Below are 100,694 nucleotides of genomic sequence, written 5' to 3' on the forward strand. Positions count from 1 at the left end.
GCTCTGTCCACAGCTTATGGACGTGAGATCCGGGTCGCGGTCACCGTCGAGCACCTGCCCGACCCGGAGCCGATGAGCGGCCCCATTCGGATCATCCGACCAGGGGAGAGCGGCCCCGAGTCCCTGCCTGCCGCTGGCACGGCGCTCGGAAGCGGCTCGCGAGGTGGTAGATCCGATGCCGGCCGGGGCGGTCCGGACGCGGGTCAGGCCGAGCGGGGCGGACGCCGGGCGGGCGGCGGACCATCGTCGTCCGCGCCGGTCAACGGCGAGCTGCCCTTCCCCGACTCGGCATCACCCGGCTCGACGCCGTCAGGTCCGGCAGCACCCGACTCGGTGTCATCCCACCCGGTGCCTGAGCCCCTGCCGGCGATGCGGGTGGGGGCGGGCCTCGGCCGGGAGGCGCCGGCAGCCGAGACCGAACCGGCCCAGGCCAGGCTCAACCCGCGGTACATCTTCGAGACGTTCGTCATCGGCGACAGCAACCGGTTCCCGCACGCGGCGGCAGTGGCCGTCGCCGAGGCACCGGCGAAGGCCTACAACCCGCTGTTCATCTATGGCGACTCGGGGCTCGGCAAAACACACCTGCTGCACGCGATCGGCCACTACGCCCTGAAGCTCTACCCGAACACCCGGGTGAAGTACGTGAGCTCCGAGGAGTTCACCAACGACTTCATCAACTCGATCCGAGACGATCGCCAGCAGGCCTTCCAGCGCCGCTACCGGGACGTCGACGTCCTGCTCGTCGACGACATCCAGTTCCTGGAGAACAAGGAGCGGACGCAGGAGGAGTTCTTCCACACCTTCAACGTCCTGCACGACGGCGAGAAGCAGATCGTCATCAGCTCCGACCGTTCCCCCAAGCAACTCTCCGCACTCGAGGACCGGCTGCGGAGCCGGTTCGAGTGGGGCCTGATGACCGACATCACCCCGCCCGACCTCGAGACGCGCATCGCGATTCTGTCCAAGAAGGCCGCTACCGAGCGGCTTCCGGTGCCGCCGGATGTTCTCGAGTACATCGCGACGCACATCGAGCGCAACATCCGTGAGCTCGAAGGGGCGCTGATCCGGGTCGCGGCGTTCGCGAGCCTGAACAAGTCCCATGTGGACCGCACCCTCGCCGAGATCGTGCTGCGCGACCTGATCCCCGATGCCGGCAACCCCGACATCACCGCCGTTGAGATCATGAACGCCACCGCGGCTTACTTCGGCGTCTCGATGGACGACCTGTGCGGCACCTCTCGCAGCCGGGTTCTGGTGACTGCCCGGCAGATCGCCATGTACCTGTGCCGCGAGCTCACCGACCTGTCGCTGCCCAAAATCGGCCAGCACTTCGGTGGACGTGACCACACCACCGTCATGCACGCGGACCGTAAGATCCGCGGCCTCATGGCCGAGCGACGCGCGATCTACAACCAGGTCACCGAGCTCACCAACCGGATCCGCCTGCAGGCCCGCCAGCCCTGACTGGCTCCGGCCAGACCCTGACACACCCGGCGAGGGCCTGATCCGGATTCGTCCGGCTGCGCGCGTTTCCTCCCGAACCACCTCTGGCCGCCCGAGTCGGCAGAGCCACTCGTGACGTCGGCCCTTTCCGACTGCGCGGCCAGTCGTCGGGGAACCGGACCGTGTCCACGGGCCGCGCGGTATCCCCACCCGCGCGGTATCCCCACCCGCCGACCGAATCCGGCGCCTCGCAGATGTCGCCCAGTAGGCCTCGGCGGCCGGGTGAGGCCGCTCGGGCTCGCGGTGCGACGGAACGGGAGAACCGTCGGGCTCACATAGTGGCTCCACCCACAGCTTGTGGAAAACCTTGTGGACAGCTGCGGGGCGAACCGGTGGAAGAGGTGTGGGCAGCCTGTGGACAACCTCGGGAGAGCCTGTGGAGGGACGCAGTGGTCCCTGGGGACGGCGTCCGAGCATGTGGATATCCACTGGCTGAGTCCACAGCGATCCCCACAGGTTTTGCACCGGCCTCCTAGGGCTCTGACCTGCGAAAACGCGAGTTATCCCCAGAATCCACAGCCCCTACTACCACCACTTTAAAAATCAATTTTTCAATGATCAAGAACTGCAAGTACTAGGGGGTGTGGACAACTCGCTCTCGATCTTGAGCGACTGGCGATCATGGATTCGGCTCGCGGTCGAACGCTTGCCGCTCGGCACTGGTAGGCCGACGCTGTGGGCTCCCGCAGGCCCCGCGAACCGGCGCCGGCCGCCCGTCGGTGTCGGCTGGCACTCTGGGATGCTGATCGGTGTTCCCAACGGGATGACTCCGAACGCCGGCGGGGACGACAGGAGGGGCTAACCATGAAGTTCCGGGTGGAACGGGACGAATTCACCGAGGCGGTCGCCTGGACCGCTCGCACGCTGCCGAGCCGGCCGACCACTCAGCTGCAGGTGCTGTCGGGGCTCCTTCTCGACGCCACCGGGCCGATGCTGAAGGTCGCCGCCTACGACTACGAGGTGGCCGCCCAGAGCACCGTGCACGCGACCGTGGAAGAGGAGGGGCGGGGGCTCGTCAACGGCAAGCTGCTCGCCGAGATCACCCGGGCCCTGCCCGCCGCTCCGGTCGACCTGTCCGTGGACGGGACCAGGCTCGTCCTCACCTGTGGGAACGCGCGGTTCGCGCTGCCGATGCTTCCCGTCGACGACTACCCCACGCTTCCGGCCATGCCACCGATCACCGGCCGCATCGAAGGATCGGCCTTTGCGGCCGCGGTCGCGCAGGTGGCGATCGCCGCGGGCCGAGACGACACCCTCCCGGTCCTCACCGGGGTGCGGATCGAGATCGAGGGGGACAGCCTCACCCTCGCAGCCACCGACCGCTACCGACTCGCGGTGCGCACGCTGAAGTGGCGGCCCGCCGCCGAGTTTGACGAGACGGCCGAGGGCGCGGCGCCGACGGCGGTGGCGCTGGTGCCGGCGCGCACACTGCTGGACACGGCGAAGTCGCTGTCCGGCTCCGGGGTGGAGGTCTCGATCGCGCTGGGCGCCGGCCCGTCCGGTGAGACGCTGGCCGGGTTCGCGGGCTCCACCCGGCAGACCACCACCCGGCTGCTTGAGGGCCAGTTCCCACCGTTTCGCAAGCTGCTGCCGGACAGCTCCCCATTGATCGCCCAGTTGGAGATCGCGCCGCTGCAGGAGGCCGTCCGACGGGTGGCGCTGGTCGCGGCGAAGACGGCGCCGGTACAGCTGTCGTTCTCACCGGACCATCTGGTGCTCGAGGCCGGCACCGGCGGTGAGGCCCAGGCCACCGAGACGCTGCCGGTCAACTACGACGGGCCGGAGCTCGCGGTCGCGTTCAACCCGTCTTACCTGCTGGACGCGCTCGGGGCGCTGGAGTCCGACGTCGTGCGGATCGGGTTCGCCAGCGCCGAGGACCCCACCGTCGCAGCGAACAAGCCGGCGATCCTCACCGGCAAGGTGGCCGACGAGGACAGCGGCGAGCTCCCCGACTACCGGTATCTGCTGATGCCGATCCGGCTCAACGGGTGACGTGCATCTCACCCATCTGTCCCTCGTCGATTTCCGGTCCTACCCGGCACTTGATCTGACGCTGGGTCCTGGGGTGGTCACGTTCGTTGGCAGCAACGGGCAGGGCAAGACGAACCTGCTCGAGGCGATCAGTTACGTTGCGAATCTATCCAGTCACCGAGTGACCGCCGACGCTGCCCTGGTCCGTGAGGGCGCGGAGCGCGCGATCGTGCGGGCTCGGATCGTCCGGGGGGACCGGGCCGCGCTCGTCGAGCTGGAGATCGTGCCGGGCCGGGCGAACCGGGCCCGGCTGAACCGGGCGCCGGTACAGCGCGCCCGCGACGTCCTGGGCCTGCTGTGCACCGTCCTGTTCGCGCCGGAGGATCTCGCCCTGGTCAAGGGGGATCCGGCTGGGCGACGGCAGTTCCTCGACGATCTGCTCGTCGCCCGTGCTCCGCGGATGGCCGCGGTGCTGACCGACTATGACCGGGTGGTCCGGCAACGCTCCACCCTGCTGCGCACCGCGGGGGCGGCCCGGCGCGCCGGCGGCCGCGGCGACCTGCGCACTCTGGACGTCTGGGATGGCTACCTCGCCGCCCACGGCGCCGAGGTGCTCGCTGCCCGGCTGGCCCTGATCGAGGCGCTGCGGCCTGCGGTCGCCTCCGCCTACAAGGCTGTCGCCGGTGAGGGCGTGCCCGTCGCTCTCGAGTACCGCAGCGACATCGAGTACCGCGAGGACATCGCGTTCGACACCGGCGCCGAGTCGGGCGGCGCCGCCGCCGCACTGCCACCGGACACCGCACTACCCCCCGATGCCGGCTCATCTGGATCGCGGGCGCCTGCGATCCGTCCGGATCTGCCCGCCGACGTGCCAGCGAGCCAGCCGCGGCTGCCCGACCGAGCCCGGCTGGCCGAGGCGATCCTCGCGGCACTCGCCGCCGCACGGCACCGCGAGATCGAACGTGGGATGACGCTGGTCGGACCGCATCGCGACGACCTGCTGCTGTCCGTCAACGGCCGGCCCGCCCGGGGGTATGCCAGCCATGGCGAGTCCTGGTCACTGGCGCTCGCCCTGCGGCTCGCCTCGTTCGAGCTGCTGCGCGCCGACGACCGCGAGCCGGTCCTGTTGCTTGACGACGTCTTCGCCGAGTTGGACGCGCGGCGCCGCGCCAGGCTCGCCGAGCTGGTCGCTCCCGCGGAACAGGTGCTGGTGACGGCTGCCGTCGAGGCCGACGTGCCGGCGGAGCTTGCGGGTATCCGCTACCTGGTCGCGGATGGGGGGGTCCGACGTGCCGACTGACGGTCCACCCGCGGGCGACCCATCCGCAGACGGCCCGCGCGGTGCTGATCTTGCCCGGCAGGTGCTGGCCCAGGCCAAGCGGGATGCCCGCGAACGTGCCCGTGGCCGGCGTCCGGTTGTCGAGGGCAGGGGAGACCGTGGGGCCGCCGGGCCTGGCTCCGCCGCCCCGCTCGCCGGCTCGCTGGACGAGTCCGCCGGCGCCGGCGGCGTGGGCGATACCGATCATCCCGGTAGGTCGGGTGGTCCCGGCGGGCTCGGGCTCGCCGGCTCGGGCCGCCGCCGACCCGAGGGGGACGACGATCAGCCCGCGCGCCGACCGCAGTTGCCAGGGATCGCCCGCCCTGGCCGGCAGTGGCGTGAGCCGGTGGCCTTTGGCGCCGCGGTTACCCGGCTGCTCGCCGCCCGCGGTTGGCGGGACCAGGCTGCGGACGCGAGTGTGCTCAGTCGATGGGACGTCATCGTCGGGCCGGACATCGCCGAGCACTGCACTCCGGCGTCCCTGCGCGACGGCCACCTCGAGCTCGTCGCCGAGTCGACGGCGTGGGCCACCCAGATGCGGATGCTGTCCACGCAGATCCTCGCGACCCTGCGGCGGGAACTGGGCCCGCAGGTCGTCCAGCGGATCACCGTGCGTGGCCCGACGGCTCCGTCCTGGAAGCACGGCCCGATCCGTACCTCCGGCCGCGGCCCTCGTGACACCTACGGCTGATCCACCCCCGCGCAGTCCACGTATGATCCGCCGGGCCCGATGATCTCGCACGGCTCGTCTCGTGACGGCGTGGAAGGCCGCGATGCGCCGGTCGGGTAGGGGGGTTCACCATCCCCCCGCTCGCGGCGCTGTGTCTGCGTGAGGGGTCGCCCTGCGTCCGCTATGACGGGTTGCCAGGTAGACTGGTGGATACTTCCGTCCAGAGCGAGGGGACCCACCGCGTGGCCTACGACGCTAGTTCGATCAAGGTTCTCGAAGGCCTCGACGCGGTCCGTAAGCGTCCGGGTATGTACATCGGCTCCACGGGGGAGCGCGGGCTCCACCATCTCGTCTACGAGGTGGTGGACAACGCGGTGGACGAGGCGCTCGCCGGGTACTGCGACACGATCTCCGTGACTCTGCTCGCCGACGGTGGCGTGCGCGTCATCGACAACGGTCGGGGCATTCCCGTCGGCATGCACCCGGTGAAGAAGGTGCCGACGGTCGAGCTGGTGCTCACCACCCTGCACGCGGGCGGCAAGTTCGACGGGAAGTCGTACGCGGTTTCCGGCGGCCTGCACGGCGTCGGCGTCAGCGTTGTGAACGCCCTGTCCACCCGGCTCGACGTGGAGATCCAGGTGGAGGGCCACGTCTGGTTCCAGCCGTATGTGGCCAGCCGCCCGGCGAAGCCGCTGGTGAAGACCGGTCCGTCGAAGAAGACCGGCACCTCGGTCACGTTCTGGGCGGACCCCGAGATCTTCGAGACCACCGAGTACAAGTACGAGACGCTTACCCGGCGCCTACAGGAGATGGCCTTCCTCAACAAAGGCCTGTCGATCACGCTGGCGGACGAGCGTGGCGAGGAGCGGGTCGAGGTCACCTACCAGTACGACAACGGCCTGGTCGACTTCGTCGCGCACCTGAACGCCACCAAGGACACCATCCACCGCAGCGTGATCTCGCTGGAGTCGAAGGGCACCGGCATCGAGGCCGAGCTCGCCATGCAGTGGAACGGCGGCTACTCGGAGTCGGTCTACACCTTCGCCAACGCGATCAACACGCATGAGGGCGGCACCCACGAGGAGGGCTTCCGTGCGGCGCTCACCAGCGCCGTCAACGCCTACGCCAAGGACCAGAACCTGCTCAAGCCGGTCAAGGCGGGCGCCCGCGGCGGCGACGAGCGGCTCTCCGGCGACGACATCCGTGAGGGCCTGACCGCGATCATCTCGGTGAAGCTCACCCAGCCCCAGTTCGAGGGTCAGACGAAGACCAAGCTCGGCAACACCGAGGCGAAGAAGTTCGTCCAGGAGATGTGCTACTCCGCGCTCAAGGACTGGTTCGAGGTCAACCGGACCGAGGCCCGGGCGATCGTCAGCAAGGCACTGGACGCGCAGCGGGCCCGCATCGCCGCCCGCCAGGCCCGTGACCTGACCCGGCGCAAGGGCCTGCTCGGCGGCACGGGGCTGCCCGGCAAGCTCTCCGACTGCCAGTACACCGACCCGGAGCGCTGCGAGCTGTACATCGTCGAGGGTGACTCGGCGGGCGGCTCGGCCAAGGGCGGGCGGGACTCGAAGTTCCAGGCCATCCTTCCGCTGCGCGGGAAGATCCTCAACGTCGAGAAGGCACGCATCGACCGGGTGCTGAAGAACACCGAGGTCCAGGCGCTCATCCAGGCGCTGGGCACCGGCATCCATGATGACTTCGACATCAGCAAGCTGCGCTATCACAAGATCGTGCTGATGGCCGACGCCGACGTCGACGGCCAGCACATCCGTACCCTGCTGCTCACGCTGCTGTTCCGGTTCATGCGCCCGCTGGTGGAAGCGGGGCACGTCTTCCTCGCCCAGCCGCCGCTCTACAAGATCAAATGGGGGCGGGAGGACTGGGAGTACGCCTACTCCGACCGCGAGCGCGACGGCCTGCTCCAGCAGGGGGTGGAGTCCGGGCGCAAGCTGCCCAAGGACGCCATCCAGCGGTTCAAGGGCCTCGGCGAGATGAACGCGACCGAGCTGTGGGACACCACCATGGACCCGGACCGACGCATCCTGTTGCAGATCACCCTGGACGACGCGGCCGTCGCCGACGAGCTGTTCTCGGTGCTCATGGGTGAGGATGTCGACGCCCGTCGCAGCTTCATCCAGCGCAACGCCAAGGACGTGCGTTTCCTGGACATCTAGCCGCCCGGCTCGCCCGCGAGCCCGCCGCGGCTCGTCCGCGAGCACCCTGACGACTGATCCCTCTTGCCCTGGAAGGACCCCGTGGTCGACGTCCTACCGCCGCCCCCCGGCGACCGCATCGAACCCATCGGCATCGAAGTCGAGATGCAGCGGTCGTATCTCGACTACGCCATGTCGGTCATCGTCGGGCGCGCGCTGCCCGAGATCCGGGACGGGCTCAAGCCCGTCCACCGCCGGGTCCTGTACGCCATGTACGACGGTGGTTACCGCCCCGACCGCGGGTACTTCAAGTGCTCCCGCGTCGTCGGGGACGTCATGGGTAACTACCACCCCCATGGTGACTCGGCGATCTACGACACGCTCGTCCGGCTCGCGCAGAGCTGGTCGCTGCGCTACCCGCTGGTCGACGGTAACGGCAACTTCGGCTCCCCCGGCAACGACCCGCCCGCGGCCATGCGGTACACCGAGGCTCGCATGGCCGCGTTGGCCATGGAGATGCTGCGCGACATCGACCAGGAGACCGTCGACTTCGCGCCCAACTACGACGGCCGTTCCCAGGAACCGCTGGTGCTGCCCAGCCGCTTCCCGAACCTGCTGGTCAACGGCGCGGGCGGCATCGCGGTCGGGATGGCGACGAACATCCCGCCGCACAACCTGCGCGAGGTCGCCAGCGGCGTGCGGTGGGCGCTCGACCACCCGGACGCCAGTGACGAAGAGCTGCTCGAGGCGCTCATCGGCCTGATCAAGGGCCCGGACTTCCCCACCCACGGTCTCGTCGTCGGGCGCAGCGGCATCGAGGATGCCTACCGCACCGGCCGCGGCAGCATCCGGATGCGTGCCGTGGTCAACGTCGAGGAGAACAAGGGCCGCACCCAGCTCGTCGTCACCGAGCTGCCCTATCAGGTCAACCCGGACAACCTCGCCGAGAAGATCGCCGAGCTGGTCCGCGACAACAAGGTCACCGGCATCGCGGACGTCCGGGACGAGACCTCGGCCCGCATCGGCCAGCGGCTGGTCATCGACCTCAAGCGGGACGCCGTCGCCAAGGTCGTGCTGAACAACCTGTACAAGCACACCCAGCTGCAGGACACCTTCGGCGTCAACATGCTGGCGATCGTCGACGGGGTGCCGCGCACGCTGCGCCTGGACCAGATGGTCCGCTACTACGTCGAACACCAGGTGGACGTCATCGTCCGCCGCACCCGCTACCAGCTGCGCAAGGCCCGCGAGCGGCTGCACGTCCTCGACGGTCTGCTCATCGCGCTCGATCATCTGGACGAGGTCATCGCCCTCATCCGCAACGCGGAGTCGGCGGATGCCGCCCGCGGACAGCTGATGGAGCGCTTCACGCTCTCCGAGATCCAGGCCACCGCGATCCTGGACATGCAGCTGCGCCGCCTGGCCGCCCTCGAACGGCAACGGATCATCGACGAGGCCGCGGAGCTGCGGGCTCGGATCTCCGAGCTCGAGGCGATCCTGGCCTCCACGGCCCGGCAGCGGGAGATCATCGGCGAGGAGCTCGCCGAGATCGTCGAGAAGTTCGGCGACGAGCGACGCACCCGGCTGGTGCCCTTCGAAGGCGACATGTCCATCGAGGACCTCATCGCCCGCGAGGACATCGTCGTCACCGTCACCCGCGGCGGCTACGCCAAGCGCACCAAGACCGACCTGTACCGCTCGCAGCGCCGTGGCGGCAAGGGCGTGCAGGGCGCCGCCCTGCGCGAGGACGACATCGTCGAGCACTTCTTCGTCACCACCACCCACCACTGGCTGCTGTTCTTCACGAACAAGGGACGGGTGTACCGGGCGAAGGCACACGAGCTGCCCGAGCAGGCCCGTTCGGCCAAGGGGCAGCACGTCGCGAACATCCTCGCCTTCGGCCAGGACGAGCGGATCGCCGAGGTCATGGCGATCGAGGACTACGACGCCGCGCCGTACCTGGTGCTCGCCACCAAACGCGGCCTGTGCAAGAAGACCTCGCTGCGCGACTTCGACTCCAACCGGTCCGGCGGCCTGGTCGCCATCAACCTGCGCGACGACGACGAGTTGATCTCCGCCCGTCTGGTCGCCCCCGGCGACGATCTGCTGCTGGTCAGCCGCAACGCCCAGTCGATCCGCTTCCACGCCGACGACGAACAGCTGCGGCCCATGGGCCGGGCCACCTCCGGCGTGATCGGCATGCGCTTCGACGCCGAGGACGAGCTGCTGTCCATGGATGTCGTCGTTCCCGGCACCACCGCCGACCTGCTGGTGGCCACCTCCGGCGGCTACGCCAAGCGGACGCCGCTGGCCGAGTACCCGGTGCAGGGCCGCGGCGGCAAGGGCGTGCTCACCGCTAAGATCGTCTCAACCCGTGGCGGCCTGGTCGGCGCGCTGGTCGTCGAACCGGACGACCAGCTCTACGCGATCGCGTCCAACGGGGGTGTGTTGCGCACCGTCGCCCAGGACGTCCGGCGGGCGCAGCGGCAGACCATGGGCGTGCGCCTCATCGATCTGGAATCCGGTGTGCAGGTCGTCGGGGTGGCACGTAATGCTGAAGTGGAGGACACCGACACCAGCGACGGTTCCCTGGCCCAGGACGGCTGAGGCCCACAAGTCCCGGACCGTGGAGATCGGCGCCGGGTGACGGCGGTCCGCGTCGGGATGCCGGCCCCGTCACCTCGGGGATGTGGTGTCGCGATGATGCGGTCCAGCGGGCATGGGCCGCGCATGAGCGGCGTGCGTTGCCCAGAAGCGAACCGGGAGTGGGTCCGTGAGCGACAGTCAGGACGACCGGCCTGCCCGGCCGGCAGCCCAGCACGGCACTGTTCCTGCCACTGAGACAGGGACACAGCCACCGCAGCGCTCCCGCCGGGCGGCAGGCGGCGAGCCCCGCGATGGCGCGGATGGCGCGGATAGCGCCGGACCGGCCGGCGTCGGGCCTCGTCCGGCCGGCTCCAGCGGTACCGGACCTCGTCGGGCCGGTGATGACGAGACGATGCTGATGCCCGTCAGCAGGGGCTCCGGGACGTCCCCGGCGGTACCGGCGGACGGCTCCGACGGCACGGAGGGCTCGCATCGTCCCGGCAGCTCGGGGGCAGCGCAACCGGGTGGGTCCGGGGCTGTCCGCAACCCGGAGGCATTCAGCGCAAGCCCGTTCTTCCAGCGTCCGGGCCGGACGGCGGCAGACGACCCGGGCCCGGACGATCCGGAGGATCGATCCGTTCCGAGTGGTCAGGCCGGTCGACGACGGGACGCTCCCGGCGGTGCGGCCGGAGCTGAAGCCGCGGCCGGAACCGCGGCTGGAGCCGCAGCCGGGGCGCAGCGGGCCAAGGGTAGCGATCGGTCCTTGGGGAAGGACCGGGACACACGATCAGGCATGGCCGAGGGGGACGGCGAGGCTACGATGGTGGACGGGAGTTCCAGCGGATCGAGCGGATCCGGCAACTCGGGAAACCAGGGCGGTTCGCGGACGGGCGGTTCACGCGGTGACGAGCCGCGGACGGCCAAGGCTGCCTCGTCATGGACCCCGCCCGGGGTGTCGCCGCCGTCCTCGTCTTCGGCCTCCCCCTCGAGCGGCACGACGGACGGGGGTCCGGCGGGGTCCAGCCGTGCCTCGTCCTTCCCCGATCCCTCCGTATCGGGATCCCCGAACTCGGGGCCGCAGCGCTCGGCGCCGACGTCGGCTACCCGCAAACTCGATGCCGCCGCCGTATCGTCGCCGACGAAGCCCTTCGGAACAGCGTCCTCCGGGATCGACCGATCCGCCGCGGGCCTGCCCAGCGCCCGCACCGAGCCCCCGGCCGAGCGGACCAGGGACCGGGACGGTGACACCATGTCCCTGGTCCGTCCGCCCTCCACGACGAGGAGTCGTACGACGAAGCCCGACAGCACGCGCGGCACACCGTCGCGGGGGGCCGCCCCCGATGGGGCCCGGCCGGTCTCGCCAGCGCGAGGGCGCCCAGCGACGTCGGCTGCGACGACCGCATACGACCGGCCGATCAGCGCCCCGGCATCGGCAGGCACCTCGACGTCCGGTGCCCCATCCGGCTCCGGCACGGCCTCCGGCGCCGGCCCTGGCGTCGGTACCGCGTCCGCTTCCGGTCGCGGTAGCAGCGCCGCCACCGCCGGCCCCGGCAGTCCGATGACCACCACGTCCCCGGACGCCTTGGCCCACCCGTTCGACACCGACCCCGACGACCACCGATCTGCCACGGCGACGCGCTCAGGCGGCTCCGGCGCAGGCCGGCCCGGTTCCGGCGGAGCCCGCCCACCGGGGGCCGGCCGGCGGGCGAAGCTACGGCTGACCAAGGTCAACCCAATCACGGTGACCCGCCTGAGCTTCGCCTTCTCGCTGTGCGTCTTCGTCGTCCTGTTGGTCGCCGTCGCTGTGCTCTGGTTCGTCCTGAACTCGATCGGCGTGTTCGACAGCGTCAGCGAGGCGGCGGACACCCTGACCGACAGCAGCGCCCACGATGTGCGCGGCTGGCTGTCCTTCGGCCGGGCCATGGAGATCAGCCTGCTCATCGGCGCGATCAATGTGATCCTCATGACCGCGCTGACCACCCTCGGTGCCCTGCTCTACAACCTCTGCGCCGAGATGATCGGGGGCATCGAGATCACCCTGAGCGACCAATAGCGCAAACGGGGCGGCGCCGGCACCCACGCCGGCACCGCCATCCTGTATGGTTGCAGTCGTTGCCCGGACCTATAGCTCAGTCGGTTAGAGCGCTTCCCTGATAAGGAAGAGGCCGGTGGTTCAAGTCCACCTAGGTCCACGCGCTGGATTCCGCTGTTCGTCGCCCTTTGGGCGCCTTCCCGGCAGCCGCGATGCTGGTCGGGGGGACGACCCCCCGAGCCCCCGGATGTGGCGTGGCAGCCTCCTAAGATCGTTATGGGGCTGGCGGTGTGGCCAAAGCGGTCAGGCGTCCTCGTCAGTGAGGCCGGCCGCGTCGTCCGCCTTCTCGTCGTAAACCATCGCCGTACGACATCAGACGATCGCTCTCAAGTAACAAACACGGGAGCCGCTGGCCAGCGGCCACCGGCCGGACGCCTGTAGCCAACGGTGTAGCCAAGCCGGCGGACGTCCACAGACAGGAGCGGCCGGCCGCAGAACCAGCACCAAGATCCTTTGGTGAAAGCTACCCTCTGTAGTCGTGAGATCGTGGGAAAGATCCAAGTAGGTCGCTGTGGGCAGGTTTGTGTCCGATTTGCCCCCCACGACGACCTGCGAAGCCGGATCTTGCCTGACGGGCCATCGCACGGCGTAGCAAGGGTGGGATTTGGGTCCATCCGCGGCGGCTTGGGCGCGCTGAATGTGCTTGGGTCGTCGGGCGGGTCGCACTCTTGCGGTGGATGGCTGGATAGCTGCGGGCATTCGGTGGCTCGGTCAGTGGCTGCGAAGATCTCTGGAGAACCGACTGGAATCGGACAGAACGGCCCGGCGGGGCAGCGGGCTGTCGACCAGGAGGTCGTATCGGCGTCGTGGTGTACCGGCCTCGGCGGCGGTGCCATCTCTGTCGGCGTCACAAGGGTTGTCATGCGTATTGACTTCTTCGGAGGTCATCGGGGGAATTCGACGGAAGCGGTCCCCGTAAGGGCGTGGACCGGGTCCTTCTGGAGCGGCAGATAGCGGCGCGTCCTGCGGTCTGGGTTCTATTCCTGCTGGCCGGGCCGCCTGCCGGGGAGTGATGGTGGGGGGCTGTTCCCAAGGGGGTGTCAGAACGATCCAACCGGCTCGGGTGAGATACGCCAGATCGGCCAGGACGGGGTAGAGCCCACGACCCACGGCGAAAGCGAGGTCGCGGCTGGTCCGACGCGTGTTCACTCGGGCGAGCAGGGTGATATGGGCTGCCGCCGACGGCATCTGGCCGGGTTCGGGCGCGGGCCGCGGGCGGGTCTGTGCGGTCAGGCCCAGGTCGGCGCGCCACCGGTCGGCGGCGGCCAGCAGCCGACGCGTCTCCCGCACGGCCCAGCCGACCTCGATCGCCGGCTGCGCGGGCAGCAACGGTGGTGCGGGCAGCTCGGACAGACGACCCGCCGGGACCCGGGCGATCTCGACGGGTGCCGGTCCGGCCAGGGCGAACAGCGCGTCCATCACCGCGGTGCGGGCGAGGACCTGCACCCCGGCACGCCCCATCAGACCACGTTCGACCAGCACATCCGGCAGTCGGCCAGCGGGCGCCGCGGCGGCGTGGGCGGCCGTCCACGCCCGTTCGGTCACCCGGCCGGAGCGCAGCAGCAGGGTCTGCGGGCCGGGCGCGGCGGACGTGACGGCTTCGATGATCAGTCCATCTTGGAGGGTCACCCGTCCGGGTGCCTCTCCGCGAACCCGCAGGCTGCCGGTGAAGGCGACGTCGGCACACGCGACCAGTTCGGCCAACAGACCGTCCGCGCCGGACGGTCCGACGGCATCGCCAGGTTCGAGCGCGTCGTTCGAGTCGGAGCCGTCGTTCGAGTCGGAGCCGATGCCCGATCCCGCGGCCATGGTCGTCATGCCGGTGCTGATGTTCGGGATGGACGAGAGGTGGCTGACCTCTGCTCGAGGGGGCTCGTCGGTCGAGGCGATACGGCCCCGCATGATGTCCGTCTCATTGGCCATGGTGATATCCCCGGTGTCACAGTTCGTATCGGCAAAGGTATGGTCGCTCTGTCCACACGATATGCCGGCGGTCTGGGTCGGATTATCGGGAGCCTGGCGACGGAACTGCGCCATCCGGTCATCGGGTTGAGGAGAGCAGCATGGACATCGAGACCGCCCTCAAAGAAGCAATGCGGGTCGACGGCGCGATCGGTGTCTCACTCGTCGACGGTGAGAGCGGAATGATGCTTGGTTCCGGCGGCGGAGGTCGGGAATTCGACCTGGAGGTGGCATCGGCGGGCAACACCGAGCTGGTGCGGGCAAAAATCCGCACCCTCGATGTGCTGGGAATCAAGGAGGGGATTGAGGATATTCTCATCACCCTCGACCGGCAGTATCACCTCATCCGGCTGCTGGATCAGGCCGAAGGCACGCTTTTCCTCTACCTGGTACTGGATCGGTCGCGGGCGAACCTCGCGCTAGCCCGGCACAGCCTGCGACTCGTCGCCCGCGCACTTGACCTGTGAGCGATCCCGCCCATCTGGGCGGTTTGGCAATACCTGGTCAGCCATGGCGCGTGATCAGTTGTCGATCTACCCGACGGTTGCGGTATGCCTGGGCGTACCCGGTTATCCACAGGACCTGGCCGGGTGCATGGAAGGAGCCTCGATGGCCACCAGCACGATCTCCGATTCGGTATTGGCCGAGCTACGCAGCCTGCGCGAGCATGTCTGCGGCGTGACCGGAACCGTCGTGGCGGCTGCCGACGGCCTGCTGTTCTGCACGGACACGGAGGGGGTGCGGGCGGAAGTGGTCGCCGCGATGGCGGCCGCCGCACTGGGCCTCGGCCGGTCGACCAGCCAGGAGGTCGGGCTGGGCTCGCTACGCGAGGTGGTCGTTCGCTGCGAGGGCGGCCACGTCGTCGTCTACGCCGTCGGCATGACCAGACTGCTGGTCGTCCTCGGCGACGAGGGTCTGGACCTCGAGCGTCTGCATCTGTGTTCGCGGGAGGCTGTGAACCGCATCGGCGAGGTTTTCGCGGCCTGAGTTCCTCGCGGATGTCCTGGTGGGCTGGCTGCGCGCCGCGTGGCACCGCCAGCGCGGCTCGGCGCCACCAGCATCGTTGACGCTGTCGGGTGCGTACCCGAGGGGCAGGGCCGGGCTCGGCGCGGATGGTCGGAGTCGGGCCCGCGGATGGGCACCGTGGCGAGCCTGTGGATAACTCCGGCTGGTCTGCGGATATGCGCTGGTGGGGACGGTGGGGGACGAGGCCATTCCCGAATCGGGGTGGCCGTGTCTGACCTGTTCGGGCGATGCGGCGGACCGGATCGTGTGATCGAATGAGCCGGTGATGGCGTGTTCGTTGTGCGACCATGAGTGGTCACATCATCATGGATCGGGAAGTTTGTCGCCTTGGGTGACATGCACATTTGGCTCAGTGAGCTGTCCCTGTCGGCGCACCGTCGAGGAAGCCCACGCCGAGATGGTGCAGGCGGCGGGCACGGAACAGGCGGCGGGCACGGGGCATTCGGTGGGCGGCGGGGAGTCCGCGGGGGCGGAGGCGGTTGGCGGAGTGGAGCAGACCGCCGGCGTCCGGCAGGCCGGTGGCACAGCACGGATGGGTGCGGTGCCCGCGATGTGTGCCACCTGTGGGCAGCGTCCCGCCGAGGACACCCAGTGCCGGCCTTGCCGCGAGGATAGGCAGCAACGCGCGGAGCAGGAGTTCGCGGCGTGGTGGGAACAGGTGCGGCGCGGCCGACGTACCGATCACGGGCCGTCGCACCTGCCGTCCGGCGTTCTGCCAAGCTCATAGCACTGCACGGCGAAGGATCGATCGGTGGCGGCCCGAACTGACCGCCACGCGGGCGGCCGGGCCGGCTCGGTGCTGGTGGTGTCGACCGTCGGCGCGGACCGCCGGTCGGATGAAAGGAGAAGCTCGCCATGGCCTCGCGCACCGGACGGACGAACGCGCTGAACGAGCAGCGTGACCTGCGGGTCCGAGTGATGGGAGAGCCGGTGGACAGCTATCCGGCGTACGCGCCTCAGGCGGCGCGGGGAAACGTCCGGCGGATCACTGTCGTCGGCGAACCGATCCTGCACCGCCCTTGCCGCCCGGTCACCGAGTTCGCCACCCCCGAGCTCGCCTCGCTCATCGACGACATGTTCGCCTCCATGTACGTCGCCGAGGGCGTGGGGCTGGCCGCGAACCAGATCGACGTGGATGCCGCCCTGTTCGTCTACGACTGCACGGACGACGACGGTGTCCGCCATGTGGGCCACATCGCCAACCCCGTCCTGGAGGAGCCCGACCCCGCGCAGCGGCGCTTGGACAAGGGCGACGAGGGCTGTCTGTCGGTGCCAGGTGCCACCATGGAGGTCGCCCGGCTGGAACGCGCCGCCGTGCGCGGCCAGGACCAGAACGGCGCGCCGCTGCGGCTGGAGGGCACCGGCTACTTCGCCCGCTGCCTGCAGCACGAGACCGACCATCTCGGCGGCAACCTCTACATCGACCGGCTGTCCAGCCGGGGCCGGCGCAAGGCACTCAAGGAGATGGAGGAGCGCCAGGAGGAGGTTTTCGCCCGCCGCGCCGAGCTTGGGGCGGCCCGCCAGTCAGCCGGCTAGGTTGGAACCGTCGCCCCTGCCGGGCTCGGCAGGCCGGGCGACGGATGGTGTTCCGGGCGGCGGGCAGTCGGGGAAGGCGGCCCTGTCCTGAGCGGCGGTCCCACTCCGGGTGGCGGTCCTGGCCCGGGTGGTAGTGGCGGGCGGATGCGCGGATGATGCGCGGGCGACGAAGGGGAGTGTGCCGTGGACGCGGCGTTGCGGGAGCTGGCCGAGGCGGCAACGGGGTTCATGCCTCCCGACGAAGGGGCGAGCTTGTACAAGGCCGCCGCCGGAGTACCGGCCGGTGGCCTGATCCTCGAGGTCGGCACCTACTGCGGCAAGTCCACCCTGTACCTGGCGGCGGGCGCGCGGACCGCCAGTGCCAGGGTGGTCACCGTTGACCATCATCGGGGCTCGGAGGAGAACCAGCCGGGTTGGGAGTACCACGACAGCTCGCTGGTCGACCCCCGCACCGGCCGGATGGACACCTTGCCGTACCTGCGCCGGACCCTGGAGAACGCCCACGTCGAAGACGTCGTGACGGCGGTCATCGGCCGTTCCGAGCAGGTCGGACGGTGGTGGACCACGCCGGTCGGGCTGCTGTTCCTCGACGGCGGGCACACCGAGGCGCAGGCCCAGGCCGACTACGAGGCGTGGGCCGGGCATGTCGCCCCCGGCGGGGCGCTGCTCATCCACGATGTGTTCCCCGACCCGGCCGACGGCGGCCAGGCCCCGTACCACGTGTTGCTACGCGCCCTGGACGAGGGATTTCGGGAGGAGTCGGTGACCGGCTCGTTGCGGGTGCTACGCCGCGTCGACTGACGGGCAGCCGCACGCCCCGACGAGCCCCAGAGCCGGCAGGTCGGTTGCCAGCAGGCCGGCCGCGGACAGCTCGCCTGTGGACAGCTCGCCCGTGGACAGAGCGTCCGATGCGTGGCCGGCCCCGGACAGGCCGGCCGCGGCGGCCAGATCGGCCGTGGCCACGGCGGGTGACGTCGGCAGGGAGAGGGCCATCGACAGGTCGTCACCGCGGAACAGCCGGTCCGTGACCCCGCCGGCCAGTGCGTCGACCGCGAGGATCACCGCCGCCCCGGTCCAGGTGGACTGCTCCACCGGCCAGAACACCTGGTCGGCGAACTGCCAGCCCGTCCAGTACCCGCCGCCCTCATGGCGCAGCCGCTGCATGTCGGCGACCAGCCGGGTCGCCGCCTCCGTCTCGCCCACCATATGCAGGGCGATCGCCAGCTCGCAGGTCTCGGCGCCGGTCACCCAGGGTTCGTCGGACACGCACCGTGCACCGAGGCCGTCGACGACGAAGGTCTCCCAGCGGGAGGCAAGGCGGGCTCGACCGGTGGAGCCGCGCAGCGCCCCACCGAGGACCGGGTAGTACCAGTCCATCGACCAGCGGTCCTTCGACACGAAGTACTCGGGATGGGCGACCAGGGCATGGTGCAGAGCGCCGACGGCCCGTGCCCACCGCGGCACCACTGTGCTGGCGAGCGCGCCGTCGGCCAGGGTGCTGTCGACGACCGCGGCCAGCGCGATCCCGCACCGCAGGCTGTGCAGGGTGCTGGCGCAGCCGGTGACCAGTGCCTCGGGGTAGTGGGCACCGTCGGTGGATCGTGCCCACCAGACCTGGCCGCTCGGCGCCTGCAGATTCACGACGAAGTCGAGGGCGCGACGCACCACCGGCCAGATCTCGGCGAGGAAGACCTCGTCACGGTAGATCATCCAGCGGTGCAGAGCGGCCGCGGCGACATAGGCGCACTGGTTGCTGTCGACGAAGTCCTCGCGGACGGCACCGCCGATGTAGCTCGTCGCCCAGGACCCGTCGGCTCGCTGGTTGCGGCGCAGCCAGCCCCAGGCGGCGTCGGCGGCATCGACCTGACCGTGCAGGTCGAGCGCCATCGCACACTCCAGATGATCCCAGGCGTCGGTGTGCCCGCCCGGGTACCAGGGGATCGCGCCATCCGGTTCCTGGACCGCGGCGATCGCCTTCGCGGTCGCGGTGAGCGCCTCGGAATCCAGCACCGGAGCAGGCTCAACGGGCCGCACGGGTCGCCTCCTGTGTCGATGAGGTCGGGGGGTGGCTCGGCGGGGCCAGGGGCTTGCGCAGGTACAGCACCACGCTCTTGCCGAGCACCGGGTTGAGGGCCCGCTCGGCGACCCGCGTGACGCGAGGGCTGCGCATCATGTCCCACACCAGCAGCCGGTGGTACAGCCGCGTCGCCGGATGGTCGTCGTTGTGGACACCGACGAGACAACGCAGCCACCAGTACGGCGAGTGCAACGCGTGGGCGAAGTGCGTGTCGACGGGTTCCAGCCCGACAGCCGTCAGCCGCTCCCGCAGTTCGGCCTGCCGATAGATACGCACGTGCCCGCCAGGCACCGAGTGGTACGCCGACGACAGGCTCCAGCACACCTGCTCGGGGAGCCGGTTGGGCACGGTGACGGCGATCCAGCCACCCGGTCGCACGACCCGGGCGATCTCGGCCATCGCCGCCGTGTCGGCTGGCAGATGCTCGAGGATCTCCGCGGCGATGACCCGGTCGAAGGTGTCGTCCGCGAACGGCAGGGCCAGTGCGTCCCCGCGTACCGCGGCGGAGCGTCCCGACGGGGGAGCATCACCCTCCAGTGCCAAGGCGCCGAGCATCGCGCGGACGGCGCTCACGTCGGTGAACGAGTAGTCGAGCGCGACCACCTCAGCGCCGCGCCGGAACGCCTCGAAGGTGTGCCGCCCCCCGCCACAGCCGAGGTCGAGCAGCCGGCAGCCCTCGGGCACGGGAAAACGATCGAAGTCAACGGTAAGCATGGCGGCCGGTCAGCCGGTCGGAGTGGACGAGCCGGGCAGCGCCGCCGTCGACGGGGTGGCGCCCGTGGGCACTGTCGTGGTGGGCACCGCGGTGGTGATGGCGATCGGCGGCCCACCGGTGGGCACCGTGGGCCCTGTGGACACCGTGGAGTTTCCACCGGTGGTCACCGTGGCTGCACTGGACACCGTCGCGGTCCCACCGGTGGTCACCGCGACTCCGGTGGTCACCGGGGTCGCGGACGCTGACACCTTGGTGGGCAGCGTGGCGCCGGTGGACGGCTGGGGGACCCACGACCAGACGGCACCGGGGTACGGGGTGCTGGGCGTTCCCCCGACCGACGCGATCCGATCGGCATACCAGGCCGCCGTCGCGGCACTCGCCGCTCGCCAGGAGAACCGTTCCTCCACGCGGCGGCGCCCGGCGGCACCCATCCGGGCCCGCAGGGCCGGGTCGTCGAGCAGGCGGCGGATCGCCTTGGCCAGCGCCACCGGGTCGCCCGGCGGGACGAGCAGCGCCGCCTCGCCGTCCGGGCCGGCGACCTCGGGCAGCGCGCCGGCGGTCGTGGCGACCAGCGGGATCCCGCAGGACAGCTCCTCGACCGCCGGCAGGCTGAACCCCTCGTACAGCGACGGGACGACCGCGACCTCGGCGGAGCGCAGCAGGTCGACGAGCTCCGGCTCCGGCACTCCGGAGCGGAACGTCACCGCGTCCACGAGACCCAGTTCGGTCACCTGGCGCTGGGCCTGGCCACCCTCGCGGACCTTCCCGACGCAGACCAGATGGGCGCCGGGCCGCTCGCGGCGTAGCGCGGCGAGCGCTTCCAGCAGCACGCCCAGCCCCTTGAGCGGGACGTCGGCGCTGGTCACCACCACGATTCGCCCGGGGACCGGGACCCTGCCCGCGGGCGCGGGGGTGAAGATGTCGGCGTCCACCCCCAGGGGCACCGTGTGCATGGACTCCGAGGGCAGGCCCATGTCGGCGATGATTCCGCGCCGTGAGCTCTCCGACGGGATGATGATCCCGTCCAGGGTGCGTGCCACCCGGGCCTGCATCGGCAGGAACGAGTACCAGCGCCGCAGGCCGATCCGGGCCCGCAGGCCGGACGTGGCGTCCAGGCTGAGCCGACGGTCCACCGTGATCGGATGGTGCACGGTGCTCACCACGGGGATCCGGTACGGGCGCAGCGCGGCCCGCAGGGCCACAAGGCCGTAGCCGAGTCCCTGGTTGTCATGCACGATGTCGAACGGTGGCCGTCCACCCGCCGCCCGGGGCCGCAGCGCCTGATAGGCCCGCAGGCTGAACGACAGGGGCTCGGAGAACTGCCCGGTGCGCATCATCCCGAACTCGACGAGATCGGGCACGGAGCGCAGCTCCGACGGTTTCGCCCAGCGGAACGGCTCCGCATCGCCGTAGAGGTCGAGGCTGGGCAGCTCGGTCAGCCCGACACCAGGGTCGAGCACCGGGTATGGCGGTCCGCTGACCACCTGCACGTGATGGCCGAGGGCGACCAGTTCGCGGGACAGATGTCGGACGTACACCCCCTGTCCACCGCAGGTGGGCAGGCTCCGGTACGACAACAACGCGATCCGCAAGTGTGCACCCTCCGTCCGTTCGGGCCATGTCCTGGTCCCTCGACGTTGAGGGGGTCTTGCCTGTGTGACACTAGGACATTCCTGGTTGATCTTCACGCGAATCGCGTAGCGGCAGATTTGCCACGCTGTGTTAATAGGTAGCGACACACCTAAGATCGGTGGGTATTTGTTGGGCCGGTGGGCCGGTCTGTCGCGGCCCACCGGCCCACCGGCCCACTGAGCCCAGTGGGCCCAGGCCGAGCGTCCGCGCCGAGGTCGATCCAGGCCCGACCCTCGGCCACGCGGACCATCCGCGGCGCGCCGCCGGGTTATCCACAGGTCGCCCGGCCTCGAGGCTCAGTCCTCGACGAGGACGACTTCGGAAGGCACGTTTCCCCTGGTCGCGCGGGAGTACGGGCACATCTCGTGCGCGGCCGCGAGCAGCTCCTGTGCGGTGGCGCGCTCGACGCCCGGAATCTGCGCCTCGATCCGCGTGCTCAGGCCGAAGCCGCCGGCATCGTCCGCGCCGATCGAGACGGTCACCGACACGGCGGAATCCTTGACGTCGATCTTCTTGCCTCGCGCGACGGCCCTCAGTGCGCTGTGGAAACATGCGGCGTAACCGGTCGCGAACAGCTGCTCGGGGTTCGTGCCCGGACCGTCATCGCCGCCCATCCCCTTCGGTACGGACAGCTGCAGGTCGAGCCGGTTGTCGCTGGACGCCACCCGTCCCTCGCGGCCGCCCCAGGCGGTCGAGGTCGCCGAGTAGAGCGTGCTGGTCATGCCGCCTCCGAAGTGTGCCTCGTGGTGCCTCGTGGTGCCGTGCGCCGTGGTGATCAGGCGGCGCATAACCGTGGCCGGATCACCGGATCACCGGCCGGGGCCGGCCAACCGAGCCACTTTAGGACACCATGGCGGTACCCTAAAGTGGGGTCGTCCACACATGCCGGTCGCGGATCGGCCTTCGCCACCCGGCCTTCGCCACCCGGCCTTCCCCGTGTTGGCGACCTGGCCCCGGCCACGTCGCCTAGCCTTGGTCACACGGAGACGGGCCACCTGGAGAAGGGCGGCATGGAGAAGGACGACCTGGCTATGGACCACTTGGCGATCGGCGACTCGAAGCCCGGCGACCTGGGGAGGGTCGCTGCGGAGAAGGACGCCGTGGACGAGACCACGGTCACACCCGCCCGGCCAAGGCGGGGACGACCTCGGGACGCGACCATCGACACCCGTGTGCTGTCCGCCGCTGTCGCGGAGCTCGCCGAGCACGGCGTCGGCGGGTTCAGCGTCAACGGTGTCGCCGCTCGTGCGGGTGTCGCGAAGCGCGGAATCTACATGCGCTGGCCCGACCGGGACGACCTGGTCCTGGCCGCGCTCGGCACCCTGGCCGCCGGCCTCGTCCCGCCCCGAACGGGTGGGTTGCGTAGCGACCTGTTGCACCTTGCGCCCTACGTGGACGCGGTGTTCACCGAGCCGCGGATGTCGATCCTCGCCCGGTGCATGGCCGAGCTGCCCCGCTTCCCGGCGATGTACGCGGCGTTCCGCCGTGAGTCGGTCGACCGCTGTGCCGCAGCCATCGAGGACGCCTTCCACGACGCCGTCGCCCGCGGCGAGGCCCGCGCCAACCTCGACACGGACCTCGCGACCGGGGCCTTCCTCGGTGCTCTGCTCGCCCGGCACGCGTTCGGTGCCCGAGAGCCGCTCGACCACGCGGCTTTCCACAGCCGCCTGGTCGACTTCTGCCTCGCCGCCGTCCGGCCCGAGCAGCCCCCCACCGCCTGAAGGAGCGGGCCACCCCCTCCCCGGACGATCGCCGTCCCTCGGTGGGCACCGTCCCCGGGCGGGCACCGTCCCTGAGTGGGCACCGTCCCTGAGCAGGCACCATCCCGCGGTGGTCACCGTCTCTGAGCAGGCACCATCCCGCGGTGGTCACCGTCCCTGAGTGGTCACCGTCCCCGCCGAGTGGTCACCGTCTCTGAGCGGGCACCATCCCGCTGTGGACACCGTCCTCTGGCGGGCACCGTCCCCGGGCGGACATCGTCCCCAGGTTGCTTCTCGTGGATCTGCGGCTCGCGACCGGGTTCACCCGGTGAATCTCACTGTCCGTGATGATTTCGGGGGTGGTGGCGTTGCTGGTACGCGGGGATGTCCCTTCTACCGGGTAATCTGTCCGGTTTGTCCCTTCGTGACCCGGTAGAAGCGACACGGAGGTTTTCCGGGGCGATCCGCCGTCACGCGTAGTGGCGAGGAGGGTGGTAGCGGGTCGGCGGTGCATCGTCCCGCCGTAGGGCCGTAGGTAGGCACCTGTGGGCACCGACGGCCATGGGGCCGCACCGATGGTCACCGTCGAACCTCGACGGGCGTTGGGGTCCCACCCATGGGCACCGATGGCGACCCAGGAATACCGGGAACCAGGTCAGCGATGCCCAGGCCGGGAAATCGTCAGCGATGTGCACAGGCTCCCTCGGCGGGCATGGGCGCCCGAAGCTGATATCCACAGGCTGGGTCGGGTCATCGTCATCGGATCGACCGATGACCGTCCAGGGAGCGCGGCGGAGGCCAGGCCCTGCGGACGGTGCCCACGGATGCGCCTGGTGGCCACCGTGACCACGATCCGGTGTTCTGGGCACGGCGAATCCGGGCCGTATCCGGCAACATCCGGCAACGGTGCCCGTCCACGAGCCGTGAGTTCCGGGTGGGACGTACCACGGTGCCCACCGGTGAAATAGGCGAGCAAGCAACGCCACGGAGGACGATGCCCATCAGGTGGTCACCGTGGCGTCTGGCGAGCGGGCCGCTGCTCGGTGCGTGGTCAGCGTGGGATATCTGGCCTCTCACCCACGTCTACCTGCATGAATGGGAGCCGTGTGGCTGTTATCCACAGCCGGATAATGCGGCCGCTGGTCGGCCGGACGAGGGTGTGGATAACGAGGGCCGACGTGCCCGAGCATCCCGGCCGCGGTGGACGAGCCACGGTGCCCCTCGACGGGCCGGCACGGTCACGGTGCCCATCTGGGCAGCGAAACCCCAGACCGACCTGGGGATGTGAACGGCGAACCGGGCTGACCAGCCGGGCTATCGCGGGTCGGTCGGAGCCGGCTGCACAGCGCAGATGTTGGTGACCGGCTGTGGATGGGACGCGAAACGGCGGGTGATCCAGGTCGTCAGGTCGCTCATGGACGCGCTGAGGATCGTGCCGTGGTCGGCCTGTGGATAACGCCGGTAGTCCACCGTCGTCCCGGCCGAGCACAGCCGTCGCACCGCGCTATCGGTGTCCTGACGGCGGATCACCGTGTCCCGGTCGCCCTGCAGGATCAGCGTTGGCGTCATCCGTCTGGTCACCTCGTCCCGCTGCCGGGCGAAGGCGGCGGCGAACTGTGGCTGGCGCAGGGGGTCCTGGGTGAAGGCGGCCCGGACGTTGACCCCGGTGCTCGCGGTCAGCAGGTCCGGGGCGCATCGGGTGCGGGCGACGGTGAGCAGATGTCGGCCCTTCGGCTTCAGATAGCGAGTGAGGTCGATGCGCGGGTCGGCGTCGGAGGCGCCGATCATCGCCAGTATGAGGTAGCCGACGCCGTCCGAACGCTGTTCCAGTCCGGCCAGCGACCTGGGTAGATCGGCCAGCGGCGCACTCGCGACCACGCCATGTATCCGCAGGTCAGGAGCGTAGGAGGCAGCCTGCGCCCCGGCGGAGAGGACAGCCTGCCCGCCCTGTGAATAACCCCAGAGCACGACGTCGCGCCCGGCACCCGCAGGCTTGATCGCGCGGACGGCCCGGGCAATGTCCAGGACGGCCCGGCCCTCTGGCCCCGCGACGTAGATGGCGTGCTCACCCGGCGTGCCCAGGCCCGCATAGTCGGTCAGGGTGACGACGTGTCCGGCGCGGACGAGGGAGAACATCCAGGCGGCTGCGGCCAGCGGTGGCTTGGCAGCCGACGGTGCGCAGGAATCCGCGACGCCGGTCGTTCCGTGGGCGAACGAGACGACGCGGCGACCACCCGTGGGCACCGTGGTGGCGGATGGGGTCCTCGGTGCCAGGACCAGTCCGGAGACCTGCACCGTCGATGCCCCGAAGGTCCGCGAGCGGTAGACGACCCGCCAGGCACGGATGCCGGCCGGAGCACCGTCAACGGGGATGTACCGGACTAGATCTCCCGGACGGCCCGACCTGGACGCGCCCTTGCCGCCGGTGGCTCGGTCGCCGGTGGCTCGGTCGCCGATGGCTCCGTCTCCGGTGGTACTGGTGCCGTCGGCATCACTGGCACCTTCGCGGGCGGAGGGGGCGCCGAGCGGCTCGCGGCCGCTGGCGGCGGTACCGCCCGCCCGCCCAGATCCGAGCAGCGGAGTCAGCCCGAGCAGCAGGACGACCAACGGCATGCGGATCACCCGACCGCGAGATTCATCGCCCGAGACCATCCGCAGTAAACGCACGTAATCAGCGTATGGTTTAGGATAGGTGACCCCAAATTGGGGTTTGATGACGGTTCGGATCCGGTGATCGGGATCCCCGATGTCCTATGATCCAGATCTCTCGGTAGTTCGGCGCGGCCGGGTGGCGACGACCCGCTCTCGGCCTCTGCCCGAGCGTCGTATCCTGGCCTCTGGCCGAGCGGCGCGGTGTGGGCAGGCCCGAGTTGCCGCGCCCGCATCCATGATCGATCTGTGTCGGCCGCCACCGGCCTGGTTCCCGTCGTTGTGGCTCCAGCGTCCGCGGATGACGTGGCCGTTCGCCGTCGGGCAGCGTCGCGCGGGTGGCTTTCTGGTGGCCGAATCTGTGGACCCTCTGTGGATCTCGGCCGGGTAGCCGTAGGCGATGGTCGTGCAGGGGCGGTGGGTGGATACCCTTACGGTGTCCGCAGGCGGGTGCGGTGCGGCAACCGGCGGTTGCCGCGGTCTGACAGTTCGTCCGTCCCGTCGTCCCAAGACTGGCGGAGGCCCGCTATCGTGACCACACTCGCGTCGAGCACACTGGCGCTCGGACCGGATGCCCTCAGTGCCGACAGCCTGGTCAAGGCGGGTCTGGTCATCGTCCTGCTGATCGTCTTCGCCGAATCCGGCCTGCTGATCGGTTTCTTTCTGCCCGGTGACTCGTTGCTGTTCACCGTCGGCATGCTGATTTCCCGGGACGAGGTCTCCACCCCGCTGCCGTTGGCAATAATCCTCATCGGACTGGCCGCGGTGGCGGGTGACCAGGTGGGATATCTCCTCGGGCGCAGGATCGGTCCGACGCTGTTCAGCCGGCCGAACTCCCGCCTGTTCAAACGGGAACATGTTGAACAGGCGAACGCCTTCTTCGCGAAGAACGGCCCGCGGTCCATCGTGCTGGCTCGATTCGTTCCGATTGTGCGGACCTTCACACCGGTCATCGCCGGGGTCAGTCGGATGAACTACCGCATATTCACGATCTACAACATCATGGGCGGGTTGCTCTGGGGCTGCGGAGTCACGCTGCTCGGGTACTTCCTGGGTTCGGTGGACTTCGTCCACGAGCACATCGAGGTGATGCTCATCCTGGTGGTCGCCGTGTCGGTGCTGCCCATGGCCATCGAGATGCTGCGCGCACGTCGTCGGCGTGGTTCTGCGACCCCCGCTGGCTCTGCGGCCCACGCTGGTTCCACGACCCCGGCTGGTTCTGGGGCCCACGCTGGCAGCGAGTCCGGGGCTGCGGCGGGGTTTCCGCCGCAGCACGGCACGGCCGGCGACGTTGCCTCCGGCGGCGCGCCATGGCCCGGCACGAACGAGGTCCTGGCGGCCGGCGACCGAGTCGGCGTCGGCGCTGCGCCGGAATCCGCCCTGGACGAGCCGCCCGCGGGGCCGCCGTTCGACCCGTCCTCCACAGTGCAGATGCGCCGTGGCGGTGGCCGGCACTCGGCGGCCCATCAGCGCTCCACGGGCCATCAGGCTCAGGGCGGCCATCAGTACGAGGGCAGTCGTCAGTACCAGGCCGACCGTCAGTACGAGGGCAGTCGTCAGCAGCAGGCCGACCACCAGTACCAGGCCGACCACCAGTACCAGGGCGACCAGGAGCGCCAGACGGCGCGGGACTGAATGCGCTGAAACGGTGTGCGCTGAAACGGTGTGCGCCCGACGCCGCGAGGGCCGGGCGCATGGGTGCGACAGGGAGGACGCGCAGACGGGGAGCGGCCTGCCAAGCGGAACGGACACCGCTGGTGGCGGAAGGCGGCTGGTGGCGGAACGCGGAAGGTCCCGGCGGGCTCCGCACCGATACGGGGGGAGTCGGTGGGACGCCCGCCGGGACTCGTCAACGGTATCGGCTCACCGTGCCACTGTCGCCCGTCCGCAGCCCGACCGGCTCATGATCAGAACAGAGAGATGCAGGTAGTGCGCGGGATTTTCGAGAATGTGACGATGGTCTCACGCTATTGAGATGACCCGAACGGAGGGTCAGGGCGCGCCGGGTTCGATCGCCGTGCGGGTCGACCCACAGCACAGGGTCGGATCACTGTGCGGTTGCGACCGCCGCACACGTGCCACGAGCGCCGCACAGGTGCCGACCGCATGGGGGGAGCGTAGAACCTCCAAGTAACGAACCTGTCTCCGCACTGTGATCCGATAGCGACTGTGATCCGATAGCGCAACGGAAGGAAGAACCATGTCCCTGCTCGAACGCGGCACCCCGCCTGACCCGTACGACGTGCTGCCCGTCCGGCCGCTGTTCACCGTCACGAGCTCCGATCTCGTCGACGGCGGCACCGTCCCGCTGGCGCAGGTGCACGACAGCGCGGGCGGGCAGAACCTCTCCCCGAGCCTCGCCTGGTCCGGTGCGCCGGCCGGGACACAGAGCTACGTCGTGACCGCCTTCGACCCGGACGCGCCGACCGGCAGCGGATTCTGGCACTGGGTTCTGGTCGATCTGCCCGCCACGGCGACCGAACTGCCGGCCGGTGCGGGCAGCGGCGACTTCCCCGGGCTGCCCGCCGGGGCGTATCACATCCGAGCGGACTGGGGGACGAAGGAGTACGGGGGCGCCGCGCCGCCGCAGGGCGACGTCCCGCACCGGTACGTGTTCACCGTGCATGCCCTCGACATCCCCAAGCTTGAGATCAACGACGAGGTCTCCGCGGCCGTCGTCGGCTTCAACCTTGTGTTTCACACCCTGGCTCGCGCGGTGCTGCGGGTGACCTACCAACACTGACCACCGCCTCCTCGGGCCGGAGACGGAGATCTCGTGCCGGGCCTCGAGCTGGCGGGTTCCCCGCGTCGGCCCGCGCACACCGGTCGGTACGCGCGGGCTTCTCGTCGGCTCTGCCTCTCGCGCCGGCGGCGGAGTGGGAGGCACAAGGGTGGGGAGGGGACAAGAGTCGTTTCGGTCGCGTTTCCGGCGCGTTCCCGCTGGAAGCGGAGGGTTGCCCCGACCCTGCCAGCCGGCAGGTGCAGGCTTGTGACCGTTTTTCCTGGCATACCTCTGCCGCGTGGGGGGAGTCTGGAACCGACTCACGGTCGGGAGGAACTGCATGGGCGACGGCAGACAACGTAACGATCTCGGCGCGGCGTTCGCGAATGACGCGCGTCGGATCTGGGAGGTGGCCGAGCCGATCCACGCGGTCATCTACTTCCATCCAGCGGTGGCCCGGTTCGGCGCGGAGGCCGGCTGCCACGGTTTCTGGATGAGCTACGTCGGGATGCGGGCCGCCCCGCTCGGCGCGGCCTCGGCAGCGGCGATCACGGCGGCCTTCTACAACTTCTCGCCGCGCCGGATCGCCCGGTCGGTGCCGGACGTGTGGGCCTACTCCTCGCCCGCCCGATTGCTCGACGTCCGGCTCGCGGCCATGGACGCTGTGCTAAGGGAGCTCTGGGGTCTGGAGGCGACCGGGGCGGCGGTGCGCCGGGCGGCGGAGCTGGCCGGCCGAGTGGTCGCCGCCGCGGTGACCGCGGGCCGGCCGCTGGCGGCGGCGAACGCCGTGCTGCCCATCCCCGCCGATCCGCACCTGGCGCTGTGGCAGGCGTTGACCGTCCTGCGCGAGCATCGCGGCGACGGGCACATTGCCGCGCTCGTGCGTTCCGAGGTCGGGCCGTGTGAGGCGCTCGTCCTCGCGTCCGCGACCGGACGAAGTCCCGCCGAACAGTCGCGGATGTCGCGGGGCTGGAGCGAGCGGGAGTGGGCGGGCGCGGTGCGCAGCCTGGCTGCCCGCGGCTGGCTGCATCCGGACGGGTCGCTGACCTCTCTCGGCGCACAGGCCAGCGCCGAGATCGAGAACGTGACCGACCTGCTCGCCGCCGCACCGTACCGCGCGTTGGCCCGCTCGGAATGCGACGAGCTGTACGAGACGCTCTACGGGCTGGCCGACCGGGTGGTGCTCGGCGGCGGGTTCACCTGGCCCAACCCGATCGGGCTCAACTGGCCGCCGCCGTCGGCCATCTCGGTCGCCCGGCTGCGTCAGCCGGCGGAGCTGGGCTCCACCGAGGGGTAGCCGTAGTCACCGGAGAACGGCTCGTCGCCGGCGCCCGGCACGTCGCCGTCCCGATCGACGTCCGCGCCGTCGGCCGGCCGCCGGCCGTCCCCTCGCTGGTGGCCATTGCCGAAGGGGGCACCGCCGAGCGCACCGGGCGGCACGGCGGCCTCGAGACCCGGCGGGTCGAGCTCCGCCGGGTCCAGGTCGTCCGGCGTCAGGTTGATGTCGTCGACCTCGCCGTGCATCTTCGACCCGTTCAGCACGACCGGGATCTCCAGGTCGCCGACGACGTGTTCCACGTAGAACGCCCGGGCGCCGATGAGCCAGAGCGCGAAGCCCGGGTCGAGCCTGGGCAGCAGGTCGGCGGCGACGTCGGTGAGGCCCAGCGCCTGCTGGGTGTCGGCGATCTGGTCGGAGGCCTGCTTGTAGAGGATGCGGATCGCCGTCTCGGCCAGCAGGCCCTTGGCGATTTCGACCGAGTCGGGCGAGGCGGAGAGCAGGTCGGAGATGCGGTGCGCGACGATCGCGTTGGCGCAGCCCCACTGCCGGGCAAGCTTCTGCTGCGCGGACAGCCGGCGGACCAGTCCGGCGAAGCGCATCAGGCGCCAGCACTCGTCATAGACCACGTAGCGCTGCACGCCGTCCTGGCGCATGAGTGCCGCTTCCATCCACGCCTGCGCACAGGTCATGATCAGCGCGATCATCTCGTCGCTGCCCTGGACCCGTTCCAGGTTGAGCACGGCGATGGGGCGGTCGAAGTCCAGCGGGGACGTCGTCGGGCCGTCGAACAGGCCACCGAGCGCACCATGGGTGAGCCGGCGCAGCGTGAGGGTGGCATCCCGGGATGCGTCCCGCAGTTCGGTGGCGGTCATCGGCAGGTTGACGCAGTCCTCGTCGGTGGGGTCGGTCATCGCCTCCAGGACGTGGGGGAGCAGCGGGGTGGCCCAGCGATCCGGGTCAGCTCCGGTGATCTGCCGGGTGACGACATCGAGGGCGAGGTCGACGGCGGTGTGCTCGGCCGGGGTGAGCGGCACGCCCTTCGCCGTCTCGATCAGCGACGACAGCAGGGCGGAGCGGGCCCGCTTGACCTCCCGGGCCCAGTCCGCGTCGGCGATGCCCCGCGGCCGCGGCGGCGCGTCCAGCGGGTTGAGCCGGGTCGCCATGCCAGGTCCGATGTAGGTGGGTTCGCAACCGAGCCGGCGGGCCAGCCGGGTGTACTCCCCCTTGGGGTCACAGGGCACCGCGGCCTGGTAGCCGAACGCCGCACCCCGCGAGATCAGCGTCTTGAGCAGCGCCGACTTGCGGGAGCCGACCGCGCCGAACACGGCGAAGTTCGGGTTCTCGATGACCTGCTGGCGGTAGAGCTGGAACACGTCGAAGTCGAACGAGTTGCCCGACCAGACGTGCCGGCCGATGTACATGCCGGGAGCGTCGAGCCCCGAGTCGACGATGAACGGATAGATGCCGGCGATCTGCGCCGTCGTCTCCATGTGCGCGGGAAGTCGCAGCTTGTGGTAATTGCGTCCGGCGAACTGCCCGATCAGCCTGGATGGCTGCGCGCCGCGGCGCAGCGCTGCCTGGGCCCTGCGCATCGCGGCCTTCTCCGCGGCGGCCGCGGCCTTCTCCTCCCGACGGCTGCGGCGCGGGGACTGCCGCTGCGCCGACCCGCGCGGGTTCGACCGCGGGCGACGTGGTCCGCCCCCCAGATCCACGAAGCCCTCGGCATCCCGGCCTGGATCGTGGGACGTGGCCTCGTAGGCCGCTGCCTGGTAGCCGTCCGGGTCGTAGCCGGCCTCGTCGTAGCTCGGCGGGTCGAACTCGTCGAATCCGATCACCCCGTCGACGTCGTCATAGCCGCCCGTGCCGTCATAGCCGTTTGGGTTGCCATAGCCGTTTGGGCTGCCGTAGCTATCCGAGCCGTCGTCTCCGTCCGGCCCGGTCGCCTCGTACGGCACGCCACCAGGATGCGCTGCGCCGTTGTCATCCGCAGTGCCATCGTGGAACGATGTGTCGCCGTCGAACGAGGTGTGGTTCTCGGGGGACGTGCCGTTGTCGTAGGGCGTGCGATTGTCGCGCGCTGGACTCATGCCACTCCTACTGCCAGGGGTAGCGCGCCGACGCTGAAGCCTTGGTCCTGCTCGCCGACGAGACGCACCATCTCCAGGCGGCTACGCGAGGCCAGGGTCTCGGCCTCACCACAGGCGTCGGCGAGCCCGTCCAGGTCATCCGCGGAAACCGTCACGAACCCGTGAAAGCGAAACGCGCCGAACCCGGCGATGAGCTCCTGCTCGCGGCGTTCGACCTCGTCGGCCTCGGCCACGTCCCGCTGGGTCGTGACCTTGCCGACCTTGTCGCGCATCTGCTGCTCACCGAGGTGTGCCATCCGACGCCGGTTCACCGACTTCTCCGCCTTACGTCCGGGGAGCGGCTCCACGATCAATGACACGGTACGCCGGCAGGTGGTCTCCATCAGCAGGGGGGCGAGGAACGCCGCCGGCGACGGAACACGGGGCCAGCCGTTAATCCAGTACGTGGTGTGGAAACCGGAATCGGTGCGGTAATGGTCCCATGCGGTGACGGTGCGCACCGGGCCGGCGACCGCCGGGTCGATGCCGGACGCGAGGCCTTTCAGACCGCCGGCCAGGTCGGTGCTGGCTCCGCCACGCGCGTCGATCATCTCGATCGAATACGGATCGTACGTGGTGCGGATAACGGCTGCGAGCGCCCGCGGCGGCAGCCAGCCGACGGTGTTGATGGACGCGCGGGCGAGCGCCGCCTCCATGGTGCGCAGCTCACCGAGCAGGACGGCGCAGGCCGCCTGGTCACCACCGCCGGCTCGCTGGATGGCCCGGCGGGCGTCCTTGGCCCGTAGCTGAAAGGACAGGTAGGTCTCGTGCCGTTGGGCGACCGGCCCGGCCGCGTCGATGACTTCCTGGTAGGCACTCGCCGCCCAGGAGTCGTCGTGGTGGCCGCGAACCCGCCAGTGGCGCTGCAACTGGTCGCCGGAGTCGGGCAGGGTGCGTTCCAGCCACTGGATCCGCGAGAGCCGCCCGCCGCCGGAGGTGAGACCGGCGAGCAGCTCGCCCCAGGCGTCGACACGGGCCTGCTGGTCACCGGACTCGAGCAGGGCGAACTGGCTGCCCCGCACCTGCAGAACCGCCGTGTAGGTCTGCCGCTTCGCATCCTTGACGACGGCCACATACCGTCCACCGCCGACCGGTACCGACAGCATCACCAGGGCCGACAGCGGCCCGGGCAGGACCGTACGGCTGAGCTGATCTTCTCCTGCGCCGAGCCGGAAAAACGCGCCGCGGAACACCGTCTCGCCCGTCACCTTCTGCATCGTGAAACCGAACAGGATCGGCACCCACTGGTCGAGGTTACGATCCTCCACCCGGACGAAGGCGACGAACAGCAGGGCCACGGCGAGCAGCACCCAGATCGGGACGGTGATCAGTGGCGACCGCAACGCGCCGAGGACGCAGAGCATCACACCGATCATCAGACCGAGCTGCGGCCAGCGCATGCCCAGCATGACGCCGCCACGTTCGAGCGGCCCGAACCGGTAACTGCGTTCTGCGACCATCGACTACCTCACTTGCCGCTCGACCCGACGCCTGCGTACAGCCTGCTCACCGCCGGCTGGCTGACGGCCTGTTCCACTCTGTTCCGGAGATCAACTGGCTGCTTGTGGGAGCCCGAGTGGGATGCTCACTGACCGCCGGTGCGTGCCGGCGGTGTGGGTGCCCCCACCCGAGGCGGTCGTGACGCCGGTGTGACCGGCGGGCGGGCGGTGGCGGTCGTACCGCTGCGGGGCGCCGCGACCCGTGCCGTTGTGCCACCCGAACGTCCGGCGGCGCCGGTGGTCACGGCCGCTCTGGTGGCGCCACCCACCCGGGCTGGCGCACCTGCCCGCGCGGGCTGGCGCGCGCTCGCGCCGTTGCCGGCGCCGGCGATCGCCGGGGTGCCGCCAGTCGAGGCGACACGTGCCCGTCCGGCTACCGTGCCGCGCACGCTCGCAGTGGCTGCGCCCGTCCGGGCCGGGGCGCCCAACGGCGTTCCGCCGATGCCACGGCCGCTGCGCCCAGCCGCCGGCCGGGCGAGCCCCGGCTGCATGCCGATGCCGCCGCCGATACCGCTACCGATCCCGCCACCGTCGCTACCGCCGAGCACACCCCGGTTGCGCGTTTGCAGCCGGGCGCCGATGCCGCGGAAGGTCTCGCGCGACGTCGAGCCGAGCAGCGCCCCCGCGCCCTGTCCGAAGGACGCCGCACTGCGTCGGCCGGCCGAACCGACCGCGCGCATGAGGTGGACGTCGGCGAATCCCAGGAGATGCATGAGTACGAACGGCGCAAACACCGCAGCGATCATCACAACGGTCCCACTGAGGATCGTCAGTGTCTGATCGACCGTGGATCCGGTGGAGTCACTTGCCATCCCCGCGCCCAACGCGAAGATGGCGTAGATGACTGGCTTCGCGAAGATTAGCGCCAGGAGCATCTCGGTGGCCCGCTTGATCCAGCCGCTTGTTGACATCGTCGGCTGCCCGGCCAGGTAGAGCGGGATGAACACCGCTATCACGATGATGGCGACCTTGCGGATGTAGAGCACGACGAACAGGGCGAACGAGAACATCGCCACCAGTAGTGACAACACGAGGTCGAGCGCGAAATTTCCTTGGTCTGGGAGTGCCCGAAGCTGCGCGACGAGATCGGCGCCCAACGGCTTACCGTCCCCGAAGGCATCCGCCATTCCATCGGACGCGGTAAGGATCATCTGCAGCAGCGCGAGCGCGACGAAGGAACCCATGATCGCCGTACCCGTTGCCGCCCCCGCCCGAGTGAAAATATGCGGGTCTCCGCGAACCGCACCCATAATGCATGCGCAGAGAAACAGTCCCGTAACTATCAGGACCGCGATCCCGAACGCGATGTTGTAGTTCTTGACGACGTAATCGGCGCTGAGGTTGACCGACGTCTTCTGTGCCGCGAAGCTGAACACGGAGCTGGAGAGGTCCGCGGCCATCCCGCAGAACGCCTTCCCCATAGAATCGAAGTAGGCATCCACACTCCCCGAGATCGCACCCTTGATACTGTTCAGGGGGTGGAAGGGGAGGGCATGAACGTTAGTTTCTTCGATCACTGTCCAGCTCCGACCAGGATGAAATCGCGGAAACTTTCGGCTGTCCGTTCGGTTATGGCTGGGGTCCAGGGGCCGTCTTTAGCATCCGTAAGCTTCCAATCCCCTGAATTCCAAACAACTTGACAGTCGTCGGTTCCCCAGCCTTCCCGCGGGGCTAGTTCTGGGTTAGAGCTGTCGTATACGCCGAAGCCAACAATTCCCCAGAGTCTAATGTTGGCAGTATTTTCGTTATATGAGGTTACGCTATAGCCGATAACTCTTCCGATCCAGTTCACCGAAGGCGACTGGAGGGAATTGACTTTGAGATATTCTGCATTTTTTTTATCAACTTCAAGAATTGTATTTGCAATTCTATCGGCGTCGCTTGGTAGTGAGATCGATCGAAACATGTCATGGATGCGCGAAGGAACGCGATTGGCGGGTACTCCCCAGGCGCGATCGTAATTAGCGCATGCGCTAATAGCCCCTGCCTGGTCCCGAGGGTACCCGACGGGAATGCCAAACTCGTTAGTGCGAGTAGGAACTCCGGCGATTTGGCTTCCGCCGTCAGATGTCTGTGCCGAGCTGCTCGCCGATGGCTGTGGGTTGGGGACAAGCGTCGCGGTCGGTGTGGTCACCGCTGGAGAGGCTGTCGATACCGCCGACGGAGCTACAGAGGCGGTGTCGGGGGACTTGGGGTTGTTGGGGACGGCATAACGTCCGACCACCACGCCGACGAGCACGCCGGCCGTGCCGGTGGCTACGATGATGATGATCAGGCGTCTGGCCACGGTTTCGATCACGCCTGGCAACGCCTGCTCCCCTCCCGCGACGGCACGACCATCATCGCAACGTCCGCCCGCGGGTACCCGGGGAACCGCTCAGAAGGGGATTGACGCTGGGGCATGGACCACGCCGGGGACAGCGGCGACGGAGAGTTCGACGGCCGGCGGGCGCAGGTCGCTCAGGTTGGGTTCCGGTGCGGTGGCCGTTGCGCCGGTGACCAGGAAGAAGTTGATGAAGGCGGCGGCGGCGCCGACGAGGAATGCCAGGCCGAAGCCGGCGATGACCCCGCTCTTTCCGACCGTGGACGCGCGTTCGAGACCCATCCGTTCACCGAGCGCCCAGGCGATACCGCCGAGCAGCACGGCGGCGACGGCAGCGATCACCGCATAGGCAGCCAGGCCGTTGACCAGGTCTTTCAGGGCGTTGATGCCGGGCGCTTTCGAGTCGTCCGGCTTCACCTGCACGGCGGCGAGGAAGACGGTCGCCTTGGTGGAGGCGGCGTCGTGGATCATCGCGGTTCCTTTCTCGCGGGCAGGTCTCCGCCCGGACGATCCGGTCCGGCGATCCGCGAGGGCGCCGTGGGTGACCGTAGGTCGCCGAATGATACGCCCATCGGTGCCTTGTGATCCGCAGTAGTGGCCGGTAGGCCGCTGGTCGGGTCGGCCTGCGCACGCACTGTGATCGCTTCGGTGGTGGCGAGTGAGGAAGTGCCTGACGGCCCGGATGCCACTTTCGTGGTCTCTACCTCGGCTTTCGCAAGGATGAACAGGTTTTCGATGGTCGCTGCCGCAAGGCGCAGGTAGGCGCGGCGCGTCCGCCGCCGCAGCCGCGGGATCCGAATCGGTGTGTGCCGGCTCGGATCCAACCGCGGGTCGTAGGGAATGCGCACCAAGGCATCCACCTGACGGCCGAGCCGAGCGGCTCCGGCCCTGGTACGCGGAGACGGCCGACCCCGGCGCGGGGCGACGATGGCCGCCACGATCGGCGTCGTCGCCGTCCCCGGCGGGCGGTTGCCGGCCGACTCCCGAAAGGCCCGCAGCCGCATCACCGTCGCCTCCAGATCGGCAGCCGTGGCAAGGGTGACCAGCACCACGAGGTCGGCTGCCGCAACGGCGGCATCGGTGAGCGGCGCGTCGGTCGGCGCGTCCACGAGGACCAGCGGATAGGAATGCGCGAGCAGGCCGAGGGCCGAACGCAGCCCACTCGCCGTCACGGTCGGTTCGTCGGCGCCGTGGATGACAGGCAGGTCGGCCGAGGCCGCACCCGCCGCCTGTTCCCGGGCGAGATGACCGGCGTCGCGCCGCATCGGCAGCACGTCGAGGTCCCGGGCACTTCCTGACCGCTGCCCACCGATCATCAGCCGCAGTTCGCTGGACGACCCCTCGTCAGCGTGATGGCGGATGACATCGGTGACCGTCGTCGTCCCCGTGGAGCCGACCCGGCTGGTCAACGGGTCGCCCCGCGGCTCGTTCTCGTCCGCGGGCGACGCCGGATCGGCGGGGAGGGCACTCTCGTCGGCGTCGGCCTCACCTGGCCACAGATCGACCGCGAGGACGGGCTGGGCCCGCATACCGGTGAGGGTCAGGCCCATCACCCCGGCGAGCGTCGTCGTCCCCGAGTACGGAAACAGCGATGTCACGGCGATCCGCCACGAGCCGGGCAGCGGGATACGGGACCGGTCCCGAACCGACAGCCGGACGGGGACTTCGTCACGAGGCTCGAGACCGTGCCCGCCGCGCTGTGGGCGGGAACGTTCGGCGTCCGGCAGACGCTGCGCCCCGGGATGCCGCTGTGGTGCCGCCGGCGCCGCCCCGCCCTTCGCCGGTGCGTCCGCTGGTGGCGCTGCCTTCGCCGTGGCGGCCGTTGTCTGCGTGTTCTTCGCCAGGGCTGTCTCTGCCGGGACTGCTTTCGCCGAGGCGAGCGTGGACAGTGGCCCCGCGGCCGGCTGTGAGCCCCCTGGCGGGTCCGCCGCTCCTTCCCGCGTCGGAGCGCCGAAGGTAGGAGCCACAACCTGGGGTTCGAGGCCCTGCGGCCCGACCGCCGGTGGGTGTGCGGCACGCGCGGCGGCCTCGGCGTCGGAAGCTCCGGCGACCCGGATGCCGCCGGGGATCCGGATGCCGCCGGGGACCTCGGTACCTCCGGAGCTCTCGCGACCAGGCGTGAGCGGGGCGGCGTCGAGGCTCGCCGGGTCTCCTGTGCTCGTGGCGGTGCCGGTCGAGGTGGCACCGCCGGGGGGCGGTGCGGGATTGTCGCGGCCCTGCGCGGGCGCGCCGCTCTCCTCGGGGGCGGGGAAAGGACCGGTGATGGCGCTGCTCACAGGGCCGGGCACCACGATCGGGCCGGTCGCGGGGGCGGCTGCCGCCCCGGACGGCCCGCTGGGCTCGGGCCGGGCAACGAGGGGATCAGCCGTGTGGTCAGACGGCGCGGGTTCGAGCGGCTGGCCTGGCCCGGTCGGCTGGAGTCCGGCGGGCATGGCACCTGTGGGCGAGACGCCCACCGACGGTGTCCCATCCCGTGGCGGGACGGCCGGTACCGCGGGAGCCGTGCGCGACGGGGCTGAGGCTCGCGGCGGTCGGCTCCGTCGCGGGCCCGTGCCGCCGCCTGTCTCTGACCCTCGCCCATCGGTTGCGGAGCGTGACTGCTGGTCGGGGCTTCGAGGTGCCGAGGGACCATCCGCGTCCGGCTGGGTTCGCGGGGCGATCGCGGCCGGACGACCCGCGCGCCTCGCCCGGCCACCCCGGGACCGCCCGCCGCCCGTGCTCCCGGACTCGTCGGCCCGGCCGGACGTGACGTCCGCATCGCTTGCACGGTCCGCACCCGGACCATCCGCGGATGTCGCATCATCGAGGTGGAACGCCTCGCTCTGCCACGCTTCGTCGGCTGGTTGAGCCAGGTCGGATCCGGTGCGCCGCCGATGACGTCTGCGCCCGGAGCGTGCGTGGGGAGGTGACTCGGCGTCGTCGCCTGGGGTGGCGTCCGACCCGTAGGGGTCATCCAGCTCGGACATCCGCTGGGTGCGGGAGGCCGTCGACGGAAGGCGGGCTCCTATGAGGGAGACAGGCCGCGCATCGCCTTCCTCACCGTGCGGTGCCTGTGGCACATCGCTCACGCGCCGTCGCCCTCCCGGCTCTCTGATGGTTAGCTAGTGCCAGTTACCGTTACTTACTGTTACTTGCGTTGTGCTGGGGTCGGATCGATGTAACACGAGCTGTTCGAGTATGACAAGCTCAGGTTGAGGCTATCCAGGACACGTGGGTCGGTGTAACTTCCGGAACCGGACATCGTCGGGCCGGACGGCTCGGCCGAGTATCGGGTTGATCGCCAGAAGGTCGGCCATCCCAGATGCTCGGATAATTGGACAGTTCGGGCAATCCGGTAGTTCGGCCATCGAGCGGGTCGGCATACCTCGGTTCGGTCACCGTGGTAGCCGTGGTCACCGTGGTAGCCGTGGTGCGGGCTCCCCGGGCGACGCCCGTGCGGGACGCACGAACGAGACGAATCCGGTAGCGAGACGAACACGTAGTACGACGAACGTCCAGAACGAACGACGAGCGTGAGCCAGGCGTGTCGAGCCGGGGGCGTGCGGAGCCGGGCATGCGAAGCCGGGCGCGCACAGCCACGTAGGCCAGGCACGGGGCGAGCAGAGTGAAGGGAGCGTCGGTGGCGCAGGACGGCTACTCGATGGCGGCGCCTCGAGGATCCGGCCGCTTCGGGCTGCCCGCCGGCGCGGCCGCGCCGCTGCGTGGCGCGCCCGCCGGCATGCCGCCGCTGCGTGCGGCGCCGGGCGGTTCCGGTCGGCCGCGGGCGAACTCGGCCCGGCCAACCGGTACCCCGTCGGCGGCGGCCCCGGCGCCCGGTTCGGCGCCGCCCCCCACGCCGCTGGCACCCGGTGTGGCCGGTGCCACCGCCAGTACCAACGGCGGCGCGCGAGTGACGACCGGCGGCGGCGCCATGGCCGTGACCGGCCCCGCGCCGGCCATGACGACGGCGTCGGCGAGGTCGGTGGCACCCATGGCGCCGCCGATCCGGCCGTCCGACGATGACGACGTCCTGACCGTTGACGAACTGGTCGCCTGGCTCCGGCTGTCCGAGAGCACCGTGCTCAAGCTGCTGTCGGAGCGGGCGATCCCGGCCCGCAAGGTCGGTCACCAGTGGCGGGTGCGGCGTGGTCGCGTCCGGGACTGGCTGGACGGACGCGAATGACCACGCTCGACTCGCCCGCACCCCGCGTGCTGGCACCGCGCGTGGTGACGCCGTGTATGACCGCAACGCACGTGGGATCGGCCTACCGCCCGCCGGTGTGCGGCGGGCGGTAGGCCGGCGACAACGGACGGTTCGACGTGCCGATGACCTCCCGGTCCGCCCGATCCGCGTCCCCTCGTGACGCGGATCGCCGCGGATCTCACCTGGCCGGGCTGGCCATGCTGGCGGTGCTGGTGGTGCTGCCCGTCGGGCTGTCGGGATGCGGATCGTTCGGCCAGCACGACACCCCGGCGCCGCGTCCGGCCACGACCACCGGTCCGCCGCCGGGAGCAAGCCAGGCGCCGGGCCCGCCGTTGGCCACGGCCACCGCGTCCGTCACGACGCCCGCCTCGGGCGGAACCGTCGACCGGACCGATCCGGCGGCGGTGGCCGCCGACTGCTTCACCCGCTGGCAGTCGTTCGACGCGCGTGGCGACGCTGGTCCGTCCGTGGGGGTGGACCGGGCCCGGGGCTGCCTCACCGTGGACTTCGCCGCGACCCTCGGGGCCGGCTCCACCGGCACGCAGGCGGCCGACGGCGGGGGCGCGGACGGCCAGGCCTGGCAGGACATGCGCGCCGCCGGAGTCCACTCGCAGGTCAGCGTGCTCGCGACCACCCCGCTCGGCGGCGTCGACACGACAGCGACCGGCCGGGTCGTGCTGCAGCTGAACGTCCGCCGCACGACCATCACCGGCAGCAAGCCGCCGGTCGTCAGCGTCTCCACTCCTGCTCTCACCCTGCTACGCCAGCCGGATGGCACCTGGCTTATCGCCGGGGCAGATCTCGCGAGCGTCGCCGGCGACGCGCCGGGACGGTGAGCGGCTGATGGCCCGCGGTTTCCCGCCGAAACGCAACGGCCTGATGGTCTGGTTGGGCGTGGCCGCCGCCGTCACTGTCGGCGGGATCATCCTGTTGGTTTCCGTGCTGATCCTCTCGCTTGCCGGGCCGTTCGTCGGCAACCATGGCAGCGACAGCGCGATCAAGAACTCCAAGGGCATTCCCAAGGAGTACGTTCAGATGATCACGGATGCGGCGAACGCCGCTGGCTGTGCCGAGGTGACCCCGGCGCTGCTCGCCGCGCAGCTGCAGCAGGAGTCCGGGTTCAACCCGAAGGCTGCCTCACCCGTCGGTGCCATGGGTATCGCCCAGTTCATGCCTGGCACCTGGGCCACGCACGGCCAGGGTGACGTCTGGAATCCGGTCGACGCTATCCCCGCCGCGGCCCGGTATGACTGTGAGGTCGCGGTGAGCGTCGCCACGGTACCCGGTGACGGCCAGGAGAAAATGCTCGCGGCCTACAACGCCGGCGCCGGCGCCGTGCTGGCCTACGCCGGTATTCCGCCCTACATCGAAACGCAGAACTATGTTCGGACAATCCTCGCCCAGGCACAGGTGTACGGCGATTCCCTCGAGGACGGGGCCATCATTGCGACCGGCTCGGTCGAACCGGTACTCGCCTTCATGGAGTCCCAGGTCGGCAAGCCGTACGTGTGGGGCGCGACCGGCCCCGACACCTGGGACTGCTCCTCCCTCGTCCAGGCTGCCTACCGGACCATCGGCATCAGTCTGCCGCGGGTCACGACCGACCAGCTGGCCTACGGGCCCCAGGTCGCCGGGGTCGATCCGCAGCCCGGCGACCTTCTGTTCACCCCCGGCACGGACGGCACCGACGACGCCCCCGGCCATGTCGGGATGTACATCGGTGACGGACGGGTCATTGCCGCGAAGGGTGCCCGGTGGGGGGTCGTCGAATCCGACATCTCCTCATGGACGACGACCGTCGCGGTCACCCGCCCGCTTGCCAAGGGTCTTTCCTGATGGTCGGAAGTCTTTCCTGCTCACCCGTCAGGCGAGATTCTCAACGAAATCCGACAGGCCGTTCCCGACGTTGCCCGCCAGGGCGACGCCGTCCTGGACCAGGGCCGAGGCGCTGGCGGGGGCGGTAACCATAAAGAAGAGGATGAAAATCCCAATTCCCCACGGCCAGATCAATTTGCTCATGTGGGACCTCGCAGCACAGCCAGCCGGCACCGCCGGACGCGAACGTCGGCCTATCACCGACAGCACCTATGTACTCACCTTGAGTAGTAGCTGCAAGCGGAACCGCCGCACGCGCCGTGTCGTACTCGTGGCCTCGCACAGTTCACCCGCCAGGGGTGACCAGTTCGAGACAAGTCGGCCCGGGGAAACGGGGCTGGCCGCCAGGTGCGGGACAGGAAGTGGACAGGGAGCTGGCGGTGGCTGGCCAGTGGGCACCCAGCGCTCGGGTGGCGTGTAATGGGGAGACCGCCCCGGGCCGGTGACGTCGACTCCCGGCCCGGGGTGGTCAGCCGTCGTGATCTGGACGGCGGCGGCGAGCCCGCGCTGTTCCGATCAGGCGGGAGTGACGCCTTGGGCGAAGTGCAGGAGGTCGTCGGGGTCGTAGGCGCGTTTCACCCGGCGCAGACGCGCGAGATTGTCGCCGTAGTAGGCCTGGTCCCAGTGGGCAAGCTCGGGGTCGATGTAGTTCTGGTAGGCGCTTGCGGACACGAACGGGGCCATCGCCGCGACCGTCGAGCGCAGCCAGCCCTGGTTCGCGTCCTTCCTGGCGGTCGAATCGTTGATGCTGTACCCGGCGACGTACTGAGCGCTGGCGATCGCCGAGCGGTGCACGAAGGCCGTGTCCCCGGGGGCGACCCGGTTGATCTCCCCGCCCCACGCGTCGAGGATGACGGCCGCCGAGCCGGCGCCGGCCGTGCGCTGCCGCTGCTCGATCGTGCCGAGCAGAGTCGAGATGCCAGCCGCGGAGATCGGTTCCAGCAGGAACGCCGAGGCGGCGCGCTGGGCGATCCGGGGCAGAGTCCCACCGGCCGTGCGTCCGCGCAGATGGCAGGCGGCGACGTCCATGCCGGCGCAACCGGCCTCGATGAGCATCGCCGTCCGATGGTCACGGCGGCCGACGGAGGTGCTGCTTGGCTGGTGGCCGGCGGCATCCGCCAGGCCAGCGAGCACGGTGCGCAGACCGGCGATCGCCGCGTCGTCCGAGCCGCCGCAGGACACCCCGCTCAGCCGCAGGACGGGAGTGCCGCCGACCCCGCTTCTCGGCGCGGACGACAGGACGCAGCTTGACCAGACGGTGTCCGGCGCGCCGCCGGGATCGGAGATCCACCGCTGCCAGGCGGCCAGAACATCGGCCGCCGCCGACCACGGCCAGTGACAGGTGAACAGCACCAGGGGCGTCGCCTCGTGGGTGGCGAAGGTGAACGAGGTGACGATGCCGACATTGCCGCCGCCACCGCCGCGCAGCGCCCAGAACAGGTCGGCATCGTGATCGGCATCGGTGTGGACGAGCTCGCCGGAGGCGAGCACGACGTCGGCGGACAGCATCCGGTCGCAGGTCAGACCGTGCCGGCGGCTCAACACGCCGATGCCACCGCCAAGCGAGAGCCCGGCGATGCCCACCGTCGGGCAGGATCCGGCCGGCAGCGCCCGACCGGCCTGGCCGAGCCTGTCGTAGACGTCGACCAGCAGCGCCCCCGCACCGATCCGAGCGGTCCCGTCCGCGGCGGTGGTCACCGTCGACATCTCGGTCACGTCGACGACCAGGCCGGTCGTCGACGAGTACCCACCGTAACTGTGCCCGCCGGCCCGAGCCGTGATCGGCAGCTCGGTCTGCCGGGCGAAGTCGACGCAGGCCGTGACGTCCGCCGGCGACGCGGCGCGGGCGACCGCCGCGGGACGGATCGTGTCGAAGGCCGGGTCGTACAGCTGGCTCGCGGTGGTGTAGCCCGGACTTCCGGGACGCAGCAGCGGCCCGGTCAGCCGCGACTCGAGGGCGGCCCAGTCAGGTGACCCTGACGGCCCCGAGTCTCCGGACGGACCCGAGGTGCCGGACGGGCCGGGCTGGCTGGGCTGGCCGGGGTCGTCCTGGCAGCCGGCCAGTATCGCGCCCCCGAGGGTGAGCCCGCCGAGTCCCAGCGCACCCGCGCCCGCGGCCCGCAGCACCGACCGCCGATCCGGAACGCCCACCTGATCTCCCGTCCACCACCCCCGGCCACTGCCGGCCCCTGCCGCCACGCCGCATCGCCCGGTGCGGGATCTGCGGCGAAGGTATGCCATTCCCGGTACGCGGACCGGCGTGCTTCACCCGGCGGGTCGGTCCCGGATGCCGCCGGGAGCCGGGATGCCCCGGACCACCGGAGACTGGATCAGGGCCGCGCGATCGTCGAGATCGTGCCGTTCGGGTCGATCCGGCGGACCCGGTCGTTGCCGTTGTCGGCGACGTAGATATTGCCGCTGCCGTCGATGGCGATGGAGCTCGGATTCTCGAACTGAGCCGCGGTGGCCGGTCCGCCGTCGCCGGAGAGGCCCTTGGTGCCGGTGCCGGCGATCGTGGTGATGATCCCGTTGGGGTCGATTCGGCGGACCCGGTTGTTGTTGTAGTCGGCCAGGTAGAACGTCTTACCGTCGACTCCGAGCGTCAGTGATGGCACGTTCAGCTTCGCGGCCGTGGCCGGGCCGCCGTCCCCCGAGTAACCCTTCTGCCCGGTGCCGGCGATCGTGGTGATGATGCCGTTCGGTGTGATTTTCTGGATGGTGCTGCTGCCGAGGTCGGCGAAGTACACCGTGCCGTCCGACGTCACGGCGAGGTCGTTCGGGCCATCGATCCGGGCGGCGGTGGCCTGGCCGCCCGCGCCGGTGTAGCCGGCGGTCCCGGTGCCGGCATAGGTCGTGATGATCCCGTTCGGGTCGACCTTGCGGATCCGGTGGTTCTCATAGTCGGAGAGGAAGAGGCTGCCGTCGGGACCGACGGCGATCTTCTCGGTGCTGTTGATCTGCGCGGCGGTGGCCGGGCCGCCGTCCCCGCCGAAGCCGGCGGTTCCGGTGCCGACGACCGTGGTGATGACCCCGGCGGGGTTGACCTTGCGGATGCGGTTGTTCTTCGCGTCCCCGATGTAGAGGTCGCCGGCCTTGTCGCGGACGGTCGAGCCCGGGCCGTCCAGCTGCGCGGACGCCGCGGGGCCGCCGTCCCCGCTGAAGCCGCCGGAGCCGGTGCCCGCATAGTCACTCGAGGTTCCGGCCGGCGTGATCCGCTGGACGCGGTCGGTCGCGAGGCTGGACACCAGCAGCGAACCGTCCTGGTCGAGGTACAGGCTGTACGGACTCAGGCCCTGCACGGTCAGCGCCGCGCCCCGGTAGCCGGTGGCGGTGATGCGAGTGGTGGTCGTCCCTCGGTCATCCCCGCCGGAGTTCGCCACCGCCAGCACGATGCCGACGGTGACGGCGACCACGAGGACGAACGCCACCGCCGCGATGATCCACGGAAGCCTGGACCGTCCGCCAGGAGCGCCCGACGGGGGACGGTGCGATGCGGGCCCTATCGGGCCGGGCCGAAACGGTCCGGCGGCGGCCTGCCCGGGAACGCTGGGCAGCGGCTGGGCGGGCGGCGTGCGTGACCCGGCGACGGGCGGCTGCGGGGTGTTGACGGGTGGGAATCCGCCCCATCCGGCAGGCTGGCCGGGGCCGCCCGCCCGGGTGGTCGGTGCCTGGGTGAACCGGCTGTCGTCGGCCCCGGGTGGTCCCGGCGGACGCCCCGCGAAGCCGCCCGCCGGCGGATATCCACCCGCCGGGGGGCCCTGGGCCGGGCCACTGTGAACCGGGCTGCTTTTAACCGGACCGCCCTGGCCAGGCGGCCTCTCGTACGACCGGCCAGGAACAGGCCCCCCGGCAACCGGCAGGCCCGGCCCACCAGGGCGACCCTGCCCCCCTGGTTCCCCGGCCCGGTTCGACCCGCCAGGCCCAACCGGCCCGCCAGGTCCACTCGGCCCGACCCGCCCGCCAGGTCCGCCAGGCACGCTCTGCCCGACCCGCCCGCCAGGCACGCTCGGCCCGCCAGGTCCGCTCGGCCTGCTCTGACCACCCGGTCCCGCGGGACCGCTCTGGCCGCCGGAATAGCCCGATGCCGGCGCGCCGCCGGAGTAGCCGGGGCCGAGGGGGCCTGGCCGTGGCCCCGCCCCGGAAAGCGGGCCCGATCCGGGAACCGGAAGGGGACCCGGGACCCGACCCGGACCTGGCGTGGCCGGACGCGGAGTGGTGGAGCCGCCGAGCGCGGCCTCGCGGATCTCGTCCTCCACCCGGACCTTGACGTCGGAGCGGGACAGCCAGTTCGGGCCGAAGGCGCGGGCACCGGCGCGGGCGAGCTCGAGGGCGAAGTCGGAGGCGTCGCCGAACCGAGCGGTCGGATCCTTGGCCAGCGCCCGCATGATCACCATCGAGACCGGCGGCGGAACCATGGTCAGCGGCTCGGGATTGATGGTCAGGTGATGGTGGGTGAGTGGCTGCACCGCCATCTGCCGGCCGAACAGCGGCCGACCGGCGAACATCTCATACAGCACCCCGGCCAGGGCATACAGGTCGGTCGACGGGAACAGCCGGACACCCATGATCTGCTCGGGCGCCATGTAGCGCGGGGTGCCGAGGATGGCGCTCGCGGTCGTCTCCGCGCCGTCGAAGATCTTGGCGATGCCGAAGTCGGTGACCTTGAGCAGCCCGTCCCCGGTAAACATGATGTTGTCCGGCTTGACGTCACGGTGCAGCACGCCCTGACCGTGCGCGGTGGCCAGCGCCGCGGCGGCGGCGATGCCGATCGAGCAGGTCGTCTCCGGCGAGAGCGGGCCGGAGCTGATCCGCTGCTTGAGCGTGCCGCCGGAGAGCAGCTCCATGACCAGCAGGCAGGTGCCCTCGTGCTCGACGTAGTCGTGGATGCGGACGATGTGCGGATGGTCGAGTTCGGCCAGCACCCGGGCCTCGGACAGGAAGCGGGCTCGCAGGTCGGCGTCGTCGGAGGTGTCCAGCAGGATCTTGATCGCGACCTTGCGCCCGATGAGACGGTGCTGGCCGGCCAGTACCAGGCCGTAGCCACCTCGGCCGAGGTCGCCCTCCACCGAGTAACCCGGAAGCGCCGCCTCCACCAGTGATCTGTCAATCAGCAAGGTTCAGATCCGTCCGCTAACGAGGTCGGGCACGCCACCGCACCGCCGCTCCTGACCCGGCCGCATCATCATGGCTGTTGCTCGACGCCTTGGGAGCCAGCCTGCGCCCAGCCTGCAATGACACGTTCGCCGGTTTCAGGGCGATCCTACGACCTCGACCTTCCCATTCCACCGGGCGTCCGGGACCGTCCCGCCGCGTCGGATCGGCGACATCCCCGGCGAGATCGTCATGCTGACCGGTGGTCGACGAGTGTCGTCTCCGCCACGCACGGCACGACTCGCCATGACCGCGATGGACTGCTGGGGTGGGTACGGCGACACGTGATGAAGGCTCCAGGCAAAGCAACCGAGACGCAGTGCCGACCGAGACGCAGTGCCGACCGAGACGCAGTGCCCATCGAGTAGCAGTGCCCACCGAGATGTAGGCGCAACCGAGGAAGGGTGTTCCACGACATGTCGACAAGCGAGCCCACCGGCCAGGGCGGCCAGCCGAACGCCGAGGCGGCTGACAGCCAGCTGGACATCACCGCGACGGCGCAATGGGCGGACCTGGCGGCGCATCACGCCGAGGTGTCCTCCGCGACGCTGCGGGACCTGTTCGACGGCGATCCCAAGCGCGGGGAGACGTTCACGGCGGAGGCGGACGGCCTCTATCTGGACTACTCGAAGAACCTGCTGACCGAGCGCACGCTGGAGCTGCTGGTCGCGCTGGCCGACCGGGCGGGCCTCGCCGGGCGGATCGACGCCATGTTCGCCGGCGAGCGCATCAACATCACCGAGAACCGGCCGGTGCTGCACGTCGCACTGCGCGCCGGGCGGGACGCCCGCATCGAGGTCGACGGCGAGAACGTGGTGCCGCGGGTCCACGAGGTGCTGGACCGGATGGGTGACTTCGCCGACCGGGTCCGCTCCGGGGCATGGCGCGGCGCCACCGGTGAGCGGATCCGGACCGTCGTCAACATCGGCATCGGCGGCTCGGATCTCGGCCCGGCGATGGCCTATGGCGCCCTGCGTGATTACGCCGACCGGGCGATCGAATGCCGTTTTGTCAGCAACGTCGACCCGACCGACATCTGGGAGGCGACCACCGATCTCGACCCGGCGACGACGCTGTTCATCGTCGCGTCGAAGACATTCACCACCCTGGAGACGATCGCGAACGCCCGCGCGGCTCGCGCCTGGCTGACCGGCCAGCTCGGGGAGGAGGCCGTCTCCCGCCATTTCGTTGCGGTGTCAACAAATGCGGAGAAGGTCGCCGAGTTCGGCATCGACACCGCGAACATGTTCGGATTCTGGGACTGGGTGGGCGGGCGCTACTCGGTCGATTCCGCGATCGGCCTGTCGTTGATGATCTCGATCGGGCCGGACGGCTTCCGTTCCTTCCTCGACGGGTTCGCGGTGATGGACGCCCACTTCCGCAGCGCGCCGTTCGAACGGAACCTGCCCGTGCTCCTCGCCCTGATCGGCATCTGGTACCGGGACTTCCTCGGCTATTCCACCCACGCCGTGCTGCCCTACAGCCAGTACCTCGACCGCTTCGCCGCCTATCTGCAGCAGCTCGACATGGAGAGCAACGGCAAGCGGGTTGACCTGGCCGGACGGCCCGTGCGCACCCGCACCGGCCCGGTCGTGTGGGGCACGCCGGGCACGAATGGCCAGCACGCCTACTACCAGCTGCTGCACCAGGGCACGACCGTCGTCCCGGCGGACTTCATCGGCTTCGTGACGCCGAACCATCCCGGCGTCGGCCCCGCGGACGGCCCGGACCAGCATGCCCTGCTGCTGGCGAACTTCCTCGCCCAGACCGAGGCGCTGGCCTTCGGCAAGCCCGCCGAGGCGGTCGCGGCCGAGGGCGTCGCGGACTGGCTGGTCCCGCACCGGACCTTCCCCGGCAACCGGCCGACCAACACGCTGCTCGTCCCGCGGCTGACCCCGTTCACCCTGGGCCAGCTCATCGCGCTGTATGAGCACAAGGTGTTCACTCAGGGGACCATCTGGGGCATCAACAGCTTTGACCAGTGGGGCGTCGAGCTCGGCAAGGTCCTTGCCGGCCGGATCGTGCCCGAGCTCACCGCGGCGGCCGAGCCCCCCCTGCGCCACGACAGCTCGACCAACGCCCTCATCCGACGGCTGCGCCAGGGCTGAGTTAATCCTGCACAACCACACCACTACCTCGCACGGCCACCGTTATCTGGCACCCGCGCTGCCCCACCCTCCGTCGCATGTTACTCTCCGTAAACAACTTGGGGTTCTTGGTTGCGCATGGTAGCGAGAGCTGTGGGGGGCGGGATGCGGGTCGTTGACGCCGGAGCCCTGACCATGTCCGTGCAGCGTTCCGGGGAGGATGTGCGCATCGAGCTTGTCGGTCAGCTCGACACCGCCGGCCGCCTGCGGTTCCGGGAGCAGATCGGCGAGCTGCTCGGCCGCGGGGGCGGGACGGTGACGGTGGATGTCGCCGGTCTCGACGCGATCGATATCCCCGGGCTCGCCGCCCTGTTGCGGGCCGACCTGCTGCTCCGCCGGGTTCACGCCGAGTTGCGGATCAGCTCGGCGACGCCGGCGATGCGCGCCCTGCTGCACGACACCGGCCTCGAGGGACGCCTGCGCGTCGGCTGACGCTGATGCCCGGACGTCACCGGGGGCCCTTCCATGTGGTACCGCCCAATGCGGTGCCGGTAAGCGTGGCGCCGATCAGGGTGGAGTCGGGCGGGGTGCGTGTCGCCGCGGCCATGGTCGCCCCGACTGTAACTCTCGGTAGCGAAAGGCTGGGCGGGGTCGGCGGCGCCGGGTCGAGTGGGAAGGGGCCCGCAAGTGCCGGTCGCGGAGGTCGTACGCGCTGCGGCAGGGGCGCCGGGGTGAGCGCGCCGGCCGGATCCGGGGCCGTGGCGGGGTCGCCCATGCCGTTCGCATCCGGGCCGTTCGCATCCGGGCGCTCGGCGCCCGAAGCCACAGTGGCCAGGGAAACAGTGGCCAGGGAAGCGGCATGGGGGGGCACGGCAGACCGCGGACCGGTCAGGCGGCGCTCCACTCTGCCCATCATCAGCAGGCCTGCCATGATGATCAAGGGAAATCCGAGCGCGAGCAACAGGACAGGTGGAGTGAGACTCACCGCGGGAACCCCCAGGCCGGCTTGCGGATGCGGAACGGCGCCGCCAGCGCCGAGATAGGCCTTCCCCGGCACGACGGCGAGTCACCTCCGTGGCGGATTCTCACCCGGACCGGGTCGTCGCCGGGCGCGTCCGGCCCAGCGGATCGTCCGCACGCACTGCGTCGATCACCAGCCGTGTCCAGCCTCACGGGCTATAACACACCGTGCCCGGGCCACCATTCGGGCGAGGGAAGCGTCACCGTTATGGCAATCCCCGTCGCTGTCCCGCTGGGCGGATCGCTCGTACGCTTCGGAGAATATGTCTGTGCGGCCTGTACCGATGCCCACCTACCGCGGCCATCCACATGTGGCCGACGTTGATCTGCTGGCGCGCATCCAACTGCTCGTCGAGCAGATGGACTACGCCCTGGCCGAGATCGCACTGCGGCGAGCGGCCTACTGGCGCGTCTGTGAGGAGGAGGCCGACTGGCAGTGGGCGCCGGGCGGGGTCGAGGGGCTGCGCCGGCCTCCGGTCGCCGAGGCACTCGCGCTGCTGCTCGCCGCGCTGGGCCGGCTGCGGCTCTGGGCCCAGGAGCTGCACTGGCTCCAGGAACAGGCGCGCCTGCGCGGCCTGCTGGCCGCCGGCTGACGGGGATGGCTGGCGACCGCGGCCGGTCGGGCGGTCAGCTGGCAGGCAGGGCGGGGCGCTGGTCGAGGGTGTCGAACAGGCGGCGGCTCAGGTTCGCCGCAGCCACGTTGCCCCGGCCCAGGTAGCGGCCGATCCCGGCCTCCATGCTTTCGGCGGCATCATCCTTGCGCTTGGCCCGGTACAGCACCTCGGCCCGGCACAGCAGGGCGTGTGCCTGGCCGTCGACGTCGTCGGTGCGCGCGGACAGGTCGACAGCGGTGTCGGCGAAGCGCAGCGCCTCGGCGTCCCGGCCGCGCAGCGACAGCAGCCGGGCATGCACCCCGCACCAGCCGGCCTGCGCGGGCAGCTGGTCAGCGGCGGCGGCATCCCGGCAGCGGGTGACGTACTTGCCGGCGTCGTCGACCTTGCCGAGCCGGACCAGCACGTCGGCAAGAGCCGCGGCGCGATTGGCGAGCATGGCCCGCTCGCCCATCCGGGACAGTGCCCGGCAGCTGCGCCGCAGCTCACGCTCGGCAACAGCGAGATCGTTGGAGAGCAGCGCGACCCGCGCGACGACGAATCCGCCGTGATGCGGGTCGACGCGCGGCCCGCGCAGGTCGTGGACGATCTCCTCGGCAGCCTTGAGATGGACCCGGGCATCCTCGAGGTCGCCGGACATCGCGGCGAGCACGGCGAGTTGGGCGAGCAGCGCCCGGCGCAGGGCCCGGTCGTCGCCGGCGGCGTCGAGGGCCTCGCTGGCCCGGTTGCGACTCGCGGCGACGGGGCGTGGGCCGAGGCTGGTCAGCAGGGCGAGTTCGCGGCGCAGAGACTGTGCGGCCCGCGGCACTCCGGACTCTTCGGCGTGGCGCACCGCGTTCTCCATCGCCCGCTCGGCGGCGTCGAACTGGCCGGCGGCGAAGTAGGCGCTGGACTGGCTGCGGCAGGCCAGCGCCGCGCCCACATCGTCACCGGAACGGACGAACATCGCCAGCGACGAGGCCGACTCGGCGACGGTGGTGGCGACCAGGCCCTCCGGATCCGTGGCGAACAGCACCCGCAGATGGGCGAGCCGGGCGTGGGCGCGCAGCCCGTCCTCGCCGGCGCGACGCGCACGCTCGGTGACCTGGCGCAGGATGCGCTCGGCGTCGGAGTGCCGGGTGAAGGAGAACAGCGCCCAGCCGAGGTCGATCTCGGCCCGCAGCCGCAGCGGGTCGGTCTCGGGCAGCAGGGTGATCGCCCGTTTGAGCAGCTGGGCAGCGCCGGCCTCGTCGCCCTGACGGACCCGGTCGGCGGCCTCGATCAGACAGGTCGCCGCCGCCCGGCCGAGCTCGATGGTCTCCGTTGCGCGCAGGCCGATCTCCATCCGAAACCGGTAGGCCTGCTCCAGGTGGTAGCCGACCAACTCGTCGTGCTCACCCGGGCCACCGACCAGGCGGGCCTGCAGCCATTCGGCGAACTGCTGGTGCAGCTCGGCCCGGCGGCGTTTCGAGGTGGACTCGTAGGCGCAGTCGCGCAGCAGCACGTGCAGGAACCGGAAGGCCTCCACCCCGGGCAGGTCGGAGCGGTCGGGATGGACGAGCTCCTTGCGGACCAGGCTCAGGCAGTGCGCGCCGACCATCGACCGTTCGGCCGGATCGGACAGCTCGATGACGGCGTCGAGGTAGAACCGCTCGCCGGCCACCGCGGCCCGTTCGAGTACCCGGCGTTCAGCCGGGTCGAGCCGGTCCAGGCGGGCGGCGAGCAGCGAGGAGATCGTTGGTGGCACGGTGACACCCCGCAGGCTGCCGGTGGCGATCCAGCGGCTACCCTCCCGGCGCAGCAGCCCGTCGTCGACAAGGGCGGCGACCATCTGTTCCACGAACAACGGGTTGCCCGCCGCCGAGGTGGTGATCCGGTTGACCAGAGCCGGGTCGAGGTCATCCGAGCCCATCAGGGAGCGGATCAGGCGCTGGCAGCGGGCCTCGGTCAGCGGCGCGAGCAGCATCGAGGTGGCGTTGAACTTGCCGCCGCCCCAGTCGCGGCGGTCCTCCAGCAGCTCCTGGCGGGTCAGGCACAGCAGCATGATCGGGGCGTCCCGGGACCAGTCGGCGATGTTCTCGATCAGGTCGAGCAGCGTCGGCTCGGCCCAGTGCACGTCGTCGAACCACAACACCAGCGGATGGCGCACGGCCAGGGCCCGGAAGAACGAACGCACCGCCCAGAAGCTCTCCTGCGGCCCGGCCTCGGCGCCGCCGAGGCCGACCAGCGGCGCGAGGGCGTCGACGATCTCGGCGGCCTGGTCGACGCCGTCGAGCAGCTCACGCAGCCGGCGTCGGCCGTCCGGCGCGCTCTCGTCGGCGGACAGGCCGGTGGCCTGGCGCACCATCTCCATCAGCGGCCAGTAGGCGATGCCCTCGCCGTAGGACAGACAGCGCCCGGTGAGCACGGTGGCGCGGGGCGCCAGGGACGCGCAGAACTCCCCGACCATCCGGGACTTGCCGATGCCGGCCGAGCCGAGCACGGTGAACAGATGGCAGGTGCGTTCCTCGACGACCGCCTCGAAGGCGTCCTGCAGCCGTCGGCGTTCCCGGTTGCGCCCGATGACCGGGGCGGTGAAACCGAGTGCCGCCGCGCGGGCCCCGGGGCCGGCTGTCGGGTCGACCAGGCCGGTCAGCCGATGCACCCGCAGTGGCTCGCGCTTGCCCTGCACGACCAGCGGGTCCAGGGGGCTGACCGTCACACTGTGCCGGATGTACCGGTAGGTGGAGTTGCCGATCAGGATCTCGTCGGGCGGGGCGGCGTCCTCCAGCCGGGAGGCGACGTTCACCGCGTCTCCGGTGACGCCGCCGCCGGCGACGGTCACCTCGCCGGTGTTGATTCCAATCCGCACCCGCAGCCGCAGGCCCCAGCGTTGCTGCAGATCCGCGTTGAGGGCCTCCATCGCGGCTCGGATGTCGAGCGCCGAGCGGACGGCGCGCAACGCGTCATCCTCGTGCAGGACGGGGATGCCGAACACGGCGAACACCGCGTCGCCGATGAACTTCTCCACTGCGCCACCGTGAGTGTTGATAACCTCGCGGACGGTGGTGAAGAACTGCCACATCACCTGTTGGAGCGGTTCAGAGTCGATCTTCTCGCCGATGTCGGTCGAACGGGCGATGTCGACGAACATGATCGTTACGGTCTTGCGCGCACCGCTGCCGGCAACGGGCAGGGGGTTGCCACACTCGGAGCAGAAGCGCGCCCGCTCCGGGTTCTCCTCCGCGCAGGTCGGGCACGGCACCATGTGCGGGATGGTAGGCCGATCCCGGCCCGGTGCGGTGGGGGATGCGTCCACCCGACGCGATCCGGGTGACCCGTCCCACACCGATGTCACAATTCGGTCGGATGGTCGGTGCCGGTCAGACGGCCGGTCGCGCTCGGCCGGCCGGTCGCGCTCGGTCGACCGTGGTGTAGGCGCGGGCAGTGTCGGGCGGCGATCCATGGCAGGCCGCGTGCGTGGCGTGATGGCAGGGTTCGGTCGGCCGTGGGTACGCCCGCCGGTCGAACGGGATCCCTCGATCATGTCGCGACGTCCCGCCCCACCGTCAGCAGCACCGATTCGAGCGCCCCGCTGCCGGGCACCGCGAACAGCGCCGCGCTCGACCCGCGCAGGATCGTGCCGAGCCCCACACCGATCGCTGCCGCGGCGCACACGGTCAGCGCCACCACGCCGTAGGTCGCGCCAAGCTGGCCCGGTCGGTCAAGATGCAGGCCGGATGCCCCGTATCGCAACACCGCGCCCTCGTCGAGCTACACAGCGCCGTGGCCAGCGCCTTCAAATGATCGCGGGTGCTCCGCCGCGGGTGTGACGCGGAGCCGAGCGCCGCACCGACCAGCCGGGCCGGTTCGGCGAGTTCGCGGTACGGCCGGTCGAAGACCTCTGCCCGCCCGAAACTCGGAGTCACCAGACCCAGCAGGGCACGCAGCGTCGTCGTCTTGCCAGACCCGTTCGGGCCCAGAAAACCGGTGACGGTCCCTTCGCGGACGGTGAATGTGACGTCGCGAACCGCGTGCTGGGACCCGTATCGCTTGGCCAGGCGTTCGATACGGACAACGGAGGTGACGGGAGCCTCCCGGCGGATGGTCCGATCGGGGCAGGTTCTACGGTAGCCCGTCCTTTTTCGATCCCGGCGGTCGGGCTGTGGGACTGCTGCCCACGAGGGATGTGAGCAGTTCCGCGAGCTGGGAACGTTGGGCCTGGTCGAGGTGCCGGGTGAATCCGGTCACAGCCTCACTCCGGCGGCGGCGGCCCTCGTCGAGGACGATGTGGCCCGCTGGCGTGAGGGTGACGAGTACGGCGCGCCGGTCGGCGGGGTGGGGGCGCCGCTCGATCAGCCCGGCCGACTCCAGGCCGTCCACCGTCTCGGTCATCGTGCGTGGAGCGACCCGGACCGTGTCGGCGAGATCGCGTAGCCGGCACGGTCCGGCATCCTCGAGCAGGCTGAGGATCTTGAATCGGCGCAGCGTCAGGCCGACCCCGGCGCGTAGCGCCTCGTCGACGGCGCGCCGGACGCGGTGCCCGGCGGCGAGGACGAGATCGACGACCTCGTCGCCGGTTTCCGGTGGCGGCATCTGACCGGCTCCCTCGTCTATGGTGGCGTGAAGGAAACCTTAGGGTAGCTTGCCTCATAGTGAGGTAACCTCACTAAAAGCTCACCTCGCCGTGCAGGGCAATGTGTCCACCAGGGGATAGGCATGTCCACCAGGGCATAGGCGGCCACATTACGGCGGCGAAGACCCTGCCGAAGGAGTTCACATGGACGCTCTCGACTGCCTGCTGACCCGTCGGACGGCAACCCGGCTCGTCGAACCCGGGCCGACCACCGATCAGCTCACCGCCATCCTGCGCGCCGCCACCACCGCGCCCGACCACAAGATGCTGCGGCCCTGGCGTTTCGTCGTCGTGCGGGGAGAGGCACGCACGGCGCTCGCCGCGGCCATCGCCAGCGCCGCCGAGTCCGTCGGTAACCTGCCGGAGCCGGTCGTGCGCAAGGCCGCCAGCAAGGCCACCCGCTCGCCCGCCCTGATCGCCGTGATCGCCGCCCGGGTCGAGTCCCGGGTGCCGGTCGCCGAGCAGGACGCCTCCGCCGCCGCGGCCGCGCAGAACATCTGCCTCGCCGCGCATGCGCTCGGGGTCGCCTCGGCGTGGAAGTCCGTCCCCCTACTGGATAGCGCCCAGGTCCGCGCCGCCTTCGGCCTGCACGACGGCGAGGAGCTCGTCGGCTGGGTAGAGCTCGGCACCCAGGCCCCGACTCCGCCGCTCTCCGAACGGGCCGAGGTTGCCCTCGCCGACGTCGCCCTCGAGATGGCGGCTGACGGCGCCCTCAAGGCCATCACCGACTCCGCCGGAGCCTGACGCTCCAGATACGCGGATACGCCGACCTGCTAGGTACCCAACCCCTCCCCACCCCCGCGCTCGGTGTTTCGTTCAGCGCGCCGGACTCTGCCGGCCTGTCCTCGCCTTCCGCCCTCTCGTCCTTGTGACCTGTCTCCTCCGCCCCGCCAGCCCCGCCAGCCCCGCCAGCCCGTCGGCCGTCCATCCGGGCCAAGAAGCGACCCGCGCAGCCCAAAGTCACCCTCCGCGATCGCATCTTCAGGGTCAAGATCCAAGCAGGTCCTTATGGGGGCGTTCGTGTCTGATTTGCCCCCCACGGCGACCTGCTTAGGCGGATGTTGCTCGGCGACCCGCTGCGCGGCGTGACGAGGGCGATGGCCCGGTTCGGTCGGAGCCGCCTGGGGCGCGCGGAAAGCTCCCTAAGCTGGATCGCAGGTCCGGGTCTTGACGACCCGATCCGGGGTAGGACTCCGCTCCCGACCTGCGACGGGAGGTTCGCCGTGCGCGGTGCGCAGGGACGTCCCCGCCTTGCCGTCACGGCCGTGACGACCGGGCTGCTGCTCGTTGCGCTGGTCGGATGTTCGGACCCGGGTTCCTCGGCTGACCAGGCGACTGCCGGGTCCCGCGCAGCTGTCGGCGCGAGTGGGCCGCCACCGGCACAAGGCGGCGCTTCTCCCGGGACCCCCGGGCTCGCGACGGCGGGCAGCGACGGCCCGCAGAGCGCGGAGTCCGACCGTGCCGGCTCCGACGGCGCGGGCCTGGGGGAGGGCCCCGGTACCGTGCCGGACGGCGCCGGGTCGCGGTCCGGGCCGCCCGGAAGTTCCGCCGCGGCCACCGGCGTACCCGGCTCGGTGGCGGCGGCGCCGGCCACACCGCTGGCCACCACCGCTCCCGGTGCGGCCGCGGGCGGCGGCTCGTCGTCCTCACGAGGTTCGTCCGCCTCGGGCGGTGCGGGCTCAGGCGGTGCGGGCTCAGGCGGTGCGGGCTCAGGCAGTGCGGGCTCGGGAGGTGCGGGTTCTGTCGGCGCGGGTGCGTCGACCGTGCCGACGCCGGTGCCCTCGGCTGTGTTCCTCGGGGAGGCCTGCGACCCAGCGCACACCACCGACCCCGCGACGGCGGTCAACGGTCTGGTGCTCTACTGCTCACCGGACGACTCGTCCAGCGTCGGTGGACGATGGTCGACCGCCCCGCCGAGCTCGGCCGCGACCCGCCCGGCGCAGGGTGGCGACTGCGACCCGCGGGACGTTGGTCGGATCGTGCGCGGCGCGTCCGGCCGTCCGCTGATCTGTCTGCGGGATCCGACTGGCTCGCTGAGCTGGTCGGACGTGTCCTGACTCACCCGGCTCGCGGCGCGGTGCCGCCGCGGCCCGGCGTCGCGGGGGTTCGCCCGGCGGGCTGCCCGCGTCTGACGAGGATCTCCTGCTCCGTCCGGCCGGTGACATGCCGGGGTCATCCGGGCCCGGTTGTTGATCTTAGGTTCGGTGGGGATCGCGGGCCTGCTGCGCCTCGGCGTTGCGAGCCGGGTGCCGCTGGCGGTCGCGTCGCCGGACGCGACGGGCGAGGAGCACGTCGGCGAGTGACCAACCGCCGGGTGCCACAAGTGCGAGGAACACCAGCGCCCAGGCGTACGGATGATCGGCGAGATAAGGGACGGCGTCCTCGCGCAGCCAGTCGAACAACCGGTCGTGCAGAACGGGGATCACTCCTGCCGCGGCCAGCAGCACCAGCGTCCCGGCCCCGGCCACGGCGAGCCCGCCCGGCAACCGCCGCCAGTCGGGCACGCCGACGACCACCAGGCCGAGCAACCCCGCCACGATGCCCAGCGCCCCGACCGACCCCGAGCCCACCAGCGCGCCGACCGCACCGAGTACGAGCAGCGGCAGCCCAAGGACGATCACTACCAGTCGACGGCGCTGCGCGAGGTCGCGGACCAGTTCGGAGCCGATGCGGGCGGCTGTCCGGATCAGAAACGCCACCGGGCGCACCGGACGGGGCAGGAACGGCGCCGAGGCGAGCCAGGAGGCCAGCACCGCGCCGATCCGTGCGAGTTCGGTGACCAGAATCGGACTCTGCGTCGAGTCGGTGATGCGCTCGTCGGGCACTGTGCACGCCCGCAGCACGTCACTCACCGCCGTGGCCGGGAGTACTACGGGCCGACTTTCGGGGGCCGGCCCGCTCGCGGCACCCGGCAGGTTCGAGGCGTTGGGTTCGTCGTCGATGTCCGCCAGGGCGGCGTCGACGGCGGCCAGGAAGCCGGCGGTCGGCCGGGGGGTGATCCCGTCGGCGATGTCCTCCCGGACCGCCCGGGCCAGGCCGACGAGTTCCTGGGCGGCGATGTCGCGTTGGAAGCCGCCGGCCACCCACAGCGCCGTGGCGGGTAGTCCAAGGGGAACGGGGGCGGTCAGATCCGCGAGCACGGCCAGTTCGTCCTGAACCTGCGCGGGCGTCGGCGTTCCCGCCACCTCGGCCAGCGCGTCGACCAGGCCAGCGAGCCAGCTGGCTGCGTCAACGGCCGGATGACCCGCCCCGGACCGCTCCCGAGCGGCCCCATCCGACCGGGCACCAGCCAGGCAGGCACCGCCCGTCGAGGGCGGGCCGTCGGGTGCACTGGGGGGTGGAGTGCCCAGCGCGAGGTCGCGGAGCAGGATCAGACGGCGGGGGTCGAGCAGGATCCGGACCAGCCAGCCGGCGCCGTCGAGGCGTCCCCACATCCAGTCGTTCGCGCGCCAGGACGACTTGGCGAACGCGGCGAAGTTACCCAGCCGCAGGCCGGTGAGCTTGTCCTGCGCCCAGCGGCGGGCCGGGTCGAGCTCCGTGGGCAGGTCGGCGGAGAGCTGGACGAGCTCGACGGGCTGGTCGAGCACGGTCCCCGTGCTTTCCTGCTCGACCAGGTGCAGGTCGAGCAGGGCGATCATGGCATGCGGCCGGGTGGGCGGCAGGTAGGCGACGAAATCGGCGAGGGTGCGGGCCGCGAGCGCTCGACGCTGGCCGACGGTCAGGCCCGCGACGCGGACCCTGATGCCAGTGGGGGGCTGGTCGGTCGGGGTCCACCGGGGAACGAGGTCGGTGAACTCGGTCCGGACCGCCAGGATGACCTCTCCGAGTGCCGACCAGGCCCCGGCCAGGCGACCCGACCCCACGGCCGCCGCCGCGGCCGGGTCGCCGCACAGCCACCGACGGGTCGCCTCGGCGGCGACCTCGGAGGCGGTTGCCCCGGGCTTCGCGCCCAGGGTCGCGGTGACCGTCGTGAACACCCCCGGACGAGGCGATGAACTGTACAGCGTCGCCGACCCGCCGGCGTCCGGCGTGGCGGTGCGGGTGGCAGCGTGAATGGTGGCGGCGAGTCGGGCGAGCCTGGCCCGTTCGGGCCGGGCGGGGCATAGCACGTATCCCTCATTGATCATCGAGAGCAGGATGCCCTTGATCCCGTCCAGTGTGGACTGGCCGAGTCTCCACAGCTCATCGACGTCGTCCGGGCCGGGCAGGCGCTCGGGCAGGCTCGTGAAGGCCGCGTCGAGGGCCGCGTTCGTCAGGCTGGTCCGGGCGGTGGTGTCGGTGCGCACCACGTCCGCGTCGGGTGGGCGGGGTAGGTCGGCGCGGTCGGCGAGCACGCGCAGCAGCGCCTCGACGACGGGCGTGGCAACCCGCTCGGCCACGCCCCGCCGGTAGGAGTCGTAGAGGTCGTCGTCGGCCAGCCGGACGGCACCGGCCGGGCTCAGCCGCAGCAGGCGCCGGCGGGTGGCCCGGGTGCCGCGCACCGCGTCGTTGTGAGCGCGCAGTGCGGCGAGGTCCGTGCCGATCGACTGGTTGAGCGCCGCGTTCAGGGCTCCGAGCAGGGTGGTACTCACCGGTGGCGTGCGATCAGCCCGGTCCCAGGACGGGATCGTGCGGGTCCCATCCGGTGCCACGTCGGTCGGACGCGGGGAGGGCACGATGTAGGTCAGCACTCGGCGGACCTGGCGGTGCGCGGGACGGTCGAAGATGGCCGCCAGGGCCGGCCCGATCGGGCGATTGACGAGGATCCCGCCATCGGACGCGTGGAATCCGCGGGCGCTGTTGACGTAGCGGGCCATGTCCGGATGGCTGTCGTCCACGTCGCGCCCGACGGGAACGAAGGCAGGCTCGAACGCGCCGGGAAAGGCGGAGCTGGCGCGGGCGGCGAGCGCCAGCCGGGGGATCGCCGCGGGGCCGGTCAGGTCCGGCGTCCCGAAGACGAACAGCCCGCGGTAGTCGACGTCGTACATCGAGCCGCCCAGGGAGTCGGTGTGTTCCGCCAGCTCGCCACGCATGATCGTCGTGGTGATGAACACCGCGGTCGCCTTGGTCACCTCCGTCGGCTCTGGTCGATGGCCAGGGTGCGACGGCGGACCGGTCGCGGCGACGGCGCGCAGGCCGGTGTGCAGGGCGGGCAGGACGACCGCGTCGCCGCGCAACAGGGATGGGAACGCGCTATCCACGGGGGTGCGCATGAGTCGGTCCAGCGAGCCGAGCGAGAGCCACAGGTCCCGCAGCGGCCCGAGGCTGGCGCGACGCGCGTGGGCGAAGCCCAGCATGGCCGCGTTGATACCGCCGGCCGACGCCCCGGACAGCACGTCGATGTCCAGGGTCACATCGAGGATCGCCGTCAGGCGGGCATACCGGGCGGCGAGCGCCGCATCCGCGGGATTGAGAACCGCGTCGGCGGGATGCACGGGGCCAGTGTTCTTGCGGCCAGTGTCCTTGTCGTCAGGGTCCTTGTCGTCAGGGTCCGCGGGGTCAGGGTCCGTGGGATCGAGTCCCGCTGGATCAAGGTCCGTGGGATCGGGGCCGGACGCGTCCGGGCCTGAGGCGTCAGGGCGGGCCGCGCCGGTGGCCAGGTTGATCTCGGTGGCGACGCCGCCCATCCACACGGCAAGGCTCGCGCCGCCAGTCATCACGACGGCAAGACGTATGTCCTGGGACGTCTCGCTACGCACCTGCTCGTCCGTCCCGGCGGTCCAGGCCGGCCCGCCTGCCGCACCCCGCGCCGCGGACTCGGCGCCCGGCGCGGCGCTATGGGCGCCCTGCGTCGCGGAATGGGCACGATCTGCGGCAAGGCCACCCATAGCGGAAAGGGTAGTCGTGATGCGACATGGCGCCCGTCGTTCCGCGGCTTTCCGCACGTCCCGGGCGGCTTCGACTGAACCTCGCCCTCGCCACGAGGCGACCGGACCTTCACGATTACCACGCTCCGTGGCCCTGACCCGTCGACGGAGTTGCCGGGCCAGCCGGGCTGGCGGGTCGGTGTGCTCGGTGTGCTCGGTGTGCTCGGCGGGATGATCTAGCGGACGATCGCCCGCGGCCGAGTGCGGGCGCGATGGCCGGGATCTGGCCGTTCGGGTTGGCCGGTCCCACTTGTCAGCGGGTTACTCGTGGGTAGCATGGGAACGACGTACTCACGAGTAGCAAGCCGGGGCCTCGGCTTTGTGTGCCGCCCGGCGCTCCCGAAAGGAGCCGTCCATGGGCCACTACCGGAGCAACCTGCGCGACCTGGAGTTCAACCTCTTCGAACTGTTCGGGGTCGACCGCGTGCTCGGCACCGCGCCGTTCGAGGAGATGGACGCCGACACCGCCCGCCAGGCGCTCGCTGAACTCGACGGGCTCGCCCGGGGGCCGATCGCGGACTCGTTCGCCGATGCCGACCGCAACCCGCCGACGCTCGACCCCGAGACCGGCACGGTCACGCTGCCCGAGTCGTTCAAGCGCTCCTACCAGGCAGTGGTGGACGGCGAATGGTGGCGGCTGTTCGTGCCGAACGGGCTCGGCGGGCTCGGCGCCACGCCCACAGTCGCCTGGGCGGGCTCGGAACTGCTGCTCGGCGCGAACCCGGCCGTGTTCATGTACATGGCCGGCCCGACGTTCGCCGCCATCCTGCACGGGATGGGCACCGAGTGGCAGCGCACCATCGCGAACTTCGCGATCGAGCGGCACTGGGGCGCGACCATGGTTCTCACCGAGCCCGACGCCGGCTCGGACGTCGGCGCCGGCCGTGCCCGCGCCATCGAACAGCCGGACGGCACCTGGCACATCGAGGGCGTCAAGCGCTTCATCACCAGTGGCGACTGGGACTTCCCGGAGAACATCATCCATCTGGTGCTGGCTCGGCCCGAGGGACACGGTCCCGGCACCAAGGGCCTGTCGATGTTCGTCGTGCCCAAGTACATGCCGGACCCGGCCACCGGCGATCCCGGCGAGCGTAACGGCGTCTACGTCACGAACCTCGAGAAGAAGATGGGGCTCAAGGTCTCGGCGACCACGGAGCTGCGCTTCGGGGAGCGCACGCCGGCGGTGGGCTGGCTCGTCGGCGATGTCCATGAGGGCATCGCGCAGATGTTCCAGATCATCGAGTACGCCCGGATGATGGTCGGCACCAAGGCGATCGCCACTCTGTCCACCGGCTACCTCAACGCGCTGGACTACGCCCGCACCCGCGTGCAGGGCTCTGACCTGACCCGCGCCACCGACAAGACCGCGCCGCGCGTCACGATCATCCACCACCCGGACGTCCGCCGGATGCTCATGGCGCAGAAGGCGTACGCCGAAGGCATGCGGTCCCTGGTCCTCTACGCCGCGACGTTCCAGGACCAGATCATGGCGGCCGAGGCCCGCGGCGAGGCCGACGAGCTCGCAGTGCGGATCAACGACCTGCTGCTGCCCATCATCAAGGGGGTTGGCTCCGAGCGGTCGTACGAGCTGCTCGCGTCCTCGTTGCAGGTGCTCGGCGGCTCCGGCTACCTGCAGGACTATCCGATCGAGCAGTACCTGCGGGACGCCAAGATCGACACTTTGTACGAGGGGACGACCTCGATCCAGGGGCAGGACTTCTTCTTTCGCAAGATCGTGCGTGACCGGGGCCAGGCGATGACGGCCGTGCTCGGCGAGCTTCGGACCTTCGTCAAGGCGGAGGCCGGTAACGGCGAGCTGCAGCACGAGCGGGCGGCGCTCGGTTCCGCCCTCGACGAGGTGGAGGGCATCGTCAGCGCGATGGTCAACCAGCTCACCAGCGCCTCCGAGGACGTCCAGCAGGTCTACAAGGTCGGGCTGAACACCACTCGTCTGCTGCTCTCCGTCGGCGACGTGCTCATCGGCTGGCTGCTGTTGCGCGGCGCGGAGGTCGCGCTGCGGGCGCTCGCGGGCGGCGCTGCCGACGGCCGCGACGCCGAGTTCTACCGGGGCAAGGTCGCCGCCGCCCGCTGGTTCGCGGCGAACGTGCTGCCCGAGCTGAAGGTGCGCCGCGCGATCGCCGAGGCCACCGGGCTCGAGCTCATGGAACTGTCCGAGGACGCCTTCTAGGCCCGGCTGCCTGAGCCCGTCCGCCTGAGCCCGGGTTCCAGGTTCGGGGTATCGCGGCACATCCACGGACCACGGAGGAATTTCCGTGGTCCGTGGTCCTTGTTGCGGCCGGTGGTTGTATTGGTGTGATCCGCGGGTACAGGGGGCCGCATGGGAATCCCGCTGAGCCTTGCGATCTTCACTCTTGGTGCCGTGCTCACCTTCGCCGTCCGTTCCGATCCGTCCGGCCTCGATCTGGACACCGTCGGGGTCATCCTGATGCTGGTGAGCCTGGTGGGGCTGGGCATCACCCTGTACCAGAACCAGTGGCGTCGCAAGATCGTGGAGGAGTCGGTCGAGGCCGGCGTGCCGACTCCCGTGTCGATGGACGACACGGTCATCGTCGACCCGGTGACGCCGTATGAGGCGCCGCGGCGTCGGGAGCCCGGCCTCACGCCGGAGGAGGACAGTAAGATCAACTCGAGCCGGCACCCGGAGCTGGACCCGCAGGAGGTCGTGCACGTCGGTTCCACCGACCAGGGCCAGTCCTCGACGCGCTCGTAGCCTTGCCGGACGGGCCCGGCCGGTCGGCCGCCGCCGCTCGCACCATCCGACCGCCGCCCGGTCCGACCCGCCCCGCCTGCCTGCGTGCCGGCCCGCGAGTCGACCGGGCGCCTGATGCACGTCGACCCCACCCGCGACCACCCGCCGATCGCTCCCGACCAGCGGCCGGGTCCCGCCCCGCCTGACGGGACGAGGTCGGCCCGGTCGAGGCGGCGCGGCTGGCGGTCAGGAGGTGCGCAGGGGCGGGAAAGCCTGGTCGAGCTCGTTGCGCATGTCCCGCTTCAACAGATCGTCGGACTCCGAGGAAGTCTGCCCCTCAAGAAGGAACCGGGCCACTCGGAGGGTGAGATCGACCCGCTCGGCCAGGTTCAGCGTGCCGGTGAACCGCCCGCTGGAGTTGGCGGAGGTCAGCACCTTGGCGACGAACTCGTCCGCAGCCTGAAGTGCCTCCACTCGCGTCATGGTTCCACCTCTTTGTGCCGGAATCCGGTCAGAGGCGCAACCGTACCAGGGAACCACGGGTGCGCAGTTGTGTGCCCCACTCGCGTGCTTTGTGGTGACCTGGTGGCTCCGATGAGAGGATCAGGACCAGGCAAGGGCGACCGTGGGGTCGGTCAGCATCGCGCCGATGTCGGCGAGCACCGCGGCGCCGAGGCGCCCGTCCACGATCCGATGATCAAAGGACAGGGCGAGCTGCACCACCGTACGTGCCGTGACCTGACCTTCGTGCACCCAAGGTGTTGGGCGGATCGCACCGAGCGCCAGGATCGCGGCCTCCGGCGGGTTCAGGATCGGTGTGCCGATGTCGACACCGAGCGCCCCCACGTTGGTGATGGTGATCGTCGCACCGCGTAGTCGAGCCGGCTCCAGTCGGTCGGCGCGGGCGTCGTCGGTCAGCGCGGCCAGCGCACGGGAGAGGCCGACCAGATCGAGGCGTCCCGCGTCGGGGATGTGCGGCACCACGAGGCCCCGCGGTCCGGCGACGGCGATGCCCAGGTTCACCCGGTCGGAGATCTGGATCTCTGCCCGGCCGGCGCCTTCGTCCTCGACCCAGCGTGAATTGATCATCGGATGCCGCCGGACCGCGACCAGCAGGGCGCGGGCGACGAACAGCAGCGGCGTGATCCGGATACCGGCGAACTCCGGCAGGGCCGCGATTCTTTCCCGGGCCGCGATCGTCTCGGTCGCGTCCGCGCTCAGGAACTCGGTGACATGCGGCGCCGCCGCGACGCTGGCGACCATCGCCTGCGCCATCGAGCGGCGCACCCCCACCACCGGCACCCGCCAGACACCCGCGCCATCGGCGTCGTCGTTGCCGGCGTAGGTCGCGTCGGCGGGGATGGCACCCGCCAGTGCACCGCCACCGGGCCGCGGGCCGGCTGGCGCCGGGTAGGTCGGGCCGGGACTGCCCGTCGGCCAGACCGGCGGGGCCGCGAGCGGGATCGCCCGAGCCGCGATGCGCACGGCCGCCTCGACGTCACCGCGGCAGATCGTCCCGCCCGGCCCGGTACCGACCAGGGTGGTGAGGTCGACGCCGAGATCACGGGCCAGCTTGCGCACGGGCGGCTTGGCCAGCACCGCGGACGCCGGCCAGCCGCCCGGCGTCACCTGCGGATCCGCCTCGGCAGGCCCTGACACCCGCACGGCGCTGGCGTCGGTGCTGGTGGGGACGGGCACCGGGACAGTCACGGCCTGGGCGGGCTGGGCGGGCTGACCGGGGGTGGTGGTCCGACGGCGTGGGCTGCGCCGGCGCTGCTGGTGCGCGCGCGGGCCGTAGCCGACGAGCACCGGAGTGCGCTCGTCGGATCCTTCGCCGCTGGACGGGGGCTGCGCGGCGGAAGCGGCCGGACCGGCTTGCTGCCCGCCGGCCTGCGTCCCGCCGGAGCTGTCCGCGCCCGTGCCGGCATCGGAGCCGTCCTCGTCGGCGGTGTGGATGGTCAGCAGCGGGGCGCCGACCTCGAGCGTGGTGCCCTCATCGACGTGCCGCTCGACGAGAACCCCGGCGAACGGGCTGGGGATCTCCACGACCGCCTTGGCGGTCTCCACCTCCACGAGCGGCTGGTTCACCGTGACGGCATCGCCGGTCTGGACGAGCCAGCGGACGATGTCCGCGTCGGTGAGTCCCTCGCCGAGATCAGGAAGCCGGAACTGTCGGTGTGTCACGGAAACCCCAGTTCAGATCGTGCGGGCGCGCCGAGACCGCAGTAGCGCGGGCGTCGCGGGCCTTGGGCGTCGCGGGTTCAGGAGCCGACGCGGGTTCAGAAATCGAAGGCGCGGTCGACGGCGTCCAGGATGCGGTCGACGTCCGGCAGGTAGTGGTCCTCAAGCCGGGCTGGCGGATACGGAGTGTCAAAGCCGGTCACGCGCAGCACCGGCGCCTCGAGCGAGTAGAACGCCTCCTCGGTGACCCGTGCCGCCACCTCGGCGGACACCGACACGTTCGACGGTGCCTCATGCACGACGACCAGCCGCCCGGTGCGCCGCACGGAGTCGAGCACCGGGCCGAGGTCGAGCGGCGAGAGCGAACGCAAATCGATGACCTCCAGCGATCTGCCGTCGTCCGCGGCGCTGACCTCGGCGGCGTCCAGGCAGGTCCGGACGGTCGGGCCGTAGCCCACCAGAGTCGCGTCGCGCCCGGCTCGCACGACGGCGCTGCGGTGCAGGCCTTCCGTGGCCGTCGCGGAGAGGTCGGTCAGCGGCTGCGGGACCATCGGCGACTTCTCCCAGTAGCGCCGCTTGGGCTCGAGGAAGATCACCGGGTCGTCGGAGCGGATTGCCTGCTGAATCATCTGATGCGCGTCGGCGGGGTTCGAGCAGGCGACGACCTTCAGCCCGGCGGTATGGCAGAAGTACGCCTCGGGTGACTCACTGTGATGTTCGACGGCGCCGATACCGCCGCCGAACGGGATGCGGATCGTCACCGGCAGCCGGATCCGGCCCGCGGACCGGTAGTGCAGCTTCGCCAGCTGGCTGACGATCTGGTCGAACGCGGGGTAGACGAAACCGTCGAACTGGATCTCGCAGACCGGGCGGTAGCCGCGCATGGCCAGGCCGATCGCGGTCCCGACGATCGCCGACTCGGCCAGCGGAGTGTCGATCACCCGGGCCTCGCCGAACTCTCGTTGCAGGCCGTCGGTCACCCGGAAGACCCCGCCGAGCGTCCCGACATCCTCGCCCATCACGATCACCTTGGGATCGGCGGCCATCGCCGCATGCAGGCCGAGGTTGAGCGCCTTGGCCAGAGTGATCGGAGCCGGCGGCCCGCTGGCGGTGGCGGGCGATGTCGCCGGCACGGAGGCCGCGTCCGCCGCGCCGCTCCCGTCCGTGCTGCCGCTCCCGTCGGTTCGCTGCTCGTCGGTCACGATCATTGCGCCGGTCACCACGCCTCCTCGGTACCGTGCCGTTCGCCCGCCACGACTGCGCCCTCCCGCTCCACGATGCCCGTGCCGTCACCCGATGCCGTGCCGCCAGCGGGCGGTGCGTCGCCGCTGGTGGCGGCGAAGGCCGCACGCTGCACCGCCACCAGCGCATTGTCGGTGACCTGCACATGGTCGAACAGAATCGCCGGATCGGGGTCAGGTAACGCGCGACACCGTACGCGCAGGTCCTGCGCCAGCGTGTCGGCCTCCAGCTCGAGGTGGCGCTGTCGCTCGTCATCGAGCAGGCCGATGGCGACGAGATGGGTGCGCATCCGGTCAAGGGGGTCACGGCGGCGCCACCGCTCGAGCTCGTCCGCTGCCCGGTACCGGCTCGGGTCGTCGGCGGTGGTGTGCGCTCCCATCCGGTAGGTGAGCGCCTCGACCAGGACCGGCCCGCCTCCGGCCCGGGCGGTGGCCAGCGCCCAGCGGGTGACGGCCAGGCAGGCCAGCACGTCGTTGCCGTCGACGCGGACACTGGGGAAGCCGAAGCCGGTCGCCCGGTGGAAGATCTCGGTGCGGCTCTGCCGGCTGGCTGGTTCGGAGATCGCCCACTGATTGTTCTGGCAGAAGAACACCACCGGTGCGCCGAACACGCCCGCCCAGCCGAACGCCTCATTGACGTCGCCCTCGCTGGACGCACCGTCACCGAAGTAGGCGATCGCCGCGCCGTCGCTGCCATCGCGGGCCATGCCCATCGCGTAGCCGGTGGCGTGCAGCGTCTGCGCGCCGACGACGATCGAGTACAGCGCGAAGCCGTGCTCGTCCGGATCCCAGCCGCCGAGGCTCGTCCCACGAAAGATCGCCAGGATGGCCTCCGGATCCACCCCGCGGCACCAGGCCACCCCGTGCTCACGGTAGGAGGGGAAGGCCATGTCGTGCGGGCCCAGGGCCCGTCCCGAGCCGACCTGTGCCGCCTCCTGGCCGCGCAGGCTCGCCCACAGGCCCAGCTCGCCCTGGCGCTGCAGGCTGGTGGCCTCCTCGTCGAAGCGGCGCACCAGCAGCAGGTCCCGGTACAGGGCAACGAGGTCGGCGCCGGTGAGATCGGCGACGAGGGCCGGAAGGTCAAGATCGGCGGCGTCGGGTTCCGTAGCGGTCATCCCACGGCCATCATCCGGCTGGCCGGCCAAGGCGGTGTCCGCCGCGGGCGACGTCGCCTCGGACGCCTGAGTGATCCGCCGACCGCCCGGGGTGAGCAGCTGCATGAGCTCCGTCACATTGGGCAACGATAGACCTTGCCGGGGCCCTGGCAACCGGATCGGCCGGACTCACCGGTTCCGCGTGTCCGATTGCCGGCCGAAGCGGGGACGGCGGGCCGCGGCGCGGATGGCTCGGTACGGTGGCGCGGTGACGAGTGCGCAGGACGTGACCCGACCGCCGGCCCGCCGCGACCTCGGGAAGATCGGGATCTGGAGTGGCCAGTTCGACTTCTCGTCGGCCGGCGCGGTCCGGGAGGCGATCACGGAGCTCGACGAGCTCGGCTACCCGACGTTGTGGACGGGTGAGGTGAAGGGCCGCGAGGTACTGGTCACCGCGAGCCTGGCGCTGGCCGCCACGTCCCGGATCACGATCGCCACCGGCATCGCCCAGATCCTGGCACGTAATCCGCTGACGATGACCGCGGCCCAGCTCGCGCTCGCCGAGGCCTTCCCGGGCCGGTTCCTGCTCGGCCTCGGCGTCTCGCACGCCGAGCTGATGCACATCCGCGGCGCCGCCTACACCCGGCCGCTGTCCCAGATGGCTGCCTATCTCGACGAGATGGACCGGATGGCCACCGAGCAGTATCGCGGCGTCCCGCCGGCCGGCACCCCGCCGCGGGTGCTCGCGGCGCTCGGTCCGAAGATGCTGGCCCTCGCTCGGGACCGAGCCGACGGCGCCCACTCCTACTTCGTCCCGCCGGAGCACACCGCGGCGGCCCGCGAGATCCTCGGCCCGGACAAGCTGCTCATCCCCGAGCAGGCGTTCGTCCTGCACACCAACCCGGACGAGGCCCGGGAACTCGCTCGCCGACACACCGGTTCCTATCTGCGCCTGCCGAACTACACCTCGAACCTGCGCCGGTTCGGCTTCGACGACGACGATCTCGCCGGCTCCGGCTCCGACCGGCTGGTGGACACGATCGTCGCCTGGGGGGATGTGGACGTCCTGCTCGGCCGGATCAAGGAGCATCTCGACGCGGGCGCCGACCAGGTGGCGGTGCAGGTACTCGACTTCGACCGGCGTGGCCTGCCCCGCCGGCAGTGGCGCGAGCTCGCCCCCGCCCTGCTCGCCCTGTGACGTCCGGGTTCCGGTGAACGCTCGGGAGGCGTCGGGGCCCGGTCGTCGGCGTTCGACACCGGCTCGCCCGGTCATGGCCGGTCTGGTTGGGATGGTCCTGGTCCTCACGGCGTGCTCGCTGCCCGACGGCGACAAGGACACCCCGTCCCCGAGTGCGAGTGCGAGTGCGACCGTGGGCTCCCGATCCGGCTCCGGGCCTGGCGGCTCGGCAGGTTCTTCGGCGTCGCCGTCCCGGGCGGCATCCGGGCCGGTCGGCGACGGTCCGCGCCGGGCGACCGGCCAGCCGGTCACGATCGCGTTCGGCGGGGACATCCATTTCGCCGGCTCGCCAGGGCAGCGGCTGGCCGCCGACCCGTCCACCGCTGTCGGGCCCATGTCGAGCACGCTGTCCGCGGCCGATCTCGCGATCGCGAACCTGGAGACCGCGATCACCGACCGGGGCACCCCGGCGCCGAAGGAGTTCACCTTCCGGGCCCCCGCCACCGCCTTCGACGCCGTGCGTTCCGCCGGCCTCGACGTCGTGACCATGGCGAACAACCACGGCATGGACTACGGCGAGGTCGGCCTGCGCGACTCGCTGGCCGCCGCGTCCGCCGCGCACTTCCCGGTGATCGGCATCGGCCTGGACGACACCGGAGCCTTCACCCCGTACCGGACGACGATCAAGGGTCAGCGGATCGCGGTGATCGGTGCCACCCAGGTCCTCGACGACGAGCTCGCCGCCGCCTGGACCGCCGGACCGGGCAAACCCGGCCTCGCCTCCGCCAAGCAGGTCGACAAGCTGGTCACCGCCGTGCGGGCCGCGCGGTCGACGGCGGACACGGTGATCGTCTTCCTGCACTGGGGCGTCGAACAGCAGCAGTGCCCTGCCACCCCGCAGCGCACCCTCGAACCGCTGCTGACCGCCGCCGGTGCCGACATCGTCGTCGGCAGCCACGCCCACGTGCTGCTCGGCGGGGGCTGGGCGAGCGACGGCGCCTACGTCGACTACGGCCTGGGGAACTTCGTCTTCTACGCCTCCGGTTCCGGCCACAACACCGAGTCCGGCGTGCTGCGACTGACGGTGGCCGGCCGCGCGGTCACGGGCGCCGACTGGGTGCCCGCCCGCATCTCGGGCGGCGCTCCCCGTCCGCTGACCGGCGCCGCCGCAACCCAGGCCGTCGCCAGTTGGAACGCCCTGCGCTCCTGCACCGGCCTGTCCGCCACCCCGCCCTGACGTCTGTGTCCCCAGGGCTGTCGTCGCCAGGGCTGTCGCCGCAGTGGTCAGGTGGTCGACTCGGCCGCCGCGGCGCAGGTCGCGCAGGTGCCGTAGATCTCCACGGTGTGGGCGACGTCGACGAAGCCCTCGGCGGCGGCGACCGTGGCCGTCCACTGCTCGATCTCCGGACCGGCGATCTCCACCGTGCGCCCACACTCGCGGCAGACGAGGTGATGGTGGTGGGCCTCGGTGGCGCAGCGGCGGTAGACGGTCTCGCCGTCGTCCCGGCGGATCATGTCGACCTCGCCCCGGTCGACCAGCACCTGAAGATGGCGGTAGACGGTGGTCAGCCCGACCGCGGTGCCCTGCGCGCGCAGCAGCGCGTGCAGGTCCTGGGCGCTGGTGAAGGCATCCGTCTCGGTCAGGGCCGCGCATACGGCGTCGCCCTGACGCGTCGCGCGCACGGTCGTGCCACGACCGGGCGCTGCGCGGCGATCGGTCGGCCTGCTGCCCTCTTCGGCGATGCGCACTGGCGTTCCCTCGGCCATTTTCCTATCTTCGCGCGTGGATTGACCGGCTGTCGCGTTTCCACCGGCCGGTGTGGGCAGCCGCCGGTCGGGCCGGCGGCTCTGACGTGACCGAGCTGACCGGAAGGGTCAGGCGGGCGGGCAACGCCGTAGACCGTACAGGGTTCCGGTGAGTGCGAAGGTGCGGGTGGAGGCCGGGCACCAGCCGTCGTGGCGCAGCGCGGCGAGCTCGGCCGGGGCGCCGCGCCGGTCGTAGGCGAGCACGAACAGCAGCACCATGCTGCCGGCCGGACGCGGTCGGGCGCGCACCGCGGCGGCCGCGCCCTCGCGCCCGCGTCCCGATGGTTGACCCACGGCAGCCAGGAACACCGTGGCCGAGCGCGGAATCCGCGCGGCGTGGGTCCCCTCGGTGTCGTCGCTGAGCTCCATGCCGTACAGCCAGCCGGCGCGGGCGAGCCGGCCCCCGACGAGCATCGTGTCCCCGGGGCGGTAGAGCGTCCGCGCGGCGACGGTCGCCATGACCATGCCGTCGATCGGTCGCACGGCGTCCCGCTCGCGCCACAGCCGGCCAAGCCCCCCCGCCGCGCTCAGCGGCACCGCCGCCAGGCCCACCAGGCACAGCAGACTGAGTGCACTGGTCGCCTGGACCGCCGCGGTCCGGCTCACGCCGGTGGACCGGGCGGCCCGCCAGGCCACGCGGGCCAGTTCGTCCGCGCCGGTCGCCGCGACGATCACCAGAAGGGGGACCACGAACAGGTTCGTCCGGCAGGCGCCGAACGGCCAGTAGCGGCCGGCGCTGGCGGCGAGCGCGAGCAGTTCCGCGCCGCCAAGGGCCACCAGTACCGTTGCGCCGCCTGGTCGCCGCCACAGCGTGCGCACCCCGACTGCGACGGCGACCGTGGTCGCGCTGCCGACGAGGGTCGTCAGAACCCGGTGACCCTCGAGCAGCGAGTGGATCAGGTTGGGGTCGTAGCGGTCGATGCCGGGCGGGGCGCCGCCGAGGATCGCGCGCACCTGGTCGCCGATGAAGCGCAGACCGCCGAGGAGACCGCGGTCGGCGAGGAACTGGTCGTCCCAGAAGTGGCTTGCCCGCTGCCCGGACTGGTGCCCGATCCACAGTTTCACGTGGATCCCGGCGATGAGCAGCGCCGGGATGGATCGCCAGGCTGCCAGTCGCTCCCGGAGGGCATCCCGGACCGCCAGCGGCACCAGCAGGAACACCGCCGGCATCGAGACCAGCGCGAGCGCGCCGGCGAGCGTCCGGTTGCGCAGCCGGTGTGCGCGCGCGGCCCACAGCGCGATGATCGCGAGCGTGACGACGGCCTCGAGGGCGTACGGCTTGAGCTGTGTCCCCGAGTCGACCACCGTGACGCTGCCCGCCACGGCCACCGTGGCACCGGCTGCCGCGACCCTCCCGGTGAACCGCCGTGCGGTCAGATACGTGCCCGCGGCCAGGACCGGCACCCAGATGACGGCGCCGACCAGCCGCAGCGACCAGGCATGCCAGCCGAGCACGTCCCCCGCCAGGCGGGTCAGCGCCGTCGTACCCAGCGACGACGGCGCGTTCGCCCGACGCAGCTCCGACCAGAACGATGCCGCCGGCTCGCCCGCGAAGTGCGGCCGCCACAACTCGTCGTACCACAGCGGCCGGCCGATCCGGGCGCGCAGCACGATCTCCACTCCGACGACAGCCCCCGCGAGCAGCAGCGCCACCAGAACATCCCGCCGGCCCCACGCGCTCCGGTGGCCCCTGGACGATTCGCTCCTGTGCGATTCATCCACAGGTTGTCCACAGAGCTTCGTCCCCCTGTGGACATTCCTGTGGACAACTTCGTCGATGTTGTGGATAAGCTCGGGCCGGCCGGGGGTGCTGGACGGGATCGATATCGACACTGGCGGAAACGTCCGCTAAGGCTGCTTGTAGTAGGCAAGGAAGCGGTCGATGCGGCCGACGGCGTCGGTCAGGTCGGCCACCGAGGGCAGAGTGACGATCCGGACATGGTCCGGATGCGGCCAGTTGAAGCCCGTGCCCTGCACCAGCAGGATGTTCTCGGCGGCCAGCAGGTCGAGGACGAATCGCTCGTCGTCGGCGATCGGGTAGACCTCCGGATCCAGCCGCGGGAACGCGTACAGGGCCCCGCGGGGTGGCACGCAGGTCACCCCGGGGATGGCGTCCAGCAGCCGGACGACGGTGTCCCGCTGCTCGCGCAGCCGCCCGCCGGGGAGCACGAGATCCTCGGCACCGCCGTCCTCGCCGAGGGCGGCGACCACGGCGAACTGGCCAGGGACGTTCGCGCACAGCCGCATGTTCGCGAGGATGTTCAGTCCCTCGATGTACGAGGTGGCGCGCTCGCGCGGGCCGGACAGCACCATCCAGCCGGCGCGGAACCCGGCGAGCCGGTAGGCCTTCGACAGGCCGTTGAAGGTCACGCAGAGCAGATCGGGCGCGATCGACGCCGTCGAGACGTGCTCGGCGTCGTCGTAGAGGATCCGATCGTAGATCTCGTCCGAGAGCAGCATCAGTTCGTGCCGCCGGGCGATCTCGACGATGCCCTCGAGCACCGCCGGAGAATAGACGGCGCCGGTCGGGTTGTTCGGGTTGATCACGACGATCGCCCGGGTGCGCGGGGTGACCTTGCGCGAGATGTCCGCGAGGTCGGGCGCCCAGTCGGCGGACTCGTCGCACAGGTAGTGCACCGGCCGCCCGCCGCACAGGCTGACCACCGCCGTCCACAGCGGGTAGTCCGGCGCGGGCAGCAGCACCTCGTCGCCGTTGTTGAGCAGCGCCTGCAACGACATCATGATCAGTTCGGAGACGCCGTTGCCGAGGTAGACGCTGTCCGGGCTGATTCCGCCGATGCCCTTGCGGATGTGGTAGCGCACGACCGCCTCGCGCGCCGAGACCAGGCCCTTGGAGTCGCTGTAACCCTGGGCGTCGGCCAGGTGTGCCATGACGGACTGGAGTACCTCCGGCGGTGCGGAGAAGCCGAACGGGGCAGGGTTGCCGATGTTCAGCTTGAGGATGCGCGCGCCGGCCGCTTCCAACCGGGTCGCCTCGTCGAGGACCGGCCCGCGGACGTCGTAACAGACGTCGGCGAGCTTGTCGGACTGGGAGAACTCCATCTACCCAGAGTAGGTGGGGCGTCCAGCGGATTTTTCCCGGGCCGGCGCTCGCGGCACCGACTCACCCCGGGGGAGTGAGCGAACGACCAGGGAGACCGTGAAGAACGCCGCGACCGTCAGCACGATCGCGCCGCCGGCGGCCACGTTCCACTGCTCGCTGACGGTCAGCCCAATCACTCCCGAGAGGACTCCGAGCGCCATCGCCACGGCCGTCATCGCCCCGGCGCGCGCGCACCACAGCCGGGCGGTGGCGGCCGGGCCGACGATCAGCGCCACCGCCATGATCGTGCCCACTGCCGGCAGGGAGGTCACCACCGTCGCCTCGAGCATCAGCAGCAGGACGAGATCGAGTGCCCGGGCCGGGTAGCCGGCGGCAGCCAGCGCTGTCGGGTCGAACGCGCCGAGGAGCAGTTCCTTGCGCAGCCCGGCGAGCACCACGAGGACGAGCACGGTGGTCACGGCGCTGACCAGGATGTCGCTGGGCGCGACGGTGAGCACCGAGCCGACCAGGAAGGCGGTGAGGTCCCGGCTGAACCCGTTCTGGGTGGACATCAGCGCGATCCCCAGCGCGAACCCGCCGGAGAGCACGACCGCCGTGACGCTGCTCGTCTCCCGGCCGTGGCTCGTCCCACCTCCGCCCGCTCTGCCCCCGTGTCCCGCCCCGGTCAGCAGCGCCACGACCGCGACGAGCAGAACGCCGAAAACCCCCGCGCCGAGCACCAGGCCGACGCCCAGCAGCGACGCCAGCACAACCCCGGGGAAGGTGGCGTGGGTGAGCGCCGTGGTGAGAAAGGCCAGCCTGCGTAGCACGACCTGGACACCTACCGCGCCGCAGAGTAGCCCGAGTAGCACCACCTCGATCAGCGCGCGCCGCACATAGCCGTCGCCGAGCGAGCTGAACAGGGTCACCGAACCACCGCCGTCCGCGTGCCCAGCACCCGACGGACCCCGCGGCGCACGCCGTGCCCGAGGAGCACCAGGGCGTACCCGGCGACCAGGACCAGCACGATGGTCGCCCCGGCAGCGAGCCGTACCCCGTGATCGATCGACGCGGCGTAACTGGTGGCGAGCCCCAGCCAGGCGCCGAGCATGCCGAGGCCGGTCGCCACCGCGACGATGACGGCCAGTCGGTCGAAGAGCAACCGGGCCGTCGCCGCCGGCACCACGAGCATGGCGATGACGAGCACCGTGCCGACCGCCTGCACGGCGGCGACCACCACCAGCGCGATCAGCATGTTCCCGACCAGGTCGAGCAGGGTGATCCGGTAGCCGGAGGCACGGGTCCACTCCCGGTCGAACGCGCCGGCCAGCAGCGGGCGGCCGAACGCGAGTAGCACCAGCACGGCGAGGACGGCCACCGCGGCGGTGACGAGGATGTCGTCCCGCCGGGTCGTCAGGACGTGGCCGAACAGGAACGCGGTGAGGTCGGCGGTGTAGGACCGCTGGCGGGAGACGAGCACGACCCCGACCGCGAAGAAGGCGGTGAGCAGCACGGCCAGGGTGGCGTCGTCATGGATCCGCTCGGTTGCCGCGACCAGGGTGAACAGCCCGACGGCGAGGACCGCGCAGACCAGCGCGCCCGGCACGATCCCGGACTTTCCGGACACGACGAAGCCGATCACCACCCCGGGGAAGACCGTGTGCGTGATCGCATCGGTGAGGAAGGCGAGGCGGCGCACGAGCACGTACACCCCGACCGCGCCGCACAGCGCGCCGAGCAGCAGCGCCTCCACCAGCGCACGGGCCATGTACGGCGCGCCGAACGGGCTGATGAGGAATCCGGTGATCACCGGGTGAGGATCAGACCGTGATCCCCGACCGCCAGGGCCGCCCCGCCGTAGGCCTGCCGCAGCAGAGCGGGGGTGAGCACCTCCTCCGGGCGGCCGAAGGCGAACTGGCGCCGGTTGAGCAGGAAGACCCGGTTGCAGGTCGACTGGGCCAGGGGAAGGTCATGGGTGGAGACGATGACCGCCGCGCCGCCGGCGCTCAGGTCCCGGACCGCGTCGAGCAGCGCTTCCTGGGAGACCGCGTCGACCCCGTTGAACGGCTCGTCGAGCACCAGCGCCGCCGGCTCTGACGCGATCGCCCGGGCCAGCAGCACCCGCTGACGCTGGCCGCCGGAAAGCAGGCCGAACCGGTCCCGCGCCCGGTGCTCAAGGCCGACCGTGGCCAGCGCCGCCTCGGCGGCCGCCCGGTCCGCCCGGCCCGGCGGGCGCAGCCAGCCGATTCGCCGGTAGCGCCCCATCAGGACGACCTGGGCGACGGAGATCGGAAAGTCCGGGTCGAGCGTGTCCGCCTGTGGCACGTAGGCGACCTGGCGGCGGGCCTGTGCGGGCGGGCGGCCCAGCACGACGATCGAACCGGAGACCACCGGCACCAGGCCGAGCACCGCCTTGATGAGGCTCGACTTGCCGGCCCCGTTCGGCCCGACGAGGGCGACGATCTCCCCGTGGCGCACTGCTCCGTGGACCTGTTCGACCGCGGGGAACCGGCCATAGGCGACGCTCGCGTGCGAGAAGACGATCGCGGCGTCGTTGACCGGCGGTGGCATGCCGCTAATGAAAACCGTTGTCGATGCCGGTGTCAAACGCGACATCTGCCGCGGGGCCGACCGCGGGGCCGACCCCGGGGCCGACGGAGCCGAAGTCGATCAAGGTGTTCCGCGGAACCGCCCGGCTGCCGCGCGACCCGGTGTCGCAGCCGATGCCCGTCTCGCGCTCACGTGGCGTCGCGGGCGGCACGCTCGAGCAGGCTGCGCAGCTCCCGACCGAGCGAGCGCGGTTCGCCGAGCGGCTCGTCGAACAGGATCCGCACCGGGTGGGCACCTGTGGCGTCGACCCGCCACAGGTTGATGCCGCACCGATCCAGGCTGCTGACGTACGCCCCGGCAAGGTCCTGGTCGGCCGTGTGCCGGCCGCCGAAGCTGCTGACGAGCTGACGCATCTGGTCGGCGTGCCGGGTGTTCAGATGCTCGATCAGCTCCGGCGCGTACGCGTCGATGAGGTCCGGCTCGGCGAAGGCATAGGTGGACAGGTCGATGCGGCGCCCGACCGTCGAACTCGACCAGCGGCGCACCTGCTCGGGCTGGCCGGTCGGCGGCAGGCAGAGCACGACGTCGTCCACCGATACCGCGAGCATCGCGAGCCCCTCGGACACCGCGCCGATCGGGTCGATGGTGCGGCCCAGGTCGGCGAGGCGACGCAGGATCTGCGTGGTGGGGCCGGGTACCACCCGGAGGGTGCCGGTGAGGATCAGCCGCTCGCCGAGGTGCCCGGGGACCTCGATCCAGCTTCGCCGCCCGCCGTGGGCGGCCCGGGCGATGCGTCCGTCGGTACGGGCCATCAGCAACGGCTCGCCCCCGTCGTCGATCATTCCCACCCAGCCGCGGGCCCGCTCGCACGGCAACGTGAGCAGCGCGGTACGTCCGCTGGCGAGCACCGTCCGGGCGCGTCGCGCCAGCTCCGCCATCTCGTCGGGCGCTCCCGTGTCGTCCAGGCCCGCGCGGCCATCCACTCGCACGCGGCCGTTCTCGCTCACCGGGTCGTTTCCGCCCACCAGTACCTCCATCGCAACCACAGGTCGTCAGGTTAGGCTTACTTAAGTCCCTGGTGGGGTGGGGGTCAAGTACTGGCCCGCCCTGGGGGCGGGGGGGTCGCGCGAATGTGGTCCCGATGTCGCTGCGGCCCCGCTCTGGGTCGACCCGGGTCTTCCCGGCGGCGCGGGGCTTCTAGGCTGTCGGAGAGGATGGATGTCTTGCCCTTGAGGAGGAGGTGCCGGTGATCTTCAGATTGGTGGGAGACGGTCGCCCGTACCCCGAACACGGCCTTGGACAGCGGGACTGGGCAGCCATACCCCCACGCCAGGTCCGGCTCGACCAGCTCGTCACGACGAAACGCGTGCTTGCGCTTGATGTTCTGCTCGACGATGACTCGACCTTCTATGGCGATCTGTTCCCCCACGTGATCGAATGGGGTGGCGCCCTCTACCTGGAGGACGGGCTGCACCGGGCGGTGCGGGCGGCGCTGCAGCAGCGCACCTCCATCCACGCCCGGGTCTACGTCCACGCGGGGCCCCGGCTCAGCGACGCGGCCCAGACCTCCGCCGCGCACTAGGGTTCTTCTCGCGGATCATGATGGTCCATCACAGCAGACCGGCCGGTTCCCGCCCGATCCCGGCCCTCCTCACCGCCGCTGTGCGTGACGACGGATCGGCCCCGGAAAACCTCCGTGTCGCTTCTACCGGGTTACGAAGGAGCAAATCGAACATATTGTCCGGTAGAAGCGACACCCCTGCGCACCGGCAACGCCACCACCCCCGACAACCATCACGGACAGCGAGATTCACCGGGTGAACCCGGCCGCGAGCCGGAGATCCACGAGATGCGACCTGGCGGTCGCCGACGTGGGTCGGTCGGTGGTCACTTCGCGTGGTAGGAGACGTAGGCGTTGTCGCCGACCTTGGCGAAAACGTAGCGCGGGCAGCCGGATGACGGCCGGTTGGCCACGATCGGACGCCACACGGGGGAGCGCATCACCATCTTCAGCCGGCCGCCGGCCGTCTTGACCACCGCGCCGCGGGTCAGGTCCGGTGCGTCGACGCGCTCATACCATCCGCCGCAGTACCGGATCTCGCCGGGACGGGACGTCCACGCCGGGGTGTGGAAAAACCACATCAGGTAAGCCGTCCGCATCAGCAGGACGAGCACAGCGAGGATCAACACAGAACGAATGATGTTCGCCGCTCGTCCGGACGCGAGAATGGGACTCACAGAACCGGCAGCCTACGGTCCTTCGACACCCTCGTGACCATCCACCCTCGCTCCGTTGCCGGTCAACGGTAGTCGAGTCAACCACCGGAGGTCGGGTGGGCGGGTGGTCAGACCCGCGAAAGTCGGGCCAGCGGTGGTCCGGGGACCGATCGTCAGCCGCGTAGATAGGCGAGGACGGCGAGGACTCGGCGATGGTCCGCCGTGCTCTGTTCCAGGCCGAGTTTCGCGAAGACATTGGAGATGTGCTTCTCCACCGCGCCGCCGCTCACCACCAGATGCGACGCGATGGCGGTGTTCGACCGTCCCTCGGCCATCAGGGTGAGCACCTCGCGCTCGCGCGGGGTGAGCGTGCGCATCGGGTCGTCCCGCCGGGTGCGCACCAGGAGTTGGGCGACCACCTCCGGGTCCATGACGGTGCCGCCGGAGGCGACCCGGCGGACCGCGTCGACGAACTCCCGGACGTCCGCGACCCGGTCCTTGAGCAGATAGCCGACCGCACCCGCACCGTCAGCGAGCAGCTCCGCCGCGTACTGCTTTTCGACGTACTGGCTGAGCACCAGCACCGGAGTACCACTGACCTGGTCTCGGGCCGCGATCGCCGCCCGCAGCCCCTCGTCCCGGTGCGACGGGGGCATTCGGACGTCCACGACCGAGACGTCGGGCCGGTGCGTCACGACGGCCTCGACCAGGCTCGGACCGTCGCCGACGGTCGCAACCACCTCGCAGCCGGCGTCGGTGAGCAGGCGGCGCAGGCCTTCGCGGAGCAGTACCGAATCCTCGGCGATGACAACCCGCACAGTCGGCCAGCCCTTCGTCGGTCGGCGTCCGCTCGTCGGTCGGTAGGTCTGTGGATCCGGTGGCCAAGCCCGGCGTGTGGCCGCGCCATGCGCGTGACGGCGCAGACGTTCCTGTGACGGCGCAGACGGACCCGTGACAGCACAGACGGTACCGAGCGGCGGACGGTCCTGGGGCAGACGGTAGCGGGCAGCGGTACGGGGGACACGTGCGCGACACCGCGGGGTGTGGCGGATTGTCGTACCAGCATGGCAAGCTTGGTCCCTGTGGGGACGGGTTGGTCGGTGAACGGGGGCACTGCGCGCCTCGGCCGGGCTGCCGCGTTCGCCGCGTCTTCGGTCAGCCTCTCCTGGATCGCTCACGTCGCGGGCGGGGCTGGTCGTCCCGGCCTCGTGGTCACCCTGGGCGCCTTCGGGCTGCTGACCAGGCTCGCGTTCGGTCTCGGCAGTCGCGAGCGGGGCTTTGCGGCCCTGATGTTCGGGGTGACCGCCGCCCAGTTGACGCTGCATGTGGCGTTCCTGCTCGCCCAGCCCCACACCGGCGCCGCCCAGGCCGACGTGATGCCGGCCGACATGATGCACACCCACGTGGCGCAGACCGCCCTGACCGGGGCGGCCGGGATGCCGATGGCGCCTGGAGCGGGGGCCTGCGTGGGGCTGCCGGCGAGCCAGATGCTGCTTGCGCATGCGGTGGCCGGCCTCCTGGTGGCACTGTCGCTGCGCCGGGCGGAGCGAGTGCTGTGGTCCGCCTCGCGTCTCCTGCCGATGGGCCTGGTCCGCAGCCTGTTCGAGCACATCATCGGGTCCTGGGGCCTGGTGGCCGCGGGGGTTGCGGCTCTGCCGCCGGCCCTGCGTGCCCTCTCCGCCTGCCGGTCTGCCCGGCCGTGCGCGTCCCCGCTGGGCCGAGCCGCCCGTCGACGCGGCCCGCCCATCCTGGCCTGACCGGAGGGTGACAACGCGCCGGGAGACCGGTGCGGACCATTGCGGTGGCATCTCCGCCAGCATGCGGCTGCTGCCATCCTGGCTGCTGCGTGCCGTGCCGTGCCGTGCCCTGTTCTCTCTCCGGAGACGTCCCAGTTGAGCGTTTCCCATTTTCGTCCCCGGGCGTCGCTGTGCGCCGCGGGGTTTTCCGAGGGGCTTCTCATGCATTCGGGTCTGTCCACGGCACGCCGATTCTCGCGGGGCTTTTCACGTACCGCGGTCCTGGCCGGAGTCGGCGCTGCCACCCTGGCCATCGCGATTGCGCCGGCGTCGGCTCACGTCACCGTCACGCCCTCGACGGCGGCCGCCGGCGCCTACACCACCCTGACCTTCAAGGTGCCGACCGAGGCGGACAACGCCTCGACGACCGGCCTGGACGTCCAGTTCCCCGCCGACACCCCGATCGCCTCGGTGTCGGTGCGGCCGAAGGCCGGCTGGGACTACAAGATCACAAAAGCGAAGCCGTCGAAGCCGTTGACGACCGATGACGGTCAGGTCGACGAGGTGGTCAGCAGAATCACCTGGACAGCGGCGCCGGGCAGCGCCGGGATCAAACCCGGCGAGTTCGACACGTTCGATGTGTCGGCCGGGCCGCTGCCGACGGGCGCCGGGTCGATCGTGTTCAAGTCCCTGCAGACCTACTCGAACGGGAATGTCGTGCGCTGGGTGGACCTCGCCGCGGCGGGCCAGCCGGAGCCGGACCATCCCGCCCCGACAGTCACGCTCACCTCGGCCACCGCCGATTCGTCCGGATCCACCTCGACCTCCGGGTCCGCTTCGGCGAGCCCGGCCGCCGCGGCCACCGGCGGTGACGGCGACGACGACACGACGGCGCGGACGCTCGGCATCATCGGCATCGTCATCGGCGTGCTCGCCGGGGCGCTGTCCGCGGTCTACGGGATCCGGGCCGCCCGGCGGCAGGCGTAACCGTTCATGCGTAGGGTTCTGGTGGTGGTCGTGGCGCTGGTCGCCATGGCCACCACATCCGTGGGGCTGGGGCTCGGCGTCACTGCGGCGTCCGCCCACGCGCTGCTGACCGGCACGGATCCCCGCGACGGCGCGGCGCTGAAGGCCGCGCCGCCGCGGGTGGTGCTCTCGTACAGCGAGTCGGTGCGGGTGGCTGGAGACTCGATCCGGGTGCTTGACCGGTCCGGGACCAGGGTCGATCTCGGCCACGCCGGACCGGGCGACCGGCCGTCGCAGGCGACGGTGCGGCTGCGCTCCGGCTTGCCAGCGGGCACGTATGTCGTGAGCTGGCGGGTCATCTCCGCGGACAGCCATCCGGTGTCGGGCGCGTTCGCGTTCGGGGTGGGCGGGCCGCCGGACGCCGGTGCCGCCCGGGCCGAGGGCGCCACGTCCGGCTCCGCCGTCGTCGGCTTCCTGTTCGGCGCGGCCCGGTTCGCCGGGTATGTGGGTGTCGGCGTGCTGCTCGGCGCCTGCCTGTTCCTCGTCCTGCTGTGGCCGGCGGGTCTGCGGGCCGCTGGCAGCGGGCGGCTGCTGGCGGTGGTATGGGGGCTGGCTGTCGCGGCCTCCGTCGCCCAGCTGCTTTTGCAGGGGCCGTACGCGGCCGGCCTTGGTCTCGGCGGGATCGTCCACTGGTCGGTGTTGTCGACGACGCTGGACGAGCAGTTCGGCCATCTCCTGCTGATCCGGCTCCTCGCACTTGTGCTCGCCGCGCCCCTGCTGCGCCAGGCGGCCCGGATGGGTCGGCCCGACCTGTGGCGCCGCGGGGAGCTGGGCGCGCTCGGACTGGCGGTCGCCGTGAGTCTCGCGGCGATCGGGCACGGCGGCACCGGTGACCTGGTGGGACTGTCGGTGGTCAGTCTGACGGTGCATGTCCTGAGCATGTCGGTCTGGCTCGGCGGTCTGGCGGTCATCGCGCTGTTGCTGCTGCGGACCGCGTCGGCAGCGGAGATCGGGGCTGTACTGCCGCGGTGGTCCCGGCTCGCCCTCGGCGCCGTGCTCGCGATCGTGCTCAGCGGGCTGGTGCAGAGCTGGCGGGAGATCGGCTCGTTCGCGGCGGTCGTCGACACCAGCTACGGCCGGATGGTCCTCTACAAGGTCTGGTTCGTGCTGGGCATGCTGGGTGTCGCGGCGCTGGCGAACCAGTGGGTGCGTCGGCATTACGGCCGCGCCCGGGTCAGCACCGACGAACCGGCCGACAGCGCTGGGACCTCCGCCGAGCCTGGCGCGCTGCCCGGTGCCGCGGCGCTGGCCGGGTTGCGGCGGGGGGTGGTCGCCGAGCTGGCGCTGGCCGGGGTCGTCCTCGGGCTCACCGCGGCCCTGGTGAACATCGCGCCGGCCCGGACCAGCTACGCACCGCCGTTCCACGGCACCGCGTTTGCCGGCCCGATGACGGTGAAGGTCCAGGTTGGCCCGACCCGGATCGGACCGGAGTCCATCGACGTGTACGCCTACGCACCCACCGGGAAACCGCAGCGGCTGGTCGCCGCGCGTGCGCAGCTGTCCCTGCCGAAGAAGAACCTCGGGCCTTTCACAGTGCCGCTGAACCTTGCCGAGGTCGGCCACGCGCACAGCGACCAGATGCAGGCTCCGCTGTCCGGGAAATGGCAGCTGACCGTGAGCCTGCGACTGAACGACTTCGACGAATACGAAACGACTATGGTCTATACCGTGCACTGAGCAACAGTGGTCGGGCCGAGCCGGCTCACCGATCCCAGGCGCCCGTTGTCAGGCTCTTGCCGTCCTGGTTGCCATGCAGGTTTCCGTTCCTTCTGGACCTTTCGGGCTACCCTGATCGGAACAATGTTGCGGCGTCGTTTCAGACCAGGATCGTTTCAGACCAGGATCGTCGACTGGACGGGGACGAGATCGGCCGGCGCGGTCGTCTCCCCGCCGGATCCGCCCGTCCTGGCTCCCGAGCCCGAGCCCGAGCCCGTTCCGGACCCGCCGCCCGGCGCGCTGGTGCTGCCGGACGACCGGATGCCGCTCGATCCGGCGCCGCCGGACTGCGGCGACTGTGCCCCCGTCCCGGCCCCGGGTGTGGTTCCCGAGGATGGGCTGGTAGGCGGCGCGGAGATGCCGCCGGACGGTGACGACCCACCGGGCTGTGCCGGTGTGCCGGAGGGACGCGGGGCAGAGGTGGTGGTGTCCGGGGTGGTGGGGGAGCCGGCTGATGGAGGCGTGCCGCCACCTGTCGCGGCGGTGCCGCCGCCACCTGGTGTGGGGGGTGGCGCGGGGGCGGTCGGCGGGGTGGCCGACGGCAGGATGGTCGGGGTGATGGGAGTGCCGCCTGGATCCGTGGCCGTCGGCGCGGATGTGGCGGGCTTCGTCGTCGTGGGAGAACGCACCGTGTGCACGTCCGGCGGTGGCGACGAGACGTCGGGACCACCCTGGCCGCCGGCTGCCACGGAATGGGCCGTGCCGCCGGCGGGCTGGTCGAGATGCGGCGTGCGGCGGATGTCCCGCGCCACCGGCTCGACGATGCGCGGCACGCGGTTGGCTGGGGCATGGGCCCGGCTGGTGTAGGCGCCGGCCACCGTCGGGGTCGGGGCTGAAGCACCGCTCAGGGCGCGGCTGCTCGGTGCGGCGGGTGCGACCGAAGGTCGAGCGTAGGCCGCGGGTGGGGACGGGCTCACCAGGGAGATCCCGGATTCTGACATCATTTGTGGTTTGTTCGCGGGCCAGTTCATCGCCGCGGTCAGTCCGAGTGCCGCGACGGCGAGGACGGCCGCGGCTGCCATTGCCGGGCGGGTCCGCCACTGCGTCGCGCGTGCGCCGGCGGTGGGCCCGGCGTCACCGTCGGCGTCGAACCGCATCAGTGGCAGGGCACGCACGGGGGCCGGCGCGACGTGGGTCCGCGCCGCGTCGTCCGGTTCCGGCTCGGACGCCGATCTCACCTCGCCACCCGGCTTCGGCGTGCGCGGGCTGGTGACGGCTGCCGACGGCTCTTCCGACTCTCCGGGCCGCGCGTCCCCGGGCAGGGACCCTTCATTGGATGCCGAACCCGGGACAGACCGCGCTGCCGGGGATGCGGGTGGCTGGGCGGCGCGCAGAAAGGATGACGCCTCGGCGATGCGTCGGGTGGCGGCCGCCTCAGCGACCGTGGCGGCGCGGTCGAAGGTGCGCGCGAGCCCCACCCGCAGACTGGCAGGCGCCGGAACAACCGCGCCGACCAGCAGATCTTCCGGCGGCACTCCATGCGGCACCGGAATGCTGCGGGCCTGCGGGGAGCCCGACCAGGCCAGGGCGCTGCCACGAGCCAGTTCCAGCAGCCAGGAACGCAGGCCCGCCGGATTGGTCAGCGGATTGAGCCGGGTGCGGGCCACCAGGGCGAAGGCCGTTCCCGCTGCCGCGCGGGCGACAGTCGGATCTCCGAGGATCAGCAGACACATGGAGAAGACGTCGTCCGCGTAGAGATCATAAAGGTCATCGAACGCCAGCCGATCACCACGGCGGACACGGGCCACGAGGTCCGCGTCGTCGTCCATGCTCTCGTGTCTCCCGGTGGACTAGCAGCGGGTCTGGATCGAGTGGTGCAGCTCAATGCTAGGAGGCAGGCCCGGTGAACAGGTGAACGTTGTGAGGATTTTGTTGTCGTCGATTCGACAGGTCATATCGCTTGACCGCGAAAGGTCTGGCGCTTTCGCCGCTTTTGCGGCTTTTTCTGCGGGATCGCGCGGCATGATTGCCGGGCTATGTAGGCCTGCTCCGTCAGGGAACTAGTCATAAGGGTAGCGAAGAAATAGTTCATTGTGGAGATAGAGGATTTGCCTCGTGAATCCGGCGCGGGCGGGCCTTCCGAACAGCCTCGGCCTTTCGTTCCTCTGCGCCGGATCGCACCACGATTGCTTCGATGTCGGTATGTCCGGTGGTGAAACCGGACGGCACCGGTCGGCCCGGTCAGGAGGTCGCCGGCTGCAGGGCCAACTTCGCCCTGGTGGTCACGGTCTTGCCATCGCGGCTGTAGGTCACGTCGACCTCGTCCCCGATGGCGTGCGAGCGCACGGCCGCGATCAGGGAGTCGACGTCGGAGACGGACCGGTCGCCGAGCTTGGTGATCACGTCGCCGACCCGCAACCCCGCGCTCTGCGCGGGTCCACCCGAGACCATGCTGCGGATCTGGGCGCCGGTGCCGCTGGCCGCCGTCGAGCGGGTGTTCTCGTCCGCGGTGGAGGCCGAAACCCCGAGATAGGGGTGCTGCGCACGGCCGGCAGTGATCAGCTGGGTGGCGACCGACTCGGCGTAGTCGCCGGGGATGGCGAAGCCGACACCGATGTTGCCGGACTGCTGGGTGCCACCGAACGGGCTGCTTCCGCCGCCGCCCACCGTCGCGATCGCGCTGTTCACACCGATGATCTCGCCGCGGCTGTTGACGAGAGGTCCGCCGGAGTTGCCGGGGTTGATCGGTGCGTCGGTCTGGATCGCGTCGAGGACCGTGTTCTGCTGATCCTGCACGGTCGAGTCGCCGGTGCGCACGGGACGATGCAGGGCGCTGACGATGCCGGAGGTCACCGTTCCGTTCAGGCCGAGCGGGCTGCCGACCGCGACGACGAGCTCGCCGATGCTCAGGGCATCGGAGTCGCCGAACGTCGCCGCCGTCAGCGCCGGAGCATCGATCTTGATGACGGCCAGGTCGGAGCTCGGGTCCGTGGCCACCACCTTGGCGGTGAAGGTACGGCCGTCCTGCAGGGTGACCGTCAGGGATCCGCCGCCCGCGGCACCGGAGACGACATGGTTGTTCGTCAGGATGTGACCATCCGCGCGGATGATTGTCCCGGAGCCGGTGCCGGACTCGCTGCTGGACTCCTCGGAGATGGTGACCACGCTTGGCAGGATCTTCTTCGCGGCCGCCGCGACCGTGTCCGAGGCCGCGGGGGAGGTTCCAGGCACGGTGGAGGTACTGCGCTCCAGGCCAGCGGTGGACACGACCGTCTTGCTGCCGTCATCTCCCGCGACCAGAGCCCCGACCGCGCCGCCCACCCCGGCCGAGACCAACGCGACCGCGAGGCCCGCGGCCACGAGCCGGCGACGCCGCAACGCCACACCACCCGACGGACCCCCGGACGAGAATCCGAGCCGTCCACCCTGGGCGCCCAGCGGCCCGGACGGGGGCCCCTGCTCACCGACGGGAAGCTGCCCGGTGGGGGGGTAACCTCCGCCGGTGTTCGCGGAACCCCACGGACCAGTCCACGGCGTGCCGCTGCCCGCCGAGCCTCCGGGCGCAGGCCCATACGGACCGCCACCCGGTCCAGCCGGCCCGCCCGGCCCGGCGCCGGGAACGGGGGGAAGCGGCGCGGCCTGGCCCGGAGGGCCCGGTGGGTACGGGCCGGGGGCGCCGGAGCCGGAGGGCGCTCCCCAGCCCCCGGTCGACGGGCCGACCGGGGGCGGGTAGGAACCACTCGGCGGCACCGAGCCCGGCACCGAGCCCGGCACCGAGCCCGGCACCGTGCCGTAGGGCCCACCGGGCTGGGGTGCGATCGGGCGATCGGGCGGGAGGTTGCCGGGGCCGGTCGGAGGAGGCTGCTCGGCCTGTGACCCGTACCTGCCCGGGGCGGGTGGGGCCCAGGGGGACGGCGAGTCGTGTCCGGCGCCGGACCCCTCCCGGCCGTCACCCGCGTGGGCGTCATCGGCGTCGTCGCTGAAGGGGGGACGCGGTGTCATGGTTGGCACTTTCCCTTGCGAGCCTGAGCGATACCTGAATGCCGACCAACGTTCGGATTAGCGAGTGCTCACGTCGCAGCCGGCGGGTCGTGCGTGGTGAAGCCGAGCTTGTGCCGGGCGCAGCCGTCCGTGTTGGGCGGGGGAAACCCGCCCGTACTGGTGGACGTGCCCGTGCCGGACTGGCCGGGTCAGGCGCCGGCGCGACGCCCTGCCAGTAGATCACGGATTTCGGTGAGGAGCCGGGCTTCGTCCGTCAGGACCGGGTCCTCCTCGAGGGTGACCTGGCCGCGGGCACGGCGCTCGTTGAGGGTCTTCAGGGGGAGGACCACGACGAAGTAGATCACGGTCGCGATGGAGAGAAAGGCGATGACGCTGTTGATGAACGCGCCGTAGTGGAAGACGCTGCCGTTGATCTTGAAGGTGAGATCGGCGAAGGCCGGCTTGCCAAAGATCGCGGCGATCAGCGGCGTGAAGATGTTCGCGACCAGCGACGTGACGACTGCGGTGAACGCCGTGCCGACGACCACGGCGACCGCCAGGTCGACCACGTTCCCTCGCATCAGGAACTGCTTGAAGCCCTTCACTGTGCTTCTCCCCCCAGGAGGTTGCCGGTGTAGCTGCGCTTGGTGATGTGGCTGTGCTGGCCACCGTGCGTGCACTTGCTGGTGTGGCGGGTTTGCTGGTGTGGCGGGGTGGCTGGCGTGTCATGGGAGGATATCGACGCACGTAAGAGGGTATCCGGTCAGGCCTCTATGCCCCTCATGGGCCGTTGTCAACTAGGCGCGCGCAAGGCCACGGCAAATCCGTGGTACACCGATAAGACGAACGGATGCGCGTAGCGGCTCGGGATCGGAGGTCGTCTGGTGACGGACGGTGCGCGACGGGCCGACTGGGAGGACAGTCAGCGTCCGCCTCCTAATCGCCGCCCGGGCGACGACGGACCGCCGGGAAGGCCGTATGCCCGCAGCGGTCTTTCCCCTCATCCCCCGACGGACATGGGCCACGGTCGGTCGAACAACCCCGAGCCCGGGTATGGGCCGCCGAGCCCGCCCGCGGGTGGCTACGGCGGCCCTCCCGAACCCGGTGGCTACCGCCCTGATCCTGGGGGCTACCGCGCCGATCCCGGTGGCTACGATCCCGGTGGCTACCGGCCCGGATCCGCGGCGCAGTCCTACGGGGCCGCGCCGCCCGATGACAACGGCTATGGGCCGCCGGGCGCGCTCTACGGCCGCACCCGTGACGCTGACAGCTCCGGGTGGTCCGCGCGGCTCGAATCCGACCCGTCTCTGACCGGTTTCGGTCCGCCTGGTTTCCCCGCGCCCGCGACATCGACATCGGGGCCACCCTCTGGGCGGTTCGCCCCGTCCAGGCCCGCACCGTCCCCGGCTCCCCCACCGTCCAGCCCGCCGCCCGAAGGCCTGGCGGGTCCCGGCACGACGTCGGTGCGCCGGGCGCTGGTTCCGCCCGTCGGCGGCCGACGCGGCGATACCACCGGGAGCCGGACAAACCGGACCGGCCGCGGCGCGGGCCGGGAAGGCAACGGGCCGGCCCGCGGGGGACGGGAAGGCAACGGGCCGGCCCGCGGGGGCCTGGGCCCGGCGCCGGAAGCCATCCGTGGGGGTCCCGGCGGCCGAGGCAGCCCAGGGGGGCGGTCCGCAGGACCCCCGGACGCGGCAGCCACCGGGCTGTTCTCCCGGCAGCCGGGCGGCCGTCCCGACCGGCAGAACCGTCCGGACACGCGCGGCGATCTCGATCCACGCGGCGGCGTGGGCCAGCGCGGCGGTCCGGATCCGCGCCGCAGGACTGACCAGCCTGGCCAGGGACGCCGCCCGGGCCAGGCTGATCCGCGACGGGTCGGAGCGCGTCGCCCCGACCCGGTCGCGGACCCGTCCATGACCGTTGTCGGTCGACGAGGCGGAGCGCGCGGTGACTTTCCGGTGGCGCGTCGTTCAGGCGGCCCGTTGACCGCGGCGATGGGGCGAGACCGCGCCGGCTCCGGCGTCGACCTCGATCCGGGCGATCCCGCGGCAGCCGGCTCCGCCTACAACGGCAGGTCCACCGGTGGCCGGTCTGCTGGTGCCAGGTCCGCCTATGACGGGGTGTCGGATGGCAACGGCCGAGGTCCCCGCGCCGACCGGAACCCCCGTACCGGTGCTCGAGTTCTCGTCGGTGGGCGGTTCGGCACCGATGGCCGGTGGGACGAGGACGGACGGCTCGCCGACGACGGGTTCGACGAGGACGACCGGCTCGACGAGGACGAGGACGACGTCGTCCTCGGTGGTCGCCGCGGCGGGCGCTCCGCCGCGGCGCGGTCAGCTCCGGCCGGCGAGTCGATGTCGTTCCTGCGTCGCCTCGGAGTCGCTCTGGTGGTCCTGACCGTGGCGCTTGGCGTCGGGGTGGGCGCGGGAGTGGTCTGGGAGAAGGTGCACCCGAGCGGGCGGACCGCCGCGTCGGGTACGGGCACGCCGAGCTCAGCGCCCACCACGGTCCCCGCCGCCAACGCCACACCGACCTCCGCGGCCTCGTCAGCCTCGTCGGGCACGTCCGGCGTCGCTCAGGTGGCAGTACCGTCCGACTGGGTGGCGGCGACCGATCCGACGGTGAAGGCGACGTTCTCCCATCCGCCGGTCTGGAAGCAGCGTCGGGACAATACCGGGGTCTTCTATGGCGAGCCCGGCACCGCCTCCGAGTTCGGGCCCACGATGATCGGGGTCGCCCGGGTCAACGGCTCCGACACGACGGCGGCGCTGAACACGGTGCAGGCGGGCGAGTTCACCGGCGTGTCCGGGCTGACCAGGGAACGCTCCGGCCCGGCAACCGACTCCAGCGGCCAGCCGACCCAGGAACTCGCCGGCTCATACGACCGCGAGGGTCAGCGGGTCTCCTATCTGATGCGGACGGTCTCGGTGAACGGCGCGGTCTACGTTCTGATCGCCAGGGTGTCCACGAGCGCGTCGGCCACTCTCAGCGCGTTGATGGGAGCGCTGCGCACCTCCTTCTCTCCGGCGGCCTGAGCGGTTGCGGGCCGGAGCTCCTCTCATCGGTGCTGGCGCGGTGTCCAGGGGTCCGGTGTCCGATGTCCGGTGGTCAGATCCGGGGGGCTGGCCGGGCCGAGCGTGCCGGCGCGAGCAGATTCCAGATCACCCCGGCGGTGGCGAAGGCGGCCTGGCCGGTCCGGGGTGGCCAGCCGTGCCCCATCGTGGGCATGAGGTATTCGACGACCTGGGCCGTTGACGTGCACTGTGCCTCCCGCCGCAACACCACGAGCCCCGAGGCGGCTCCGGTCGACGTGGTGGTGCCCGCACTGGGTGTGACCGCGCCGTCGGGGACCGCGGAGGCCGGCGAGGAGTTCGAGGTCAAGGGCACGCCGTACCCGTCTGTCAGCACGGTGTCGCCGGGAGCGTTCGGTAGGGGGCAGCCGTCCTCCGCCCGGAACGGTGCCAGGCTCTCCTCGACCGGTGTGATAGCCGTGTTCAGCACGGGTGACCAGGGCGTTCCCTGATAGGGGACGTGCTGGTCCGCGCCACCGTGGATGGCGACCGCGGTCAGCGGCGCGCTCGGATGGCACTGGGTGATCTGCCGGCTGGCCGAGACGACCGCGATGCCGGCCAGCTCGTCGCCGTGTTCACAGGCATACCGATAGGCGAGCATCCCGCCGTTGGACAGACCGACCAGGCTGACGCGGGCCCGGTCGATCGGATAGTTCGCACTGATGTGGGCGATCAGCGAGCGCAGCCAGCCGACGTCGTCCACGTTGCCGGCGGAGGCGACGTCGCAGCAGGTGCCGGCGTTCCACGCCTTGCCGATCCCATCGGGGTAGACGACGGCGAGCCCGGCGGCGTGGGCCAGACCGTCGAGATCCCAGTTCGCCTTCGGGTCCATGCCGTCGTAGTGCAGGCTGTGCAACGCGACGATCAGGGGATAGGGCTCGGGCGTGCCGGGCGGCGGCAGGGTGATCCGTAGCGGCATGCCCCGGCCGGACCGCTCGAACGCGTCAGGCCCGCTTGTCGGTGTGGCAGTGGGTGTGGTCCTGGAGGCCACACCGCCGCGTCGTGATCCACCAAACGCGCCACAGCCTGTAACCGCCAGCAGGGCGGGAACGAGGATGACAAGGAGCCAGACCGCGGCGACCCGGTGGCGACGAACGGCTGGCACGCAGGCCATTGTCACCCGTCAGTCGGCCCAGCGACGTCAGCGGTGCCGGTGATTACTCTTCGTGTTGGAGCTGCTACGAGCGAGGTCACCTTCGGGGGCGCGGACCACATTGAGCCGTGGCCGCTCGGGCGGCACGGTCGCGTTGCGCCGCCCAGCCACCCGCGCGGGCGGTGGGGGCGTGCTCTCCGCCGCGGTGCGGTACCGGTCGAACGCCTCCTGGGCTCGACTTTCGAGGTCGTCCACGAGCGCCAGTGATTCGCGCACCCGCCGCTCCCCCGCGGGCCCGGCGGCCAACAGGTCGGACAGACAGTTGTCCACCGCGCGCCGCGCGGCCAGCCAGCCGAGAAGCAACCGGGAACGCTCAAGATCCGAGAGCTGGTCCACCGAGATGTCCCTCCGCCCGCCACTCGTGACGTGGATAGTGCCGCTGCCGCGACGATCGGTCATGAGGAGATCGCCAGCGGATCTCCTGGGCTGTGCCGGGTGTCCGGGTCAGGGCGATGTGGATGGTTCCGGGCGGCGGTCGGCCGTCGGCATCCCGTCCGTTTCCAGAGTGCCCCACGCGCGGGCCGGGCGCGCCGTAGTTCGCCCAACGCACATCCACGGGTGCTCCTCCATCGGGCGGAGTAGGTGCGGACGGTGGGTCACGGCGCCCTGTCGTGCGAGCGTCGATGAGCGGACTACTCTCCGGCCGCATGACGATGTCGGTCTGCTGGCTTCGGCGGGACCTGCGGCTCGGGGACAACCCGGCGCTGTGCGCCGCCGGCCGGGACGGCGACGAGGTCCTGGTCCTGTTCGTGCTGGACGACGCGCTGCGCCGGCCAGCCGGCGCGGTCCGCCTCGCCTTCCTTTACCGCTGTCTGCGGGAGCTCGACGAGAGCCTGTCCGGCCGCCTGTGCGTGCGGGTCGGTGATCCGGCCCGGATCGTCCCGGAGGTGGCTTCGGCCGTCGATGCCCGGCGGGTGCACATCGCCGCCGATCACGGCCCATATGGGCGACGCCGCGACGACGCCGTGCGGCGGGTGCTGGAGTCCGACGGCCGGGAGCTGGTGGCCACCGGCTCCCCGTACGCGGTCACGCCGGGCCGTCTGCGCACCGCCTCCGGTACGCCCTTTCGCGTGTTCACCCCCTTCTCCCGGGCCTGGGCCGCCCATGGCTGGCGTGCGCCCGTGCCGGAACCCGCCGGTACCCGCTGGGCCGCCTGGTCCGGCGACGGCATCCCGGACGACCCGGACCTCGGCGACGTCCGGTTGCCTCCTGCCGGCGAGACTGCCGCCCACCAGCGGCTCGACGATTTCCTCGCCGGTTCGCTCACCGGCTACGCCGAGCGCCGAGATGTGCCGGGCGAGGACACCACCTCGCGGCTGTCTCCCTACCTGAAGTACGGCTGCCTGCATCCCCGCACGATCCTCGCCGTGCTCGCCCAGGCCGAGGGCGGCGGCTCCCATAACGCCCGGGATGTGGAGAGGTTCCGGACGGAGCTGGCCTGGCGGGAGTTCTATGCCGACGTCCTCGCGGCCAACCCACAGTCCGCTCGCGAGGACCTCACCGACACTCTCGCGGCGATGTCCTACGCCCGCCCCGGCCGGACCTTCGAGGCCTGGAAATGGGGCAGGACGGGCTTCCCGATCGTCGACGCCGGCATGCGCCAGCTGCTCGCCGAAGGCTGGCTGCCCAACCGGGTCCGCATGATCGAGGCGTCCTTTGTCTGCAAGGACCTGCACGTGCACTGGACGCACGGCGCCCGGTGGTTTCTCGAGCGTCTGGTCGACGGAGATCTCGCCTCCAACAATCATGGCTGGCAGTGGACGGCCGGCACCGGCACGGACGCCGCGCCGTACTTCCGGGTTTTCAACCCGGTCGCCCAGGGGCGTACCTATGACCCGGACGGAACCTACGTGCGCCGATGGATTCCGCAGTTGCGGGACGTGCCGCGCGCGAAGGTGCACGAACCGTGGACACTGCCGGACGGCCCGCCCGCCGGGTATCCGGAGCCGGTTGTGGATCATGCCGCCGAACGACGCGAGGCCCTCGCCCGCCACGAAGCCGCCCGAACCCCAAGGACCCCCCGATGACGCATGTCGGTAATCCGACAGACCAACTATCCCGTCTTAAGGATCTGAGTCGTGATGATTGGCGACGCTTGTACCTGGGCAGGGAGTACGAGGGCAGGGATCTCCCGCTCCAAGCCCGGCGGAGAAGTGACGGGCTCCGCCGGAGGTGGTCGCGCCCGCGTGGGATGTGGAGGGCAACTCACGCGTGGCGCGCCACGTTCTGCGGCGACTGTCAGGCGGCGATGTCGACGGGGGTGCCGAGGGGAACCGTCTGGGCCAGGCGCGTGATGGCGTCATTGTTCATTCTGATGCAGCCGTGGCTGACGTCCTTGCCGATCAGCCTGGGCTCGTTGGTGCCGTGGATGCCGATCACCGGATCGTGGCCGTCGAACGAGCTCATGGACGTCGAGAAGCCGCTGAGGCCGAAGGCGTACGGCCCATAGGCACCCTTGGGATTGCGGGGCTGGAGCAGCTCCATGAGATAGAAGCGACCGCCGGGGGTCGGCGTGTCGGAGGTGCCGATCGCCACCGGCTCCACGGCTATCACGCCGCCATCGCGCAACACCTGCAACGTGTGACGACCGCGGGAGACCACGATCCGGTACGGCGTTTCGGAGGCGGTCACCTGGTCGGAGCGGACCCACCCGGTGCTGCCGTTGGGGGCGACCGGCAGCAGGACCTGCCACCAGCCCGGCATCTTCGCCTGAACCAGAAAGACCCGCTTGACCCCGTTCTGGTTGGGGCTCGCCAGCGTGGATGAGGGCTGGGTGTCGGTCGGCGCGCTGTAGATGTCCACGCTGGTTCCGGAGGCCGTCACGACCGTGCTGTGCCCCTGCCCGATCCCGGCGACAGCGGCAAGCTGGTTGCGGACCTGCGGAGAGAGGTTCGTGGCAGCGGCCTGGCTGCGGTCCCCGCCACCACCACAGCCGGCAAGCCCGATCAGTCCGACCAGCAGGACTCCGATGATCGCGACCGTCCGCATGACCGCTGTGCGCATGACCGCCGTGCGCATGAGTGCTGTCGGCGTGACTCCCATGCGCCGAACGGCGTCGCGCACGTTCGCCGCGCGCATCGCCGTCGCGGGTCGACTCGTGGCCAGCGGCGCGTTCATCCCGTGTAGTAGGGCTCGGCCTGGACCGCCCCGGCCGCGGCTGGGGCTGCCGCGGGCAGAGCCGCCGGTAGCGCGGCAGCGGGAAGCGTCGCCGTCGCCCCGCCGCAGTTCGACACGCCGATCGTCGGGACGGCCACGAGGAGTTCCTTCGTCTCCGCGTCCCAGGGCGAGCCGATCACTGCCAGGGCCTTCGAGGTCAGCGGGATCGTCTGCTGCGGGCCGATGTCCAGGATGCCGCCGCCGAGGTTCGTGTCGAACCAGCCGAATCCGAAGCTCTTGTCCGAGGCGTTGCGCAGCTGCCAGGACGGCAGCCCGTCGGTGCAGGTGAACGTCAGGACCAGCGGGTTGACGTCAATGTCCTCGATGCCGTTGATCTCCTTGTCGAACGGCACCCGGAAGGGAAGCAGATCGAGGAAATGGTCGAGGTTCTCGTCTCCGGTGGAGGCGGCCCCAGTCGACGATGCGGTGGCGCTCGGCGTCGCGGACGCCTCCGGGGGGCCGAGCGGGGTCGCGTCGGCGCTGGTGGTGGCAGTGCTGTCTGGGGTAAGCCCAGCAACGGCGGGGGTCGTCGTCGATGCGTCGGGGGAGGCGCTTGCTGTCGTCTCGGCGTCCGGCGCACCGGTGGCGGCGCCAAGGGTGGCGGTCGTGGCAGCGACGGTCGACGGGGTCGCGGACGGGCTTGATGCTCCGGCGGTGGACTCCGTCGGCGTCGACCCGGTGGCCGTCGGGCTGGCCACGGCAGCCGGTGTCGCCAGCATGATCGCCGCCATGCCGAGGAAGCCGGCCACCACGGCCCGCGTTCCGGTGCTGCGCATGAATCCGTCTCCTCGACATCTGCCGGATCTGCCGGTTGGACAGGCCCGGCGGTGGACACCACGGCCCGGACGCCTGCGCCGGACCGATGGTCCGGCCGAGTAGGACGCCAACGTCTGACCGGCAGGTCTCATCGGACGAAAATGTCTGATCGCGCGGAATGCGTGATCGTGGAGAAGGTAGCAACATCTCAGCAGTCCGCATACCGTCGGGTCTGGCGTAGCGTGACCGTTGGGCGAAGAACGTACCGGTCCGCCGCCCCCCGCGCGGGTGCGTCCGTACGCGGACTGATCCGCGAGTCGCGTCATTCGCGAGTCGGTGTCGCCAGACTGGACGGGAGGCGAGAGGTGCCGACCTGGACGGAGCGGAATCGGCGCCGCGGTCAGGGTGACAGCCGCTCGATGATCCAGCGCTCCGGATCGTCGCTGGTCCGGCGGTAGCGCAGGCGGTCGTGCAGGCGGTCGGAGCGACCTTGCCAGAATTCGACGGTTTCCGGGACAAGCCGCAGTCCGCCCCAGAACGAGGGGGTCGGCACGGGGGTGCCGACCGGCCACCGCTCGGCGAGACGCGCGGCCCGGTCGTCAAGCCTGGCGCGGGAATCAATGATCTCGGACTGATGACTCGCCCAGGCGCCGAGCTGAGAGCCCCTGGGACGAGAGGTGAAATAACGCTCGGTCTCCACCCGGCTGACGCGCTCGATCGACCCGACGACCACGACCTGGCGCTGCAGCGCGTACCAGGGAAGGACGAGGGACCCGTACGGGTTCTCGGCGCTTTCCCGCGCTTTGCGGGAGCCGTAGTTCGTGTACACCACGAGGCCCCGGTGGTCGAACGCCTTGATCAGTACAGTGCGGGCGCTGGGTCGGCCGGCGGCCGACGCGGTGGCCAGGACGGCCGCGTTCGCCTCGGCAACGGCACTTGGTCGGCTGGGCGGGTTGTCGCCACGGGCGGCGCCGACCGCGTCCGCGAACCAGCGGGCGAACTGCTCCGTCCAGGTCGGCGCGAGCTGGCGGACGTCGAGGCCGTCACTCGCGTAGGACCGGCGTAGCCCGGCGAGGTTCGGTGGTGCGCTGTCGCCGGCTGGCGATCCAATGTCAGGGTGTGGGGAGCTGGACACTCCTCGGATCGTGCCAGCTCAGCCCGATCGGCCGCTGATGGTCGGCCGCTGGGCGCGGGCGGTGGCGAGTGCCCTCGGCCGTGCGGCCGGGGGAGCCTCAGTTCAGCTCGCGCAGGATGGCCGCGACGCCGCGCTCCCAGTCGGTGGTCAGGTCGGTGCAGGGGCGTCCGCCGAGCCGAACCGGAGCATCAGTTCCGGACAGGATGGCGGGCAGAAACTCGATTCCGCGATGTCCGAGTTCGGTAGCGAGTTCCGGGAGAAACTCCTGGGCGACCCAGGGTGCGTGAATTCCGAGGGTCGAATGGCCGAGCACGAGAAAGTTCGCCGCGGCCAGGGCTTCGTTCATGAACATGGGCACGGTGTCACCGATGCGGATTTCCCACCGGTCGAGGTGCACCGCATGGCCCACGGCGTGGACGGCCCGCCCCAGGCGAGCGGCGGTGGCGACGTCCGCCGCACGGTGACTGATGAAGACGGCTGCCATGATCTCCCCGTGGCCTTCGTACCGATATGACTATCTGGCATCCCCGCTGTCGGCGGGACGGCCGCCTGTGGCGCCACCGAAACCCGGCGCCCGCACCCTGGGCGACCCTTCCTCGGTGGCGCACGCCCCTGGCGTTGGAGCGCAGGCCCCTGACACATCGCGTATCCGGCGACTCGCGCTCGACGTTGTCTCGCGCCCCCCACGCCTCATCCGCGTGGGCTCACCATGGCGAGCCGCCGCTCTGGCGGTACGGGGAATCCGGCCGTGCGCCAGTGCTGCTGGACGTGGACGGAGCCCTGGGATCCAGAGCCCGCCCGCCGGGCCATCCGGTCGTTCGTGCGCCGAATGTCCGAGTTTCCCACACGATGGAGCGTCTCGAATACCGGTGAGCTGCCAATACGCCGGAAGGCGCCGATGCGTCAGGTGCTGTAGGTGCTGTAGGCGCATTGCTCCGACCGTAGCGCGTGCCGAATCGGCGCGAACGCCCATGTACCGCTTCCAGTGGCAGGCCGATGCCAAGGGCGTCGAATAGGGTCAAATGCGATCGTTTAACGAAATAACCGATGTACCCGGCAATCGGCTACCTAAAGTGACTTGGATCTCTCTCGTTGTCATGATGCGGTGGTCGCGCTGATGGGGGATCCGCCCGCAGGGCGGTGACGCATTGTCCCGGGCCGATCGCCGGTTGGTGGCGCGGAGATCGCCGCGGCGGCCGCACGAGGCCCACCGCGGTGGCGGGGAGCGGCAGGTCGATGACCGGTCGGGGTCGACGCTCTGGCGCGTCTGGATGACGGGGGGCAGGATCGGATGGAGCGGGACCGACGGGACAGCGCCCGGCCGGGCCGTGGCTCCATCCGTTGCCGGGTGCGCTGTTCGTCGGTCGAACCACTGGTCGGTCGAAACGGTCGACACCCACGCACGTCGAACCCAAGACAGAAGCGGAGATCCGGACTCGATGGCCGAGAAGACAAGCGATTTCAAGCCGGGTCTCGAAGGCGTGATCGCCTTCGAGACGGAGATCGCCGAGCCTGACAAGGAAGGCAGCGCGCTGCGGTACCGCGGCGTCGACATCGAGGAGCTTGTCGGCAAGGTGGACTACGGTCACGTATGGGGCCTGCTGGTCGACGGAGCCTTCGAACCCGGCCTGCCGCCGGCCGAGCCGTTCCCGGTGCCGGTGCACTCGGGTGACATCCGGGTGGATGTCCAGAGTGCCCTGGCGATGCTCGCGCCGTACTGGGGGTTCGGGCAGCTGATTGACATCACGCCGGAACAGACGAGGGAGGACCTGGCCCGGGCGTCGGTGGTGGCACTGTCGTTCGTCGCGCAGTCCGCGCGTGGCCTCGGCCAGCCCGCCGTGCCGCAGAAGGAGGTGGACCGGGCCCGGACGATAACGGAACGATTCATGATCCGTTGGCGAGGCGAGCCGGACCCGAAGCATGTCCAGGCGATCGACGCCTACTGGGTGTCGGCGGCGGAGCACGGCATGAACGCATCCACGTTTACCGCCCGGGTCGTCGCCTCGACTGGTGCGGACGCGTCCGCGGCGCTGTCGGCGGCGGTGGGTGCGCTGTCCGGCCCGCTGCACGGCGGCGCGCCGTCCCGGGTGCTGGCCATGCTCGACGAGGTCGAGCGCACCGGCGACCCGTTGGGCTACGTCCGCCGGGCGCTGGACCGCAAGGAGCGGCTGATGGGCTTCGGCCACCGGGTCTACCGCGCGGAGGACCCGCGGGCCCGGGTGCTGCGCCGCACCGCCCGTGACCTTGGCGCCACCCGCTACGAGGTGGCCGAGGCGCTCGAGGCCGCCGCGATCGAGGAGCTGACCAACCGGTTCCCCGACCGCCCGCTGCGCACGAACGTCGAGTTCTGGTCGGCCGTGGTGCTGGACTTCGCCGAGGTCCCGGCTCATATGTTCACGTCCATGTTCACCTGCGCCCGCACGGCTGGCTGGAGCGCCCACATCCTGGAACAGCGGCGGACAGGTCGGCTTATTCGTCCCTCCGCCCGGTATGTCGGTCCGGCCCCACGCCCGCTCGGCGATGTCCACCCGGCGGTACCTCGTGGGTGATGCCCCCGCTCCGGCCGCCCGGGCCGCACCGGCCATCGAGCTGCCACCGAACCTGCTGCCGGCCGACGGGCGGTTCGGCTGCGGACCCTCGAAGATCCGCCCGGAGGCGGTGGCGGCGCTCGCGGCCAGCGGATCGATCTACCTGGGCACGTCCCACCGGCAGAAGCCGGTGCAGGGCCTGGTCGGACGGGTGCGGGCCGGCCTCGCCGAGCTGTTCTCGTTGCCTGACGGGTACGAGGTCCTGCTCGGTATCGGCGGCGCCACCGCGTTCTGGGACGCGGCCGCGTTCAACCTCGTGCGTCGGCGCTCGCAGCACCTGGTGTTCGGTGAGTTCGGCGGCAAGTTCGCCGAGACGACGAAGGGCGCGCCGTTCCTGGCCGACCCGTCCGTGGTGGCGGCGACGCCCGGCACCTTCGCCGACTGGGCGCCCGAGGCCGGCATCGACGTCTACGCCACCCCGCACAACGAGACCTCGACCGGTGTCGCCCGCCCGGTGCGCCGCCCGGTGGGGGCCGACCCGGATGCGCTGCATCTGGTCGACGCGACCTCCGGGGCCGGTGGCCTGCCCGTCGACCCCAGCGAGGCCGACGTCTACTACTTCGCCCCGCAGAAGAACTTCGCGTCCGACGGCGGCCTGTGGACGGCCCTGTTCTCCCCTGCGGCCCTCGACCGCCTGGCCGAGATCGCCGCGACCGACCGCTGGATCCCGCCGTTCCTCGACCTGACCGCGGCCCGCGACAACAGCGCCAAGGACCAGACGTACAACACCCCCGCGGTGGCGACGCTGTTCCTGTTCGCCGACCAGATTGAGTGGATGCTCGCCCAGGGCGGCCTCGACTGGTGCGTGCGGCGCACCGCCGAGTCCTCGTCGATCCTCTACACCTGGGCCGAGAAGATGCCCTACACAACACCGTTCGTCGCCGATCCGACGCATCGCTCGCAGGTCGTCGTCACCATCGACTTCGACGGTGTGGACGCGGCGGCCGTCGCGAGGGTGCTGCGCGCGAACGGCATCGTCGACGTCGAGCCCTACCGCAAGCTCGGCCGCAACCAGCTCCGCGTCGCCTGCTTCCCCGCCATCGACCCCGCCGACGTCGAGCTGCTGACGGCCGCCATCGACCACGTGGTGGAGCGCCTGTAGCGGCTCAGACGATTCTGCTCGGCCACCGCGGGACCACGCCGAGTGTCCAGTCGGCGGGTCGGGATCTCCTTACGTTCTCCCCGGCCCGCTGGCCCGGCCAGCCAGCTGGTCTACCAGCGCCGCCACCGAGCTGGACGGATTCGGCCCCCGCGTCCCCGGCGAGCAGTCAGAGGCAGAGGTCCCTTTGGCAGCAGTTTCGAGCCCAAAGTCTGCGAACTTGGCTTGAGGCTGGTTCGTAACTGCTTCGATCATACTGCTGCGGTGCGCTCACCTGGCGCTTCGTGGACGGGGAAACGCTGTGGGGGGGGGGGGGGGGGGGGGGGGTGCGCGCCCCCCCCCCCCCCCCCTTTGTTCATTATTTAAATCTTCCCCCGGGTTTGGGTATTATGGGCGGCTAAAAAACAAT

At 70.9% G+C, this 100,694-nt stretch carries 78 protein-coding genes, 1 tRNA gene and 1 pseudogene (1 of these 80 only partly in view); 36 read left to right on the top strand and 44 right to left on the bottom strand.

The window, feature by feature from the left end; all coding sequences use genetic code 11:
- From dnaA to gyrA, 6 genes are all read left to right on the top strand, one after another.
- A protein-coding gene (dnaA, locus tag MXD95_RS16005) for a chromosomal replication initiator protein DnaA (RefSeq protein ID WP_250641421.1) crosses the window boundary here: on the top strand, window positions 1-1,464 show its 3' portion. The gene continues 252 nt to the left of window position 1, outside the view; the window shows 1,464 of its 1,716 coding nt (coding positions 253-1,716); the start codon falls outside the window, past its left edge; it ends in the stop codon at window positions 1,462-1,464.
- An 843-nt stretch (window positions 1,465-2,307) separates the two neighbouring features.
- Window positions 2,308-3,495, top strand: a complete 1,188-nt coding sequence (gene dnaN, locus MXD95_RS16010) for a DNA polymerase III subunit beta (protein WP_250641422.1) — start codon at window positions 2,308-2,310, stop codon at window positions 3,493-3,495.
- Window position 3,496: 1 nt separating this feature from the next.
- A complete protein-coding gene (locus MXD95_RS16015) occupies window positions 3,497-4,774 on the top strand; it encodes a DNA replication/repair protein RecF (protein ID WP_250641423.1) in 1,278 nt (425 codons plus the stop codon).
- Window positions 4,764-5,483, top strand: coding sequence for a DciA family protein (locus MXD95_RS16020; protein WP_250641424.1), 720 nt, complete (start codon window positions 4,764-4,766; stop codon window positions 5,481-5,483). The genes MXD95_RS16015 and MXD95_RS16020 overlap by 11 nt, the downstream gene beginning before the upstream one ends.
- Window positions 5,484-5,704: 221 nt before the next feature.
- Window positions 5,705-7,639 (top strand): DNA topoisomerase (ATP-hydrolyzing) subunit B, encoded by a 1,935-nt coding sequence (gyrB, locus tag MXD95_RS16025; RefSeq protein WP_250641425.1) that lies wholly within the window; start codon window positions 5,705-5,707, stop codon window positions 7,637-7,639.
- Window positions 7,640-7,720: 81 nt separating this feature from the next.
- Window positions 7,721-10,225 carry a DNA gyrase subunit A gene (gene gyrA / locus MXD95_RS16030; protein ID WP_250641502.1) on the top strand — a complete coding sequence of 835 codons (2,505 nt, stop codon included), beginning with the start codon at window positions 7,721-7,723 and terminating at the stop codon, window positions 10,223-10,225.
- 627 nt (window positions 10,226-10,852) lie between these two features.
- On the opposite strand, the gene MXD95_RS16035 is transcribed toward gyrA, so the two are convergent.
- A complete protein-coding gene (locus MXD95_RS16035; RefSeq protein ID WP_250641426.1) occupies window positions 10,853-11,773 on the bottom strand; it encodes a hypothetical protein in 921 nt (306 codons plus the stop codon).
- Between MXD95_RS16035 and MXD95_RS16040 the strand changes: the two genes are divergently transcribed.
- Together MXD95_RS16040 and MXD95_RS16045 are read left to right on the top strand one after the other, a co-directional pair.
- A complete protein-coding gene (locus MXD95_RS16040; RefSeq protein WP_250641427.1) occupies window positions 11,763-12,257 on the top strand; it encodes a DUF3566 domain-containing protein in 495 nt (164 codons plus the stop codon). The two genes, MXD95_RS16035 and MXD95_RS16040, sit on opposite strands and share 11 nt — an antisense overlap.
- Before the next feature lie 65 nt (window positions 12,258-12,322).
- Window positions 12,323-12,396: transfer RNA gene (locus tag MXD95_RS16045), tRNA-Ile, on the top strand.
- 611 nt (window positions 12,397-13,007) lie between these two features.
- Here MXD95_RS16045 and MXD95_RS16050 read toward each other — a convergent pair.
- Entirely contained in the window at window positions 13,008-14,219 is a 1,212-nt protein-coding gene (locus MXD95_RS16050; RefSeq protein WP_250641428.1) for a hypothetical protein, read from the bottom strand.
- A gap of 140 nt (window positions 14,220-14,359) precedes the next feature.
- On the opposite strand from MXD95_RS16050, the gene MXD95_RS16055 reads away from it, so the two are divergent.
- Window positions 14,360-14,725 (top strand): hypothetical protein, encoded by a 366-nt coding sequence (locus MXD95_RS16055; protein WP_250641429.1) that lies wholly within the window; start codon window positions 14,360-14,362, stop codon window positions 14,723-14,725.
- A gap of 142 nt (window positions 14,726-14,867) precedes the next feature.
- Window positions 14,868-15,245: a roadblock/LC7 domain-containing protein gene (locus tag MXD95_RS16060; RefSeq protein WP_250641430.1), complete on the top strand. Its 378-nt coding sequence runs from the start codon at window positions 14,868-14,870 to the stop codon at window positions 15,243-15,245.
- 388 nt (window positions 15,246-15,633) lie between these two features.
- On the opposite strand, the gene MXD95_RS16065 is transcribed toward MXD95_RS16060, so the two are convergent.
- A complete protein-coding gene (locus MXD95_RS16065; RefSeq protein WP_250641431.1) occupies window positions 15,634-15,969 on the bottom strand; it encodes a hypothetical protein in 336 nt (111 codons plus the stop codon).
- A gap of 170 nt (window positions 15,970-16,139) precedes the next feature.
- On the opposite strand from MXD95_RS16065, the gene def reads away from it, so the two are divergent.
- Entirely contained in the window at window positions 16,140-16,820 is a 681-nt protein-coding gene (gene def, locus MXD95_RS16070) for a peptide deformylase (protein WP_250641432.1), read from the top strand.
- Between the two features lie 183 nt (window positions 16,821-17,003).
- The gene (locus MXD95_RS16075; protein WP_250641433.1) at window positions 17,004-17,621 is read left to right on the top strand and encodes a class I SAM-dependent methyltransferase; all 618 of its coding nucleotides are present in this window, start codon (window positions 17,004-17,006) and stop codon (window positions 17,619-17,621) included.
- Here MXD95_RS16075 and MXD95_RS16080 read toward each other — a convergent pair.
- The 4 genes and pseudogenes from MXD95_RS16080 to MXD95_RS16095 form a co-directional block, all read right to left on the bottom strand.
- On the bottom strand, window positions 17,604-18,854 hold the full coding sequence (locus MXD95_RS16080; RefSeq protein WP_250641434.1) for a prenyltransferase/squalene oxidase repeat-containing protein: 1,251 nt from the start codon (window positions 18,852-18,854) through the stop codon (window positions 17,604-17,606). The two genes, MXD95_RS16075 and MXD95_RS16080, sit on opposite strands and share 18 nt — an antisense overlap.
- Window positions 18,841-19,611 (bottom strand): class I SAM-dependent methyltransferase, encoded by a 771-nt coding sequence (locus MXD95_RS16085; protein WP_250641435.1) that lies wholly within the window; start codon window positions 19,609-19,611, stop codon window positions 18,841-18,843. The genes MXD95_RS16080 and MXD95_RS16085 overlap by 14 nt, the downstream gene beginning before the upstream one ends.
- Window positions 19,612-19,893: 282 nt before the next feature.
- Window positions 19,894-21,204: pseudogene (locus tag MXD95_RS16090) on the bottom strand (glycosyltransferase family 4 protein); the annotation flags it as partial.
- Window positions 21,205-21,540: 336 nt separating this feature from the next.
- Window positions 21,541-21,966, bottom strand: a complete 426-nt coding sequence (locus tag MXD95_RS16095) for an organic hydroperoxide resistance protein (RefSeq protein WP_250641436.1) — start codon at window positions 21,964-21,966, stop codon at window positions 21,541-21,543.
- A 288-nt stretch (window positions 21,967-22,254) separates the two neighbouring features.
- Here MXD95_RS16095 and MXD95_RS16100 point away from each other — a divergent pair, with 288 nt between their 5' ends.
- Entirely contained in the window at window positions 22,255-22,965 is a 711-nt protein-coding gene (locus MXD95_RS16100; RefSeq protein WP_250641437.1) for a TetR/AcrR family transcriptional regulator, read from the top strand.
- A 1,293-nt stretch (window positions 22,966-24,258) separates the two neighbouring features.
- Here the strand turns inward: MXD95_RS16100 and MXD95_RS16105 are convergent.
- The gene (locus tag MXD95_RS16105) at window positions 24,259-25,557 is read right to left on the bottom strand and encodes a lipase family protein (RefSeq protein ID WP_250641438.1); all 1,299 of its coding nucleotides are present in this window, start codon (window positions 25,555-25,557) and stop codon (window positions 24,259-24,261) included.
- A gap of 567 nt (window positions 25,558-26,124) precedes the next feature.
- Here MXD95_RS16105 and MXD95_RS16110 point away from each other — a divergent pair.
- From MXD95_RS16110 to MXD95_RS16120, 3 genes are all read left to right on the top strand, one after another.
- Window positions 26,125-27,228, top strand: a complete 1,104-nt coding sequence (locus MXD95_RS16110) for a VTT domain-containing protein (RefSeq protein ID WP_250641439.1) — start codon at window positions 26,125-26,127, stop codon at window positions 27,226-27,228.
- Between the two features lie 565 nt (window positions 27,229-27,793).
- Entirely contained in the window at window positions 27,794-28,336 is a 543-nt protein-coding gene (locus MXD95_RS16115) for a YbhB/YbcL family Raf kinase inhibitor-like protein (RefSeq protein ID WP_250641440.1), read from the top strand.
- A gap of 319 nt (window positions 28,337-28,655) precedes the next feature.
- Complete coding sequence (locus tag MXD95_RS16120; RefSeq protein WP_250641441.1) at window positions 28,656-29,612, top strand: SCO6745 family protein; 957 nt, start codon at window positions 28,656-28,658, stop codon at window positions 29,610-29,612.
- Here the strand turns inward: MXD95_RS16120 and MXD95_RS16125 are convergent.
- The 6 genes from MXD95_RS16125 to MXD95_RS16150 form a co-directional block, all read right to left on the bottom strand.
- Window positions 29,579-31,681 carry a putative type IV secretion/conjugal transfer ATPase gene (locus MXD95_RS16125; protein ID WP_250641442.1) on the bottom strand — a complete coding sequence of 701 codons (2,103 nt, stop codon included), beginning with the start codon at window positions 31,679-31,681 and terminating at the stop codon, window positions 29,579-29,581. The two genes, MXD95_RS16120 and MXD95_RS16125, sit on opposite strands and share 34 nt — an antisense overlap.
- Window positions 31,678-33,180 (bottom strand): SCO6880 family protein, encoded by a 1,503-nt coding sequence (locus tag MXD95_RS16130; protein WP_250641443.1) that lies wholly within the window; start codon window positions 33,178-33,180, stop codon window positions 31,678-31,680. Before MXD95_RS16130 ends, MXD95_RS16125 begins: the two co-directional genes overlap by 4 nt.
- 125 nt (window positions 33,181-33,305) lie before the next feature.
- Window positions 33,306-34,736, bottom strand: coding sequence for a hypothetical protein (locus MXD95_RS16135; RefSeq protein ID WP_462167309.1), 1,431 nt, complete (start codon window positions 34,734-34,736; stop codon window positions 33,306-33,308).
- A complete protein-coding gene (locus tag MXD95_RS16140; RefSeq protein ID WP_250641444.1) occupies window positions 34,733-35,518 on the bottom strand; it encodes a hypothetical protein in 786 nt (261 codons plus the stop codon). Before MXD95_RS16140 ends, MXD95_RS16135 begins: the two co-directional genes overlap by 4 nt.
- A gap of 78 nt (window positions 35,519-35,596) precedes the next feature.
- Window positions 35,597-36,013 carry a DUF6112 family protein gene (locus tag MXD95_RS16145; protein WP_250641445.1) on the bottom strand — a complete coding sequence of 139 codons (417 nt, stop codon included), beginning with the start codon at window positions 36,011-36,013 and terminating at the stop codon, window positions 35,597-35,599.
- On the bottom strand, window positions 36,010-37,818 hold the full coding sequence (locus MXD95_RS16150) for a hypothetical protein (RefSeq protein ID WP_250641446.1): 1,809 nt from the start codon (window positions 37,816-37,818) through the stop codon (window positions 36,010-36,012). The genes MXD95_RS16145 and MXD95_RS16150 overlap by 4 nt, the downstream gene beginning before the upstream one ends.
- 1,343 nt (window positions 37,819-39,161) lie before the next feature.
- Between MXD95_RS16150 and MXD95_RS29320 the strand changes: the two genes are divergently transcribed.
- The 3 genes from MXD95_RS29320 to MXD95_RS16165 all read left to right on the top strand — a co-directional run bounded on the left by MXD95_RS29320 (window position 39,162) and on the right by MXD95_RS16165 (window position 41,561).
- Window positions 39,162-39,704 carry a helix-turn-helix domain-containing protein gene (locus tag MXD95_RS29320; RefSeq protein ID WP_250641447.1) on the top strand — a complete coding sequence of 181 codons (543 nt, stop codon included), beginning with the start codon at window positions 39,162-39,164 and terminating at the stop codon, window positions 39,702-39,704.
- A gap of 143 nt (window positions 39,705-39,847) precedes the next feature.
- On the top strand, window positions 39,848-40,561 hold the full coding sequence (locus tag MXD95_RS16160; RefSeq protein WP_250641448.1) for a hypothetical protein: 714 nt from the start codon (window positions 39,848-39,850) through the stop codon (window positions 40,559-40,561).
- Between the two features lie 7 nt (window positions 40,562-40,568).
- On the top strand, window positions 40,569-41,561 hold the full coding sequence (locus tag MXD95_RS16165; protein ID WP_250641449.1) for a bifunctional lytic transglycosylase/C40 family peptidase: 993 nt from the start codon (window positions 40,569-40,571) through the stop codon (window positions 41,559-41,561).
- 27 nt (window positions 41,562-41,588) lie between these two features.
- Here MXD95_RS16165 and MXD95_RS16170 read toward each other — a convergent pair whose 3' ends face one another.
- From MXD95_RS16170 to MXD95_RS16180, 3 genes are all read right to left on the bottom strand, one after another.
- Entirely contained in the window at window positions 41,589-41,744 is a 156-nt protein-coding gene (locus tag MXD95_RS16170; protein WP_250641450.1) for a hypothetical protein, read from the bottom strand.
- Between the two features lie 372 nt (window positions 41,745-42,116).
- Window positions 42,117-43,751 (bottom strand): FAD-binding oxidoreductase, encoded by a 1,635-nt coding sequence (locus tag MXD95_RS16175; protein ID WP_250641451.1) that lies wholly within the window; start codon window positions 43,749-43,751, stop codon window positions 42,117-42,119.
- Window positions 43,752-43,930: 179 nt separating this feature from the next.
- Window positions 43,931-46,714 (bottom strand): serine/threonine-protein kinase, encoded by a 2,784-nt coding sequence (locus MXD95_RS16180; protein ID WP_250641452.1) that lies wholly within the window; start codon window positions 46,712-46,714, stop codon window positions 43,931-43,933.
- Window positions 46,715-47,167: 453 nt separating this feature from the next.
- On the opposite strand from MXD95_RS16180, the gene pgi reads away from it, so the two are divergent.
- The 3 genes from pgi to MXD95_RS16195 all read left to right on the top strand — a co-directional run bounded on the left by pgi (window position 47,168) and on the right by MXD95_RS16195 (window position 50,451).
- Window positions 47,168-48,859 carry a glucose-6-phosphate isomerase gene (gene pgi, locus MXD95_RS16185; RefSeq protein ID WP_250641453.1) on the top strand — a complete coding sequence of 564 codons (1,692 nt, stop codon included), beginning with the start codon at window positions 47,168-47,170 and terminating at the stop codon, window positions 48,857-48,859.
- A gap of 144 nt (window positions 48,860-49,003) precedes the next feature.
- On the top strand, window positions 49,004-49,330 hold the full coding sequence (locus tag MXD95_RS16190; protein ID WP_250641454.1) for an STAS domain-containing protein: 327 nt from the start codon (window positions 49,004-49,006) through the stop codon (window positions 49,328-49,330).
- A gap of 791 nt (window positions 49,331-50,121) precedes the next feature.
- Complete coding sequence (locus MXD95_RS16195) at window positions 50,122-50,451, top strand: hypothetical protein (protein ID WP_250641455.1); 330 nt, start codon at window positions 50,122-50,124, stop codon at window positions 50,449-50,451.
- A 34-nt stretch (window positions 50,452-50,485) separates the two neighbouring features.
- On the opposite strand, the gene MXD95_RS16200 is transcribed toward MXD95_RS16195, so the two are convergent.
- The 4 genes from MXD95_RS16200 to MXD95_RS16215 all read right to left on the bottom strand — a co-directional run bounded on the left by MXD95_RS16200 (window position 50,486) and on the right by MXD95_RS16215 (window position 55,023).
- Window positions 50,486-53,695: an ATP-binding protein gene (locus tag MXD95_RS16200; protein ID WP_250641456.1), complete on the bottom strand. Its 3,210-nt coding sequence runs from the start codon at window positions 53,693-53,695 to the stop codon at window positions 50,486-50,488.
- A 275-nt stretch (window positions 53,696-53,970) separates the two neighbouring features.
- Window positions 53,971-54,186, bottom strand: a complete 216-nt coding sequence (locus MXD95_RS16205) for a hypothetical protein (protein WP_250641457.1) — start codon at window positions 54,184-54,186, stop codon at window positions 53,971-53,973.
- A complete protein-coding gene (locus MXD95_RS28560; protein WP_308301509.1) occupies window positions 54,108-54,533 on the bottom strand; it encodes an ATP-binding cassette domain-containing protein in 426 nt (141 codons plus the stop codon). Before MXD95_RS28560 ends, MXD95_RS16205 begins: the two co-directional genes overlap by 79 nt.
- A 19-nt stretch (window positions 54,534-54,552) precedes the next feature.
- Window positions 54,553-55,023, bottom strand: a complete 471-nt coding sequence (locus tag MXD95_RS16215) for a MarR family winged helix-turn-helix transcriptional regulator (protein ID WP_250641458.1) — start codon at window positions 55,021-55,023, stop codon at window positions 54,553-54,555.
- Window positions 55,024-55,207: 184 nt separating this feature from the next.
- On the opposite strand from MXD95_RS16215, the gene MXD95_RS16220 reads away from it, so the two are divergent.
- Window positions 55,208-55,807, top strand: a complete 600-nt coding sequence (locus MXD95_RS16220) for a nitroreductase family protein (protein ID WP_250641459.1) — start codon at window positions 55,208-55,210, stop codon at window positions 55,805-55,807.
- A 479-nt stretch (window positions 55,808-56,286) separates the two neighbouring features.
- Window positions 56,287-57,120, top strand: coding sequence for a hypothetical protein (locus MXD95_RS16225; protein WP_250641460.1), 834 nt, complete (start codon window positions 56,287-56,289; stop codon window positions 57,118-57,120).
- A 138-nt stretch (window positions 57,121-57,258) separates the two neighbouring features.
- On the opposite strand, the gene MXD95_RS16230 is transcribed toward MXD95_RS16225, so the two are convergent.
- Entirely contained in the window at window positions 57,259-60,870 is a 3,612-nt protein-coding gene (locus MXD95_RS16230; RefSeq protein ID WP_250641461.1) for a patatin-like protein, read from the bottom strand.
- Between the two features lie 394 nt (window positions 60,871-61,264).
- Between MXD95_RS16230 and MXD95_RS16235 the strand changes: the two genes are divergently transcribed.
- Complete coding sequence (locus tag MXD95_RS16235) at window positions 61,265-63,097, top strand: acyl-CoA dehydrogenase (RefSeq protein ID WP_250641462.1); 1,833 nt, start codon at window positions 61,265-61,267, stop codon at window positions 63,095-63,097.
- A gap of 150 nt (window positions 63,098-63,247) precedes the next feature.
- Window positions 63,248-63,640 (top strand): hypothetical protein, encoded by a 393-nt coding sequence (locus MXD95_RS16240; protein WP_250641463.1) that lies wholly within the window; start codon window positions 63,248-63,250, stop codon window positions 63,638-63,640.
- Between the two features lie 225 nt (window positions 63,641-63,865).
- On the opposite strand, the gene MXD95_RS16245 is transcribed toward MXD95_RS16240, so the two are convergent.
- The 4 genes from MXD95_RS16245 to pdhA all read right to left on the bottom strand — a co-directional run bounded on the left by MXD95_RS16245 (window position 63,866) and on the right by pdhA (window position 68,282).
- Window positions 63,866-64,102 carry a hypothetical protein gene (locus tag MXD95_RS16245; RefSeq protein ID WP_250641464.1) on the bottom strand — a complete coding sequence of 79 codons (237 nt, stop codon included), beginning with the start codon at window positions 64,100-64,102 and terminating at the stop codon, window positions 63,866-63,868.
- Between the two features lie 120 nt (window positions 64,103-64,222).
- Window positions 64,223-65,803: a dihydrolipoamide acetyltransferase family protein gene (locus MXD95_RS16250; RefSeq protein WP_250641465.1), complete on the bottom strand. Its 1,581-nt coding sequence runs from the start codon at window positions 65,801-65,803 to the stop codon at window positions 64,223-64,225.
- 95 nt (window positions 65,804-65,898) lie between these two features.
- Window positions 65,899-66,846, bottom strand: a complete 948-nt coding sequence (locus MXD95_RS16255) for an alpha-ketoacid dehydrogenase subunit beta (RefSeq protein WP_250641504.1) — start codon at window positions 66,844-66,846, stop codon at window positions 65,899-65,901.
- 170 nt (window positions 66,847-67,016) lie between these two features.
- Window positions 67,017-68,282, bottom strand: coding sequence for a pyruvate dehydrogenase (acetyl-transferring) E1 component subunit alpha (gene pdhA, locus MXD95_RS16260; RefSeq protein WP_480024078.1), 1,266 nt, complete (start codon window positions 68,280-68,282; stop codon window positions 67,017-67,019).
- Window positions 68,283-68,382: 100 nt separating this feature from the next.
- On the opposite strand from pdhA, the gene MXD95_RS16265 reads away from it, so the two are divergent.
- A complete protein-coding gene (locus tag MXD95_RS16265; protein WP_251078458.1) occupies window positions 68,383-69,333 on the top strand; it encodes an LLM class F420-dependent oxidoreductase in 951 nt (316 codons plus the stop codon).
- Between the two features lie 73 nt (window positions 69,334-69,406).
- Entirely contained in the window at window positions 69,407-70,549 is a 1,143-nt protein-coding gene (locus tag MXD95_RS16270; protein ID WP_250641466.1) for a CapA family protein, read from the top strand.
- Window positions 70,550-70,596: 47 nt separating this feature from the next.
- Here the strand turns inward: MXD95_RS16270 and MXD95_RS16275 are convergent, their stop codons facing one another.
- The 7 genes from MXD95_RS16275 to MXD95_RS16305 all read right to left on the bottom strand — a co-directional run bounded on the left by MXD95_RS16275 (window position 70,597) and on the right by MXD95_RS16305 (window position 77,748).
- On the bottom strand, window positions 70,597-71,079 hold the full coding sequence (locus MXD95_RS16275; RefSeq protein ID WP_250641467.1) for a Fur family transcriptional regulator: 483 nt from the start codon (window positions 71,077-71,079) through the stop codon (window positions 70,597-70,599).
- 108 nt (window positions 71,080-71,187) lie between these two features.
- Window positions 71,188-72,771, bottom strand: a complete 1,584-nt coding sequence (locus MXD95_RS16280) for a hypothetical protein (protein ID WP_250641468.1) — start codon at window positions 72,769-72,771, stop codon at window positions 71,188-71,190.
- Window positions 72,772-72,966: 195 nt separating this feature from the next.
- Window positions 72,967-74,181 (bottom strand): pyridoxal phosphate-dependent aminotransferase, encoded by a 1,215-nt coding sequence (locus MXD95_RS16285; protein WP_250641469.1) that lies wholly within the window; start codon window positions 74,179-74,181, stop codon window positions 72,967-72,969.
- Entirely contained in the window at window positions 74,182-75,090 is a 909-nt protein-coding gene (locus MXD95_RS16290) for a metal ABC transporter permease (RefSeq protein WP_250641470.1), read from the bottom strand. It abuts the gene before it with no gap.
- Window positions 75,087-75,929, bottom strand: a complete 843-nt coding sequence (locus tag MXD95_RS16295) for a metal ABC transporter permease (RefSeq protein ID WP_251078479.1) — start codon at window positions 75,927-75,929, stop codon at window positions 75,087-75,089. The genes MXD95_RS16290 and MXD95_RS16295 overlap by 4 nt, the downstream gene beginning before the upstream one ends.
- A gap of 38 nt (window positions 75,930-75,967) precedes the next feature.
- On the bottom strand, window positions 75,968-76,732 hold the full coding sequence (locus MXD95_RS16300; RefSeq protein WP_250641471.1) for a metal ABC transporter ATP-binding protein: 765 nt from the start codon (window positions 76,730-76,732) through the stop codon (window positions 75,968-75,970).
- A 167-nt stretch (window positions 76,733-76,899) separates the two neighbouring features.
- A complete protein-coding gene (locus tag MXD95_RS16305) occupies window positions 76,900-77,748 on the bottom strand; it encodes a DUF2470 domain-containing protein (RefSeq protein WP_308301505.1) in 849 nt (282 codons plus the stop codon).
- A gap of 209 nt (window positions 77,749-77,957) precedes the next feature.
- Here MXD95_RS16305 and MXD95_RS16310 point away from each other — a divergent pair, with 209 nt between their 5' ends.
- A complete protein-coding gene (locus MXD95_RS16310) occupies window positions 77,958-78,293 on the top strand; it encodes a type II toxin-antitoxin system VapB family antitoxin (RefSeq protein WP_250641472.1) in 336 nt (111 codons plus the stop codon).
- 305 nt (window positions 78,294-78,598) lie between these two features.
- On the opposite strand, the gene MXD95_RS16315 is transcribed toward MXD95_RS16310, so the two are convergent.
- Window positions 78,599-78,949, bottom strand: coding sequence for a hypothetical protein (locus tag MXD95_RS16315; protein ID WP_250641473.1), 351 nt, complete (start codon window positions 78,947-78,949; stop codon window positions 78,599-78,601).
- A gap of 152 nt (window positions 78,950-79,101) precedes the next feature.
- Window positions 79,102-79,746: a response regulator gene (locus MXD95_RS16320; RefSeq protein WP_250641474.1), complete on the bottom strand. Its 645-nt coding sequence runs from the start codon at window positions 79,744-79,746 to the stop codon at window positions 79,102-79,104.
- Between the two features lie 282 nt (window positions 79,747-80,028).
- On the opposite strand from MXD95_RS16320, the gene MXD95_RS16325 reads away from it, so the two are divergent.
- The 3 genes from MXD95_RS16325 (at window position 80,029) to MXD95_RS16335 (ending at window position 83,367) form a co-directional block, all read left to right on the top strand.
- On the top strand, window positions 80,029-80,685 hold the full coding sequence (locus MXD95_RS16325) for a hypothetical protein (protein ID WP_250641475.1): 657 nt from the start codon (window positions 80,029-80,031) through the stop codon (window positions 80,683-80,685).
- A gap of 201 nt (window positions 80,686-80,886) precedes the next feature.
- Window positions 80,887-81,651 carry a YcnI family copper-binding membrane protein gene (locus tag MXD95_RS16330; protein ID WP_250641476.1) on the top strand — a complete coding sequence of 255 codons (765 nt, stop codon included), beginning with the start codon at window positions 80,887-80,889 and terminating at the stop codon, window positions 81,649-81,651.
- A gap of 6 nt (window positions 81,652-81,657) precedes the next feature.
- Window positions 81,658-83,367, top strand: a complete 1,710-nt coding sequence (locus MXD95_RS16335) for a copper resistance CopC/CopD family protein (RefSeq protein ID WP_250641477.1) — start codon at window positions 81,658-81,660, stop codon at window positions 83,365-83,367.
- Window positions 83,368-83,522: 155 nt separating this feature from the next.
- On the opposite strand, the gene MXD95_RS16340 is transcribed toward MXD95_RS16335, so the two are convergent.
- The 3 genes from MXD95_RS16340 to mscL all read right to left on the bottom strand — a co-directional run bounded on the left by MXD95_RS16340 (window position 83,523) and on the right by mscL (window position 87,932).
- A complete protein-coding gene (locus MXD95_RS16340; RefSeq protein ID WP_250641510.1) occupies window positions 83,523-85,175 on the bottom strand; it encodes an RNA polymerase subunit sigma-24 in 1,653 nt (550 codons plus the stop codon).
- Window positions 85,176-85,587: 412 nt separating this feature from the next.
- Window positions 85,588-87,348, bottom strand: coding sequence for a S1C family serine protease (locus MXD95_RS16345; protein ID WP_250641478.1), 1,761 nt, complete (start codon window positions 87,346-87,348; stop codon window positions 85,588-85,590).
- 188 nt (window positions 87,349-87,536) lie between these two features.
- Window positions 87,537-87,932, bottom strand: coding sequence for a large conductance mechanosensitive channel protein MscL (gene mscL / locus MXD95_RS16350; RefSeq protein ID WP_250641479.1), 396 nt, complete (start codon window positions 87,930-87,932; stop codon window positions 87,537-87,539).
- A 1,353-nt stretch (window positions 87,933-89,285) separates the two neighbouring features.
- On the opposite strand from mscL, the gene MXD95_RS16355 reads away from it, so the two are divergent.
- On the top strand, window positions 89,286-90,362 hold the full coding sequence (locus tag MXD95_RS16355) for an LpqN/LpqT family lipoprotein (RefSeq protein ID WP_250641480.1): 1,077 nt from the start codon (window positions 89,286-89,288) through the stop codon (window positions 90,360-90,362).
- Window positions 90,363-90,435: 73 nt separating this feature from the next.
- Here the strand turns inward: MXD95_RS16355 and MXD95_RS16360 are convergent, their stop codons facing one another.
- Together MXD95_RS16360 and MXD95_RS16365 are read right to left on the bottom strand one after the other, a co-directional pair.
- Entirely contained in the window at window positions 90,436-91,317 is an 882-nt protein-coding gene (locus MXD95_RS16360) for a CE1 family esterase (RefSeq protein ID WP_308301506.1), read from the bottom strand.
- A 222-nt stretch (window positions 91,318-91,539) separates the two neighbouring features.
- The gene (locus MXD95_RS16365; protein ID WP_250641482.1) at window positions 91,540-91,950 is read right to left on the bottom strand and encodes a hypothetical protein; all 411 of its coding nucleotides are present in this window, start codon (window positions 91,948-91,950) and stop codon (window positions 91,540-91,542) included.
- A gap of 224 nt (window positions 91,951-92,174) precedes the next feature.
- Here MXD95_RS16365 and MXD95_RS16370 point away from each other — a divergent pair, with 224 nt between their 5' ends.
- The gene (locus MXD95_RS16370; protein WP_250641483.1) at window positions 92,175-93,578 is read left to right on the top strand and encodes a cryptochrome/photolyase family protein; all 1,404 of its coding nucleotides are present in this window, start codon (window positions 92,175-92,177) and stop codon (window positions 93,576-93,578) included.
- A gap of 211 nt (window positions 93,579-93,789) precedes the next feature.
- Here MXD95_RS16370 and MXD95_RS16375 read toward each other — a convergent pair whose 3' ends face one another.
- The 4 genes from MXD95_RS16375 to MXD95_RS16390 all read right to left on the bottom strand — a co-directional run bounded on the left by MXD95_RS16375 (window position 93,790) and on the right by MXD95_RS16390 (window position 97,082).
- Window positions 93,790-94,554, bottom strand: coding sequence for a L,D-transpeptidase (locus tag MXD95_RS16375; protein ID WP_518455780.1), 765 nt, complete (start codon window positions 94,552-94,554; stop codon window positions 93,790-93,792).
- 110 nt (window positions 94,555-94,664) lie between these two features.
- Window positions 94,665-95,483, bottom strand: a complete 819-nt coding sequence (locus MXD95_RS16380) for a hypothetical protein (RefSeq protein WP_250641484.1) — start codon at window positions 95,481-95,483, stop codon at window positions 94,665-94,667.
- 380 nt (window positions 95,484-95,863) lie between these two features.
- Window positions 95,864-96,598, bottom strand: a complete 735-nt coding sequence (pdxH, locus tag MXD95_RS16385; protein WP_250641485.1) for a pyridoxamine 5'-phosphate oxidase — start codon at window positions 96,596-96,598, stop codon at window positions 95,864-95,866.
- A 97-nt stretch (window positions 96,599-96,695) separates the two neighbouring features.
- Window positions 96,696-97,082, bottom strand: a complete 387-nt coding sequence (locus tag MXD95_RS16390; RefSeq protein WP_250641486.1) for a toll/interleukin-1 receptor domain-containing protein — start codon at window positions 97,080-97,082, stop codon at window positions 96,696-96,698.
- A 955-nt stretch (window positions 97,083-98,037) separates the two neighbouring features.
- On the opposite strand from MXD95_RS16390, the gene MXD95_RS16395 reads away from it, so the two are divergent.
- Both MXD95_RS16395 and serC read left to right on the top strand, forming a co-directional pair.
- Window positions 98,038-99,147 (top strand): citrate synthase 2, encoded by a 1,110-nt coding sequence (locus MXD95_RS16395; RefSeq protein ID WP_250641487.1) that lies wholly within the window; start codon window positions 98,038-98,040, stop codon window positions 99,145-99,147.
- Window positions 99,140-100,288, top strand: a complete 1,149-nt coding sequence (gene serC / locus MXD95_RS16400; RefSeq protein ID WP_250641488.1) for a phosphoserine transaminase — start codon at window positions 99,140-99,142, stop codon at window positions 100,286-100,288. Before MXD95_RS16395 ends, serC begins: the two co-directional genes overlap by 8 nt.
- Window positions 100,289-100,694: the final 406 nt, after the last annotated feature.

The organism is Frankia sp. AiPa1, assembly GCF_023243075.1.
Lineage (GTDB): Bacteria > Actinomycetota > Actinomycetes > Frankiales > Frankiaceae > Frankia.

Coding starts and splice junctions, on each gene's coding strand:
- MXD95_RS16105 (WP_250641438.1), bottom strand. CDS start 25,557: ATGCCGTTGGTCGTCCTGCTGCTCGGGCTGACTCCGCTGCTCGGATCT.
- MXD95_RS16100 (WP_250641437.1), top strand. CDS start 22,255: ATGGAGAAGGACGACCTGGCTATGGACCACTTGGCGATCGGCGACTCG.
- MXD95_RS16365 (WP_250641482.1), bottom strand. CDS start 91,950: ATGACCGATCGTCGCGGCAGCGGCACTATCCACGTCACGAGTGGCGGG.
- MXD95_RS16240 (WP_250641463.1), top strand. CDS start 63,248: ATGGGAATCCCGCTGAGCCTTGCGATCTTCACTCTTGGTGCCGTGCTC.
- MXD95_RS16340 (WP_250641510.1), bottom strand. CDS start 85,175: ATGGACGACGACGCGGACCTCGTGGCCCGTGTCCGCCGTGGTGATCGG.
- MXD95_RS16305 (WP_308301505.1), bottom strand. CDS start 77,748: ATGGAGGTACTGGTGGGCGGAAACGACCCGGTGAGCGAGAACGGCCGC.
- MXD95_RS16060 (WP_250641430.1), top strand. CDS start 14,868: ATGGCCACCAGCACGATCTCCGATTCGGTATTGGCCGAGCTACGCAGC.
- MXD95_RS16190 (WP_250641454.1), top strand. CDS start 49,004: ATGCGGGTCGTTGACGCCGGAGCCCTGACCATGTCCGTGCAGCGTTCC.
- MXD95_RS16375 (WP_518455780.1), bottom strand. CDS start 94,554: ATGCGCACAGCGGTCATGCGGACGGTCGCGATCATCGGAGTCCTGCTG.
- MXD95_RS16360 (WP_308301506.1), bottom strand. CDS start 91,317: ATGCCGCTACGGATCACCCTGCCGCCGCCCGGCACGCCCGAGCCCTAT.
- MXD95_RS16345 (WP_250641478.1), bottom strand. CDS start 87,348: ATGACACCGCGTCCCCCCTTCAGCGACGACGCCGATGACGCCCACGCG.
- MXD95_RS16130 (WP_250641443.1), bottom strand. CDS start 33,180: ATGGTCGCAGAACGCAGTTACCGGTTCGGGCCGCTCGAACGTGGCGGC.
- MXD95_RS16195 (WP_250641455.1), top strand. CDS start 50,122: ATGTCTGTGCGGCCTGTACCGATGCCCACCTACCGCGGCCATCCACAT.
- MXD95_RS16040 (WP_250641427.1), top strand. CDS start 11,763: ATGACCACCACGTCCCCGGACGCCTTGGCCCACCCGTTCGACACCGAC.
- MXD95_RS16300 (WP_250641471.1), bottom strand. CDS start 76,732: ATGCCACCGCCGGTCAACGACGCCGCGATCGTCTTCTCGCACGCGAGC.
- MXD95_RS16235 (WP_250641462.1), top strand. CDS start 61,265: ATGGGCCACTACCGGAGCAACCTGCGCGACCTGGAGTTCAACCTCTTC.
- MXD95_RS16115 (WP_250641440.1), top strand. CDS start 27,794: ATGTCCCTGCTCGAACGCGGCACCCCGCCTGACCCGTACGACGTGCTG.
- pgi (WP_250641453.1), top strand. CDS start 47,168: ATGTCGACAAGCGAGCCCACCGGCCAGGGCGGCCAGCCGAACGCCGAG.
- dnaN (WP_250641422.1), top strand. CDS start 2,308: ATGAAGTTCCGGGTGGAACGGGACGAATTCACCGAGGCGGTCGCCTGG.
- MXD95_RS16170 (WP_250641450.1), bottom strand. CDS start 41,744: ATGAGCAAATTGATCTGGCCGTGGGGAATTGGGATTTTCATCCTCTTC.
- MXD95_RS16125 (WP_250641442.1), bottom strand. CDS start 31,681: ATGAGTCCAGCGCGCGACAATCGCACGCCCTACGACAACGGCACGTCC.
- MXD95_RS16215 (WP_250641458.1), bottom strand. CDS start 55,023: ATGCCGCCACCGGAAACCGGCGACGAGGTCGTCGATCTCGTCCTCGCC.
- MXD95_RS16395 (WP_250641487.1), top strand. CDS start 98,038: ATGGCCGAGAAGACAAGCGATTTCAAGCCGGGTCTCGAAGGCGTGATC.
- MXD95_RS16085 (WP_250641435.1), bottom strand. CDS start 19,611: ATGCTTACCGTTGACTTCGATCGTTTTCCCGTGCCCGAGGGCTGCCGG.
- MXD95_RS16145 (WP_250641445.1), bottom strand. CDS start 36,013: ATGATCCACGACGCCGCCTCCACCAAGGCGACCGTCTTCCTCGCCGCC.
- MXD95_RS16095 (WP_250641436.1), bottom strand. CDS start 21,966: ATGACCAGCACGCTCTACTCGGCGACCTCGACCGCCTGGGGCGGCCGC.
- MXD95_RS16245 (WP_250641464.1), bottom strand. CDS start 64,102: ATGACGCGAGTGGAGGCACTTCAGGCTGCGGACGAGTTCGTCGCCAAG.
- MXD95_RS16330 (WP_250641476.1), top strand. CDS start 80,887: ATGCATTCGGGTCTGTCCACGGCACGCCGATTCTCGCGGGGCTTTTCA.
- MXD95_RS16390 (WP_250641486.1), bottom strand. CDS start 97,082: ATGGCAGCCGTCTTCATCAGTCACCGTGCGGCGGACGTCGCCACCGCC.
- MXD95_RS16335 (WP_250641477.1), top strand. CDS start 81,658: ATGCGTAGGGTTCTGGTGGTGGTCGTGGCGCTGGTCGCCATGGCCACC.
- MXD95_RS16370 (WP_250641483.1), top strand. CDS start 92,175: ATGAGCGGACTACTCTCCGGCCGCATGACGATGTCGGTCTGCTGGCTT.
- MXD95_RS16230 (WP_250641461.1), bottom strand. CDS start 60,870: ATGGGTGGCCTTGCCGCAGATCGTGCCCATTCCGCGACGCAGGGCGCC.
- MXD95_RS16050 (WP_250641428.1), bottom strand. CDS start 14,219: ATGGCCAATGAGACGGACATCATGCGGGGCCGTATCGCCTCGACCGAC.
- MXD95_RS16270 (WP_250641466.1), top strand. CDS start 69,407: ATGGCCGGTCTGGTTGGGATGGTCCTGGTCCTCACGGCGTGCTCGCTG.
- MXD95_RS16055 (WP_250641429.1), top strand. CDS start 14,360: ATGGACATCGAGACCGCCCTCAAAGAAGCAATGCGGGTCGACGGCGCG.
- MXD95_RS16265 (WP_251078458.1), top strand. CDS start 68,383: ATGGCTCGGTACGGTGGCGCGGTGACGAGTGCGCAGGACGTGACCCGA.
- MXD95_RS16160 (WP_250641448.1), top strand. CDS start 39,848: ATGACCTCCCGGTCCGCCCGATCCGCGTCCCCTCGTGACGCGGATCGC.
- MXD95_RS16275 (WP_250641467.1), bottom strand. CDS start 71,079: ATGGCCGAGGGAACGCCAGTGCGCATCGCCGAAGAGGGCAGCAGGCCG.
- MXD95_RS16295 (WP_251078479.1), bottom strand. CDS start 75,929: ATGGCCCGTGCGCTGGTGGAGGCGCTGCTGCTCGGCGCGCTGTGCGGC.
- MXD95_RS16200 (WP_250641456.1), bottom strand. CDS start 53,695: ATGGTGCCGTGCCCGACCTGCGCGGAGGAGAACCCGGAGCGGGCGCGC.
- MXD95_RS16285 (WP_250641469.1), bottom strand. CDS start 74,181: ATGGAGTTCTCCCAGTCCGACAAGCTCGCCGACGTCTGTTACGACGTC.
- MXD95_RS16380 (WP_250641484.1), bottom strand. CDS start 95,483: ATGCGCAGCACCGGAACGCGGGCCGTGGTGGCCGGCTTCCTCGGCATG.
- MXD95_RS16255 (WP_250641504.1), bottom strand. CDS start 66,846: ATGGCCGCCGATCCCAAGGTGATCGTGATGGGCGAGGATGTCGGGACG.
- MXD95_RS16120 (WP_250641441.1), top strand. CDS start 28,656: ATGGGCGACGGCAGACAACGTAACGATCTCGGCGCGGCGTTCGCGAAT.
- def (WP_250641432.1), top strand. CDS start 16,140: ATGGCCTCGCGCACCGGACGGACGAACGCGCTGAACGAGCAGCGTGAC.
- MXD95_RS16220 (WP_250641459.1), top strand. CDS start 55,208: ATGGACGCTCTCGACTGCCTGCTGACCCGTCGGACGGCAACCCGGCTC.
- MXD95_RS16165 (WP_250641449.1), top strand. CDS start 40,569: ATGGCCCGCGGTTTCCCGCCGAAACGCAACGGCCTGATGGTCTGGTTG.